The 115343-nt window shown below is 55.4% G+C and carries 115 protein-coding genes and 3 pseudogenes (1 of these 118 running past the window's edge); 90 read left to right on the forward strand and 28 right to left on the reverse strand.

Going from position 1 to position 115343, the window contains the following annotated elements; all coding sequences use genetic code 11:
* The 5 genes and pseudogenes from ACSEXW_RS09355 to ACSEXW_RS09375 form a co-directional block, all read left to right on the forward strand.
* On the forward strand, positions 1-193 hold a 193-nt coding region (locus tag ACSEXW_RS09355), incomplete at its 5' end, for a hypothetical protein (RefSeq protein WP_438445873.1).
* A gap of 35 nt (positions 194-228) precedes the next feature.
* Positions 229-426 (forward strand): hypothetical protein, encoded by a 198-nt coding sequence (locus ACSEXW_RS09360; RefSeq protein ID WP_438445874.1) that lies wholly within the window; start codon positions 229-231, stop codon positions 424-426.
* Between the two features lie 147 nt (positions 427-573).
* A complete protein-coding gene (locus ACSEXW_RS09365; RefSeq protein WP_438445875.1) occupies positions 574-1200 on the forward strand; it encodes a helix-turn-helix transcriptional regulator in 627 nt (208 codons plus the stop codon).
* A 261-nt stretch (positions 1201-1461) separates the two neighbouring features.
* Positions 1462-3111: a recombinase family protein gene (locus ACSEXW_RS09370; protein WP_438445876.1), complete on the forward strand. Its 1650-nt coding sequence runs from the start codon at positions 1462-1464 to the stop codon at positions 3109-3111.
* A gap of 5 nt (positions 3112-3116) precedes the next feature.
* A pseudogene (locus tag ACSEXW_RS09375) lies at positions 3117-3785 on the forward strand (protein prkA); the annotation flags it as partial.
* A gap of 386 nt (positions 3786-4171) precedes the next feature.
* Here ACSEXW_RS09375 and ACSEXW_RS09380 read toward each other — a convergent pair.
* From ACSEXW_RS09380 to ACSEXW_RS09405, 6 genes are all read right to left on the reverse strand, one after another.
* Positions 4172-4822 carry a hypothetical protein gene (locus ACSEXW_RS09380; RefSeq protein WP_438445877.1) on the reverse strand — a complete coding sequence of 217 codons (651 nt, stop codon included), beginning with the start codon at positions 4820-4822 and terminating at the stop codon, positions 4172-4174.
* Positions 4823-5057: 235 nt separating this feature from the next.
* A complete protein-coding gene (locus ACSEXW_RS09385; protein WP_438445878.1) occupies positions 5058-5996 on the reverse strand; it encodes a restriction endonuclease in 939 nt (312 codons plus the stop codon).
* 46 nt (positions 5997-6042) lie between these two features.
* A complete protein-coding gene (locus tag ACSEXW_RS09390; RefSeq protein WP_438445879.1) occupies positions 6043-6609 on the reverse strand; it encodes a hypothetical protein in 567 nt (188 codons plus the stop codon).
* 239 nt (positions 6610-6848) lie between these two features.
* A complete protein-coding gene (locus ACSEXW_RS09395; RefSeq protein ID WP_438445880.1) occupies positions 6849-7331 on the reverse strand; it encodes a hypothetical protein in 483 nt (160 codons plus the stop codon).
* 140 nt (positions 7332-7471) lie between these two features.
* On the reverse strand, positions 7472-9028 hold the full coding sequence (locus ACSEXW_RS09400) for a recombinase family protein (RefSeq protein WP_438445881.1): 1557 nt from the start codon (positions 9026-9028) through the stop codon (positions 7472-7474).
* Between the two features lie 304 nt (positions 9029-9332).
* Positions 9333-9731 carry a helix-turn-helix domain-containing protein gene (locus ACSEXW_RS09405; protein WP_438445882.1) on the reverse strand — a complete coding sequence of 133 codons (399 nt, stop codon included), beginning with the start codon at positions 9729-9731 and terminating at the stop codon, positions 9333-9335.
* A gap of 171 nt (positions 9732-9902) precedes the next feature.
* Between ACSEXW_RS09405 and ACSEXW_RS09410 the strand changes: the two genes are divergently transcribed.
* The 42 genes and pseudogenes from ACSEXW_RS09410 to ACSEXW_RS09620 all read left to right on the forward strand — a co-directional run bounded on the left by ACSEXW_RS09410 (position 9903) and on the right by ACSEXW_RS09620 (position 40294).
* Positions 9903-10109 carry a helix-turn-helix transcriptional regulator gene (locus ACSEXW_RS09410; protein WP_438446119.1) on the forward strand — a complete coding sequence of 69 codons (207 nt, stop codon included), beginning with the start codon at positions 9903-9905 and terminating at the stop codon, positions 10107-10109.
* Between the two features lie 142 nt (positions 10110-10251).
* Positions 10252-10479: a hypothetical protein gene (locus tag ACSEXW_RS09415; protein ID WP_438445883.1), complete on the forward strand. Its 228-nt coding sequence runs from the start codon at positions 10252-10254 to the stop codon at positions 10477-10479.
* Between the two features lie 333 nt (positions 10480-10812).
* Entirely contained in the window at positions 10813-11331 is a 519-nt protein-coding gene (locus tag ACSEXW_RS09420; RefSeq protein WP_438445884.1) for a helix-turn-helix domain-containing protein, read from the forward strand.
* A gap of 90 nt (positions 11332-11421) precedes the next feature.
* Positions 11422-11727, forward strand: a complete 306-nt coding sequence (locus ACSEXW_RS09425) for a hypothetical protein (RefSeq protein ID WP_438445885.1) — start codon at positions 11422-11424, stop codon at positions 11725-11727.
* Positions 11724-12005, forward strand: coding sequence for a hypothetical protein (locus ACSEXW_RS09430; RefSeq protein ID WP_438445886.1), 282 nt, complete (start codon positions 11724-11726; stop codon positions 12003-12005). The genes ACSEXW_RS09425 and ACSEXW_RS09430 overlap by 4 nt, the downstream gene beginning before the upstream one ends.
* Before the next feature lie 131 nt (positions 12006-12136).
* Positions 12137-12451: a hypothetical protein gene (locus tag ACSEXW_RS09435; RefSeq protein ID WP_438445887.1), complete on the forward strand. Its 315-nt coding sequence runs from the start codon at positions 12137-12139 to the stop codon at positions 12449-12451.
* Between the two features lie 20 nt (positions 12452-12471).
* Positions 12472-13263: pseudogene (locus ACSEXW_RS28570) on the forward strand (DUF4373 domain-containing protein); the annotation flags it as partial.
* 40 nt (positions 13264-13303) lie between these two features.
* Positions 13304-14212 carry a DnaA ATPase domain-containing protein gene (locus tag ACSEXW_RS09450; protein ID WP_500797270.1) on the forward strand — a complete coding sequence of 303 codons (909 nt, stop codon included), beginning with the start codon at positions 13304-13306 and terminating at the stop codon, positions 14210-14212.
* Positions 14209-14355: a hypothetical protein gene (locus ACSEXW_RS09455; protein WP_438445888.1), complete on the forward strand. Its 147-nt coding sequence runs from the start codon at positions 14209-14211 to the stop codon at positions 14353-14355. The genes ACSEXW_RS09450 and ACSEXW_RS09455 overlap by 4 nt, the downstream gene beginning before the upstream one ends.
* Before the next feature lie 172 nt (positions 14356-14527).
* Positions 14528-14731, forward strand: a complete 204-nt coding sequence (locus ACSEXW_RS09460; protein ID WP_438445889.1) for a hypothetical protein — start codon at positions 14528-14530, stop codon at positions 14729-14731.
* 55 nt (positions 14732-14786) lie between these two features.
* Positions 14787-14897: a zinc-ribbon domain-containing protein gene (locus ACSEXW_RS09465; protein ID WP_438445890.1), complete on the forward strand. Its 111-nt coding sequence runs from the start codon at positions 14787-14789 to the stop codon at positions 14895-14897.
* A gap of 510 nt (positions 14898-15407) precedes the next feature.
* Positions 15408-16592, forward strand: a complete 1185-nt coding sequence (locus tag ACSEXW_RS09470; RefSeq protein WP_438445891.1) for a phosphoadenosine phosphosulfate reductase domain-containing protein — start codon at positions 15408-15410, stop codon at positions 16590-16592.
* Between the two features lie 310 nt (positions 16593-16902).
* Positions 16903-17286, forward strand: a complete 384-nt coding sequence (locus ACSEXW_RS09475; protein ID WP_438445892.1) for a hypothetical protein — start codon at positions 16903-16905, stop codon at positions 17284-17286.
* A gap of 474 nt (positions 17287-17760) precedes the next feature.
* Positions 17761-18063, forward strand: coding sequence for a hypothetical protein (locus ACSEXW_RS09480; protein WP_438445893.1), 303 nt, complete (start codon positions 17761-17763; stop codon positions 18061-18063).
* Between the two features lie 431 nt (positions 18064-18494).
* Positions 18495-19049, forward strand: coding sequence for a tyrosine-type recombinase/integrase (locus ACSEXW_RS09485; RefSeq protein WP_438445894.1), 555 nt, complete (start codon positions 18495-18497; stop codon positions 19047-19049).
* A gap of 288 nt (positions 19050-19337) precedes the next feature.
* Positions 19338-19709 carry an HNH endonuclease gene (locus ACSEXW_RS09490; RefSeq protein WP_438445895.1) on the forward strand — a complete coding sequence of 124 codons (372 nt, stop codon included), beginning with the start codon at positions 19338-19340 and terminating at the stop codon, positions 19707-19709.
* Positions 19710-19796: 87 nt separating this feature from the next.
* On the forward strand, positions 19797-20918 hold the full coding sequence (locus ACSEXW_RS09495) for a DUF4238 domain-containing protein (RefSeq protein ID WP_438445896.1): 1122 nt from the start codon (positions 19797-19799) through the stop codon (positions 20916-20918).
* Between the two features lie 183 nt (positions 20919-21101).
* Positions 21102-21605: a phage terminase small subunit P27 family gene (locus tag ACSEXW_RS09500; RefSeq protein ID WP_438445897.1), complete on the forward strand. Its 504-nt coding sequence runs from the start codon at positions 21102-21104 to the stop codon at positions 21603-21605.
* A gap of 26 nt (positions 21606-21631) precedes the next feature.
* Complete coding sequence (locus tag ACSEXW_RS09505) at positions 21632-23344, forward strand: terminase large subunit (RefSeq protein WP_438446121.1); 1713 nt, start codon at positions 21632-21634, stop codon at positions 23342-23344.
* A gap of 15 nt (positions 23345-23359) precedes the next feature.
* A complete protein-coding gene (locus tag ACSEXW_RS09510) occupies positions 23360-24739 on the forward strand; it encodes a phage portal protein (protein WP_438445898.1) in 1380 nt (459 codons plus the stop codon).
* Positions 24630-25277, forward strand: a complete 648-nt coding sequence (locus tag ACSEXW_RS09515; protein ID WP_438445899.1) for an HK97 family phage prohead protease — start codon at positions 24630-24632, stop codon at positions 25275-25277. The genes ACSEXW_RS09510 and ACSEXW_RS09515 overlap by 110 nt, the downstream gene beginning before the upstream one ends.
* Positions 25278-25322: 45 nt before the next feature.
* Positions 25323-26528, forward strand: coding sequence for a phage major capsid protein (locus ACSEXW_RS09520; RefSeq protein ID WP_438445900.1), 1206 nt, complete (start codon positions 25323-25325; stop codon positions 26526-26528).
* A 52-nt stretch (positions 26529-26580) separates the two neighbouring features.
* Positions 26581-26820: a hypothetical protein gene (locus ACSEXW_RS09525; protein ID WP_438445901.1), complete on the forward strand. Its 240-nt coding sequence runs from the start codon at positions 26581-26583 to the stop codon at positions 26818-26820.
* On the forward strand, positions 26795-27367 hold the full coding sequence (locus ACSEXW_RS09530) for a head-tail connector protein (protein ID WP_438445902.1): 573 nt from the start codon (positions 26795-26797) through the stop codon (positions 27365-27367). The genes ACSEXW_RS09525 and ACSEXW_RS09530 overlap by 26 nt, the downstream gene beginning before the upstream one ends.
* Positions 27367-27687 carry a phage head completion protein gene (locus tag ACSEXW_RS09535; protein WP_438445903.1) on the forward strand — a complete coding sequence of 107 codons (321 nt, stop codon included), beginning with the start codon at positions 27367-27369 and terminating at the stop codon, positions 27685-27687. The genes ACSEXW_RS09530 and ACSEXW_RS09535 overlap by 1 nt, the downstream gene beginning before the upstream one ends.
* Positions 27684-28157 (forward strand): hypothetical protein, encoded by a 474-nt coding sequence (locus tag ACSEXW_RS09540; protein ID WP_438445904.1) that lies wholly within the window; start codon positions 27684-27686, stop codon positions 28155-28157. The genes ACSEXW_RS09535 and ACSEXW_RS09540 overlap by 4 nt, the downstream gene beginning before the upstream one ends.
* Positions 28144-28584 (forward strand): phage tail terminator family protein, encoded by a 441-nt coding sequence (locus tag ACSEXW_RS09545; protein WP_438445905.1) that lies wholly within the window; start codon positions 28144-28146, stop codon positions 28582-28584. Before ACSEXW_RS09540 ends, ACSEXW_RS09545 begins: the two co-directional genes overlap by 14 nt.
* 2 nt (positions 28585-28586) lie before the next feature.
* Positions 28587-29651, forward strand: a complete 1065-nt coding sequence (locus tag ACSEXW_RS09550; protein ID WP_438445906.1) for a phage tail sheath subtilisin-like domain-containing protein — start codon at positions 28587-28589, stop codon at positions 29649-29651.
* Positions 29652-29665: 14 nt separating this feature from the next.
* Positions 29666-30100: a phage tail tube protein gene (locus ACSEXW_RS09555; RefSeq protein ID WP_438445907.1), complete on the forward strand. Its 435-nt coding sequence runs from the start codon at positions 29666-29668 to the stop codon at positions 30098-30100.
* A gap of 134 nt (positions 30101-30234) precedes the next feature.
* Complete coding sequence (locus ACSEXW_RS09560) at positions 30235-30627, forward strand: hypothetical protein (protein ID WP_438445908.1); 393 nt, start codon at positions 30235-30237, stop codon at positions 30625-30627.
* Between the two features lie 149 nt (positions 30628-30776).
* A complete protein-coding gene (locus ACSEXW_RS09565; RefSeq protein WP_438445909.1) occupies positions 30777-31160 on the forward strand; it encodes a phage tail assembly chaperone in 384 nt (127 codons plus the stop codon).
* 194 nt (positions 31161-31354) lie between these two features.
* Complete coding sequence (locus tag ACSEXW_RS09570) at positions 31355-33271, forward strand: hypothetical protein (protein ID WP_438445910.1); 1917 nt, start codon at positions 31355-31357, stop codon at positions 33269-33271.
* Entirely contained in the window at positions 33268-33915 is a 648-nt protein-coding gene (locus tag ACSEXW_RS09575) for a LysM peptidoglycan-binding domain-containing protein (RefSeq protein WP_438445911.1), read from the forward strand. Before ACSEXW_RS09570 ends, ACSEXW_RS09575 begins: the two co-directional genes overlap by 4 nt.
* Entirely contained in the window at positions 33912-34943 is a 1032-nt protein-coding gene (locus tag ACSEXW_RS09580; protein ID WP_438445912.1) for an XkdQ/YqbQ family protein, read from the forward strand. The genes ACSEXW_RS09575 and ACSEXW_RS09580 overlap by 4 nt, the downstream gene beginning before the upstream one ends.
* A 12-nt stretch (positions 34944-34955) precedes the next feature.
* Positions 34956-35288, forward strand: a complete 333-nt coding sequence (locus tag ACSEXW_RS09585; RefSeq protein WP_438445913.1) for a DUF2577 family protein — start codon at positions 34956-34958, stop codon at positions 35286-35288.
* Positions 35288-35707 carry a DUF2634 domain-containing protein gene (locus ACSEXW_RS09590; RefSeq protein ID WP_438445914.1) on the forward strand — a complete coding sequence of 140 codons (420 nt, stop codon included), beginning with the start codon at positions 35288-35290 and terminating at the stop codon, positions 35705-35707. The genes ACSEXW_RS09585 and ACSEXW_RS09590 overlap by 1 nt, the downstream gene beginning before the upstream one ends.
* The gene (locus ACSEXW_RS09595; RefSeq protein ID WP_438445915.1) at positions 35700-36743 is read left to right on the forward strand and encodes a baseplate J/gp47 family protein; all 1044 of its coding nucleotides are present in this window, start codon (positions 35700-35702) and stop codon (positions 36741-36743) included. The genes ACSEXW_RS09590 and ACSEXW_RS09595 overlap by 8 nt, the downstream gene beginning before the upstream one ends.
* A complete protein-coding gene (locus tag ACSEXW_RS09600) occupies positions 36740-37291 on the forward strand; it encodes a putative phage tail protein (RefSeq protein WP_438445916.1) in 552 nt (183 codons plus the stop codon). Before ACSEXW_RS09595 ends, ACSEXW_RS09600 begins: the two co-directional genes overlap by 4 nt.
* Positions 37291-38493, forward strand: a complete 1203-nt coding sequence (locus ACSEXW_RS09605) for a hypothetical protein (protein ID WP_438445917.1) — start codon at positions 37291-37293, stop codon at positions 38491-38493. The genes ACSEXW_RS09600 and ACSEXW_RS09605 overlap by 1 nt, the downstream gene beginning before the upstream one ends.
* Before the next feature lie 12 nt (positions 38494-38505).
* On the forward strand, positions 38506-38850 hold the full coding sequence (locus ACSEXW_RS09610; RefSeq protein WP_438445918.1) for a bZIP transcription factor: 345 nt from the start codon (positions 38506-38508) through the stop codon (positions 38848-38850).
* A gap of 207 nt (positions 38851-39057) precedes the next feature.
* The gene (locus tag ACSEXW_RS09615) at positions 39058-39531 is read left to right on the forward strand and encodes a phage holin family protein (protein WP_438445919.1); all 474 of its coding nucleotides are present in this window, start codon (positions 39058-39060) and stop codon (positions 39529-39531) included.
* Complete coding sequence (locus ACSEXW_RS09620) at positions 39515-40294, forward strand: DUF1906 domain-containing protein (protein ID WP_438445920.1); 780 nt, start codon at positions 39515-39517, stop codon at positions 40292-40294. The genes ACSEXW_RS09615 and ACSEXW_RS09620 overlap by 17 nt, the downstream gene beginning before the upstream one ends.
* A 184-nt stretch (positions 40295-40478) precedes the next feature.
* Here ACSEXW_RS09620 and ACSEXW_RS09625 read toward each other — a convergent pair whose 3' ends face one another.
* Positions 40479-41519, reverse strand: coding sequence for a YheC/YheD family endospore coat-associated protein (locus tag ACSEXW_RS09625; protein ID WP_438445921.1), 1041 nt, complete (start codon positions 41517-41519; stop codon positions 40479-40481).
* 1278 nt (positions 41520-42797) lie between these two features.
* Between ACSEXW_RS09625 and ACSEXW_RS09630 the strand changes: the two genes are divergently transcribed.
* Together ACSEXW_RS09630 and ACSEXW_RS09635 are read left to right on the forward strand one after the other, a co-directional pair.
* The gene (locus tag ACSEXW_RS09630) at positions 42798-43199 is read left to right on the forward strand and encodes a YhjD family protein (protein ID WP_438445922.1); all 402 of its coding nucleotides are present in this window, start codon (positions 42798-42800) and stop codon (positions 43197-43199) included.
* Between the two features lie 17 nt (positions 43200-43216).
* Positions 43217-43603 (forward strand): annotated as a pseudogene (locus ACSEXW_RS09635) (protein prkA); the annotation flags it as partial.
* 92 nt (positions 43604-43695) lie between these two features.
* Here ACSEXW_RS09635 and ACSEXW_RS09640 read toward each other — a convergent pair.
* Together ACSEXW_RS09640 and ACSEXW_RS09645 are read right to left on the reverse strand one after the other, a co-directional pair.
* Positions 43696-45747, reverse strand: coding sequence for a methyl-accepting chemotaxis protein (locus ACSEXW_RS09640; RefSeq protein ID WP_438445923.1), 2052 nt, complete (start codon positions 45745-45747; stop codon positions 43696-43698).
* A 224-nt stretch (positions 45748-45971) separates the two neighbouring features.
* Positions 45972-46304 (reverse strand): helix-turn-helix domain-containing protein, encoded by a 333-nt coding sequence (locus ACSEXW_RS09645; protein WP_438445924.1) that lies wholly within the window; start codon positions 46302-46304, stop codon positions 45972-45974.
* 136 nt (positions 46305-46440) lie between these two features.
* Here ACSEXW_RS09645 and ACSEXW_RS09650 point away from each other — a divergent pair, with 136 nt between their 5' ends.
* Complete coding sequence (locus ACSEXW_RS09650) at positions 46441-46686, forward strand: hypothetical protein (protein WP_438445925.1); 246 nt, start codon at positions 46441-46443, stop codon at positions 46684-46686.
* 121 nt (positions 46687-46807) lie between these two features.
* On the opposite strand, the gene ACSEXW_RS09655 is transcribed toward ACSEXW_RS09650, so the two are convergent.
* Positions 46808-46966 carry a hypothetical protein gene (locus ACSEXW_RS09655; protein WP_438445926.1) on the reverse strand — a complete coding sequence of 53 codons (159 nt, stop codon included), beginning with the start codon at positions 46964-46966 and terminating at the stop codon, positions 46808-46810.
* 173 nt (positions 46967-47139) lie between these two features.
* On the opposite strand from ACSEXW_RS09655, the gene ACSEXW_RS09660 reads away from it, so the two are divergent.
* Both ACSEXW_RS09660 and ACSEXW_RS09665 read left to right on the forward strand, forming a co-directional pair.
* On the forward strand, positions 47140-49110 hold the full coding sequence (locus ACSEXW_RS09660; RefSeq protein ID WP_438445927.1) for a methyl-accepting chemotaxis protein: 1971 nt from the start codon (positions 47140-47142) through the stop codon (positions 49108-49110).
* A 279-nt stretch (positions 49111-49389) separates the two neighbouring features.
* Positions 49390-49593 carry a YezD family protein gene (locus ACSEXW_RS09665; protein ID WP_438445928.1) on the forward strand — a complete coding sequence of 68 codons (204 nt, stop codon included), beginning with the start codon at positions 49390-49392 and terminating at the stop codon, positions 49591-49593.
* 23 nt (positions 49594-49616) lie between these two features.
* Here ACSEXW_RS09665 and ACSEXW_RS09670 read toward each other — a convergent pair whose 3' ends face one another.
* The 4 genes from ACSEXW_RS09670 to ACSEXW_RS09685 form a co-directional block, all read right to left on the reverse strand.
* Positions 49617-50915, reverse strand: coding sequence for an arsenic transporter (locus ACSEXW_RS09670; RefSeq protein ID WP_438445929.1), 1299 nt, complete (start codon positions 50913-50915; stop codon positions 49617-49619).
* A 150-nt stretch (positions 50916-51065) separates the two neighbouring features.
* Positions 51066-52208 (reverse strand): ABC transporter permease, encoded by a 1143-nt coding sequence (locus ACSEXW_RS09675; protein ID WP_438445930.1) that lies wholly within the window; start codon positions 52206-52208, stop codon positions 51066-51068.
* Positions 52209-52250: 42 nt separating this feature from the next.
* Entirely contained in the window at positions 52251-53165 is a 915-nt protein-coding gene (locus tag ACSEXW_RS09680; protein WP_438446122.1) for an ABC transporter ATP-binding protein, read from the reverse strand.
* A 215-nt stretch (positions 53166-53380) separates the two neighbouring features.
* Entirely contained in the window at positions 53381-54475 is a 1095-nt protein-coding gene (locus ACSEXW_RS09685; RefSeq protein WP_438445931.1) for a M15 family metallopeptidase, read from the reverse strand.
* A 193-nt stretch (positions 54476-54668) separates the two neighbouring features.
* Between ACSEXW_RS09685 and ACSEXW_RS09690 the strand changes: the two genes are divergently transcribed.
* From ACSEXW_RS09690 to ACSEXW_RS09705, 4 genes are all read left to right on the forward strand, one after another.
* Positions 54669-56567, forward strand: coding sequence for a DUF2334 domain-containing protein (locus ACSEXW_RS09690; protein WP_438445932.1), 1899 nt, complete (start codon positions 54669-54671; stop codon positions 56565-56567).
* A 462-nt stretch (positions 56568-57029) separates the two neighbouring features.
* Positions 57030-60842 carry a glycosyltransferase family 39 protein gene (locus ACSEXW_RS09695; RefSeq protein ID WP_438445933.1) on the forward strand — a complete coding sequence of 1271 codons (3813 nt, stop codon included), beginning with the start codon at positions 57030-57032 and terminating at the stop codon, positions 60840-60842.
* Between the two features lie 53 nt (positions 60843-60895).
* Positions 60896-61864 carry a glycosyltransferase family 2 protein gene (locus tag ACSEXW_RS09700; protein ID WP_438445934.1) on the forward strand — a complete coding sequence of 323 codons (969 nt, stop codon included), beginning with the start codon at positions 60896-60898 and terminating at the stop codon, positions 61862-61864.
* The gene (locus ACSEXW_RS09705; protein ID WP_438445935.1) at positions 61818-62252 is read left to right on the forward strand and encodes a GtrA family protein; all 435 of its coding nucleotides are present in this window, start codon (positions 61818-61820) and stop codon (positions 62250-62252) included. Before ACSEXW_RS09700 ends, ACSEXW_RS09705 begins: the two co-directional genes overlap by 47 nt.
* Positions 62253-62475: 223 nt before the next feature.
* Here the strand turns inward: ACSEXW_RS09705 and ACSEXW_RS09710 are convergent, their stop codons facing one another.
* Positions 62476-62766: a hypothetical protein gene (locus tag ACSEXW_RS09710; RefSeq protein ID WP_438445936.1), complete on the reverse strand. Its 291-nt coding sequence runs from the start codon at positions 62764-62766 to the stop codon at positions 62476-62478.
* A gap of 354 nt (positions 62767-63120) precedes the next feature.
* Between ACSEXW_RS09710 and ACSEXW_RS09715 the strand changes: the two genes are divergently transcribed.
* Complete coding sequence (locus ACSEXW_RS09715) at positions 63121-63528, forward strand: bacteriohemerythrin (RefSeq protein WP_438445937.1); 408 nt, start codon at positions 63121-63123, stop codon at positions 63526-63528.
* An 80-nt stretch (positions 63529-63608) separates the two neighbouring features.
* Here ACSEXW_RS09715 and ACSEXW_RS09720 read toward each other — a convergent pair whose 3' ends face one another.
* Positions 63609-64127: a MogA/MoaB family molybdenum cofactor biosynthesis protein gene (locus tag ACSEXW_RS09720; RefSeq protein WP_438445938.1), complete on the reverse strand. Its 519-nt coding sequence runs from the start codon at positions 64125-64127 to the stop codon at positions 63609-63611.
* A gap of 173 nt (positions 64128-64300) precedes the next feature.
* Here ACSEXW_RS09720 and ACSEXW_RS09725 point away from each other — a divergent pair, with 173 nt between their 5' ends.
* The 9 genes from ACSEXW_RS09725 to ACSEXW_RS09765 all read left to right on the forward strand — a co-directional run bounded on the left by ACSEXW_RS09725 (position 64301) and on the right by ACSEXW_RS09765 (position 73141).
* On the forward strand, positions 64301-65359 hold the full coding sequence (locus ACSEXW_RS09725) for a CobW family GTP-binding protein (protein ID WP_438445939.1): 1059 nt from the start codon (positions 64301-64303) through the stop codon (positions 65357-65359).
* Positions 65359-66171 carry a DUF817 domain-containing protein gene (locus tag ACSEXW_RS09730; RefSeq protein WP_438445940.1) on the forward strand — a complete coding sequence of 271 codons (813 nt, stop codon included), beginning with the start codon at positions 65359-65361 and terminating at the stop codon, positions 66169-66171. Before ACSEXW_RS09725 ends, ACSEXW_RS09730 begins: the two co-directional genes overlap by 1 nt.
* A gap of 94 nt (positions 66172-66265) precedes the next feature.
* Entirely contained in the window at positions 66266-67390 is a 1125-nt protein-coding gene (locus ACSEXW_RS09735) for an N-acetylmuramoyl-L-alanine amidase (RefSeq protein WP_438445941.1), read from the forward strand.
* A 30-nt stretch (positions 67391-67420) separates the two neighbouring features.
* Positions 67421-68008, forward strand: coding sequence for an RNA polymerase sigma factor (locus ACSEXW_RS09740; protein WP_438445942.1), 588 nt, complete (start codon positions 67421-67423; stop codon positions 68006-68008).
* Positions 68001-68903: a DUF4367 domain-containing protein gene (locus tag ACSEXW_RS09745; RefSeq protein WP_438445943.1), complete on the forward strand. Its 903-nt coding sequence runs from the start codon at positions 68001-68003 to the stop codon at positions 68901-68903. The genes ACSEXW_RS09740 and ACSEXW_RS09745 overlap by 8 nt, the downstream gene beginning before the upstream one ends.
* 76 nt (positions 68904-68979) lie before the next feature.
* A complete protein-coding gene (locus ACSEXW_RS09750; RefSeq protein WP_438445944.1) occupies positions 68980-69234 on the forward strand; it encodes a hypothetical protein in 255 nt (84 codons plus the stop codon).
* Between the two features lie 157 nt (positions 69235-69391).
* On the forward strand, positions 69392-70678 hold the full coding sequence (locus ACSEXW_RS09755) for a glycosyl hydrolase family 18 protein (RefSeq protein ID WP_438445945.1): 1287 nt from the start codon (positions 69392-69394) through the stop codon (positions 70676-70678).
* A 105-nt stretch (positions 70679-70783) separates the two neighbouring features.
* A complete protein-coding gene (locus tag ACSEXW_RS09760) occupies positions 70784-71281 on the forward strand; it encodes a GNAT family N-acetyltransferase (RefSeq protein ID WP_438445946.1) in 498 nt (165 codons plus the stop codon).
* Positions 71282-71446: 165 nt separating this feature from the next.
* Positions 71447-73141 (forward strand): methyl-accepting chemotaxis protein, encoded by a 1695-nt coding sequence (locus ACSEXW_RS09765; RefSeq protein WP_438446123.1) that lies wholly within the window; start codon positions 71447-71449, stop codon positions 73139-73141.
* Positions 73142-73194: 53 nt separating this feature from the next.
* Here ACSEXW_RS09765 and ACSEXW_RS09770 read toward each other — a convergent pair whose 3' ends face one another.
* Positions 73195-74631 (reverse strand): SpoVR family protein, encoded by a 1437-nt coding sequence (locus tag ACSEXW_RS09770; protein WP_438445947.1) that lies wholly within the window; start codon positions 74629-74631, stop codon positions 73195-73197.
* 193 nt (positions 74632-74824) lie between these two features.
* Positions 74825-76135 (reverse strand): hemolysin family protein, encoded by a 1311-nt coding sequence (locus ACSEXW_RS09775; RefSeq protein ID WP_438445948.1) that lies wholly within the window; start codon positions 76133-76135, stop codon positions 74825-74827.
* A gap of 229 nt (positions 76136-76364) precedes the next feature.
* Between ACSEXW_RS09775 and ACSEXW_RS09780 the strand changes: the two genes are divergently transcribed.
* The gene (locus ACSEXW_RS09780) at positions 76365-77144 is read left to right on the forward strand and encodes a DUF1836 domain-containing protein (RefSeq protein ID WP_438445949.1); all 780 of its coding nucleotides are present in this window, start codon (positions 76365-76367) and stop codon (positions 77142-77144) included.
* Positions 77145-77245: 101 nt separating this feature from the next.
* On the opposite strand, the gene ACSEXW_RS09785 is transcribed toward ACSEXW_RS09780, so the two are convergent.
* Positions 77246-77794 carry a TetR/AcrR family transcriptional regulator gene (locus ACSEXW_RS09785; protein WP_438445950.1) on the reverse strand — a complete coding sequence of 183 codons (549 nt, stop codon included), beginning with the start codon at positions 77792-77794 and terminating at the stop codon, positions 77246-77248.
* Between the two features lie 172 nt (positions 77795-77966).
* Between ACSEXW_RS09785 and ACSEXW_RS09790 the strand changes: the two genes are divergently transcribed.
* Entirely contained in the window at positions 77967-78065 is a 99-nt protein-coding gene (locus tag ACSEXW_RS09790; RefSeq protein ID WP_438445951.1) for a YjcZ family sporulation protein, read from the forward strand.
* Between the two features lie 99 nt (positions 78066-78164).
* Here the strand turns inward: ACSEXW_RS09790 and ACSEXW_RS09795 are convergent, their stop codons facing one another.
* Positions 78165-79181 carry a LacI family DNA-binding transcriptional regulator gene (locus tag ACSEXW_RS09795; RefSeq protein WP_438446124.1) on the reverse strand — a complete coding sequence of 339 codons (1017 nt, stop codon included), beginning with the start codon at positions 79179-79181 and terminating at the stop codon, positions 78165-78167.
* A 142-nt stretch (positions 79182-79323) separates the two neighbouring features.
* On the opposite strand from ACSEXW_RS09795, the gene ACSEXW_RS09800 reads away from it, so the two are divergent.
* Together ACSEXW_RS09800 and ACSEXW_RS09805 are read left to right on the forward strand one after the other, a co-directional pair.
* On the forward strand, positions 79324-81573 hold the full coding sequence (locus ACSEXW_RS09800; RefSeq protein WP_438445952.1) for a glycoside hydrolase family 95 protein: 2250 nt from the start codon (positions 79324-79326) through the stop codon (positions 81571-81573).
* 134 nt (positions 81574-81707) lie between these two features.
* Positions 81708-81809, forward strand: a complete 102-nt coding sequence (locus tag ACSEXW_RS09805) for a YjcZ family sporulation protein (RefSeq protein ID WP_438445953.1) — start codon at positions 81708-81710, stop codon at positions 81807-81809.
* A 169-nt stretch (positions 81810-81978) separates the two neighbouring features.
* Here the strand turns inward: ACSEXW_RS09805 and ACSEXW_RS09810 are convergent, their stop codons facing one another.
* Together ACSEXW_RS09810 and ACSEXW_RS09815 are read right to left on the reverse strand one after the other, a co-directional pair.
* Positions 81979-82335: a hypothetical protein gene (locus tag ACSEXW_RS09810; protein ID WP_438445954.1), complete on the reverse strand. Its 357-nt coding sequence runs from the start codon at positions 82333-82335 to the stop codon at positions 81979-81981.
* A 65-nt stretch (positions 82336-82400) separates the two neighbouring features.
* Positions 82401-83120 (reverse strand): class I SAM-dependent methyltransferase, encoded by a 720-nt coding sequence (locus ACSEXW_RS09815; protein ID WP_438445955.1) that lies wholly within the window; start codon positions 83118-83120, stop codon positions 82401-82403.
* Positions 83121-83252: 132 nt separating this feature from the next.
* On the opposite strand from ACSEXW_RS09815, the gene ACSEXW_RS09820 reads away from it, so the two are divergent.
* From ACSEXW_RS09820 to ACSEXW_RS09835, 4 genes are read left to right on the forward strand one after another with little or no spacing between them, the layout of a single operon-like run.
* Positions 83253-84884, forward strand: coding sequence for a PAS domain-containing sensor histidine kinase (locus tag ACSEXW_RS09820; protein ID WP_438445956.1), 1632 nt, complete (start codon positions 83253-83255; stop codon positions 84882-84884).
* Positions 84868-86964 carry a sensor histidine kinase gene (locus tag ACSEXW_RS09825; RefSeq protein WP_438445957.1) on the forward strand — a complete coding sequence of 699 codons (2097 nt, stop codon included), beginning with the start codon at positions 84868-84870 and terminating at the stop codon, positions 86962-86964. The genes ACSEXW_RS09820 and ACSEXW_RS09825 overlap by 17 nt, the downstream gene beginning before the upstream one ends.
* Before the next feature lie 25 nt (positions 86965-86989).
* Positions 86990-87304 (forward strand): Hpt domain-containing protein, encoded by a 315-nt coding sequence (locus ACSEXW_RS09830; protein ID WP_438445958.1) that lies wholly within the window; start codon positions 86990-86992, stop codon positions 87302-87304.
* 15 nt (positions 87305-87319) lie between these two features.
* A complete protein-coding gene (locus ACSEXW_RS09835) occupies positions 87320-87712 on the forward strand; it encodes a response regulator (RefSeq protein WP_438445959.1) in 393 nt (130 codons plus the stop codon).
* On the opposite strand, the gene ACSEXW_RS09840 is transcribed toward ACSEXW_RS09835, so the two are convergent.
* A complete protein-coding gene (locus tag ACSEXW_RS09840) occupies positions 87682-88755 on the reverse strand; it encodes an HD-GYP domain-containing protein (RefSeq protein WP_438445960.1) in 1074 nt (357 codons plus the stop codon). The genes ACSEXW_RS09835 and ACSEXW_RS09840 overlap by 31 nt on opposite strands.
* Before the next feature lie 320 nt (positions 88756-89075).
* The gene (locus tag ACSEXW_RS09845; protein ID WP_438445961.1) at positions 89076-90911 is read right to left on the reverse strand and encodes a Calx-beta domain-containing protein; all 1836 of its coding nucleotides are present in this window, start codon (positions 90909-90911) and stop codon (positions 89076-89078) included.
* A gap of 625 nt (positions 90912-91536) precedes the next feature.
* Between ACSEXW_RS09845 and ACSEXW_RS09850 the strand changes: the two genes are divergently transcribed.
* Complete coding sequence (locus tag ACSEXW_RS09850) at positions 91537-92103, forward strand: 50S ribosomal protein L25 (protein ID WP_438445962.1); 567 nt, start codon at positions 91537-91539, stop codon at positions 92101-92103.
* Between the two features lie 196 nt (positions 92104-92299).
* On the opposite strand, the gene ACSEXW_RS09855 is transcribed toward ACSEXW_RS09850, so the two are convergent.
* Positions 92300-94375: a beta-galactosidase gene (locus ACSEXW_RS09855; protein ID WP_438445963.1), complete on the reverse strand. Its 2076-nt coding sequence runs from the start codon at positions 94373-94375 to the stop codon at positions 92300-92302.
* A gap of 159 nt (positions 94376-94534) precedes the next feature.
* Here ACSEXW_RS09855 and ACSEXW_RS09860 point away from each other — a divergent pair, with 159 nt between their 5' ends.
* Positions 94535-95374, forward strand: a complete 840-nt coding sequence (locus tag ACSEXW_RS09860) for a helix-turn-helix transcriptional regulator (protein ID WP_438445964.1) — start codon at positions 94535-94537, stop codon at positions 95372-95374.
* 79 nt (positions 95375-95453) lie between these two features.
* Positions 95454-96038, forward strand: coding sequence for an NAD(P)H-dependent oxidoreductase (locus ACSEXW_RS09865; RefSeq protein ID WP_438445965.1), 585 nt, complete (start codon positions 95454-95456; stop codon positions 96036-96038).
* A 483-nt stretch (positions 96039-96521) separates the two neighbouring features.
* On the opposite strand, the gene ACSEXW_RS09870 is transcribed toward ACSEXW_RS09865, so the two are convergent.
* A complete protein-coding gene (locus ACSEXW_RS09870) occupies positions 96522-98636 on the reverse strand; it encodes a glycoside hydrolase family 52 protein (RefSeq protein WP_438445966.1) in 2115 nt (704 codons plus the stop codon).
* A 153-nt stretch (positions 98637-98789) separates the two neighbouring features.
* Between ACSEXW_RS09870 and ACSEXW_RS09875 the strand changes: the two genes are divergently transcribed.
* The 8 genes from ACSEXW_RS09875 (at position 98790) to ACSEXW_RS09910 (ending at position 108903) form a co-directional block, all read left to right on the forward strand.
* Positions 98790-99743 (forward strand): AraC family transcriptional regulator, encoded by a 954-nt coding sequence (locus ACSEXW_RS09875; protein ID WP_438445967.1) that lies wholly within the window; start codon positions 98790-98792, stop codon positions 99741-99743.
* Between the two features lie 427 nt (positions 99744-100170).
* Positions 100171-100644 carry a DinB family protein gene (locus ACSEXW_RS09880; RefSeq protein ID WP_438445968.1) on the forward strand — a complete coding sequence of 158 codons (474 nt, stop codon included), beginning with the start codon at positions 100171-100173 and terminating at the stop codon, positions 100642-100644.
* Between the two features lie 221 nt (positions 100645-100865).
* Positions 100866-101822: a carbohydrate ABC transporter permease gene (locus tag ACSEXW_RS09885; protein WP_438446125.1), complete on the forward strand. Its 957-nt coding sequence runs from the start codon at positions 100866-100868 to the stop codon at positions 101820-101822.
* Positions 101823-101880: 58 nt separating this feature from the next.
* Complete coding sequence (locus ACSEXW_RS09890; protein WP_438446126.1) at positions 101881-102669, forward strand: carbohydrate ABC transporter permease; 789 nt, start codon at positions 101881-101883, stop codon at positions 102667-102669.
* A 132-nt stretch (positions 102670-102801) separates the two neighbouring features.
* Positions 102802-104202 carry an ABC transporter substrate-binding protein gene (locus ACSEXW_RS09895; protein WP_438445969.1) on the forward strand — a complete coding sequence of 467 codons (1401 nt, stop codon included), beginning with the start codon at positions 102802-102804 and terminating at the stop codon, positions 104200-104202.
* An 84-nt stretch (positions 104203-104286) separates the two neighbouring features.
* Complete coding sequence (locus tag ACSEXW_RS09900) at positions 104287-106107, forward strand: sensor histidine kinase (protein WP_438445970.1); 1821 nt, start codon at positions 104287-104289, stop codon at positions 106105-106107.
* Positions 106100-107707, forward strand: a complete 1608-nt coding sequence (locus tag ACSEXW_RS09905) for a response regulator transcription factor (protein ID WP_438445971.1) — start codon at positions 106100-106102, stop codon at positions 107705-107707. Before ACSEXW_RS09900 ends, ACSEXW_RS09905 begins: the two co-directional genes overlap by 8 nt.
* A 41-nt stretch (positions 107708-107748) precedes the next feature.
* Complete coding sequence (locus ACSEXW_RS09910) at positions 107749-108903, forward strand: glycoside hydrolase family 88 protein (protein ID WP_438445972.1); 1155 nt, start codon at positions 107749-107751, stop codon at positions 108901-108903.
* A 63-nt stretch (positions 108904-108966) separates the two neighbouring features.
* Here ACSEXW_RS09910 and map read toward each other — a convergent pair whose 3' ends face one another.
* Both map and ACSEXW_RS09920 read right to left on the reverse strand, forming a co-directional pair.
* On the reverse strand, positions 108967-109713 hold the full coding sequence (map, locus tag ACSEXW_RS09915; RefSeq protein ID WP_438445973.1) for a type I methionyl aminopeptidase: 747 nt from the start codon (positions 109711-109713) through the stop codon (positions 108967-108969).
* A gap of 6 nt (positions 109714-109719) precedes the next feature.
* The gene (locus ACSEXW_RS09920) at positions 109720-110304 is read right to left on the reverse strand and encodes a TetR/AcrR family transcriptional regulator (RefSeq protein ID WP_438445974.1); all 585 of its coding nucleotides are present in this window, start codon (positions 110302-110304) and stop codon (positions 109720-109722) included.
* 175 nt (positions 110305-110479) lie between these two features.
* Between ACSEXW_RS09920 and ACSEXW_RS09925 the strand changes: the two genes are divergently transcribed.
* From ACSEXW_RS09925 to ACSEXW_RS09945, 5 genes are all read left to right on the forward strand, one after another.
* On the forward strand, positions 110480-111166 hold the full coding sequence (locus ACSEXW_RS09925; protein ID WP_438445975.1) for a formylglycine-generating enzyme family protein: 687 nt from the start codon (positions 110480-110482) through the stop codon (positions 111164-111166).
* Positions 111167-111195: 29 nt separating this feature from the next.
* Positions 111196-111642 carry an SgcJ/EcaC family oxidoreductase gene (locus tag ACSEXW_RS09930; RefSeq protein ID WP_438445976.1) on the forward strand — a complete coding sequence of 149 codons (447 nt, stop codon included), beginning with the start codon at positions 111196-111198 and terminating at the stop codon, positions 111640-111642.
* A 466-nt stretch (positions 111643-112108) separates the two neighbouring features.
* Entirely contained in the window at positions 112109-113794 is a 1686-nt protein-coding gene (locus tag ACSEXW_RS09935) for a type 2 periplasmic-binding domain-containing protein (RefSeq protein ID WP_438445977.1), read from the forward strand.
* 215 nt (positions 113795-114009) lie between these two features.
* The gene (locus tag ACSEXW_RS09940; protein WP_438446127.1) at positions 114010-114873 is read left to right on the forward strand and encodes an ABC transporter permease; all 864 of its coding nucleotides are present in this window, start codon (positions 114010-114012) and stop codon (positions 114871-114873) included.
* Positions 114874-114886: 13 nt separating this feature from the next.
* Positions 114887-115343, forward strand: the 5' portion of a protein-coding gene (locus tag ACSEXW_RS09945) for a carbohydrate ABC transporter permease (protein ID WP_438445978.1). 455 nt of this gene lie beyond the right edge of the window; only the first 457 of its 912 coding nucleotides appear in the window; it begins with the start codon at positions 114887-114889; its stop codon lies off the right edge, out of view.

Consider the following 115343-nt stretch of genomic DNA (forward strand, 5'->3'; position numbering starts at 1 on the left):
CATCGACATCAACCGGGCAGCGTCGGAGCTGTACGATGCCGGCCAGGCCTTCGTCGGGCTGATCCGCAAGCAGCTGCAGGAGCTATTGGTCGACAATACGGACGATGCGGTCCGGCGGTATTTTGAAAAGCAGAACCGGATGCACCTGGAGAAGATGGTCGGGCGCCTGGCTGGAAGAAGGGATCCGGCGTGAGGTGCAGGATACCGGGATGCCAAGAACACGGCCTGATGGAATTCAGTATGTTGCCGGTCTGTGTGCAACATTCGGGGCAGCTGATCAAGGAGACCGATGAGTATTACGGGAGGAAGCGGAAGGACCGGCCGCTATACGCCCAGATAGCGCCGATGATCCGGCACAGCCGCCGGTACAGCAAGCAAGGTGAGCTGATGCGGATCCAGAAGCTCGCGGGACGCCGGCGGTGCTGATTAAACACAATGAATATCGAGGATCGAGGTAGACCATGGATAGATCTGGTGTTGCACTCATCATTTTTTGGATGTTCCTTGGAATTGCGATTTTGCTAAAAATCGGGCGTAAGTAGTTTCACGAATAAAACCGGAGGTGATGCCTCTATGGGGGATTTGTCGGCCCTTAGGGAGAACATATGTGCGGGTTGCCCCGGGACCATGTGGGGGGAGAGTGCCCGGTGCCGGGTCCACGGCTGCCACATCGGCCACGTTACGGCCTGTTACGAGTGGGATCATCATGAAGAGCTGGAGCAGAAACGAAGCATCGACCTCGCCTCCTTCCTCCTCCAGCAGATGGAGGCCGACATCAAGTCCTACATGTGGAATCAGCAGAAGATTCAAGACCTGGAGGAGCAGCTGGCCCGGATGGATGGAGAGATCGACGGGGGGCCGGCCTCCTCCCTGGTGGCCAAGTACGGCATCGAGGCGACACTGCCCCCGTGTACGGCCCCAGACGAGGAAGACGATGACCGGTACAGCTTGATGGTGACTCGGCTGCGGGAACTGCGGGAACGGGTGGATCGGGTTGATCGCGCCGCGGCTATGATCACGGATCCGAGGGAGCAGGTCGTACTGCAGGGACTGCTGCAGGGTCTGAAGATGACGGACATTGCGCTGAGGGCGGGGGTAAGTAAACGAACAGCAGAAAGAGACAGGCAAATCATTATCCGTAAGATGGTGCTTGGAGGGGATGGTTCAAGCATAGAATTTAACATCACGAGCCCGAGGTGATTATCATGAGTGATACAGATAAAGACGACATCAGGAATCGTGTATCGGTGGTGGTCCCTGGGAAGCACGGGATGATTGGATTCATCGTCCCTGAACGAAGGCCAACGCGTGAAGAACTCATCGAACTGTACCGGGGACTCATTCTTATCGAATTGGCCAGCAAACGAAAGGTAGCCACCGAGGCATGACGGTGGCTTTTCTTTTTGACTTTATGATATATTAGTATCAAACCAAAAAGATAACCCAAAAAGGATGGAGTATATGGCCGTTAGTGCAAGTTACTTGAAAAGTCTGGGTATTGAGTCCATTTTGAACTATCTGCGTAAGTCTCGGCAGGATGAAGAACGCGAACGGAGAACCGGAGATGATGTGCTGACTGAGCAGAAGCAGATCATGGACCGTGTCCTTGATCCTCTTGGCATTCCATACGATCAACGCACGGAAGTTGGATCTGGTGACAAAATCAGCACGCGGCCAGTGTTTCAGACTGTCATTGAAGACCTACGATCCAAGAAATACGACGCAATTGCTGTCAAGGAAATCTCCCGGATGGGCCGCGGCAGCTATACTGATATGGGAATTATCTATGATCTGCTTCGGGAAAATCGAATTTACATCATCACTCCATACAAAGTGTATGATCCGAACAATCCTTCTGACGCCCGGCAAATTCGGTTTGAGCTATTCCTTTCCCGCGAAGAGTTTGAAACGACGAGGGAGCGGTTGACGGGTGGCCGATACAACAGCGCCATGGCTGGGAAATGGGTTGCCGGACGAGCACCCTTTGGGTACACGTATAACAAAAATACTGGAAAATTGGTAATTGACGAAGAAGAGGCTGCCGTGGTCCGGACCATTTTTGATTTATACGTAAATGGCGTACCGCGGGAGGATGGGACTCGTCGCGATGTGAGTTTCAGGGCGCTGGCGACATATATTAAGCGGCACACCCCACTTCGTACAGCCAGAGGTTACGAAGAATGGCGGCCGATTCAACTGCGGAGCCTGTTAACGAACGATCGGTACATCGGTACCATTCGTTTTCGGACACACGAGACGGTTGGTGGAAAGCGAGTCGAACGCCCTGCAGAGGAGCACATCGTGGTTGAGAATTCACATGAGCCGATCATTGATATTGAGACCTGGGAAAAGGCTCAGGAGAAGGACCGAGAGTCGAGAGGCAAGCCCAGAACCAAATTGGAATTTGACCCATGCGAGTTGGCCGGCCTTTGTTATTGCATAGCATGCGGCCGTAAGATGGTACGCCAATTTAGCATCCAGAAATACACGACCAAAGCCGGTGAAATAAGTACCTACGAGAAGGAATTTCTGTGGTGCACGACCGCCGGTTGCACCTTTGTCAAATACCGTTCGATCGAGGAAGACCTCCTTGCGGCCTTAACTTATTTTGTCGAGCTAGATGATGATGACCTGTTTCAAGATCAGTTTTCTAAGATCTTAGCGGAACAGGAGCGGAACACAAAACGAATGACGGCTGCCGATCTTGCCCAACACGTGGATCAACGTCGGCGTGAGCTGAAAAACCGCATGAAGTTCATCTTTGAAAAATACGAGTCGGAGATCTATACAGACGAGATGTTCCTTGAGCGAAAAAGAGAAATCGATCAGGAACTGGCACAACTTGAGGCCATGAAAATCGATGAACCTGAAATGGCTAATCCCGTGATAGACCCGGCTGAGATTCGCAAGAACTTGTCTGCTGTGCTCTCAACGTATAAGTCGGCGACACATAAGTCAGACCGCAACAAAATCCTCCGGATGGTATTTCATCGCGTTGGGGTTGAAGTGTTGGAGAAAGGACGAGGCCGAAACCCTGCCAAACACATGATTTATCCAGAGTTGAAATACAACCTGCTGACCCCTTCAATATTTGGTACTATGAATGATTAACCTATGAACTGATCGTGGCGCACACCAACGAATCCGAGTACAAGTCGTTTATCGCCAACAAGAAGAACGAGGCGCTCCAGTCCCGGATGATCGTTATGCAGATTCCTTACAATCTGCGGGTGTCCGATGAGGAGAAGATCTACGGCAAGCTGATCAAGCAATCGGATATGAGCAACGTCCATATTGCCCCTCATGCGTTGAAGTCGGCTGCCATCTTCTCCATCCTGACCCGGCTGAAGGAGACCAAGAAGCAGGGCATGGATCTGGTCAAAAAGATGCGCATGTACGACGGCGAGGCCATCGAGGGCTACAAGGAAGCCGATCTGAAGGAGATGCAGAACGAGCATACCGAGGAGGGCATGACGGGCATCGACCCCCGCTACGTCATCAACCGGATCTCCAGTGCTCTGATCCGCAAGGATGTGCAGTGCATCAACGCGCTCGACGTGCTGCGGGCCCTGAAGGACGGCCTGGACCAGCATGCGTCCATTACCAAGGAGGAGCGGGAGCGCTACCTGAACTTCATCTCCACCGCACGCAAGGAGTACGACGAGCTGGCCAAGAAGGAGATCCAGAAGGCCTTCGTCTATTCCTTCGAGGAGTCCGCCAAGACCCTGTTCAACAACTATCTGGACAATATCGAGGCGTTTTGCAATTGGACGAAATGCAAAGATAGGGGATATATACAAGTTGGAAGGCTGACTGCAACTCCAGCCTTCCATTATTTATTTGACGGAGTGTTCGAGAAAAGTTGTGGGAGACTTACGGTCGGATAATAATGATAGTGCTTGTCTTTATATGAGTGGTTACTCCTGAAAATCTGGTTTCTATTTGTAGTGAACCTTCATCCCCACATAACAATGTAATGCATATCTTTCCGATAACGTTTTTGTATTCACGAACACTCACTGGCTTAAGGGGCACTAGCCCCGGATCCGACTGACACTTAACCATTGCAGATGCTTCTTCCCCGACATGCCTCATGCAGCCCAAGGGCCATCGAGCCCGCCGCGTGAATACGGTGTTGGTGTTACCGCCTTCTTTGAGTTGCTATCTTTATTTACTCTTTTCCAGAAAGTATCTTTAACAATATATTCTTATAGTCTTCTGCTACTTCATACAATGAATTAATATTATCAAGGAAAAGAGAATAAACCTCTCTAAGTCTTCGATCAACATTATTGTTATTTATTAAGATTGCATTTTTTATCTCATTCCCTATACTTTCGTAGGGGGTATGCAGCCCATCATTTCTAACTTTTCTTATATGTTTTTCAATTAAATTAATAGTGATGTGATCGCTCTCAATAAACTTATAAATATTTCCGTCAATGAATTCAATCATTTTAAAGAATTCTGATTTCTTGGATAATTTCGGAATTGTCTTATATCTCTTGTATTCAAGTTCTTTATTCATTTCTTTAATAATTAAATGCGTGCTAGATTCAATATAAGAGTACACGTTCGAGTATTCTTCTAGCAATGTTCTATTTAATAGTTCTCCAAATGAAAAGAAATATCCCTCAAACTCTTTTAATTCTGACTCAGTCTCAGGTTTGAAATAAGTATTTAACACTGTTCTGCTGTAAATATCAATTTCAACTTCATCTGGCATAACATCTATTATTGAGTCAAATTCAGTGCTAATATTATTCCATTTGTGTTTAATGATATTAACGAGGACATTAAAATTCTCTTCGATTTTATTCATTTTTGCTCCCCTAATGTTTTTGGAATTTATTAATTGCGGTAATTTCACTAATGTTGTATCCACGAACTCTCACTGGCTTAAGCCGCGTAAGCGGCGGGTCGAAGAATTAGCCAGTGCAGGGTTGTACGTCTGAATCCGCTTCTCCGAAATGCCTCGGATGGACCTAGGGGGCGCCAGCGACCGCCGTGTGGATACGTTGTTATCTGAAGTACCTGTCTTCATTGAATAATCCACTTTAACTCTTGAACTTATTTCTTTGGAATTTAATGATCTTATCGAGTCTTTCATCCCAGTCACTACCCAAATGAGAGTTCAAAAGTACATTAATACCTTCATAATTAATAATTGTAATTCTCTGATCAATATTTTTAAGTGCGTTATTTGCATAGCCAGTGCAAAATATTACACCTCGATTGATCTTATCATCATTGACGGTATAAGCAAATGTTTTAACATGTTGATTACTTAGTTCTGTAGTATTGTATAACTTACATTCGATATAAACACGTTCTTCCCCATCAGCTCGCGTTATTGAGGCTATGATATCTTTTCCTCCGTCCCTTGTCATAGAAGTCCATTGTGTTTTGTACCCCATCCTCGAATACAAGTACTCTATTAACCACTCAAATTCTACAGGTTGTAGATTCAATAGATTCCTCTTGGGTTTATCTAGATGTATAAATCTGGCATAAATGATCTTTACACATTGACTAATTCCAATTATCCTATCATCCGGAAGATTAGGCTGAGAGTACGCATAACCTTCCAAAGATATTACTGCTTGATAAGGCGAATACGGTAGTAGCTCTAAAATCCAAGTAACACCCTCCCAGGCATCGTTACCATTTCCTATTCTTTTATACATTTCATTAGAGTCCATACCTGATAATAATTCTTGAAGTTTTGGATTCAACATCTGGTCGGAGCTCTTTAAGTTTTGGTACAGCTTAAAATATTCAACATCAGTATTTCTGTGTACTGGAACCAGCAGACATCGTAATAATTCTTTTACCTCACTTATTGTTTTGGTATTAATTAATTCAATATATTCTTCAAGCCACTCCTCATAAGGAATCCTTAACTGTGGGTATACAAAATCCCCTTTACGTATTAATTCAAACCATTCATTGAAATTTTCGAAATTTTCTGTATAAAAATCTTGTAGATGTTCCATCTTTAGTTTCCTTTCTCTATATCACTTCGAATGATCTATCAATTTGTTAATTTCTGATAAAGTTATATATAATCATTAAATTTCCATATCTTCTAAATAAAAAATCCCCTTCATGATAAATACCTAGACTATATTGTAATTCGAAATCCTTCCATAAAAATTCATTAGTTTTCAAATTCCCCCAACTACAATGCACAGCTTCAGAATAATTAATAAATGCTCCATCAGTATTCAGTACAAAATATATCTTGCTGTTATTAGACAATGTGTATTTGTTATTAGGATTAATATATATATCAAATAATGCCACTGATTCATCAAATGGAAAACTAACTCCTATTGGGAATATATTAACTAAAAATATTTTGTGGTTATCCTCAATAAATAAAAATTGATAATACTCTCTGGTAACAGTTAATAAGAACGCAGTAGTATTATTTGGCTCACAATCATCAATGAGTGCCACAATAGTCGTCTTGTTATTAACATTAAAATAAAACATAGACGGATTATTAATAAATTCAGATAATTCCTCTCGTGTTGGGTATTTTTCACGCTCTGCTTCTATTTTTTTATAAGCAGGGTACGTTTCGTGAAATATTTTATCACTCATTTTTACACCTCCGAGTTTACCAAGTAATTACTTTCAAGTACTGTAAGGGTTTTCGATAACGTTCTTTTATTCACGAACCCTCACTGGCTTAAGGATCGTTAGCCCCGGGTCCGACGGACTTAACCAGTGCAGGGTTGTCTGCTGAATACGCTCCTTCGAAAAGCCTCTTGCAGACCAAGGGCCTCCAGGCTCGCAGAGTGAATACGTTTAGGCGATGGATTAGCCCTCTCGAGATACTTTCACATTGATTTTATTTTAAGTAGTCTTACAATTTCATTCTTTCTTTCCTTGTTGTATCTTAAATTACTATCTTCATCATTACTCCCAAATTTCCATATTGAGTTTGATAGTCCTATAAGATTTGAAGATGCATTTTTAATATTATTTCTACTTGGTATTATTCGTAGGATCGTAAAAAGATTATAATATGGAATTGTGTTTGAAATACCGATTAATTCACTTGCTAGTTTCCTAAATGTAATAGATACTTCATCAAGTCGATTGACTAGCTTTTCATCTCTTGCATTCTCTTCGTTATAAGTAAATTGATTTGAATAGATATTTGCATAATAAACGAGTTGGACTGAAATCTGAGATCGTAGCTTTCTAAAGTCTGAAAGTGGTTCAATGATATATTTAAGTATTATTTGACTAAAAAAGAAAACAATTAAGCCGCTTATTACAGTTAGCGTAGAAGTTATTATCGCAGTTTGAAGTTGCATTTGTCTTTTTCCTTTCTTTGCTAAATCGTTAGCCTAACTGCTTTTTCACGAACTTCAATGATTGATCTTTTCAGGTAGTTATTCGGGACCTTAAGCAGGTTGTCTAACGCTTTACCCGGTTAGTATAATTCTGTCTCCCATCAAGATAACTCAATCTCCAGCTCAAATTCATAAGGGCCTTTCCATTCTTTCTCGCGGTTGTACCGGATTTCCTTAATCACTGATTTTAAAGCTATGTTCTTTTCCTTAGCGCTCTTGGAGGTGCGTAGTACTTCAAGAATGTGTTCGATAGCGGGGATAGTTTTAGACTCGATGCCCATCTGTTGGCGTATTGCAATAACTTTTTCTTCTGCCTGGGTCAGATCGGCTTCGACCTGTTTTACTTGCTCTTGAACGGCTTTCATCCGTTCTAGGAACTCGTCTTTGGTATAGGTATCGTCTTCTAGAAGATCATGAAGTCGATTTTTCCTCTTGTGCGCCTTCGTAAGTTCCTCTTTCAGCTTCTCCACACGTTTCTCCGCGAGATTAGCCACTAATTCATCATCTTGCTTTTTCTTTTCCCGGTACCTGGTGTTCCTCTTAAGCTGCTCAAGAATCTGCTCTAGTTGGCTTAGGACCACTTCTTCCACTTTATTTAAAGCGACCATCTTCTGCCCACATCGGTTATGGGAATCGCAATAGATGTAGATGTTCGGTCGATTTGACGGATTATTGGCCAGCATGGCCTTGCCGCACTTCTTGCAGCGCAGCAGGGTGGCAAAGGCATTCACTTGCTCATGGTCCTGACGAACGGGAACTTTCACCCTAGACTTAATTAAGTCTGCGACCTTGTCGAAGGTCGGCTTATCAATGATGGCCTCATGAGCGCCTTCTACCACCGTTAGAAGCGACGGGTCATTGATCTTCTTAGTCGTATATCGTCCATCGTCTTGCTTGGTCCATTTGACCCGACCATAAACCTGGTCACCCGTATATTTGGGGTTGTCCAAGATTTTTCGAACGGTGACATGGCTCCATTCCCTTCTGCCGGAAGGATTAGGGATACCCATTTCCGTCAGTCGATCAGCGATTGCAACCCTCCCCAGTCCGTCTAGGCACCATTGGAACATAAGCCGAACGATCTTGGCTTCCTCCTCGTTAATGATGAGTTTCAGGTCCTTCCCAACCATATAGCCGTATGGGGGCTTGGTAGACATGTTCTTGCCTTCCCTTGCCGAACGCTTCTTACCGTTAAGAAGACGTTTCTTAATCTGCTTGTATTCCATCCTGGCAAGGAATGTTTTGACCTCTACGCTGAACTCGCCGGATTCCTCATTCATGTCGTATGTGTCGGTGGGGGTTATGATTAATGTACCGGAACGTCTGAAGGCCCTTTCGATTAATCCTTGGTCCATCTTATCGCCGCGGCCAAGCCGGTCAATGTCCACAACAAGAACAGCGTCGTATTTTAGACGGTTGATGTTTTCAAGTAGCTTCTGCATCTCCGGGCGGGCTGCGATCATGTCACCGGAGACCACTTCCTCGTATAAGTCCAATACGTTATGCTCATCCCTTTTGCAGATAGAGAGTAGCTCTGTACGGTGCTTTCCAAGGGTGTCGTACGCCTCTCCTCGGGCTGTAGCCTCCCTTTCTTGCTGGATGTCAGCTTGGCTTTTGCGGAGATATAAGGCTACATCAAGATTCTTTAATCGATTCATAGAGCAGTATACCTCCTGTCAAAAATAGTGGTCCACGCAGTGTGAACCGTTGTGTTGTCGATATTTGTCGTATAAATATTTATAAATTAAGAAATTATTTACATCTGTTACTATAAAAAAAGAACGGCTCTTCTTTCTGAACCATCCAACGAGATGCCAAGTATTCGCGGCAGTTGAGTATCTGTAGGTATTGAAGCTAAGTTGCATTTCCCAAATTTCAGCCCAGATTGGTGTGAGTACCTGCTGTTACCGGAGTTGTTTAAGCAGGTACTTTGTCTGAGATAAGTACATAGGCAGATTTACTTTATTTTTGTTGGTTATCTTTCGCTGACTTCACGTGCTTTAACATTTTGAGCACGTCTTCCAACGTTTCCTTGGACATTCCTGAAGCTGTCCGAAGTATGGCTGTTGCCTCTAGCTCCACACCCAATTCATGTATTTCATTATATAGTTGAACCCACTCCGCCGGCATGTTTGAGGGTTTTCCAATAGAAGAGGGATCATCAGTCCTCCCCAAAAGGTAGTCCACATTCGTCTCAAAGAAATCAGCGATTTTTTCAGTGATCTCAAAGCTGGGCTCTCGTTTCCCTATTTCATACATTGCAAGTGTACTCTTGGCAATATTTAGACGAGCAGCAAGTTCACTTTGGGAATAATTTTTTCTTAATCTTAATTGCGTTAACCGATCACTGAAAACGCTCAACTTGATCACCTCTTATTCAAAGATACATCACGAAATGTGATTAATAAATGATGGTCACGAAAAGTGATTTTTATTATTGACAAGATCACGAAACGTGACTATCATATAGACACGGAGTTCACTAAATGTGATCGATTGGTGGGTGATAAGGTGAAATATAAAAATTCAAAGATGATACATCTAAGAGGTACTAAATCTCAAAAGGCAGTGGCTGAAGATCTGCAAATACCAGTTAGTACATACGCAATGATTGAGTCGGGGCATCGTTTTCCTAGACGACAACTCCAAATGAAACTTGCCGCTTATTTCTGTGTAACAGTTGATGAACTTTTTTTTAGTTCAAACGATCACGAAATGTGGTCGAACAAAATATCTTAATTTCCTAGTATCCGATCTTATCGATCAGACTGTTTCAGCAGTAGTCATGTCATCTCCGTGCCGGAATAGAGAGGAGGCTTTTCCAATGTCAAGTCATTCACAGCTTGTCCCCAAACATACCTTAGTACCAGGGGGGATGGGGATGGATAAGCAACCGGACAAAGTGGTTTACCTTCACAACGGACAATGCAAGGTTTCATTATTCAACGGTGAACGCCTGAAGTGGTGGACCATGACTCCGGATGAAATCCAAGCTGACTTTGACAAGGGCTTGGAACAGGGAGATCCCGTGATGATCCGGATGAACAATGCTTTCTGTGACCTTATCGATTCCTACACGAGGCAACTGACCGCAGCAGCAAAGGAATGATGTAGGACAGGGCTGCCTAAGCCCTGCATGAGTGGACAAGCCCCCGCATGAAGCTTGATGGCCACGTCCGTGCTGTACCGCGAAAATTGCTGTAGAACCCAAACGAACTATTGCTGAATTTGTTTCATGAACTCATCTAGTGATATTCCGAGCTGCTTGGCAATCACCCGAATATCCAGAGTTGTCTTCACCACATCAGACCCTTTCCAAAAAAAATGCCCGCCAAGATAAAGGGTCATCCGGCGGGAAAAATGGGATTGTCATTGGCAATTTCATCATACCTCGCTGGTATGTCCAGCAAAAGGCGGAGTAATGGACAAAGAGGTGCCTATAATGGGAGTTTTCGGACAAAACCTCCAGCAGGCGATGGAGGAACGGAACATCACCGCAAAAGCGTTCTCTTCGAACATCCTGCACGTCGATCCTTCAACACTGGGAAAGTACATCAAGGGAACAAGGAAGATGCCACGACAAGCCATGCGGCAAGCTATTGAGCAGTTAGACGATCCTTTCATTGCCTTGGCCGCGCAGGATGAAGTTACCGGCGGTGCCAGTGTGCCGTACCTGAACGGCTCGCATGCAGACCTGAACAAGGGCATCACCCACCTGAAGACCATCGAAGAGGTGGACGAGGCCCGTGAAGCCCTGAGCCGGATCCCGATTACGAAGCGCCGGGAGCAGCTGACAGAGCAAGACAAGGCAGCCATTCGGGCGGCCATCATGGAGTGCATCGAGGCCATCACCGCTCTGACCATGCATGTGGCGATTCTTTGTAAGGAGTACTGCTTTTCTTGGCTGGGCCTGTGGCGGGAGCACCGCAAGGAATTGAAGAGCAAGAAGTATATCGCGTGAGGGACTCGAAGTGAAGGACAAGCTCTTCGTGATCTGTTGTCTAGCCGCAATATTAAGTTATCTCATTCCAACTATGGTGGTGTTGATCGAATGACCAGACGTAAAGCCGAAGCGTACCAACGGCTGAGCTTCCTCTGTTATTGCCTCGCGGAGCTGCAGACAAACCCGGGGATCAGTGACCCGGAAGTCCGGCCCGCCGCCGAAGATTTCCTGAACGGACGGATCGCGGAATTGGAACAAGCGCTTTTTGGACAAAAAGAAAAAGCCGCCGGCCAGGGCGACTCATTCTTCAGAACCTTAGAAAAAATGCCTGATCTCAGTATACCCGCTTGGAGTCGGAGTGACAAGGTCCCCTATTCCGTTGGATCCCATCTTGAAAGGGTGGTAGAAGCATGAATTCTGAGATGCGATTAAATGATGTAGCAGTCAAGGAGGAACCATACCTACCTACTCTGATGGAGCTGGAAGCGATGGAGCGCAGTGTGTTTGAAGAGTGGATCCATCAAGCATCCCATGAATTGCAAAAACGGCAGGAACGCAGGGACCCGCTGTTTCTATTGAAGAAGAGGATCGCCGAGATTATCAGTAATCCTGTATTAACAGAAGTGCAAAAGGAAGCCTGTGTTCTCCATGAGATCGAGTGCTATATGTGGGCTCTTAGTCAGTCTCGATGATAGAGACCAGCCGTACCTTGCATGGAACAGTAGAGGTACATCAGAAATATGCTTATTCGATCACCAGCTCCTCAACAAATTCCAATATTCGCCAGAAAATAACCAATCCCTCTATATGGAGATGATGATTTTTGGAAAACCAATACTTTCCCCAGCACCTGCTCCATAACCGCTATTGGAAAGGACTCATTCATATCTTCAGTCACCACGACAAGCTTCGGAGGTATCTTACTACAGATTACATCGATACGAACTCCTGCACGATCTATGCTCAGAAATTGAAGAAGCTCTCCGCGCCCTGGAGCCAGTCGGAGAAGTTCATGCTGCATCTTGCTCTGCATCTATTCAACGAGCGTCACAAGGTCAATCTGTCGGATATGGATTATCTGGACGCAACCAATAAAGAGATCGCATATAGAGCCATTCAGAAGCGTTATGGGTTGTGAATTTTGGAGGCAGGAAGGGGGTGATCCCACTGAAGGAAGCCTATTATTTCTCACATGACAGCAATGCGCGTAACGACCCCAAGATAGGGGCCATGCGGGCCGTCTACGGCTCGGAGGGGTACGGCTGGTATTGGGTCCTGATCGAGATGATGCGAGAGGCGGATCAGTACCGCTTGCCCTTGCAAGGGAAATACATCTGGGATGCATACAAGAAGCAAATGGAATGCAAATGCATCGAAGATGCACAGCAATTTATCCAAGATTGCATCACGGAGTTCGAATTATTCGCCTCGGATGAGTCTTGGTTCTGGAGCAAGTCCCTGCTCCGAAGGATGGAGAAGAGGGAGAAAACCTCCGAGAGGAGGAGTGCAGCCGCGAATGCCCGATGGGACAAAAGCCGCGAACAACAAGGCCCTCCGGATTCAGACATGCAAAGTGAGAGCAAACCGGATGCAAATGCATTGCAAGAGACATGCACCCCGGATGCATTAAAGGAAAGGAAAGAAAAAGAAAGGAAAGGAAATAAAAAGACATCTTCTCGGCACTCCTATGCCGAGGACAGTCCCTATTACCGAATGGCCTCTACCTTTCATCAGCGAATCATGGCATACGCCGAGGGGATCAATGTTGGGCACTTGGTACGGAACGCGAATATGCAGGTGTGGGCGGATGATTTTCGGAAGATGGTGGAGATTGACGAGCGGGACAAGGAAGAGATCCATCAGGTGATGGACTGGATCTCCCGGAACACCTTCTGGCAGCGGAATATCTTGAGCCCGGACAAGCTCCGGCGCCAGTATTCCAGAGTCTGCATCGAGATGGCCGATTCCACACACAAGGGAGGGCAAGGACATGCGCAGGGCAGTCGATCCGGCGGGTACCGCCGCCATGCTTCGGGAGATTCGAGAGAGGGCCAACCGTTATCAATCTCAGATCAGGAGCTCACCCAACTCTTCGCCGTCGGGAGCCAGTAAGTGCCCTTACGGCCTGTGTGACGGGGAGGGAACCATCAACTCCTTCCGGTGGGTGGAGGACGAGCAATACCGTTACAAGGGGAACGTCATCCGGCATCAGGTGGCCGTCGTGGAGCCGTGCCGTTGCCACATGGACCAGATCTTTGAGAAATACAACGCCTCCGCAGGCATGAAGCCGGATGAACGGCTGCGGACCTTCGAGATCGCCGTGATCGATGAGGAGAACCGGACGGTTTTTACCCAGTGCCGCAGGTTCGTGGAGCATATCGAGGAGCACCTGGCGGCCGGCAGCTGGATCTACATCTGCGGGGACGATGATCGGGCCCGCAAGGCCGGGAAGTCCGCCTATGGCACCGGGAAGAGCTTCATCACCCATTGCATGGGGAACTACCTGACCCAGCATCGCCACCGGGCCATCTACACCACGGAGGACAAGCTATTCGAGGAGATCAAGGCCACCTACAACCGGGACAGCGACGAGACGGAATCCCAGGTCCTGTGGCGGTACGAGAACGTGCCGATCCTGCTGATCGATGACCTGTTCAAGACCAAGACCACGGACTGGACTGAGGACAAGCTCTTCCACCTGCTGGACAAGCGGGTGTGCCCGGGGAAGGTGACCATCATCAACAGCAACTATGCCCCGAATCGGATCGAGCTGACCCTCCCCAAGAACGGGTCCGCCATCGCCAGCCGCATCATCGGCCAATCCATCCTGATCGAGATGATCGGCCGCGACCGCCGCCGCGACCAGGCAATGAAACGGCGGAGGGAGGAAGGGGCATGAGACGGACTGAGACCGATGACTTCTCTCCTGAGCAGTTAAGCCGGCTGATAGCCGAAGAGTTGGAATGGCAGAAGGAGCAGTGGAAAAAGGAACTGCTTGAAACCTTGTACGGTGGTGATGATTTGTGGACTACAAGAGATTGAATTGGTTTTATGTCCAGAGCGACAAAAGTATGGAGGAAGTCGCCCAGATCTTCGGATGCAGCCGTAGACACTTGAACCTGATCATAAAACGTCAACGGGAAGCCAGTCCAGCAGCATGGCCGAAACGTAATGGTGCGCCTCCTGGGAGGAAGTTGGGAAAGGGGAAGGGAACATGCCTCCAGTAACCGGAGTAATCAGCGACAAACGCAAGGGCGGCATTTCACGTCTTTTCATGCAAACAGCGATTATCGGCCTGTTGGATCAAGGGTTGAGCTCTAACGAAATTGCAAGGGCATTTCAGATGGATCTGGCAGACATCAGTTTAAGAAGGGATGCTATTGGATTGAAAGATACCCGAAGGGGATGCGGGCTTTGAAGAGGCGTCTTCTGATGACGCTCGATGATTAATTTACGAAGAGGAGTTGTTACAAGTGGTAAAAAGAGAAGCCGTCGTAGATACAACGGCTAAGAACTGTACAAAATGCGGAAAAGAAAACAAACAAGACTATAAATTCTGCACAAAATGCGGCAATCGCTTTTAGAGTTTAAAATCACCGAGATCAATCACATCATGTTGAAGATTATGATTGCATTTCGTGCAAAATTTAAGATCAAGTCTATAGTGAACCGACTTGCATTTATCACACTTAATTACAAGTTTGGATCCACAGTAACCACAAAATTTATCCTCTGCATCATAGGATGAAAAATTGCAATCATTGTTGGAACAGCATCTTGTAACAACATCATTATAGACACCCGACAATGTTTCCACCTCCAATCAACTATGAATAATATTAACAGATCGGAAGCGAAAATTGGAAAAATATAAGAGTCGGATGACACACAATGAATATTGAAATCCATGGGAGGGGTGAAGGCATGCTAGAGACCCAGCCTATCAGCTTCTCTGAAGCTTGCGAATTCGTGAAGTAGTACCCGACGCGGCCCAGAATGGATGAGCATCCAACCGGCCAAAAGACTCTGTGGGAAGTTCTGGCGGAGTGAGCACCATTTGAATGTTTGGATACATCAGGAATGAGGTGAATGGAATGGATTACAAGGACAAGTCCCGCGCAGCAACAATCGAAATATTGAAGGCATATGCGGACGGTTCTGACCTTGGCCCATGGCAAGTTGCCTATAGCGGCGGAAAAGATTCGACAGTAACGGCCGCGTTAGTATTACGTGCGTTGCTTATGATTGGACCGGAAAAACGCAATCGCAAAGTCTACATTACTTCTGCTCAAACGAAACTTGATTTAACTACTGACCCGACAAAGCAGCATGAATTCGAGAAAATGCGAAAACTTATCTTAGATAACAATCTACCAGTGGAAATTGCCGAGGTCTCTGCAAGCGAACGAAGTGAATTTTTATTCTGTGTGCTAGGCCTCGGATACCCTTTGCCCCATAACGGGAGCAAGGAGAGATGGTGTACACATAAGCTGAAGATCGAGCCGCAGCATAAGTTTATGAAGGCTCTTAAGCCATCACTAACAATCGTTGGGGTTCGGATCGCTGAGTCGATAAGCCGAGAGGCTAAAATAAATGAATTAACCGGCGAAAACAAATATTTCGGAAACAATAGGACCTTCATGCCAATCGTACACTTCACGGTTGAAGACGTATGGAGCTATCTGGCCGAAGAGAAGACACCATGGGGAGATGCTGAAGAAATCAGCAAGCTTTATAAGGATGCAACTGGTGAATGTGGTTTGAGACGTCGAAAGGCCGGGTCAGACGAGGATAGCGGAGATGCGTGTGGTGCCCGATTCGGATGTATTATTTGCCCGGTTGTGAAGATCGATAGAAGTACGAGGGAACTATCTAAATTGCGTCCATGGTTCGAACCATACGCCAACATCCGCGATGAGATGATTCAAATGTTCAAAGATCCGAAAAACCGAGCCGGATACCGAAGAAACGGAAAAAAAGAGGGGTACGGAAAAGGCACATTCTCCGTTATGGCCCGCATGAAACTTTTCGAAAAGTTTCTTCAAGCACAGGAAGATAATCGAATATTGGCAACGATGTTCAAAACAGAGCCGCAACCTTTAATAACTGATGGCTTGATAGACCGCATTAAGGAGCAGTGGAAAGCAGATTTAGAGGAACGGCCTTGGTTAGAAAGCGAGGAAGAACTTGGGCAATTTTTCGATGAACGATTATCTGGAAGGAAAGACGGGTTTCAGATCACTTGGAACCCATATTACAACACATCGGATGCCATGTAGATATGAGCGTTCGTGAATATCGAGGATCTGGAGGAGGATAGCTGAAGAAAAGATGATCAAGCCGAGGTTAGGTGCATTGCGGATTGAGCCCGGGGAACACGTACCAAGGGGCGTATCCTACATCATCGAGGATCCCGGCTACCCCGGTAGAGGGTGTGCCTGGGTATCTGGCCGGGAAGGGAGGTGAGCCCATGGAGCTGAAGACTGCATAAAGAAAAGAACCTCCGGGAACTGTGTGGACAGGGGCCGGTGGTTCTATAAGAACAAACATTCCTCTATAAAAATATACCACAAAGGTGGACTGAGGAGAATGTTGGCATTGGCAAACTGGTATCAAGAGGAGTTGTTTCCTAGAGCGACAGCAGCGGAGATCGAGGCGGCCAAGAGCATTCTAAGAAAATATAAGCGGATGCGCGGCGTCATCGATTCGTATAGTGAAAGAGAGGCAGAATTGTCTTCCAAGGAGCTGGACGCCTATCAGAAGTTCAAGCATCTTGTGGAAAGAATTGAACAGGCCGTAGCCTTGATTCAGGACCAGGATAGCAAGCGAATGATTGAACGTCGTTTTATCAATGGTGTTCGATGGAAAGATACGGTCCTTTATTTCAGAAGCTGCTACAGTGAATCCACCGTTGACAGACGAATCAACAAGGGCATAGAATCAGTAGCTGAAACTTTGAAGTTGTGGGCCTGATCGAGAGTGAAAAAAGTGGGTGTAACCTGAGGGGAAGTCGCGGGGTAGGTGAGGGTTATTACAGGGTACAGTTGGTTCATAGGGCAGAAACGCCCGGGTGAACGCCAACTGTACCCTTATCATATGTGGCACTCGGTCATGCTGTGGGCTCTAGGAGCCTTAGACGCTAGTCGTCAATGGTGTGAAGATGAGGCGGGGTTGGAAACCCCAGCTTTTTTCATTACTTGTCCAGAGGATCGGGAACAACCCGGCCCTCTGTGGAAGGAATGAAGTTGTATACGTGCGGTGTAGGCTGATTATAGTGGAACCACAGGAAAAAGTGCCCATATCATAGGTATTTTGATTTAATTGCTTAAGGTGTTGTTACATTCGAGCGTAATAATGCGTCTTTTACAATAATGGGACAATTTTCAATGGATAACGAAAGAGCTATCAATTTACAGAAAGATAGTTCACTGGGAGGGTAACTCGATCATGAACAAAATGAAAAAGATTGCGTTAATCGGTGTTGTATGCTTGGCAAGTATAAGCGGTGGTGTACTCATATTTGCCAAAGGCGAATCCCCTTGGGTCACTCCCCAACGAAAAATAAGTTCAGAAGAATTCCAGCAACTTAAGCTTTCGACTGAATTAATTATTAATGAATTTGGTGAGTTTAAGCGGACGTTGAATGCTCCCGAGGTGCAGCCAAGCGAAGTAGCCCATGATGAAAAGGCAATTAACCAGCATACTAAACTGTTGGTTACCGATTATGGTGTATTTGTGAAGCAAGAGTAGGTACGGTTCCCATTGGAGGGCATCTGGAATAGTGGAGATTTAAGGTACAGATGAAAAAGACGAATCCACCCATTTTTTAGCATGAAACATGCGGAAGAGTCCAGCCATTGGCTTGGGCTCTTTTTGTGCTGGGTAATGATCACACAATTGGGGGAAGGGGCAGGGTGAGCCGTGTGAAGAATATGCAGAGATTAACCGGTCCGCCGGATCGGGAAAAGCCGGAACTATGTCGAGGCTGCATATGGGGTCTTTGGGACGGAGTGAAAATGTTTTGTCCCAAGCTAAAGTGTATTAGGGACGGAGGGAGTGAATAGAACATGGTCAAGCGTAGACAAAAATGGTGGAAAAGACTGATGAAGAAACTGGCCATCCTCTCTCCGGGTATACCCGTGAACCGTGAAGAGCGCAGGCATGGCCGGGGGTGGTAGGGTTTGAACACCGTCGAACCGATCCGTGACCGCGAGATTATTGCCAAGATCAAAGAAGACTTGAAGAAAAGCTCCATCCGGAATTACGGGTTGTTCGTTCTGGGTATCAACACAGCCTTGCGGATTTCCGACATCTTGAAGCTTAAGGTGGGAGATCTGAAAAAGCCGAACTTGTACATCCGGATGACCAAGACCGGCAAGGAAATCACCTTGCCTATTGACGAGTACATGAGACGCGAGCTCCGGCCACTCATGGAAGGGAGAGAGGATAGCGACTATCTATTCCCCTCCAGGCAAAAGAAGACTGAAGGAGTAAGAAAAAGCATCGACCGCAGCCAGGCTTACCGAATCTTGAAAAGAGCGACTAAGAAATACGGCCTCCATCGAGTTGGAACCCATACGCTGCGGAAGACCTTTGCGTATCACCATTACAAGGATAAGAAAAACGTCGCCGTGCTCATGGATCTGCTGGGTCATCAAGACGAATATGTAACCCTTCGGTACATTGGCATTGCCCAAGATGACATCAATTCCAGCATGCGGGGCTGGCGTCTATAACCGGACCAAAATCCCAAGCGTTTGGGAATATGTCGGGCGGTGCATCATATTGGGAACTTGTTGCACTCGTTTTTTGTGGATCGCGCAAAGCCTTGTGAATTCTAGGAAAGAGCCGATTCCGCGAGTGCATCACTCTTATACATATGGTGTACTCCGTTTTTATTCAATTCATGCAGAAATCGGGGGCAAATTGGTGGAGACTAGTATAAAAACAGGCCGTAAAAACAAGCCTTTATTCGGTGAGTAGGCGTTATGCATGGCTGAATATTTATGCAGGAGGTGCTTTGGATGGCAGATCGGGCATGGCGGCCGTGCAATAAGCATGGTTGCAACACTTTGACCCGTTCCAGATACTGCGATTCGCACCAGAAGGAACATCACTTGCAGTATGACCGTAACCGTGGGAGTTCCAGTGAACGAGGTTATGGCAGCCGATGGAGGAAGTATAGAGAAGACTTTCTTAAGAAACACCCGCTCTGCAAGACCTGTAAAGATTCAGGGGTCCTTTCGACAGCTGATGTGGTGGACCATATAATCCCGCATCGTGGGGATCAAGATCTTTTTTGGAACCCCGAGAATCATCAAGGGTTGTGCTTCATCTGCCATAGCAGAAAGACTGCCAAAGAGGATGGAGGCTTTGGTAATAAGTCACAGAGATAAGTCCTATATTTTGTAAGAAATAGTTGTTACATGCCCATTTGTGTTGGATAATAATCCTAATATAAACTCATAAGTGGGTGGTACTAATTGAGTGAATTAGTAAAAAATCAGCACTATATACCCCGCAGTGTCCTAAAACACTTCTCTTCTGGTGAAATGCTCTACGAATATCTTGTGAATGGCAATAAGGAGCCGTATAAAACAAACTATCGTAATTCGATGACCGAGAGGTTTACTTATGAACACCCGGAATTGGAGCAAAATCGATTAGAAAAGCACTTTCAAAGCCTAGAAGACGAATTTGCACCTGCATTAGTTGAAACAATTCGATTAATCGAATTGTATGAAACGGGACAAGAATCAATTGATGTCGTAAAACAACATATTGAACGTTACATAAATACAATTATTATTTACTACTATAGAAGTGGAGCCCTTCTTCACGAATTTTCATTTGGACTAAATAGAAAAGAAGTACGAGTAGAATTATTATTGGACAAAATTAGTCGAGCAAAATATATACAGGATCTTGGAGAGACAATTTGCAAATATTACCAGTTTGCAATAATAAAGAGTGAACAAGGGCAATTTTTAATAAGTGACCAGTATCTGTCAACTGTAGCGTTGCGTATAAAGAGTAGATTTACAAACAGTAGTAACAGACATATGGGAATGAAAGATGTGATGATCTTAGTACCTATATCTAGTTATTATTATTTTGTTTACTACAATGGTAAAAAGCCTGATTTTATTCAACCAAACAGACTGAATTTGCTTACTTCAAAGGAAGTGCAGGATATTAACGGTGTAATTATTAACAATTCCTATAACAAATGCGTTGGTAAGGACCTTAACGCATTGCTGGAAGCTGTACCGTTCTTTTGTTGGGCTTCGCCTTCATCATTTTTCTCGGGCAATGGTCGTGGGCAATATACAGGATCGACTTTGAAGAAAGAAATATTTTACTACGATAAGGATAAGAAGGCATGGGACTTATTCCTTAACCCACTCCATGAGAAAATCTATCATCATCTAAGTCGCAATGATAATTGCGGTTGCGGAAGCGGTCAAAAGTTTAAGAACTGCTGCTATGAATATTATGAAGAGGTTAAACGTATTTGGAGATCAATCGGCCCAGGTATGCGACTTAATCAAGATGTGAGGGTACATCCCGAAGCTGTGGTTGAAAAAAGTATATTCTCATTTTAACAGGAAGTATCAAAGAGACAGTTTTGAACACTTTAGTGTTCAATGACTGTTTTTTTGTTTATAAGAACAATAATTCACCCAGGGGGGCACCCCAAAATGTGCGGATACATCGCTTATAGACCGCGTGTCCCCTTCGTTTGAAAAAAATTCCCCACTGAGAATTCGCTAAAAGGAGGGTTTGAGATGCCAGGACGGCGGCAGCCTATTAACCTGCTCTTGCTGAAGGGCAAAAAGCATTTAACCAAGGCAGAGATCGAGGAGCGGAAGAAGTCAGAAGTGAAGGCACCGGCGGATAAGGTGAAGCCGCCTTCCTATCTTCCAACCACCTTGCGCAAAGAATTCAAGAAGATCGCGGATGAGCTCCTGAAGATCGATGTCATTTCTAATCTGGACGTGGATACGCTGGCCCGTTTCGTGTTGGCCCGTGAGCAATACCTCCGGATCACGGAACTACTCCGCGATACCAACCCGTTACAGACTGCTCAGGATGAGCAAGGGAATTGGGTAAGTGTTGGAGCAAACCCCATGTATGCGGAGCTCCTGCTATCCCAGGACAAACTTTTCAAGCAATGCAGACAGACCGCCTCCGATCTGGGCCTGACCATCAGCTCCCGTTGTAGGCTGGTGGTACCGAAGCCGGAAGCAAAGGGCGAAACCGAGTTTGACAAGCGGTTTAGGGAGGTATGATAGCGGTGCTTGGTTTGAAACAATGGATGATCCACTACTGCCATGATGTGCTTAATGGCGAAGTGATGGCCTGCACGAAGCACAAATGGGCCTGTGAACGTTTCTTACGGGATGTGGAGCATGAAGGAACCGCTGCTTTCCCCTATGCATTCGATGAAGACAAGGCCATGCGCTTTATGGAATGGATGAGTCTCTTCCGGCATACCAAGGGTGTTCTACAAGGGGAACGGATCGAACCCCATGAGATCCAGGTTTTCATCTTCGGGAACATCTATGGATGGGTCCATATGACAACCGGCCGGAGGCGGTTCCGGAAGGCATATTGGCAGGTGGGTCGGAAAAATGCCAAGTCCCAGAGCTTGGCGGCGGTGGCCACTTACGAGGCCATGGCCTACGGTGAAGGGATGTCGGAGGTCTACATCGGGGCTACGAAGTCGGAGCAGGCGCAAATCGTATGGCGGGAAGCCAAGGCTATGCTGGACGGTTGTCCGGAGCTGGACGGGAAGTACAAAGTGGCTTATGGCCGGATAACCCATCTTAAGACAGATTCAATCATACGGCCTCTATCGAAGGAGGACCGGAAGACCGGCGACGGCCTGAACCCGCAGGCGGCCATCATCGACGAGTACCATGCCCACGAAACCACGGAGATCTACGATGTCATGGACTCCGGCATGGTGGCGCGGCCACAGCCGCTGCTTATGGTCATTACGACGGCCGGTGATGTGAGTGGGCCGTGCTACCGGGTGGAGTACGATTACGTGTCCCGGCTTTTGGACCCGAGCGACCAGACCCAGAACGAACAATACTTTGCCATGGTGAACGAGCTGGAGAAGGACGAAGAAGGTAACCTGATCGATGATATCCAAGACGAGAGAACGTGGCTAAAGGCAAATCCTATCGCCGCTTCCTATGAGGAAGGGCTAGTCAACATACGGGCCAGAATGGTGGAGGCGTTGGAAAAGCCCCATGCCATGGATGACTTTCTGACCAAAAACATGAACGTATGGATGACCACCGGCGAGAAAAAGTACCTTCGGATGGACAAATGGGCCGCCTGCGGCGTCGATTCTAAGTCGTTTCCGGACCTAAGAGGGAGAATGGGCTTCCTGGGAGTAGACCTGTCCTCCAAGATCGACTTAACCAGCGTGGGCTTCGTGTTCCCGCTTGGGAATGACATGTACGCGGTGAAAGGTCATTCCTTCATGCCGCTGGAGACGCTGAAAATGAAGGAACGGACGGATAAAGTCCCCTATCGGCAATGGCAGGAACAAGGATGGCTGACACTGACGCCGGGGGCCGTGGTAGACTATCGCTTCATCACCGCCTATGTGCTTCGTGTCATCGAGGAGCAGGGGTGGAAGATCCAAGAAAACTGCTTCGACCCCTACAATGCAACACAGTTTGCCCAAGAGATGGAGACCGAGGGTTTTATTCCTGTGGAGATCCGGCAAGGCATCAAGACCTTGGGGGAACCGACCAAGACATTTCGGGATTCGGTGCTGGAGAAAAAGATCATCCACGAGCGAGACCCGGTAATAGGCTGGGCTGTCGGTAATGCGATTGCTAAGGCGGATCATAACGACAATATCATGCTGGACAAAGAAAAGTCGAGGCAGCGGATTGACCCTATTGCTTCGATCATGAATGCATTTGTGCGGGCTATGTTCTCTAACGGCGATAATGTCAACGTGTCTGACTTCTCGAAAGAAGACTTCCTGAAGAAACTATGGGGTTAAGGAGGGGGTGAACATGTGAAACCAAACCTATTTACGAGGCTATTCCGGCGGGAGCCGGAGCAACGAAGCGCGGCCGTCGATCTGCAGGACCGAAAGCTATTGGAGTTGCTTGGAATCGAAGTGGGGGACGTGAATGTTCAGGGCTGGAATTCTTTGAAGGTGGACACCGTATACGCCTGCATCAAGATCCTGTCGGATTCGGTGTCCAAGCTGCCACTTAAGGTGTACCAGGAGGACGATAGTGGCATTCAGAAAGCGGCAAGACACTACCTGTATCCGCTCTTGAAGCTGCGGCCCAACCCGTATATGTCCGCCGCTGACTTCTGGAAAGCCATGGAGGCCCACCGGGCCATCGGCAATGCCTACGCCAGTATCGAAGTGGACCGTCGCACCGGCAAGATTGTAGGGCTATGGCCCATGGATTCCCGGAAGGTGAAGGTATGGGTGGACGATGCCGGTCTGCTTCCAGAGCCCACGAGCAAGTATTTGTCCAGCCGGACCCGGCTCTGGTACGAGGTGGACGTAGGAAACGGTGAGAAGCGGAAGCTCATGCCGGATGAAGTGCTCCATTTCAAGGGAAGCATCACCTTGGACGGGTTGATCGGCGTCCACGTCTTGGATTATTTGCGGTGCACGGTGGAGAATGCGGCGGCAGCCGGGAAGTTCATCAACAACTTCTACAAACAAGGGCTCCAGACGAAGGGACTGGTCCAGTATACCGGATCGCTGGACAATACGGCCAAGCAAATCTTTCGGGAGCAATTCGAGAGCATGTCATCCGGACTGAAGAACAGTCACCGAATCGCGTTAATGCCTCTTGGGTACCAATACACGCCCTTGTCGCTCACTATGGCGGATGCTCAATTCCTGGAGAACACCCAGCTCACCATCCGGCAGCTGGCCAATGCTTTCGGAGTGAAGATGCACCAGCTGAATGACTTGTCCCGGGCGACATACAGCAACGTGGAGCAGTCCCAATTGGGCTTTTACAGCGACCAGCTCCAGCCAACGCTGACCACCTATGAGCAGGAGCTCACCTATAAGCTATTTCTGGAGGATGAGCTGGCCAGCGGGTACTTCGTCAAGTTCAACGTGGACAGCATACTCCGGGCCGACCTGAAGACCCGGTATGAAGCGTATGGCAAAGGCGTGGAAAAAGGGTTCATTACCCCGAACGAGGTTCGGGCCTTGGAGGACAAGCCTCCGATGCCCGGTGGGGATCAGCTAGTGTTCAACGGCAATGTCATTCCGTTAACGATGGCAGGGAAGCAGTACATGAAGGGAGGTGAACCAATTGAGCCAGGAGAAGAAGACACCACCGGCGACGGGGCCGGAGAAAAGGACGATCCAAGCCAAACTTCAGATCCGGGAGCTGACGGAGGGGGAGGCCAATAAGCGGACCATTTCCGGCACCATCCGGTACGATTCCGAGTCCCATGTCATGACGGATTGGTATGGCGACGAATTTGTAGAAGTCATTGCTCCGGGTGCTTTCTCGGAATATCTCCGGGATAACCCGACCATCTCCCTATGGTGCCACCGGACGGACCAGATCCTAGGCAACACCCAGAGCGGTACGCTGCGGATCACGGACGGAGAGACGGAGCTGCGTTTCGAATGTGACCTGCCCAATACGACGGTAGGCAATGACGCCTGGGAAAGCATCGGCCGGGGGGACGTGAACGGGGTTTCCTTCGGATTCAACACCCGAACAAACGGAGACCGCTGGTCCAAGATCGAGCGGGACGGGAAAACCCTCTACAAGCGGACCATCCTGAATGCAACGCTTCCCGAAATCTCCCCCACGCCGTTCGCTGCTTACCCGGAAAACGACGTCCAGACCCGTTCCCTGCAAGACTTCAAGGCCCAAGAAGAACGGGCCGCAACCGAATATCGCATGCGTGTGTTAGCCCTGGAGCTGGATCTTCTATGATCGGCTCCTTTTGTTTTGCCCATCTCAATTATTCGGAGGTATCTCATGAGTAAAGAATTGCGTGCATTGCTGCAGAAGCTGGAGCAGCGGAAGACAGAAGTCCGGTCCTTTATGGCCGGGGACAAATTGAAGGAAGCAGAGGACATGATGGCCGAGGTCCGGTCCTTGCAGACACAGGTTAAGATGCTTCAGGAGTTGGAAAACGAAGAGCGTGACTTCGTGGGCGGCGGTGGCGGTGCGCCGCTGATTGGTGGCTCCAATGGATTGGAAACCCGGGAAGACGGGGAGCTAGAGCGGGAGTATACCGGGATCTTCCTTCGCGGCCTGCGGCGTCAGGGCGTGACGGCAGACATGCGGAGCATCATCACGGAGTATGAGCGCCGGGCGGTCATGAACGAGGGCGGGACCAATCCGGCCATCCCTGCCGGTGACTCGTCCATCCTGGTGCCGAAGGACATTCAGACCCAGATTCATGCGGTCATTCGAAGCCTGGATGACCTGACCCAATACGTGAATGTGGTTCCGGTTACGGCGTTGTCCGGTACCCGGGTCATGGAGAAAGACCAGGCCATGGTCCCCTTCGGTCTAATCGACGAATACAGCCCCATCCCCGAGATGGACAACCCGCAATTTATTCCGGTGGAGTACAAGGTCAAGAAGCGCGGCGGCATTCTCCCTCTGACCAACGAGCTCCTGGCCGATTCGGATCAGAACGTTCTCGCGTATATCACGGATTGGATCGGGCGGAAATCCGTAGTCACGCGGAATTCCCTTGTTGTGAACCTGTTGAACGGCATGACCAAGGTGGATCTGGCCAACTTCGGAGCCGTGAAGAAGGTGCTGAACGTTTCCTTGGACCCGGCCATCAGCCTGAACGCAAGCATTCTGACCAACCAAGACGGGTACGATTGGATGGACCAGCTGGTGGATACCCAGGGCCGGCCGCTCCTGACCGACGACATTACCCAACCGGGCCGGAAACTGTTCAAGGGCCGTCCCATCGTGGTTGTCGCCAACCGTTATCTGCCGACCAATACAGGGGCCGGAAAAGCTCCAATGGTCATTGGCAACCTGAAGCAGCTCATTACCCTGTTCTCCCGGAAGTTCTATGAAATTGCCTCCACCAAGGAAGGCGGGGATGCTTTTAGACGGGATACGACGGACCTGCGGACCATTATCCGGGACGATATTAAGACATGGGACTCCGGTGCGGCCGTGTACGGCATGGTGGACATTTCGGACGTGGTGTAAGGAACAATCCATAGGGGCGGTTGAAGCCGCCCCTTCTTGAAGGAGGGCCAACATGGCAAAGGCGGAAAAGAAGAAGTATGAGGTCATCAAGGTGTTTCGGGACCGGATCACCGGGAAACGGTATGTGGTGGGAGACGAATACGAATCTGACCAACCGAACCGGGTAGAGGAGCTGCAGGCTGGCGGATACCTGGCGGATGATACCCCGAAGCAGCAAGAACAAGGAGACGGGGAACAAAATCAGACGGTTCCGGGAGTAAGCGGCCATGCTGACAACACTGGAGCAGGTTAAGCGGCAGCTGCAGATCCCTTTGGAGGACACGGGGGAGGATGGGGCCTTATCCCTCCTCCTGGCTTCGGCCTCCCGCGCCATTGAAAGCTACTGCGGGCGGAGCTTTAAACGGCAGGACTACACCCAAACAGCAAGTGGTGGCGGGCGATACCTGGCCCTACGGAATTATCCGGTGCATGAGATTCGGGAGGTGCTAGGTCCGTCCGGGCCGATTACGGACTACAAGATGCTGGATAAAGGCACGAACGGCATTTTGTTCCGGAATTCGGGCTGGCCAGGTGGAGCGCATGAAGTCACCATCGAGTATTCGGCCGGATACATTCTCCCGGGAGACGGAACACCGGAAGATCCTACAGATTTACCGCCGGACTTGGAATATGCCTGCCTACTATTCACCAAACTCCTTTACCATGGTCAATTCGGTCTGCACTCCGAACGGTTAGGTGATCATACGGTTACGTTCAGTCTTCCGAATACGGGCGAAGAGTTGGAGCTGCCCCATGCGGTGCGTGCCTTGGCCGCTCCTTATGTGGGGAGGTTCGGGTAATGAGCGGGATGCTTAGGCAGCGGTGCGCGGTCAAGCGGTACACGATGCAAAAAGACGAGTACAACACCCCGATGGAGCAGGAATGGGTTATGGTGGCGTCCATTCCCTGCCAACTATCCCGGAAGACCATTCGTGTGGTCCAGGAGGCACCGGAAAACCGCTCAGAAGTGGTGTATATGCTCTATTTTCCGACGAGGGCGGACATTCAGTCCGGAGATCTGGTGGAGATTGCCGGTATGGGGACGTACAAAGCCGCCATTCCTTATCGGCACGGCGGCCCGTATGGCGAGGTTCAAGTGGAATGGGAGGGGCCGATATGAGCGACTTCCGCATCAACGGGTTGGACACGTTGATCCAGGACATGAACCGGGAGAGCCGCAACCGTAGCCGGTATGATGACCTTCGGTACGACGTGGGCCGCCGCCATCTTCACAACTGCGCGGAACATTGCGGGGAGGATTCTGGCCAGTTGGTCGCTTCGTTCCGGCGCCAGCCCTTCAACGGGAAGAAAGAATGGGTCCTGAACGGCCGATACGCCGATTCCATTGAGGCCGGTACGTCAGTGTTTTATGCCCGAATGCTTAACGACGGCCATCGTTTGGTTCTTCGTCGGCGTAACTCCAAGGGCGTACCCATTAAGGGGAAGAGAGGCTTGAAAGAAGTCGGTTTCGTTTCGGGTACCCACTTCATGGAGAGGGCACTGGATCAAACCCAGGAGGATCTTCCGGAACTAGTCCGGGATTTCTTAAGGGAAACAGGAAAGGCGGCGGGATTCGATGTATCTGGATAGCCTGAACGCCATACGGGCCAAGCTGGCCGCCGAGATCCCGGAGGTGAAGACGGTATACGTGGATGCCGTGCCTGTTGGCTTCGATCAACCGTCCTTTTATGTGGAGATGCTGCCCGGACGGATGGATGACCTGAACCGGAACATGGTGCAAGCCGAGCTTTCGTGGCAGGTGGTGTATTTCCCCAAGCTGAAGAAAGCCGGATACCCGGACCGGATGGACCAGTTAGCCGTCATGGATCGCCTGCGGCAAGCATTCACCGCCCAGCCGTACCTGGTTGGACCGGCCGGTACCGTCTTTCACATTATGGAGTTTGACGGCGGGCCTCGGGATGATGAGGTGTATGTCAACATCAAGCTGCAGGCGCAATACAACCGGATTCAACCGACCTATGAAACCATACAGAACATTGAAGTGAAGGAGGGGTAAGCGTGGGGCTTCCCAATATCAACATTGCATTTAAGAACACGGCCGCTGCAGCGGTGAGCCAAGGAGCGGTCGGCATCGTCGCCTTGATCCTGAAGGACGGGCTGGTGGCCAGCGGGGTATCTGAATACCTGGTCTACACGGTGAACGATATCCCGGCCGGCCTGTCCGCCACCAATAAGGATTATGTGCAATTGGCCTTGAACGGCTCTCCTAGCGTCGTGAAGCTGGTGGTGCTGCCATCCGCTGCGGCCAACTACACGGCGGCCCAGGACTACCTGGAAACCATCAAGTGGAACGTCCTAGCCATCCCGGGGATTGCAACAGCCGATGTGGCCGGTATGGCCACATGGGTGAAGGGCCTCTTCGACACCAAGCTGAAGAAGATCATGGCCGTGCTGCCTGGCAGCGCTTCGGATCACCCGGCCATTATCAACTTCACCACGGACACCATTAAGGTAGGGGCGACGACTTACAACACCGGCCCATTCACGGCCCGGATCGCGGGCCTGATCGCAGGCTTGCCGCTCACGGCCTCCCCGACATATCAGGTGCTGCCGGATGTCACCGACGTGCCGAAGCTGACCAAGGCCCAGGCGGATACGGCCATCGATGCGGGCCAGCTCATTCTCTACCACGACGGGGAGAAGGTGAAGATCGCCCGGGGCGTCACCTCCCGGACAACGGCGGATACCGTGTTCGGGGCCGACTGGAAGAAAATCAAGGTGGTTCGGGTGCTGAACAAGGTATACGAAGACATCAAGCGGACCTGTGAGGACAACTACGTGGGCAAGTACCCGAACAGCTACGTCAACAAGCTGCTGCTTGTGTCTGCTATCACCGCTTACTTCGATCAGCTGGAGCTGGACGGCGTTTTGGACCCGGGCAAGAGCACGGCGGACATTGACGTAGCGGTACAACGGACCTACCTGAACAGCATCGGTACCAACACCGCCGGATGGTCCGAACAGGAGATTCGGGAGGCCAACACCCGGGACCAGGTTTTCCTGGCCGCCTATGCCAAGCCGCTGGATGCCATCGAAGACATTAAGCTGGATATTTACCTGTAAGGGAGGGATAACGGATGGCTATTTCAGGCGAGAAAATCATGAACGGCACGTTTGGTGAGGTATGGTTGGACGGCGAATACGTGGGGGAGTGCAAGGGGCTCCAGGCCAAGGTCAACATCCAGAAGGAGAAGATCCCGATTGCCGGTAAGTATGCCGATGATACCAAATTCATGGGCTACGACTGTACGGGCTCCCTTCGGCTCTACAAGACCAACAGCCGGATGATCAAGCTGATCAGCGCGGAGATCAAGGCCGGCCGGAACCCCCGGTTCCAGGTTCTCTCCCAGCTGAAAGACCCTGCGGCCTATGGGGCCGAACGGATTCTGATCAAAGACGCTTCGTTCGATGACCTGACCTTGATCGATTGGGAGCTCCGGAAGAATGGGGAGATTGAATGCCCCTTTACGTTCACGGAGTGGGAAGATAAAGACCTGGTCACGCCCCAATAACCATAATTTAGCTTAAGAATAAAGTTGTTATAAAACAGCATTACCCGCTAAACTAACGGGCAGTATCGTTTAATAATGGCCCAGAAATTGGGTATGTTAATGGGAAATAATGTAGAGATGAGGATGTGCATCTGGTGCTTAAAGAGTATTTGTTTTTAGGAACATTATTTTTTGCTCTAGCCCCTCTACAAATCGCTAAAGCAGAACCCATTTCAGAAGCGGTATATGTTACAACTGAGGATATTATAGCAGATATTATTTTCCCATCTATTGATAGGAAAATTGAAGAGGAATATGCAGGTAATGTTTTCGGCTGGAAACGAGGGAGGATGGAGAAAATCAATTACAACAATGACCATTCTTATGATGTTTCTATGAGGATTGAAATTCCATCCAAAAGTAATCTGTCTGATTTTGCAGAGGACAAAGTTACAGTAAGAATATATCCATCCTGCGACAGCCCTAAAATTGGATGTAGCCATGATTTTAAGATTGAAATAATAGATTACAAGCATTTGACCCAATAACAAGTTGAACAAGAATTAATCAACTTTATATCCGACCCGGCCCATATCATAGGCCGGGGTATCTGCATTTTTTGCGCACATTTAAAATGCTTTACTATAAGCAAACACATAATCCCAAACGCTTGAGAATTTGAAGGAGGAACATATCCATGAGCGATACACTGAAGATGCTGCTGGGGTTGAACCCCGAAACATTGACCCGCCCGACCAAGAGGGTGGAGATCCCTCGTTTGTCGAGACTGGCCAACGAAAAGGTAGAGCTGACGATCCAAGCCCTGACCTTCGACGAGGAATCGGAGATCCTGGAGATTTCCGGGGAGGATGCACCTGCTAGACGAATGCACACCGTATTGAAAGGCGTTGCGGCCCCCAACCTGAAGGATAAGGCGCTGCTGGAGAAATACGGCGCAGCCACCCCGAAGCAGCTCCTGGAACGGCTCTTCCTCCCGGGAGAGCTGCTGCAGCTCTATAACCAAATTGCAGACCTGGGCGGATACGGTGAAGATGCGGTGATCGAAGTAAAAAACGAATAGCGACGGACGAGGAGCTGGGCTTCCTGTATTACTGTTGGAGCCGCAAGCACCTCCTCCCGTCGGAAGTGTCGCAGCTGCGGCCCGGGGAGAAAGTGCTGCTCCGGGCTTTTTGGCTGCAAGAAAACGAGGAGCGGGAACGGTGGCTGAAGAATCGGGCATGGCCAACGGTCACAGCGTTTTAAGGGGGTGGACGTGTGAAGCTATCGGCCGTCATCAGCCTGAAGGACAACTATTCCACGATCATGAAGCAGGCTGCCAAACATACCTCTTCCTTTAGCCAGGACGTGGACAAAGCCAAGCGGCAGCTGAAGGCCCTGGAAGACAACATGAAGAAGGAAAAGCAGCTCCGCTTCGATACCCGGAAGGCCGCCGGTGAGCTGACCAAATTCGAGCGCCTGAAGGAACACATGAAAGACAAGGCGGTTAAAATAACGGCCCGGACGGAGCACTTCTTCGAGCAGCATGCCAAACTGGCGGCCTCCATTAACAAGCTGACCCGTGCCCCGGCGGTCATTACGATCAAGGCCCGGGATCTGGTCACCGGTGCTGTCCCGGGGATTATGAGGGCCGCGACGGGGACCATGGCTGTAGGGGCCACAGCTGCAGCTGGAGTGGGTTTGGCATCGCTTAAGGGTGCTTCCTCCTTGGAGCGAAACCAGATCAGCATGGAGCATTTTATCGGCATCAATAACAAGGTGCTGAGTGCAGCCAAAGTCAAGGAACTATCGGACCAATACCTTAAGGATCTGCGGAAAAACGCAGACCTGACGCCCTTCGAGACAGGGGATGTGATTGCATCCGGTACCCGGGCTATTGGGATCGCTGCAGGAAGCACCAAGCAAGCAATGAGCCTCTTACGGCTTGCTGAAGACATGGCGGCCCTGTCGCCAGGGAAAACATTGGGTGATGCCATGGAAGCCTTAGCGGACCTAAAGACCGGCGAGACAGAGCGCATGAAGGAATTTGGGTTCAAGATCTCCCAGGATCAGATCAAAGCAGCGGGCGGGAAAATGGAGAACATCCGGAACGCGGAGGGCATTGCACTCGGTCAAATGTTCCAAGGCGGCGCGGAGAAGCTGGGCCAGTCCTCGGACGGCTTATGGAGTACCATTACCGGTACCATCAAGAGCGGAATCACGGACATGGGCAAGGACACGCTGGAGTTCTTGAAGCCACAGCTGAAGCTATGGGCGGACTTCTTAAGCGGCGGCGGGGCGCGGAAGATGTTTGAAGCCGGGTCCAGGATGATGGTCGGGGTGACCAAGGCCGTCATCGACAAGGCCAAGGAAGTCCAGCGGTGGATCAACGAGAAGTTCCTGGACAATGTGGAATTCAATAATCTGCCTACCTTCAATGCCAAATTCCATGCGGTATGGAGCGAAATCAATAAGAGCTTCGATGCCTGGTGGGACACCAAGGGGGCAGGCATGTTCTCCGGGTTCGTGTCCAAATCGATCAAGGTATTGGCAGACTCTGCGTCGAGATTTGCCGATCCGGCCATGAAAATCGGGTTGTCCATTGGGGAAGGTCTGCTGAAGGGCCTGAACCAATTTGCGGAGCAGAACAAAGAAATGGCCGCCATATTGACCTTCATCTCCACGCCGGGAACGGTTCAGACCAAAGCCATTGCAGCGGCAGGGGTAGGGACAGGAATCCTACCTGAAGTCGTGAAGTCCGCCGGGGCCATGAAGGATGGAATCAACCAGGACTTCCAGACCTTCAATGAGAAGGGCTTTTGGGGTGGCCTGAAGGATATGGCGTCTGACGTCAAGGAGAAGTGGACCGTACGGAAGGTGTATGACGAAAACGGGGACCGCCTCCTGGGGAAGAAGCTACAGGAATACAAAAAGAGCTTACACGGACCGCCGGAGAAGAAAGCCATCGGCATGGAACGAATCCCCCGGGACAATTATCCGATTTTGGCCCATCAAGGGGAACGGCTGCTGACGGCGCAGGAAGCCCGCCAGCAGGATCAAGCGGGAAAAGCACCGGTGCATGTCTATCTGAACGTCTCGAAGCAGCAGCAAGATGAAGCGTCCGAGATCCTACGGCTGATTCGTTCCGTCCTGGAACCAGCCGGATACAATTTCGCAGGAGGTGTGGGGTCGTGATTGAGTTCTGGCTGACGTTTAACAACGGTGCGGAGAAGCTGCGGCTTCCTGTCCCTCCTGCAGAGTATAAGATCTTCACGGGGAACAACCATTCAACCGTCAACATCCACGAGCTGGGGGAGTTCCTTCTGATGGGCAAGCGAAAGCTGAAAACCATGTCCATTAGCTCTTACTTTCCCCTCCCTGGGGACCCCATCGCTCAATATACCGGGTATCCTTCTCCGGAGGCGTGTGTGGACCAGATTGCCAAGTGGCGGGACTCCGGCAAGCCGATCCGGGTGCTCATCGTCGGGGACAGCCTGAAGATCAACGAGGCCATGGCCATTGAATGCTTCGAGCCAAGGGTGCAGAGAGGGCCGCAGGATGTATATTTTACCCTGGAGCTGCGGGAATTCCGCTTCTCCGGGCGGATGGAAGACGGCAATGGTGCAACACCCGCCATGGCCCTATTGGCCGCGTACACCGGCGGAACCCGGCCATCCGGTCGGGAACCTCCTGCCACCTATGTGGTCCGGGAGGGAGAGGACCTGTGGACCATTGCCCGGACAGTCTATGGCGACGGCTCCCGGCTTACGGAGCTGAAGAACCGAAACGACGTGCAGGATGAATTCGCCCTGGCAGCCGGGACGGTGCTGTATCTATGAGGCTGGTCCATTACAACAAGGAGGGGACGGAAGCGGATCTTACCTCCATGGTCCTGAAGTGTTCTTGGAGCGGCGACTATCGGGAGGCGGCCCGGAAGTTGGACGTCACCCTGTTAGCGTCGGCTACGGACAAGAACCTGCCTCCGGCCCAGATCCAACCGGCGGACATGCTCTTTTGGTATGGGGACGACGGGTCCGAGCTGTGGCGGGGATACGTCTTTCGGAAGTCCAAGTCGCTGACCGGCAACGCCTTGGAAGTCACCGCCTATGATGGCCTGATCTACCTGATTAAGTCTGAATTCTCAAAGGTATTCATGAGCGTGACCGCCGAACAGGTGGCGGCCGCCGTATGTTCTGAACTGGGGGTTCCGGGCGGGACCTTTGCGGCTACGGACATTCCCCAGAGCTTCCCCCATCTCTCCAAGACGGGATATCAGGCCATCATGACGGCCTACACCACGGCAAGCCGCCAGAACGGGAAGGAATACCTCCCCCGGATGGCCGAAGGTGCCTTGGATGTGATCGAGAAAGGCGTACAGGTGGGCAAGCGCGTCATCCTCTCCGATCAGCACGTGACGGACTCCACATACAGCGAGGACATCGAGGATATGGTCAACGCGGTGCAGATCACCGACGAGAAGGGGAATGTCATCGGGACGGTAAGCAGGCCGGATTGGGTCCAGACCTATGGCCTCCTGCAGAGGAGCTACCAGCAGGAGAAGGGGAAGGACGCCCAGACGGCGGCCCGGAAGCTGCTAAAGGATCTGAACCAGGAAGCCAGCTTGGAGCTGGTGGGTGGGGTGGATACCTATGATCTCATAACCGGCCATGCGGTTCAGGTCCGAGAAGCCTATACGGGGCTCACGGGCCTTTTCTATATTGACGGGGATACCCACACCTGGGAAAGTGGCCAGCATACCATCCGGTTGACCTTAAGCTTCAAGAACGTGATGGACGAACAAGAAGCAGACGAATTCGACAAAGACGATGACTCCAAAGTGAGCTATACCATGGAACTGGACTATTAGGAGGTGAAGCCGGTGAATGACGCCGCATGGCTGGTGCAGTTTATCCGGGAACAGGTCGTGGCCATGCAGCAGCCCATGATCCACCTGGCCAAGGTAAGCGCTACAGCTCCGCTGCGGATCAAGCTGGGGAACGTGGAGCTGGGCAGCCCATTCCTGATGGCCCCGCCGGACCTGTTGGCGGCGACGAAGAGTTACCAGGCGACCATGACCACGGAAACGGGCAACATCTCCGGAACCCTTACCGCGACGCAGACGGAGCCGGAGCCGCTGGCCAATGGAGATACGGTCCTGGTCTTTTCTGTGGGGGAAAGGTTCATAGTCATGGGCAAGGTGGTGGATATGTGATGGCGGGAATTTTCCCGTTTTTGAACCCGGTCCCGAAGCAGCAGAGCCGGGAGCTGGAGGTCTTCCGGGAATACGATTGGGATTTTGAGAACAACCAGATGAAGCTCCTAAACGGTGCGCCGGTGGTGGTGGAGCGGAAGGAGGCTTTGAAGGTTTGGATCTTCAAGGCGCTGACCACGCCCCGGTACCGGTACTTGGGCTATACCTGGAACTATGGGCACGAGCTGGAGGAGCTGATCGGCAGCAATTACAGCCCTCGGGTGACCCAGGCGGAAGCCGAACGGTTCATTCGGGAGGCGCTGCTGGTAAGTCCGTACATCACAGCCGTGCCCGGCGTAGAGGTTCAGTTTATAGGGGATGTGTTGAGCATTGGTGTGAAAGTAGAGACGGTGTACGGGGAGGTGGAAGTCCATGTTTGAGTCGATGACCCAAGAGGCCATATTGGCCAAGTTGCTGGCCCGCATCCCGGACGGGATCTCCAAGCAGGAGGGCACGGTAACCTATGATGTGGCCGCAGCGCTGTCTGTGGAGCTGGCACTGGCCTACGTTCAATTAGAGCGAGGACTCCGGTTGGGGTTCGCCCATACTTCTTCAGGGGCCTATCTGGAGATGCGGGCGGACGAGCACGGCGTAAGCCGTAAACCGGCAGTGAAGGCAACCGGAAGGGTAACAATAAGCGGAACGGATGGAGCTCCTATTGGGAAGGGAGCCGTTTTTGCTACGACGAGCGGAACCCGATTTGTTACAAAGACGGCCGCCGTCATTGTGGGGACAACGGCCACGGTGGACGTGGAGGCGGAAGTGGCGGGAGCTGCCGGGAATGTGGCGGCCGGGACCATTTCGGTTATTCCCGTTTCTATTCCGGGGGTGTCCGTAGTCACGAACACATTGCCGACAACAGGCGGATTCGATGCGGAGACGGACGAAAGCCTGCTTCAGCGTCTTTTACTTCGGGTCCGGAACCAGGCCACCAGCGGGAACGCTGCCCATTACAAGCTGTGGGCCACGGAGGTGAACGGGATTGGTGACGCGAAGGTCTTCCCCCAATGGAACGGCCCGCTGACGGTGAAGGTGGTCCTGCTGGACCAGAACCGCCGGGCTCCGGGGACGGTTCTCGTGGAGGAGACGGCCGCCTATATTGAGTCCCAGCGTCCCATAGGCGCTCAGGTCATGGTGGTACCGGCCCCCGAGGTGCCGGTCCACCTATCCGTGGACCTTACACTCTCCAGCGGGACGCTGGCTGCGGCCAAGGCGGATATTGAGAATGGAGTCCAGGAGTATCTGAAGGGGTTGGCCTTTACCGATCCCATTGTGCGGTTCGTCCGAATTGCCAATATCGTCCTGGAGGCCAGCGGGGTGCAGGATTACACGGCGTTGACAGTGAACGGTGGAAACGGGAACGTGACGATTCCAGATGGCTCTGTGGCGGTGCTGGGGACGGTGAATGTAACGTGATTCGGGATAAGGTGAAGAGCTACATCTCACCGGTATACGCCATGGATATGACCACAAGCGGTATTCTGGACAGCGGGGCCGACGAGTTAGAGGAGTTGGAAACCGGGATCACTTCGGTGCTGCAGCAGTTTTTCGTGGATACGGCCACATGGGCCTTAACCGATTGGGAGCAGGAGCTGCAGATCAAGACGGACGAATCGAAGCCGATAAGTGAGCGCCGGTCGGTCATTAAGTCGAGGTTGCGGGGCTCCGGCACCGTAACCGTGGCGCTCTTGGAGTCCGTAGCGGAATCGTATGACCGTGGGCGGATTAAGGTAACGGAACAGCCGGCGCTGTACCAAATCACCATCCGTTTTTTGGATACCGCAGGCATCCCGCCCCAGATCGATGACCTGATGGCCGCCGTGGAATCCGTGAAACCTGCTCACTTGTCGGTGGTCTATGAGTACAATTACTTCCTCTTCTCCGAGCTGGATGCGAAGGGATGGACATTTGCTCAATTGGATGCCTTGGGGCTCACGTTCAGTCAATGGGAGGTGCAAGGGTAGTGCAGAATCAGACAAACGGAATCAAGCAGTTCGAAGGAACGGATTCAGTCTCAACCGGCAATTTTAATACGGCATTAAAATCCGTTGATGATAAGTTTGGGAGCTCTGGTCATTCTCATGATGGGACAGCAGGGAATGGACCACAGATCGGCACCACCGGATTGGCAGCTAAGGCGGTCACTGGGGTAAAGATTGCTGATAAGGCGGTTGGTACGAGTCAACTGGCAGATAAGGCGGTGGGGGCTGGACAGCTAGCGGATGAGGCGGTTACAGACACGGTGATCGGGAACCGAACGGCAGATACGGCCACTACTACCGCATATGGATTGACGGGTACCTTAACCCAGTTTTTCTCCTGGATCTTAAAGTATTTCAAGGCCATCACGGGTAATGCTGGCCCGTGGGATACACCGCCCACGACACTAACCGTGGCCAATACGCACATGAACGCGACAACCGGTATCCATGGAGCGACATCGGCGGCTATGGCAAACGCACTTGCCCAGCGGGACGGAGCAGGACGTATGAAGGTCGCCGCGCCGGCTGCTAGTGATGACGTTGCTCGGAAGGATACGGTAGATGGGGCAATGACGGCACATACGAGCGCTACCGACCCGCATCCGCAGTATTGGAGCACGAGCAAGATCCGGATCAACAACGGGGTGCCTGAATTTCTTATAGGAGGGGTGTGGAAACCTGTGGGTATGGGTGTTTATGCCGTATCAGATACAGTTCAAGAACAGAGTGCAACGGAATGGACTATTAGTCAGACAGCATCTTCTCGATTGGTGTATATCTTCCACCCAAAAACAACTGGTGAAATACTAATAGAGTATGATATACGGGGAGATAATAGTGGTAATGGATCCGTTACTTACTTTACTGCATTTACCCCTGGATATAATGCTGCGGTCAGCTCTAGTGCAGGCAGCATTAATTTCCCATATATCGACTCGATTAATTTCAGCCCTATGGATTCTAGGACCTCTATTGGTACAACATTGGCTATTCCGGGTGGCTTTATTGGTATAACCCTTGGTAACAGAGGGTCAAACCAAGCCTACGTGACTCAAACATGCAAACTTAAGATTAACTCTGTTACTCCCATCTATTTTGTTGTAACAAATGAAGCAGCAGCAAGCGTCGGCGTGTATAACGTTGCAGGCGTGAAGAATTTTAAAATCAAATACGACATCAAGTAAAGGAGTGAGTCTATGATTGCAATTTTGTACGACAAAATTACGAAGCAACATACGGGATTCTTCCCGGACTACACGCCGGATATCGACCTTCACTGCCCATTTATTCTGGTAGAGGATATCACGGACATTCCGCAAGAGCTAATGCAGCCAGAGGCAAATACCTATCATCTTTTGGAGATCGATGAGAATAAACTGGTCGGCTTTACGGAATTTTCGCTCCCGCCACAGCCTGGACAAACCGAGCCAACAACGGGCGAGAGAATCAATCAACTGGAAGCAGAAAATGCAACCTTGAAGAGTCAGGTCAACGAGCTCACCATCCTGGTGGGCGACCTGATCTTGTCAGGAGGGGTTTAGGATGGGTTTCTGGGCTTCCTACATCTTGCTAAAAGAAGGACAAGGTGTATCGCGGGACATAACACTTAAACTGATAGGGTCCAAGCTCGGTACTGAGAAGCGCGTGGAGATCGAAAAGGAACTTCATGCAAACAAAGAGTTATAAAGCAAGGCCCCGGGGCTGTTCCGGGGCTATATTATTGCCCGTTGGGCGAAGGGGTTGGGTAGATGGATAAGTATAAGGCAATATGGACGGTAAGCGGCGCTGTACTCATGCCGATGTTTGAATACTTCTACGGTTCCGGCGAAGCTGTCCGGGCATTGATGATCGCTCTGATTTTCTTCATCGTCTTGGACTGGCTCTCCGGGATCAGCGCGGCCAAGAAGGACAATTCCTATATGAGCAAGTACGGTCTTGAAGCAGTAGGCCGGACGTTTTTCATTCTACTTCTGCCTGCAGGCGGCCATTTGCTTGATGCCGCGTTCAATATCCCGGGGATCTTATTCGGAGCCATTACGGTAGGCATCCTCTACCATGTCCTGCAAAGCATGACGGCCAATGCCGTGCGGGTTGGCTGGGGGAGCTGGGTTCCGTTGACGATCATGGACTGGGTAATCAAGCGGGTCGGAAGTGAGCTGGAAAAGAAGATTCAACGAGCAGAAGTCAGAAGGGATGGGGCTGTAAATGGCAAAGGGGTTTGATTGTGCAACACCGTTAACGGCAGCACTGGCAGGCAAGTTTGCAGCGGATGGGATGGAGTTTGTGTGCCGGTACCTGGTGCCGTCCGGGTGGAAGAAGCTGACCCGGGAAGAAGCGGAAGCGATTAGTGCGGCCGGCCTGGAGATCGGGTCCGTTTGGGAAACGACGGCGGACCGGGCACTGGGCGGGTATGCAGCCGGGGTGGAAGATGGTCAGAAGGCGGTAGAAGTGGCGGAGGCCGTAGGCCAGCCGAAGGGCAGCTGCATTTACTTTGCGGTGGACTTCGACGCCACAACGGCCCAAATGCCCACCGTACTGGAATATATTCGAGGTGCCAGTGAAGCGACGCCGGATCATTTCACAGGGGTGTACGGTTCTTATACGGTGATTGAAGCGGCAAGAGCGGCCGGGGTGTGTTCTCGTTATTGGCAGACCTATGCATGGAGCGGAGGGAGGCTGTCGAGTCCCATTCACATTCATCAGTATAACAACGGCCCAACCGGGGTGGGGCTCCCAATGAATGGAATTGGGGTGGATCTCAACGCGTCATTTGGAAACGAGGGCTTTTGGAGGTTTGGGCAAGCAAAACCAGGAGTTGAGGAGGAACCCGAAATGGAACAACCGGCTTTTGACCAACATGCGGCCCAGAAAGTGATCGATGACCTTGGAGCGCTTTACAGAGCATGTGCAGATCCTGCCGTGCAGGCAGCAGCACACTACGCGGCGGATGAGCTGCGGAAAGCGACAGGAATAACAATTGAGTAATTCACAGATTATCCACATACTGGAATTATCCCATGTGGTATGATTAGTTTATCCAGAAGCATCAGCACAAAGAGGACTCCTGCGGGGAAGCACCCTGCGGGAGTCCTTTTTGCGTTTGTGAAATTTCCAAGCGCTTGGGAATTCATCGAAAGGTGGGAATTAGGGAGGTAACGTATTGTCTGATTTATTTTTTGGATAAGTAGAAGCCGTACTCCAATGGTTTTCGGTATACCGGCCTTGTAGATAAGCCTGCTTCTTTATAAAGAGCTTTTTGTGGTTGTCCATTTACTTCGATAATCCATAAATGGCCATTTGCATCAATGGACATATCGACACTCGCTTCGCATAAGTGAATTCCCATATCCAACTCAACAATTTCTGCGGATCTTAAGCTGAGATTATAAATCTGGTTCATTATTTCATTTACACGATTTGGTGGGTGAATCTTGTGCAATATCTTATGGGTTGGTTGGACGTATTGGCTAATACTGGTGTTGAAGCACCCTTCATAAGCAACTCTGCTGATCACATTTGTGGCTGTCCACAAGCCAGCACTGTTTTTTTGTGTAAGAGACCTAATATCAAAAACGCAATTATTCACATGGATAAATGGGGCACCCTGTTGGACAAGATATGGGGTTGTACCAATTAATTGTGTAACAACACCTTGAAGCTGGGCGATATTCCCAATAATCGCACAAGGAGAGAAATGATGGGAAGAAAGATGGATCTCACCAGATTCTCTTAGCTCCAGACGGTATACTCCTTTTCCCATATGACCGTGGCAAGGTTTAAGAAAAATGATCCGATGTTGTAGGAGTAGGTGCACAATGGTATCTGGAGTATAGGCATGAGTCTCAGGGAGATGGGGGGATAACCAGCGGTTCAAGGTGGAATACATCTGAAGTTTGTCAAACTGGTTTATTTGGTTAAAGCACCTCTGGGTACCGATTTCTTTTTCAAGCCGAGTTACTAAAGCAGTATCGGCATTGTAACATCGATTGTATATTACTTTTGGGAAAGGAAAGGTGTCCTCTAGCCAGGTGTGATTATTTAGGTGAACGGCTCGTATTTTTTTGCGAGTCCAATTGATATCCGAAGGCGTGAAGCATATAAGTTTCATCTTATTAAATCTATGACCTGACAGGTGCCTTAATACGGTTACGCGCTGTGCACGGCTTCCTACCATGATTCCAAGAGTTCCAGTGACTTTCGTTATCTTCACCCCCTCCAAAGTGTTGTTTTGGAATAATATATGTATCAATAGGTTTTATGTATGGACAGCTACATAGAGAGGGCTGCAAAAAAACAAAATGTGCATTCACACACTCAAGAAGATTAGTGAATATAATGGTTCAGGTTTAAATCCAGATATGGTTTTGGACCAACCATGTTCTTATTATAAGGGAGTGTGGATAACGTATGGGAAGATTACCAGGGCCTCCAGGGCCTCCAGGGCCACAAGGACCAGCGGGACCCCAAGGACCGGCAGGACCTCAAGGACCAGTAGGGCCAGCTGGCCCAGTTGGAGCAGCAGGACCCGTTGGTCCAACAGGACCACAAGGCCCCGCAGGAACACCGGGAATATTTGTTGAGTTCGCTTGTGCTGAATTAACTGCTGGCACAGTCCTGACAGCTGCTGCCCCAGTAGCGGATCTTACCAGTTTGGTCATTACTGTCGATGAACCGGGAAACATTGTATGGCTCACTGCATACGTCACTTGGACACCTTCAGCTGCCAGTCCAATCATTGCATTTAGTATTATCCGTGATGGAGCCACTGTATTGTGTACCGCGAGTGATACGCCCGTTTCTGCTAATAGCCCAATCACTACCGCATTAACATGCTGTGATATGGGAGCAACCGTAGGGCCACATACTTACACCCTAAGAGCTACGGGAACTATTCCTGGAGTAGGCGATATTACGATTACAATCAATGAAGGTACTCTGACTGCTGCTGAGATCAACACATAAACTGGCAGCAAATATTGTGGGAGACTCCCACTATGGATATCGATTTGATAGATCAACAGAAAATGGACCCCTGCGTATGAGATGTGCAGGAGCCCATTTTTTTTGTGCAAGCAAGTCTAGTTACCGTTCAGACCGTTAAATAGTTGGTTGAGCCATATCGTAAATAGGCATCGAGAAAGATTCTATCTATTGTATCCAGTAGCAATGCTAGATCTTCGTTTGGTAACATGAATTGAGTACGCTCAATAACGTAACTCTTTATGTTCCCCAGTTCGGTTCGAGCGTGAGTATCCAATCTATGCATAGACTTCACTCTCCCCGATACATGAATCATTGAATCGAAAATAATTATACACCCTACAATAAAAATACAACAAACATTAATAAAAACGAATACTGTACCTAATTATGGCATGTATGGCTATCAAGAGGAGGAGGGGTAGTTCACCCTTCTGCTTTTTTTGTATTGAATAGAAACATGTGTTCGGTATATGATACTAATACTGTATTCAGGAGGTGATACTCTTTGGGCAATGTTAAGCAGATAAAGGGGGCAAGTGGTCCAACGATTGTAGAGTTCACAATGATCCGGGATTACATCGTACTACTGCACATGCAAACTATTGTGGAGCGCTGCATCGAAGGAATCCGATTCGAATACGCAAATAACATTCTTTGTCCGATGCTTTCCGAAGTTGTTCACTATCTTATGTCTGATATTACAAACGATCTCTACACACTTAAGGGGGAGCTGAAGGCCCGAAAGATCAAGTTCCTAAACGACGAACAAGGGGAAAGCGTGTTATACTATTCTTACCTTTGTCGCGGCTACCAGGAACGGTTTGGCTTCTGGCGTGAAGCGGCTAGATCACAGATCAGTATCAGGCTTGGCCAGTATATTTCATCGCTCACGAACCGATTCAAATAATCTGTATATATCCTGTGTCTTGGCATAAAATTAAAGATCCGCTCACCGGTGAGAATGTGGACCCCGATGAGCGCCTCATGCGCTCCATCGAGGAGCAGATCGGCATTAGCGAGAATGCCAAGAAGGCGTTCCGCGAGGAGATTCTGATCCGCATGTCTTCGTATCAGCGGAAGGGCAAGAAGTTCGAGTACAATACTCATGAGCGCCTCCGCGAGGCCATCGAGAAGAAGCTGTTCGCCGATCTGAAGGACATCGTGAAGATCACCACGTCCTCTAAGACGCCGGACGAACAGCAGCTGAAGCGCATCAACGAGGTGACGGCGCGGCTGATCGAGGACAACGGCTATTGCCCGGTGTGCGCCAACGAGCTGCTGCGGTACGTGGGAAGCCTCCTGAACCGTTGACCGAAACAAACATGGAGCACGCACCTGCTGGAGGTGCCCGAACAAAAAAATAGCCCCGAAAGGGGCTATTTTCATGCGGCTGGAGCTAACTCCTACACCTTGAACCGGGAAACGGCGGTCAGAAGACGGGTGACCGTGCTTTCCGTCTCGTGCATCAGCTCTTTCACCCGGACGGACTGTTTCATCACGCCCGAGGATTTTTCCGCGATATCTTGGGTGGATTCGGCTCCTTCCTGGTTGGACAAGGTGACCTCCTGGATAGCCTGCAGCAGGTTCTGCGTGGAGGCCAGCAGCTCTTCGGCCGTGGAGCTGAAATCCGTCACCAGCTCTTGAATGGTCTCGGAGTCCCGATAGTACTGTTGGCCGGTTTCCACTAAGGTGTTGTAATCCCGAATGACGGTGGTCTCCAGGAATCGAAGAGCCTTCTCGGAGCTCTCGGTCAAGTCCTCCACGGAAGATACCACTTGCTTGGTCACGTCTTGAATCTTACTGGCGGTCACTCTGGAATTCTCCGCCAGCTTGCGGATCTCACCTGCCACCACGGCGAAGCCCCGTCCCGACTCGCCGGCCCGGGCCGCCTCGATGGCTGCGTTCAAGGCCAGCAGGTTGGTCTGATTGGTTATCTCTAGAATGGAATTGGTCAGGGTATCGATTTCCTTGACCGCGGCTGCCTGCTCGATGGCTTGACGGGATTCGGACTCGATAACCGCGCGGATCTCCTCGGCCGAATTCCGGGATTGAACGGCGCCCTCTTTCATCTGAAGCGCCCGGCGGGAGATCTCCTCCGCCCGGTCGGAGCCTTCCTGGGCCTTGGAGGAGATGGAGGTGATGGCCATCTCAATCTCCTTGGAGGTGGCGTTCATCTCCTGGGTCATAGCGGCGGTTTCCTCCATGCCGGCGGACATCTGCTCGGTGGTGGCGGAGACCTCCTCCACTTGGGCTCCCAGAGCGGATAGGTTGTCCGATGAAACGGCCATATTGGCACGAACGTTATTCGACTCTTCGACCACCTGGTGGACCAGTTGGCTCATAGAAGCGGACATCGTCTTCACGGAGCGGGCCAGATTACCGATCTCATCCTTGCGCTTCAGCAGGAGGGGGTGAAGCTCCGCGGTGAAATCCGCCTGGGCCAGGATATTGACATGCTGGGCTACACGGGTAACCGGTCTGGCGATATAGGCTGCAAGCATGGCGGACAGGAGGATCAGCATCAGGGATACGACGACAATCAAGATGACCGAGGTGTGGATCGCCTTGTCGACGGCCCCGAACACTTCATCGCCGGGAACGGTGACGACGACCTTCCAGCCGGTAAGCGGAACGGTGGAGAAGGAAGCCATCTTGCGGATTCCATGATCGTCGGTGTAGCGGATAAAGCCTTCATCCTTGACGAGAATTTCCTCGGAAATAACCGTTTTGACACTGGTCCCTTCCAGGACCTTATCATAATTTTGGCCCACCATGCTGGCGTCCGGGTGGTAGATGAACGTACCGCTGCCGGACAGCATGAAGCCGTATCCGGTCTCCCCCACCTTGATTTCTCCCAGGGTTGACTTTAAGGCATCGAGGATCAGCAGATTGCCGATGATGCCCGTAAATTCCTTCTTCGTGTTAAAAAGCGGAACCGCAATGGTAATATTCTGCGACTTGGTCGCTTCGATCCAGAGAACATCGCTGATGGCAGGGTTTTTGGACTCCTTGGCCTTGATGAAATAATCCCGCTTGGTGATGTCCAGATTACCGTTCGTGGAGGGGATCAGGCCGGCCGCCGTTGAAGCGTAGGTCGTTTGAATTTCGGGATCGGTCTGCTTAATGGACTGGATCGCAGTCGAAGAGGCAGCAGCAATCGGCTGATCCGCTACCTCCGGATGGTTCTTGATGAACTCCTGTGTTCCCGCAATCTTATCCTTCAACCAGTTGTTCATGACGGTGGCATTGCTCCGTGCAATGTCCAATTGATGCTCGTGGATGCTGCGATCCGTCTCATCCATGAATTGCTTGACCTGGTACGCGGACAGCGAGATGAGGGGGACCCATGCCATGATCATGATCAGAACGGCTAGCCGGAAGCGAAGCGTCCGGGAGCTTTTTCGCACATAATCGGTGATACGTTTGACGGTGGAAGTGAAGCGGGCTTGATTCATGCGGTTACCTCCATGATGTTGAAATATGTATGCTGTCAATTAGGACACCGCCTGTTAAATTCGACAATTAACGACAAATTCCTGCAAGCATAAAATATTCTGCATCTCCCTCTAAAGGATGATGAGAGTACCCAATAAAAACGGCAGCCACCGAATCCTGCTGGATCCGGCGGCTGCCTGTTCGAATGAATAGATTAGATCATGATCTTCTGCCTGCCGCAGCTCTAGGCCTTGGGACCCAAAGGGCCCTTCCCCTTGCGCGAACGGAGTGCTTGGATCAGGGCGTCGGCCAGCTCCCGTTCCTCCTCCGTCCAGCGGTCGGCCGGGGAGTAGCGGGCTTTGCCCTCATGGACGTACGTGTCTCGGCCCAAAATGTAATCGATGGAAACCTCGAAGAAATCCGCCATGCGGCGAACCAGCTCCAAAGAGGGCTCTCTCTGGTCCCGCTCGTACATACCGATTGCGCTTTCGCTCAGTTTAAAATGTTTGCCAAATTCCCTCTGCGTTAGCCCCCGTTGATTGCGCAGGTTGCGAAGGCGTTCTCCGAATGTAGTCATGGCATCATCACCTGACAGAATCATAGCATACATGTGATGTTTGGATGAAAGATTGACCACAAAATGTGTTGACCCGACACGTTCCGTCACGTTAAGATATTCATTATAGAAGGAATAAGTTCGGGAGTTGGAACCTATGAGTCGGATCTTGACGACCAACCGTGACCAATGGCTATCTTCTCACCGGGACAAGCTGTTGGAGTCCGGACATCTCTATTTGTCGGATGGCGGTGATTGCCGGTTGACGGTGCAAGGGGAAGAGTGGGTGCTGGAGCTCCTGATGAAGCACACGGAGGAGCCGGTTCTTCTTCTGCTGCTGGAACAATTCTATGCCGAACGGTTCGAGAGCATGGGACCATTCCCGCGGAGGATGCGGGAATAATAGGCCTGGTTGTGCCAATTCCGGGCATAACGGGTCACCGGACTTCGGGCGAAGTCCGGTTATTTCGCCGTCAGCAGCGCCTCGGCGTTACACCGGGGCGCTGCTCGGAATTGCTGGATGATCAGGCTGGATGCGGAACGGAGCGGGCGGCAGCCTTGTTCTTGACAGGCGTATTCTGACCGCTGTCAGGGTGGCTTGTATTCTTGTAGCCCCAATATACCGCAGCGGCGAGAAGCAGGGCGAACGTAATCAGAATCATGCGGGGAATCCAAATTTTCATGAAGCTTCCTCCAAATTTATATCGCTGTCTATTTGACGCTTCATCCCCCCTTTCGGTTGCTGTTCTTGAAAAAAATTTATCGAATAGAGAGGAAACTGTCGAAAGGTGTCGAAATTACAAGAATAGCAAAATTAGGGGTGAAATTTCCTACTTATTTTTAGGAGGCTGCTAACATGTTCAAATTCATCCGAAACAGGAGCTTAAAGGCCAAACTGCTTGCTTCGTTCGCAGTTGTCCTGCTCATTCCGGGATTTCTCATCGGCTATCTCTCCTACGAGACTGCCCGCAACAAAGTAGGCGACCAGCTGCTCAACAGCGCCGAGGAGAATGTGGCACTTCTGGACCAGATTATTACGGAGACCATCAGCTCTCGGATGAAGGATATGAATTATCTGGCCTTCCAGCTCCGGCAGTCGGATCTACAGGGGAAGGATCTGCCGGTTCAGCGGTATTTGGACGGCTATAAGGAGCTTCATCCAGAGATTAATACCATCTTTGTCGGGACGCCGTCCGGAGGTTTCGTGAACGCGCCGCATGTGAAGATGGCGGATGACTTCGATGCGAGGAAGAGACCGTGGTACCTGGATGCCATGAAGGATTCCTCCAAGCTGGCGGTCACGGCTCCTTATGTCTCGAAGACCACGGGGGATTTCGTCATCGCCTTGTCCAAGGTGCTGAACGACGGGTCCGGCGTTGTCGGGGCAGAGATCAAGCTGAAGGATCTGGAGGTTTTGACCAAGGGTGTCAAGATCGGCGAGCGGGGCTACGCCATGCTGCTGGACCAGAACAAGAAGGTCATTGTGAATCAGGAGATGGAGTCGGGCTCCGACGTTCAGGCGGATTGGGTCGCAGCGGCTTACGGCAGCCAGAAGGGCGATATCCGGACCGATGTGGGGGCCTCCGTCAAGCGGATCCTGTTCGATACCAACGCCTTGACAGGCTGGAAGATCGGCGGCGTCATCGAGGAGAAGGAGCTGGCAGAGCAGGCGGCGCCTATCCTGAATCGAATGCTTATGGTGCTTCTGGTAGCGATGGTTCTGTTCGGGACGCTGGCTGTGGTCATCGTTTGGTTCATCACGAAGCCTCTTCAGGAGCTGGCAGGGGTAGCCGGACGCATCAGCGAAGGCGATCTGACCATCCGCGCCCGGGTCCGCAGCGCCGACGAGATCGGACGGTTGGGGAGCAGCTTCAATGCCATGGCGGACTCTCTGCGCACGCTCTTGGGGCAGATCGGCGAGCTCTCCATGCAGGTGGCGGCTTCGTCCCAGGAGCTGACGGCCAGCGCGGAGCAGACCTCCAAAGCAACGGAGCAGATTGCAGGCTCCGTCCAGGAGGTGGCCACCGGAGCGGAGGGTCAGGTGAAGAGCGTGAGCCAGGGATTCAGCTCCATCCGGGGCATGGCGGACGGCATCAGCCGGATCCTGCAGGGCTCCCAGGAGGTCCGCAAGTCCTCGGAAGAGGCGTCGGCCTATTCCGGAGAAGGCTCGGAGACCATGTCCGAGGCCATCGGACGGATGGGCTCCGTCCGGGGGCAAGTAGGCGAGTTGGAGCAGGTGATGAAGCTGCTGGATGAGCGCTCCGCGGCTATCGGACAGATCGCGGAGGTCATGACCGGGATCGCCCAGCAGACCAACATCCTCTCCATCAATGCTTCCATCGAGGCCTCCCGTGCAGGTGAGCAGGGACGCGGCTTCGCCGTCGTCGCCCTGGAGGTGAAGAAGCTGGCTGAGCAATCCCGCGTGTCCGCCGAGCAGATCCGTGACATGATCGGGATGGTGCAGGCGGAGACCTTGTCGGCGGTCCGGGTCACCGAAGCGGTGGTCAGCGGAGTCACTGAAGGCTCAGATTCCATCCGCCGCGCCGGCGACCTGTTCGGCAACATCAAGTCCGGCTTGGAGCAGGTGGTGCATCAAGCCAAGAGCATGAACGAGGCGGTCAACCGGATCTCCGATGAATCCGGCATTGCCGTAGAAGCCATGGAGCAGGTCTCGGCCGCAACGGATGTGACGGCAGATCACGCGCAAAACGTCTCGGCCGCCGCCGAGGAGCAGCTTGCCGCCATGGAAGAAATCGCCGCCTCCTCCGCCGCCTTGGCGAGGATGGCCGAGGATATGCAGCTGTTGATCGGCCGATTCAAGGTCTGACGCCCGAAAGCACAAGACGCTTCTCCTGCCGGCAGGTTCCGGCGGGGAAAGCGTCTTGTGTTGTATCGGGCGGCTTGGAGCGGACTTTTTGCTGAAATGAAAATAACGGACGGCTCATTGACACCCCAAAATCAGCGATGGTAAGATAATCCCATAAAACATAGTATTCCAATCGGATATAATACAAATCATAATATCCGATTCACCAGGTGACGCGGATACGGCGGATGAACTCCATGCGCGAAGCCCCTGGAGCCCAACTTAAGGAGGAGATCATGAATGGCTAAGCCCCTGCATGTGGATGAATTGTGGCTGGAGCGTATCGCTCAATCTCTGGAAGGAATCTCATTCGGCACCGTTCAGATCGTCGTTCATGAAGGCAAGATCGTGCAGCTGGAGAAGACGGAGCGCTACCGCTTCGAGAATGAAGCGAAGCAGCAAGGGGCCGCGGCGCCCAAACGGCAGCTGAACCGTGCCCTATAATCGGGCACTTTGCCGGCCGCGTCCTATCCGAAGAGAAGCAGCGACACCCACAGCCCCAGGAGAGTGAAGAACAAGGTGGGCAGCGTCAGCACGACTCCGGTCCGGAAGTAGTAGCCCCAGCCGATGCGGATGTCCTTCTTGGCCAGCACATGGAGCCAGAGGAGCGTAGCCAGGGAGCCGATGGGCGTCATCTTCGGACCCAGGTCGCAGCCGATGACGTTGGCGTAAGCCAGGGTCTCGCGCAGCAGTCCGGTGGCCGAAGTCTCGTCGATGGCCAAGGCCCCGATCATAACCGAAGGCAGGTTGTTCATGACGGACGAGAGTCCGGCGGAGAGGAAGCCCATCCCCGCCGCCGCCGCCCAAAGCCCCTGCTTGGCGGCGGCTTCTACCAGGCCGCCAAGCAGCTCGGTCAGCCCGGCGTTCCGGAGGCCGTACACGACTACGTACATCCCGATGGAGAAGATGACGACAGACCAGGGCGCCTCCTTCAAGGTCTCCTTGGGCGATACGCTCTTCGTCCAGGCTGCCGCTGCCACGAAGAGCAGCGCGGCTGTGCCGGCGATGAAGCTGACGGGAATCCCCGTCGGCTCGCTCAGGAAGAAGCCGGCCAGCAGCACGGCCAGCAGGTACCAGGACAAGCGGAACATCCCCATGTGCCGGACAGCCTCCTCCGGTTTCTTCAAGGCGGACAGGTCATATGCTGCGGGAATATCCTTCCGATAGAACAGGTATAGGACAGCCAGACTGGCGGCCAGAGAGAACAGGTTGGGCAGCAGCATAACCGAGGCGTACCGGGCGAACCCGATGCCGAAGTAATCGGCGGAGATGATGTTGACCAGATTGCTGATGACGAGCGGGATGGACGTGGTGTCCGAGATGAAGCCTCCCGCCATGACGAAGGGCAGGATCATGGCATCCGGAAGACGCAGCGCCCGCATCTGAGCCAGGATGATCGGAGTCAGGATCAGCACGGCCCCGTCATTGGCGAAGAAGAAGGACACGCCCGCCCCGAGCAGGCTCGTATAGAGGAAGAGCCGGACGCCGTTTCCTCCGGCCAGGCGGATGACGTGAAGGGCGCACCATTCGAAGAAGCCTACCCGATCCAGGATCATGGAATAGATGACGATGGCGATCAGGGTGAAGGTGGCGTTCCAGACGATGGACGTCACCTCACGGACATCCTCCAGGGTGACGGCGCCGGCTGCCAAGGCGAGAAGGGCGCCGCCTGCGGCGGTCCAGCCGATGCCCAGGCCCTTGGGCTGCCAGATGACAAGCGTGATGGTAACGGCGAACAGTGCTAGTGCAGTGATGACGGTCAGCATAAGGACTTGAACCTCTCTTACATAAGAATCACGAGGATCCCGAATTCTCACGGGCATCCCCAACAAAAAGAACCTCCGCATCAGGCGAAGCCGATCTGTCCTTCATTATGGGGACAGGAGCCGGACCTGTAAAGGAGGTTCTTCGTATTCTTATTGGGTAACGTTCTTCAGGTACTTCTTGTAGCGGAGCGAGGCGATCAGAAGGCCGGCGGCCCCGTATGCCGCCAATACGGCGATGGTCTTCCAGATGTCGGCGGTGTTCATGCCGCGGATCATAATATTTTGGAAGCCGTGCTGAGCCCAGTACTGAGGAGTGAACTTGCCGATGGCCTGTGCGAAGTCGGGCATGATCTCGTAAGGGAACCAGAGGCCCGCCACCACCGCGCCGCCCATGGTGATGATCTGGGTGTAGGCCGTGCCTTGGTTCTCGCTCTTGACGAACATGCAGATTGCAAGCCCGATCCCGGTGGTGCAGACGGCCAAGCCCAGCACGATGAACGCCAGCGCTAGGGGATCGCCCAGATTCACGTCGTACACGATCTTGCCGAAGGCCAGCAGCACCACACACTGGATGATGACCGCCAGGATGTTGGGGACCCACATGCCGATCAGGTAGTGATAGGGCTTCATCGGCGTGCTGCGGAGCCGGGCCAGCATGCCCGAATGCTGGTCCTTGAAGAAATTGCGGACCATGGTGATGATGATGAAGAAGACGAACATGACCACGAAGCCGGGCACGTATTGGGTAACGGCATCCCCCTGAAGGGAATTCTCCTTGATCTCGGAGAGGGTAACGGGCTCCTTCAGCATATCCTGGATCTCCCCGTCGGCGCGGCCGGAGGCCTTCAGCACCTGCTGGAGCTTCACGTCGCGGAAGCCGGCGGTCACATTGCGCATGACGGCGAGCACGGGGGCCACGGCCGTATCGGATGAAGCGTCGCGGTACAGCTCCAGCTTGGCGGGCTGGCCGGAAGTCACACTGGATTCGAAGCCCTGGGGGATGACCAAGAGCGAGGTGGCCTTACCGTCCTTGATGCGGGCGATCTCCTCCTCCAGCGTTCCCTCCCGGGGCTCAGCTGCGATACCCTTAATCCCTCCGAGGGTGGATACGAGAGATTGGGACATGGCCGAACGGTCGGCGTCATAATAATGGATGGTGAAGGTGTCCTTGGCATTGCTGAAGATCGAGGCGAACATAAGGATGAAGAGCATAGGCATCAGGAAGAGCCAGAAGAAGGTGCCCTTTTCCTTGAGCAGCACTTGAATTTCTTTGCGAATGATCGTTTTGATCATGGTTCGGATTCTCCTTTGCGAGGGGTTCGGATGGCGTCGGCGTCAATCCCGCAGGCTCGTGCCTGTCAGCCGCAGGAACACGCTCTCCAACGAGGGTCTCATCAGCTCCAGCGCCTTTATGGGCTGCTGGCGCTCCTTCAGGTCAGCGCTGAGCTCCGCCAGCAGGGACAGCGGGTCGGCGGCTTCCAGCATCCAGCCTTTGCCGAATGGTGTTGTCTTCGTTACGCCGGGCACGGTTTTCAGAGCCTCCGGGTCTCCCTCTGTCTCGGCATAGACGGCCTTGATGGCATATTCGTCCAGCAGCCGGTCCAGACTGCCCTGGGCTATGACGCTGCCGTGGTCGATGATGGCGATATCGTCGCACAGGGCCTCGACCTCTTCCATATAGTGCGTGGAGTAGATCAGGGTCACGCCGTCTTTTTTCAATTCGCGGATCATCTCGAAGATATGGTTGCGCGACTGGGGATCGATTCCCACCGTCGGTTCGTCCAGAATGACCAGCCTCGGCTTGTGGAGCAGCGCGGCCGCAATGTTGATCCTCCGCTTCATCCCGCCGGAATAGCTCTTCACGGGATCCTTGGCCCGGTCCGACAGGCCCACCTTCTCCAGCACCTCCCGGATCCGCTTCCGGAGCTCCGCCCCGCGGACGCCGTACATCTCGCCGAAGAAGATCAGATTGTCCTGCGCGCTCAACGTATCGTACAGGGTCAGATCCTGGGGGACGTATCCGACCTGGCGGCGGATGGGATCCGCGTCCTTCTTGATATCGAGTCCGAACACCTTGACGGTGCCTTGGTCCATGCCAGTGACTCCGGTAATGATCTTCATCGCGGTAGACTTGCCGGCTCCGTTCGGTCCCAAGAGACCGAAACAGCTTCCCGCCTTCACCTCAAAGCTGACCTGGCGAAGCGCCTGCTTCTCACCATACTTCTTCACCAGCTCGCGTACCTCCAGCACATGTTCCATGGGGTTGCCCTCCTTGCGGCATTGCCGTTTCCTTTGATGGTTCTATCATACTCCCCTGTGATGCGGCTGTAAGGTAGAGAAAGTCACTTAAGCAGGATGACGAAAGTCATGCCGCCGCGATGCCGGAAGTAACCCTCCCACCTCGTGAATCTGCAAAAGAAAAACCGCCGGGACGGGACAGCCCGTCGGCGGCGGCATCACAGCGGCTACCGGTTGACCGGCACCGCATCCTGGAAGTATTCCTCCAGCGTCCATTTCTTCTCGAAGATCTCCTTGGCGATGTCGAGGCCCACATAACGGATGTGCCAAGGCTCGTAGCTGTAGCCCGTCACCGACTCCTTGCCCTTCGGATAGCGGATGATGAATCCGGCCTCGTGGGCGTGGGCGGCCAGCCATTTGCCTTCGGCAGTGCCGCCGAAGGATTCCTCCAGCGCGAACTTGGCGCTGGCGCTGGATACGTCGATGGCCAGTCCCGTCTGGTGCTCGCTGAAGCCCGGTTGGGCGCTGACCTTGTCGGCAGCTTCCTTGCCCTGGCTCTGTACGTTGCCATTGTAGACGCTCTTCTGGGTAGCGTACGACCGGTAGCCGGAGACGCCGTAGAGCTTGATCCCGTCCTTCGAGGCCAGCGAGAACAGCTTCTCGAGGGCCTGTGCGGCTTCCTTGCGGAGCTTCCGCTTCTCAAGCTTCTCGTTGAAGGAGAAGGGCACCTGGGGCTCGGTCAGATCGTCCGGCGCGTAATTGTCGGGAAGCGCCCGCTTCTTGTTCACCACCACGGCGATATCGTTCTGGTTGGTGACGACCGACTTGCCGCCCGAGACCGTGACGGTCTCCTCCAGCGTGGCCATGACCTTCACCGTGACGGAGGCCGTCTTGCCTTTGTATTCGGCGGTGATGACCGCGTTGGTGCCGATGCCGGCCTTTGGCCCGGGCTTGACGGTGCCGTTGGCGTCGACAGCCAGGAGATCCGGCTTGTCGCTGGTATAGTGGAGCGCGCTCTTATCCGGGAAAGAGACGGCTTCCTTCTTGGCATTGAAGGCCTTGGGGGCCAAGGTCAAGCTCTTCCCCGGAGCGACGGAAGCCGCTGCCGCCGGGAAGGCCAACGACGCCACGGCGTCTCCTTTGACGGTAGAAGCGGGAGTAGCTGAAGCTGCGGCAGTAGTATCGGCGGGCTCGGCGGAGCTGCTGGGTGCGGCTGTACCGGACGGCCCCGGTGTTCCTGCGGCTTCCTTGCCCGAGCAGCCTGCTGCGGCCAAGGCTCCTGCCGCCAGCAGGATCAGGGCGAGCTTGGATGTGGATTGCATGCGTATACCTCCTGGTTGCGTCCATGATATGATTCTATTATTATAGCACCCGGCAGGAGAGAGGAACCACCGGGAGAAGCTTGAAGGGAACGGTGTGGAAAGATCAGGAGCACCGAAACTTTTCGACAGGTTTCGAGTTATATATAGTGGTTTAGGAAAGCGTAATCATGATCAAGCTTAAGCGGGGGATTCCATGCGTGTACGGGTATCGTTAATGAAGATCGTGCTTTCCTTCGTCTTCTTGTCCTCCTCCTGGTCCTTGTACCATCTGATGGTGGTCTCGGGCGAGTCCACTGGCCCTCGGGCGGTGCTCCTGCGTCTGGAGGACGTAGGCCCCGGCGGAGAATATGGCAATGCCGAACAGCTGGGCAAGCTGCGGGCCGTATTCGACTATCTGCACAAGGAAGGAGTCCCGTTCCAGGTCGGTGTCATCCCCAAGTGGGTGAATTATTCGGATACGGGACTCCAATACGATAAATCGATTGATCAGACCTCCGATCCCTATATCGCCTCGTTCGTCCAGCTGCTTCGGGATGCGGAGACGAATGGAGCCGTACTGGGGATGCACGGCTATACGCATCAGGCCGGTACGGTCAAGCGGGCCGACGGGCATCAGGAGAGCGGCATCGGCAACGAGATGGATGAACCGGGGCTGCCCGAGACGTCCACCCGCGAATTCGCCGAAGCCCGGCTGCAGGCGGGCTTCAAGCTGTTCTGGGAGGCGGGGCTGGAGCCGGCATTCTGGGAGACGCCCCATTACCATTCGGCTGCCGCCCAGCATGACGTGTTCCGGTCGTACTTCGGCATCATCTACGAAACGATGCCGGGCCAGCCCCGGCAGACCGCTATGATGCTGCACCCGGGCCGGAACAGCGGCTACGGCGCGGCGACCTGGGGGGCAGCTTATGTGCCGACGCCCTATTCCTACATCCCGTACAACAAGGACGAGAGGCTGATTCTCGACCAATTGGGCAAATCGGACCGCCTGCCCTCGTTCTTCTATCATGCCTTCCTGGAGTTCAAGCACTTGATCCCCGTATTGGACGAAGAAGGCCGCCAAGCGGTTCAAGACGGCCTGCCGCTGTTCAAGTACCCGGACCAGAACAAGACCAACCTGCAGAAGCTCGTCGCAGGCTTCCGGGACCGCAACTACAACTTCGTGTCTCTGCATGACTATGTGCCGTTCGTTCCAGGCCCCTCCGCGCCGGCGGGACTGCCCGGCGTTCCGGCCAAATGGGCCGACGCCGACGGCGACGGACAGCTGGACGGCGTCCAATGGCAGACCGGCAGCGGAGTAGTTCGGGTCACCCCCGGTCAATACCGGGGCCTGCGCAACGCGGCGGAGCCCAAGTCCGCCGATTGGGCCGTCATTCCCCGGAGCAAGGGGGATCTGTTCACGCTGAAGGACGAGAACGGGGACGGCCGGGCGGATCTGTGGATCTTCCGGCCGGCGGGACAGCTGGAGCTGTACCGGTCCACAGGCGCATCCTTCATCCGCGCCCGAACCTGGAAGGTGCCTGCGGCGGAGCTGGAGGAGCTCTACATGCTGAAGCGCAAGGACGGTTCCTTGGCATTGGCCGGTTCCGCGGCCAACGGCTCCCAGCTGATCCCCTATTGGAAGCAGGACGACGCTTGGAAGATAGGGGAGCCCGCCAAGTCAAGAGCCGGTTCCTTCAAGGGCGCGCAGATTCTGGAGGATCCGGCCGGCGGTGAGCAGCTGGTCCGCTGCCGCAAGGACACCGGCATCTGCTATCGGCTGGAGCTTCCCGCGGGGAAGAACAAATGGAATGTGACCCGTCAGGACCCTGGGCTGCCGAGAACGGGAGAAGAGCTGAAACTGGGTGACTTCAACGGGGACGGCCGGGAGGATGTCCTGCTCTGGAACGGCAGCGGCAATCTGGCCGTGGTCTACCGGCAGGCGGAGGATGGAAGCTACCATCTGCTGTTCTCCTTCGGACCCTGGGGGGATGCGGGAGCCAAGCCGGTCGTCGCCGACTTTGACGGCGACGGCAGGGACGACCTCGGCGCCGTGGAGCCGGACGGCCGTATGGATGCGGCCTTATCCCGTCAGACGATGGACGACGTGCAGTAATGGCCCTGTGGAATAGGACTTCGGTCCGATATTTCCTTAAGCCTATAAAAGTTCTGTCGAATCCGTGCTATAATACAGTATCCTAACAAAGAAAGCCGGTACCCTTCATGGAGAATCAAGGGATTTCACCCGAGGAACTTCAGATGCTGCTAGCTGCTCCGCACGAGAGCGCATCCTCCGGAATCTTGGCCCGCTGCGCGGCAATATGGACGGATTTCATCAGCTTCTTGAGGAGAATATGGGGGTAATGCGCCTGCAGGAACCGGAATCGAATACCGATGAAGTAGCCAAGGAGCTAAACGGCCTGTTCCCGTTTAGCTCCTTGGTTTTTGACGTCCGGGAGGCTATTTTTGAGGTCCTACTGTTCGAGCGGCCCCGATTTTGGCATAATGATAGAAGATGTTTCCATAAGATAAGCTGCACTAATCATGAATATATTCCAGACAGGTGGAGATTGCTCGGATGAAGGCATGGCGGTTGGGTTTCGTTCTGATGGCCCTGATGGGGCTTTTATTATGTGCGGCGCCGGCGGGAGCTGCGGAGAATCTGCTGAAGAACGGAAGCTTCGAGGAGGGAAAGGAACCGTCCTCCTGGGAGCAGGACGTCTGGAATCACGGGGATACCTACAGCAAATTCCAGACGGTGACCGAGGGTGCCCGGTCGGGTGGCCGCGCCGTTCTGATTGAGAGCTTGAGGGAGAACGACGCCAAGCTGGTGCAGACCGTCAAGGTGAAGGAGAACACGCTGTACAGGCTGTCCGGGTGGATTCGGGCCGAGTCAGCGGGAACGGGAGCCAAGGGAGCCAACCTGTCGGTCATGGGTTCGCTGGAGACGTCAGCCGACTACGCGGACACCCATGGACAATGGCAGTTCGTGGAGCTCTACGGCCGGACCGGCGCCAAGCAGAAGGAGCTGAAGGCCGCCGTTCGGCTCGGCGGCTACGGCAGCCTGAACAAGGGCAAAGCCTACTTCGACGATATCGTGCTGGAGGAGGTGGGCTCGGCGCCCGCCGGAGCCAAGGTGATCTCCTTCATGGAGGAGCAGGCGCCCGCATCCTCAGGAGGCACCCCGGCGGAGGTGACGACGGGCACGCCCTTTAAGCTGATCGCGTATGCCTTGGCATTCTTCGCGCTCTATGCGGCGGCTTATATCCTGCTGTTCCGCCAGGAGCGGCTATCGCGCTATGGCAGCCGCGGACTCCGCAGCCTGGTGCTGGCCCTCTTGGCGGCCGGTCTCGTGAGCCGCTATCTGCTTGCTCCGGTGATCACCGGCCACACGGGGGATATGAACACCTTCGAGGCCTGGGCGCGGCACGCGGCGACGGCTGGCATCGCTCATTTTTATGATACGGATATGTTCGTCGATTACCCGCCCGGCTATATCTATGTCCTCTATCTGGTGGGCAAGCTGCTGGGGGCCTTCCATCTGCTGCCGGGCTCCAAGGCCGCAGTGGTGCTGCTGAAGACGCCGGCCATGCTGGCGGATCTGGCCACGGCCTTCCTGTTGTTCCGCATGGCGGCAAGCCGGCTTCGTCCGGGTGCGGCCTTCGGCATCGCGCTCCTCTACGTGTTCAACCCCGCGGTTCTGGTGAATTCGGCCGTATGGGGACAAGTGGACTCCTTCTTCACCTTCTTCCTTCTATTGGCCTTCCTGGCTGTGGCGGGAGGGAAGCTGGAGCGGGGTGGAGCCCTGTTCGCCCTGGCCGTGCTGATCAAGCCCCAGGCGTTGATCTTCACGCCGGTGCTGCTGTTCGCTTACTACCGGGAGGGAAGCTGGCGGCGGTTCCTCCATTCGGCCCTGTGGGGGGCGGGCGTATTCCTGGCGGGAATCCTGCCCTACTCCTTCACCGTGGAGCCCTTCTGGTTCATCCACCTGTACCGGGAGACGCTGCAGTCCTATCCGTACGCCACCCTGAACGCCTTCAATCTCTACGCCCTGGCCGTAGGAAACTGGAAGCCACAGGAGGATACGTTCCTCCTGTTCTCCTATCAGACTTGGGGGACCGTCTTCATCGTAGTGGCCGTGGGCTTGGCCTTCTATTATTTCCGCCGGGCGCGGCATCATCTGGACGGACTCCCTTACTACCTCGCGCTGGTGCTTATCTCCACCGTCTTCCTCTTCGGCGCCAAAATGCATGAGCGGTACTGGTTCCCCGCCCTGGCCCTGGTGCTGATCGTCTTCATGCATCTGAAGGACCGCCGGATCCTGAATGTATTCCTGGGGCTGACCGTCTGCCAGTTCCTGAACGTGGCCCTGACTCTCGACTTCTTCCTGAAGGGCACCGTGCAGGTACCTCCGAAGGACGGCGTGCTGCTCTTGGTCTCCTTTGCCAGCCTGGTGTTATTTGGGTTTCTATTGAAGATCGGGTATGATGGGTTTATTGCCGGACGTACGCTTCCGGTGCGGGATCCGGAGGCTGAGGCGGATATTGCCGCCTCCGCGCTGAAGGATGCCTTATCCCAAGGGGAGGCGGAGGAACAAGAACGCAAGCCGCTGTTCACGGCGCTGGACTGGAAGCTGCTGGCCGGCCTGACCTTGGTCTACACCGTCATCGCCATGTACCATCTGGGCTCCACCAAGGCACCGGAGACCGTATGGGAACCTGCGGTAACAGGCGAAAGCTTCACCATCGACTTCGGCTCCGCCAAGCATCTCGAGCGGATCAACAGCTACGCCGAGATCGGGGAAGGGAAGCTGAAGCTGGAATTCGCTGCAGATGCGCCGCAGAATTGGACCCAGCCCCAGACCCTCGACGTGGTCTACACCAAGTTCTTCACCTGGAACGTTCAGAAGACCGATCTAACGGCCCGCTATGTGAAGCTGACCGTGGAGACGGGCGGCTTCTCCCTGAACGAGCTGGCCTTCTTCGAGAAGGACGGCCAAGCGCCCATACCGGTGAAGGCCATTGAGGCGGGCAGCATGACCAAGCCGGTCCGCGGCTCGGTGGAGCAGCTCTTCGACGAGCCGGGGGACTCCCCCTATCATCCGACTTATATGGACGGAAGCTACTTCGACGAGATCTACCACCCTCGTACGGCCTATGAGCACCTGCACAACATCAAGCCGTATGAGAATACGCATCCGCCGCTGGGCAAGCTGATCATCGCCGTGGGCATCAAGCTGTTCGGCATGAACCCCTTCGGCTGGAGAATCATGGGCACCCTGTTCGGGATCGCCATGATTCCCCTGATGTATGCGTTCGGCAAGCGGATCTTCGGAGGAACCCTCTACGCCTTCATGGCGGCGTTCCTCTTTACCTTCGACTTCATGCACTTCGCGCAGACCCGCATCGGGACCATCGATACCTACGGGGTATTCTTCATCATCCTGATGTATTATTACATGTACTGTTATGTGAACATGAGCTTCTACCGGGAGCCCTTGTCCCGGACGATCCGCCCCCTGTTCCTGTCGGGCTTGTTCTTCGGCATCGGAGCGGCCAGCAAGTGGATCGTCATCTACGGGGGAGCGGGCTTGGCCATCCTGCTGTTCCTCTCCTTGTACCGGCGGTTCCGGGAATATGAGGCGGCGAAGCAGGAGCTGGCGGCGGGAAGCTTACGTGCGCCGGAGAAGCGGGAGGCGCTGGAGCGCATCACCCGGCTGTTCATCCCGGGCTTCTGGAAGACGGTTCTGTGGTGTATTCCCTTCTTCGTCATTATCCCGGGGATCCTCTACAGCGCCTCCTTCATCCCGTATATGACGGTGCCGGGAGAAGGCTTCTCCCTCCACCATCTGATCCAGTACCAGAAGGATATGTGGAATTACCACAGCAAGCTGGTGGCCACCCACGGCTTCGCATCCCCCTGGTGGGAGTGGCCGTTCATTATCAAGCCGATCTGGTTCTATTCGGGACAGGCGCTCCTTCCCGAGGGACAGGTATCCAGCATCGTCTCCATGGGCAATCCGCTGGTATGGTGGCTGGGTTCGCTGGCGGTCCTGATCGTCATCGTCATGAACGCGAAGCGCCGCAACCTGGGCATGACCGTGGTGCTCACAGCGTTCTTCTCCCAGTATCTGCCCTGGATGCTGGTCACTCGTCTGACCTTCATCTATCATTACTTCGCGATGGTGCCCTTCCTGGTGCTGTGCTTGGTCTATGTGATGAAACGGCTCAACGACGATTACAAGGTGAGCAGGAAAGTTAACGTTATTTTTATGGCCGCGGTTTTCGTGCTGTTCGTTCTCTTCTATCCCGTCCTGTCGGGCATGGTGGTGGATAAGGACTACGTCCGGTACACACTGCGCTGGTTCGGAAGCTGGTTCTTCTACAGCTGACCGGAAGCAGCCGTCCCCGCGGTTCGCAGATTTGAGGAGGGTATTCCACAGCTATGGTCAAATACTCCATCGTCGTACCGATGTACAATGAGGAAGCAGTAATCGAGGAAACCTACAAGAGGCTCCGGGAGGTTATGGACCGTTCGGAGGAGCCGTATGAGCTCGTATTCGTCAACGACGGCAGCCGGGACCGGACCGTGGAGATCGTGGAACGGCTGTGTGCGGAGGACGGGCATGTCCGCCTGCTTAACTTTTCCCGGAATTTCGGCCATCAGATCGCCATAACGGCGGGGATGGACTACGCTCAGGGCCAGGCCATCGTCGTCATAGATGCAGATCTGCAGGACCCGCCGGAGGTCATCCTGCTGATGATCGACAAGTGGAAGGCGGGGTATGACGTCGTCTACGGCAAACGCTCCAAGCGTAAGGGAGAGACCGTGTTCAAGAAGCTGACGGCCCTGATGTTCTACAGGCTGCTACGCAGCATGACCAATGTGGACATTCCCGTGGATACGGGAGACTTCCGCCTCATCGACCGCAAGGTGGCGGATGTGCTGCGGGGGCTGAAGGAGAAGAACCGGTTCGTCCGGGGACTCGTCAGCTGGGTGGGCTTCCGCCAGACCTCCGTGGAATACGTGAGGGAGGAACGCTGGGCGGGGGAGACCAAGTATCCGTTGAAGAAGATGCTGCGGTTCGCCATGGATGGCATCACCTCCTTCTCGCACAAGCCGCTCCGGATCGCTACCTACCTGGGCTTCGGCCTGTCGGGCTTGAGCTTCGTTTATTTGCTCGTGGTGCTGCTGCAGGCCCTGTTTACGAATACGACCCAGCCGGGATGGGCATCTATCGTGGCAATCAATCTCTTTTTTAACGGCATCATGCTGATCCTGCTCGGGATCATCGGAGAATATGTGGGGCGGATCTACGACGAGTCCAAGGATCGTCCCCTCTATATTATGCGGGAGGTTAGGGGCTTTGAGCGGGAGAGAGACGGAGGCGTTCAGCAGGAAGAAAAGCGGTAGGGACTGGGTTCAGTTCGTCCGTTTCGGTCTGGTGGGGGTGATGAACACAGGAGTCGACTTCCTGGTGTTCACCCTGCTGATCTGGCTGGGAGCGGGCTACATGGTCGCGCAGACCTTGTCTTATGCGGCCGGTACGTTGAACAGCTACATCGTTAACCGTTCCTGGACCTTCCGCCGTGCGGAGGGCTCGGAGGCGGAGAGCCGGCGGATGGGCGAAGAATTTGTGCGTTTCCTGATCCTGAATGTGGGAACGCTGCTCCTGTCACTGGCTGTCCTCTACCTCCTGAAGGACGGGCTGGACATCCCCACGCCGGTGGCCAAGGTGCTGTTGACCGGCTTCACGGTAGCCGCCAACTATGTCGGCAGCAAGCTGTGGGTGTTCCGGTAGAGGAGTGGAACCCCAAAAAAGGAGACCGAAGCCTTATGGCTTGGTCTCCTTTTTTGGGGTTTCGGCCCAGCGTGGGGTGAGCAATTCGGTTGGACCTTCTGCAGGAACAGCACCGGCCGGTCGGGGTTCGACAGGGGCTCCAGAATATGTACGATTCGGCGGTACTCGTCCCATTCCACCCGGACCGCCAGGTCGGCCGAACCGGGATTTTTCAGATTTACGTTCACCGGTATCCTCCTATATGGGCTTCAATAATGGGAATCCGCTTGTCCACGCTCCGCTGCTGCATGCTCCTGTACTCCAAGTATGGGTCCAGAATGGCATGAGGGTCCTGCAGGTCTCTCGGGTCCTGCCAGCGGCAGTTCACCTTCTTCTTGTACAAACCCTTGAACATGGTGCAGGAGGAGCAATAGAGAAGCGTCTGCGCGGGGTTCAGGGGAACCACCTTGTTCCGAAGGCAGCAGTATACATTTCCTTCCTCATTGGTGTAGTTCATGTGGGTGATCCAAGCCACAGATTTTGTACCTCCTACGGATAGGTCTGGTTAGGCCGGTGTAGACCATTATAAGCGGGAGCGGCTGAAAAACAGCTCGAACCCTGTAGGCGGATATTTGGTTTTTGTAAAGCTCGTCATGTCAAGTAATGTGACGCGGGTCCAGCCTCAAATTCCTGGGATATGTCGAAAAAATGCGATTTTACAGGAGTTTAACTGGATTTTAGTGAAATTTGATGTTGCAATTCCTCTCATTGTGACGGAAATAATAGTTTTTTTCGATGGGGAAAGGTAATGTAACTTTACAGATGCGCAAACACATCAAGGCTAGAGCAAGGAATTCGGCAGAATCAAGGATCAGAGGGAGATGGGGACATGATTGCTTGGCGCGAGACCTACAACATCGGGGTTCAGGAAGTGGACCGGCAGCATCAGGAGTTGGTGGAGAAGCTGAATGAGTTTTTGGATGCCTGCATCAATCAGAAGGGCAAGGAGAAGATCATGGAAACTCTGTCTTTCCTGAAGGCTTACACCGTAGAGCATTTCAAGGATGAGGAAGCCATTATGCAGAAGATCCAATATCCTGCCTACGCGGAGCACAAAAAAGAACACGATGATTTCATCGCCACCGTGGTGGAGCTGGAGAACGGCATCATGACGCAAGGCCCGACCATTCTGACTACGCTGAAGCTGAACCGTACGCTGACCGATTGGCTTCTGACCCACATCAGCAAGAACGATCAGAAGATCGCCGAATATATCCGGACGAATCCTGTGAACTGAATCGTTGAGACAGACAACAGCCCCTACATGGACCTTGGAGTCCGGCAGGGGCTGTTTCTGTTCGTGTATGAAGACCGCGTCTATCTGCGGTCCTTGTAGATCTCCCGCATGACGTGGCCCAGCTCGGGGACAATGATCCGGGTCATGGCCAGCTTGACGGCGCCGGTGGAGCCCGGGGTAGAGAACACGGCGGTGCTGCCGACGACGCCGGCCGTGGCGCGGCTCAGAATTGCCGCCGGTCCGATGTCCTCAGCGAAGCTCAGATAGCGGAAGATCTCGCCGAAGCCCGGCATCTCCTTATCGAGCACGCCTCTTACGGCTTCATAGGTGGTGTCCCGGAGAGCGATGCCCGTTCCGCCGTTCAGCATTACGGCCTCAATGTCCGGATTGGCCGCCGCGCCCCGGATCAGCTCTTGAATGGGACCGAATTCGTCCTTGACGATCCGGTAATCGGCGATGACATGTCCGGCTGCCTCCAGCAGCTCCTTCATGAGAGCCCCGCTCTTGTCGGTATCGGGCGTACGGGTATCGGATACGGTGATGACCATGCAGCGGACGCTTGTGGGGGCTTCCCTGCGGTGTTCTTGGACAGATTGCATGAGAGGGGTGGACTCCTTTCGAATGGGCCTCCAGGCGATGCCCGGCATGCGGTCTCCGCCGTTCCGGCGCGCACCGGCTTGTTGACACTCCGGAGGCGGAACGGCTATAGTAAGGGCAGCATGGCGGCCGCCCGGTGCGGCGCCGAACAACGCATACCTTGGGGGGAACCGATGTGACGCAGCAACGTACGGTGCCTGTCTTTATTTTATCCGGATTCTTGGGAAGTGGAAAGACGACCCTGCTGGGAGTAGCCCTGCAGGCGATGAAGGATCAAGGCTTGAAGCCGGCTGTGGTGATGAACGAGCTGGGCGAGGTGAATCTGGACGGTGTGGCCGTGGGCCAGGAGGTGCCGATGGCGGAGATGCTGGACGGCTGCATCTGCTGCAGCGTTAAGGGGGATCTCGGGCTGACGATCCAGCAGCTGATGGACCAGGAGAAGCCGGATGTTCTCTTCATCGAAGCGACCGGAGTGGCCCACCCGATGGAGATTCTGGACGGCGTCACGGAGGCCTCCTTATATATGAAAGTGGAGATCAAGGGCGTCATCACCGTCGTGGATGCGGTGCTCATGAAGGACCAGCTGGCCAAGGCCACCGGCAAAACCTACCGGCTCTTGGAGGAGCAGATCCGGACGGGCGATGTGCTGGTCCTGAACAAGACGGACCTGGTCACGGAGGAAGCGGATCTTCGGAGGATCGAAGAGGCGCTTCGAAGCTGGAACCCACACGCCACGCTGGTCCGCGCGGTCCGCTCTCAGGTGGAGCCGGGGCTGTTCGCCGGGATGACCGGCGCATCCGGAGCCGTCAGCCGGGAGGACCAACACGGGGAGGACTGCGGCTGCGGCCACGGGAGCTGCCGGTCCGGACATGAAGAGCCCGGGGGCTCTGCAGGCGGAACGCATCACGGGAAGCACGAGCACCACCATTCGCACAGCCATGTGATGGTGTATACCCGCTATCTGGAGGCACCGGTCGACAGCACCGCCTTCGAGGAGCTGATCGCTCGCCTGCCGGAGCAGGTATACCGGGCCAAGGGGGTGCTGACCTTCCGGGATACGGCCAGCCGCTATCTGTTCCAGTATGCCTACAAGCAGTCCGATTACATGAAGATCATGCCCCAGGCCAACATTCCGGACGTAGTGGTCTTCATCGGGGAGAGCATTCCGAAGGAGGAGCTGGAGCGGGAGCTGAAGCGACTTGAGGCCGGTGCCATCCGGCAGGCGAACGGCTGATGGGCGGGACTATGAACGTGCTCCGCCGCATGCCGATTCCCAAACCGCTAACCGCGCTCTTCGCCTTCGGCTGGCAGCAGGCCCTGTCCTGTGTGTTCCCCGTCTGCATCTTCGCCGTCATCCTGCTGACCAAGGTCGTGGACATTCCGGTGATTCCGGAATATGACTTCGTGCTCTTGGTCTGCATTCTGGTCCAGTGGGGCATGGTCCGCTGGGGGCTGGAAACCATGGACGAGCTGAAGGTCATCTGCGTCTTCCACCTGATCGGGCTTGCGCTGGAGATCTACAAGATTCATATGGGCTCTTGGGCCTATCCTCAGGAGAGCTGGACCAAGGTGTTCGGCGTACCGCTGTACAGCGGCTTCATGTATGCCAGCGTAGCCAGCTACCTCTGCCAGGCTTGGCGGCGCATGAACGTCCGGCTGCAGCATTGGCCGAGGACGGCTTACATCGTTCCGATGGGAGCAGCCATATACCTGAACTTTATGACCCACCACTACATTCCGGATCTCCGTTGGATGCTGACGGTGCTCCTCGTTCCGCTCTTCCGCCGGACGTATGTGGACTTCGATGTTCTCGGGGTCACCCGGCGGATGCATGTCCTGCTGTCCTTCCTTCTGATCGGCTGGTTCATCTGGCTGGCCGAGAACATGGCCACGTTCCTGGGAGCCTGGCAGTATCCAGACCAGCGGAACGGGTGGAGTATGGTGCATCTGGGCAAGCTGAGCAGCTGGTTCCTGCTTGTCATTGTCAGCTTCATGATTGTGGCCCAACTCAAGCATGTCAAAAAAGAACAGCGCCGCGGGGCTTGAAGAGCCTGCGGCGTTTTTTGTCGTTTTCAACTTTAGAAAAATCAGTTAGAATAGGATAGTATTTCCCAAATGGTCGTTGAAAGGAAGTTAATAGATGAGGACAAGCGCAATAGGAAGGCGCCTTCTGGGCATAGCTGCGGTTCTGGCGTTGGGCGCCTCGCTGCTTGTGGGAGCGGGATCCACCCACGCGGCGGCGGATAACGGAGTGACGGTGGTCATCGATCCGGGTCACCAAGAGCAGGGAGACAACGGCTTAGAGCCGGTGGCGCCGGGCTCGAAGGAGCGGAAGGCCAAGGTGACGTCGGGGACGGCGGGAGTCTCCACCGGCATTCCCGAATATGAGCTGAACCTGGCGGTGGGGCTGCTGCTTCGGGACCTTTTGGAGGAACGGGGCTACCGGGTTGTGATGACGAGAGAGACCCATCATGTGCGGATCAGCAACATTGAGCGGGCGGAGCTAGGAAACCGGGAGCGGGCCGACCTGGTGGTCCGAATCCATGCGGACGGCTCCGAATCGGAGCAGGTTCAGGGAATCAGTCTGCTGCATCCGGCTGAGTCGGCTGTTCCCGAAGGGGTGTATGAGCCATCCCGCCGGGCGGCGGAGCTCCTGTTGGACGCGCTCTTGAGCAGCACGGGGGCCTCCAGCCGTGGGGTTCTTCCCCGAAGCGATCTGACCGGCTTCAATTGGTCGGAGGTGCCGGTGGTGCTGGTGGAGATGGGCTTCATGTCCAACGCCCGGGAGGACCGGCTCATGGCGACCGAGGAGTACCGGATGAAGCTGGCGGAGGGCATGGCGGACGGAATCGATGCCGTATTCGCCGGACGAGCGGGATCAGTCGAGCCCGAAGCCTGGGATGGCAGCCTGATGCTGCTGCAAGAAGCCCGGCTCTACGAACGGGCCGGCGGCCGATTCGTCCCCGTAGGCACTTCCCTTACCCCCCAGCGGATCACGGCTACGGCCCGCCTGCGCGGATGGTACCAGGTGGAGACCTGGCTCGGCCCCTTATGGGTGGAGGGGGGAACCCGGGTGCTGGAGCATGCGGTGGCACCGGAACACGCTTCCCTTGAGCTTCAGGCATCCGCCGACCTGTACGACCGTCCGGAGGGTACGGTTCTTGCCCGGCTGGCCCCGCAGACGGTGAACGTCCTATCGAGTTGGAACAGGTGGCTCTGCATCGACACCTGGCTGGGTCCGGCTTGGATCCGGGCGGATGAATAAGGTTACGAATCGAATGGGGGTGACACCGGCATGAGCCGGACCTTGGATCCATGCATACTGCTGCGGGACGGCTTCCACACCTTGGAGGGCGATATCCAGAAGGAGGTGTTCCTCTCCTTCCGGCAGTTGGTCTACCGGGATATCTATTTTCTGCTCCACGATCATGCCCTGACGGAGGATGTGATTCAGGAGGCGTTTCTGAAAGCGGTCGCCAAGGCGCCGAAGACCCGGGAGAACTCCAATATGAGGGCCTGGCTCCGGCAGGTCACCCGCAACACCGCCTATGATATGCTGCGCAAGAACAAGCGGTTCCGGCAGGTGGAAGCTCTATCCGCCTACACGGCTCAAGAGGAGACCGACGGGGCTTACGTTTCCCCGGAGGATGTGGAGGAGATCGTGGAGCGGATGCTCCGCGACCAGACCCTTCATCAGGCCATCGGGGAGCTGAAGCTGGAGTACCGCGTCGTGCTGCTGCTGTATTATATTGCAGGTCTCTCCTACGCAGAGATCGTGGAGGAAACCGGCTTATCCGAGCAGGTGCTGACCCAGCGGCTGGCCCGGGCGCGGAAGAAGCTCGCATTGCTATTCTCCGAGAAGTGGGGGGATCGCCATGCGTGACAACAGACGGCCCTCGGCCTCCGAATCGGAGACCCGCTTGGCGGAAGCCTTGCGCGCCTACTACGGAGAGCTTCCCGTTCCGGACGGATCGGAAGCCTGGGAGAGCATGAACGACAGATGGAACGGCGGTATGGGCCGCAAACATGGAGAGGCCAAGCATCCGATCCGCTATTGGTTGAAGCTTGGCGTCGTGGCGGCCGCCCTAACCCTGATCATCCACCTGCTGTTCTGGGCGGTGAACCCGGTGCAAGCGATCATGCGCTATTATTTCGAAGTGTACAAATCCGGAGATGTTACGGACATCACCTTCGGCAATTACGACATGAGCGAGCCGCCGAAGGGCATGCTGACGGGCCCGCCTCCGGAGGAGGACAAACACGGCAAGTTCGTCCGGGGGGAGACCCGGATTCTGGGACCGGGTGAAACGCCGCCGATGATGGCGAACCCGTCACCACCCCCGGATCCCTATGAACGGGTATACGGAAGCGTCGAGGAGGCCCAGCCCCATCTGGCTTTCCCGGTCCGTCTGCCCTCCCCGATGCCCACAGGGTACTTGACGGAGCAGGTCCGCTTCTACCTCTCGCCGGGCGAGGACAAAGGAACGATGGCGTGGATGATCTTCCGGAACCCGGAGACCCGGGATACCCTCTATGTGTCGGAATCGTTCCATAACGGGGCCAAAATGGGCTTCGCCACCACCATCGGAGGAACCGAAGATGTGGAGGTTCGGGAGCTGGACGTAGCCGGCACCCGTGGCATCCTGATTAAGACCAAGATGTACGCAGAGATCCGCTGGTACACCGATACGATGTATTACGAGCTGCGCGGCCGGTTCCCCGAGAAGGAGATACTGGCAATGGCCGATTCCATCGGGAAGCAGGAGCGTTCAAAATAACGGATGCCGGCCGTCAGAAGCCGGCGTCCCCCTTCGTTTAATCTTTAGAGAGATCATCGGGAATGGAGAGATCGGTGTGAAGGGTTTGACGAAGGAGGGACCCCCATGCCTGGAGGTCCTGCGGCACTATGAATGTTACTGCTACCAAGCGGCCTACTATTTGCTGGGCAACGAACGGGATGCGCTGGCCGCGGCCCAAGCGGCGTTGACGGAGCTGGCTGGCGGCATCCCGCTGGGGGTGCTGCCCGAGCCGGAGCGGCTCCTCCACATCCGCCGGTGCGTGACGCACCATTCCCTTCATATCCGCAAGCTGGCGGTTCCCGCCGTGTAAGGACATGCTCCTTGCCGGCGGGACCGCTTTTTTTTGTGCCCTTGCGGACCGGAAGGTGCGGGTACGGCACATTTTATAGAGGATCGGGCATGTTTTGGAACGGGCGGCATAAGTGTGTTAAGAGAAGTCCCGACAAGAGTCCACAGGAGGTGGAACGATGCAAATCCATGTCGTACGGAGGGGACAATCCATATACGGCATTGCCCAGGCGTACAGCACCACCGTCGACGCCATCACGACGGCCAACCAACTCGACGAGCCTGCCCAGCTGGTAGTGGGCCAGGCGCTGGTCATTCCCATTACCGGCTCCTACTATTGGGTCCGGCAGGGGGATACGCTATCCGGCATCGCCCGGAAGCTGGGAGTCAACTACCGGGTTCTGGCCCAGGTGAACCGGATTCCGGTTAACGCGCCACTGCAGGTGGGGCTGCGGCTGTATGTGCCTCCCCGTCCCAGGCGGCGCGCCGAGATTAATGCGTACGTTGAGCCCCGCGGCGGAACGGTCACCCCGACGCTGACCCGGGCCTCCAGGGAGGCGGTGCCTTATCTGACTTATCTGGCTCCCTTCAGCTTCCAGATCCAACGGGACGGCAGCCTGAAGGCTCCTCCCTTGGGAACACTGCCTGCAGTGGCGAAGTCCGGCAATGCAACCCTGATGATGGTGGTGACCAATCAGGAGAATGACCAGTTCAGCGCAGAGCTGGGAAGAATCGTGCTGAATAACCCGCAGGTACAGAACCGGCTCCTGAACAACATTCTGGCCACGGCGGACCGGTTGGGCTTCCGGGATATCCATTTTGACATGGAATTCCTGCGGCCGGAAGACCGGGAAGCCTACAACGCCTTCCTGCGGAAGGCCCGCGACCGGATTCACGCCAAGGGGTACCTAATCTCCACCGCTTTGGCTCCAAAGACACGGGCGGACCAGCCGGGGGCCTGGTATGAAGCTCACGATTATCGGGCGCATGGCCAGATCGTGGATTTTGTCGTCATCATGACATACGAGTGGGGTTACAGCGGGGGACCGGCCCAACCGGTCTCGCCGATCGGCCCGGTTCGCCAGGTGCTGGAATACGCGTTAACGGAGATGCCGGGGAGCAAGATCATGATGGGGCAGAATCTGTACGGCTATGATTGGACGCTGCCTTACGTGCCGGGAGGGGCGTACGCCAAAGCGTTGAGCCCCCAAGCCGCGATCGCCCTGGCCCGGAGGGAGAACGAAGCCATCCTCTATGACGTCCGGGCCCAGGCCCCCCACTTCGACTATACCGATTCGGCGGGCAAACGGCACACGGTCTGGTTCGAGGATGCCCGGTCCATCCAGGCCAAGTTCAATCTGGTCAAGGAGCTGGGGCTCCGGGGCGTCAGCTACTGGAAGCTGGGGCTGCCCTTCCCGCAGAATTGGCTCCTGATTCAGGATAACTTCAACGTGGTGAAGAAGTGAATGTCCGCGTCCCTGTCCGAGGCTTCTTCGGGCAGGGATGTTTGCCTTGCATTCGGGAGGGGGTATGGTAGAATGGACGGAACATCAGATGAGAGAGGTGCTAGGATGACAGACGGATCGCTCCGTGAGCTTCGGATTACCCCCTTCTCCATAACCGATCCGGCCTGCGCCGCCTTGGTCTATGAGCTGCAGCAGATGGCCTATCCGGTGGAGGCACAATTGCTCGGACTCCCATCCCTGCCGCCGATGGAGGATACGCCGATGAAGCTGGAGGCCTGCGGAGAGACGTTCATCGGATGCTTCGAGGGAGAGCGTCTGGTCGGTATGGTGAGCTACAAGCTGACGGATGGCGGCGAAACGCTGGATATTCACCGGATGGCCGTACATCCCGAATACTTCCGCAGAGGAATCGCCAGAGGCTTGCTGCGTGCGGTCCTGGACGTACCGGGTCCGAAGCGGGCCATCGTGTCGACGGGGACGAAGAATGCTCCGGCTTATCAATTGTATGTACGGTTCGGCTTCCAGCCCTGCGGCGTTGTCGAGATCGCTCCGAGCGTCACGCTTACGGATTTCATGAAGCAATTGGATCCGAGGTCATCTTGATCGAGAGATGACCTGCCTTCCAGGCCCATAGCGGCCTGGTTTTTTTTGGTCCATAGGGAAAGATACGAAAAATAATGATGTCGAATTGTATCGAATCGTGTAAAATGTGATTATAATTATAGCAATATAATATTTATTCTAATAGGAGAGATGACAGTGCGGCACATGAAGGTAAGCGTCAAGATCTACATGCTTCTCGGATTGGCTTTGGCAATGATGGCTGGCGTCGGCATCACGGGCTTGTCGCTTATCAGTCAGCTGAAGAATGAGCTCACCGGCATGTACGAGGAGCAGTTCCAGTCCGTAGACCGGCTGAACCAGCTGCGGATTAACAACCGCGCCATCGAGTCCTTTCTGTTGGAGATGCTCTTGACCAAGGATCCCCAGGTTAATGAGAAGCTGAAGACGAGCATCGCTGACCGGGTTGCTCGCAACGATACGGCCCTGGCTGAGTTCGAAGCCATCGTCCACGGTACGGCGACTTCGGAGGATCTGGCAAGCTACAAGAAGCTGCTGCCTGTCTACCGGGAGAGCCGAAGCAAGGTGGAAACGCTAGCGCTCGCCAATAAGAACGAGGAAGCATATGCTTTGTTTGCCAGCTCGGTTAGCGCCGTCCGGGATCAAATGAACGATCTCTTGATCCGGATGGCCGCTGCGGATGAGCAGGTGGCGTCAGACGGCTACCTGAACGGCAAGGCAAAAGCAGAGGCAGCGTCCCGGCTGATCCTTCTCATCATGATTTCCGCACTCGTGCTGTGCGGCGCCTTCGGTTGGTGGATCATCCGGCTGGTGGTGCGGCCTGTCCGCGGCCTCCAACATCTGATGGAAAGGGCGGAATCCGGCGACTTGACGGTACATGGGGACTATGATTCCAGAGATGAGCTGGGCCGACTGACACGATCGTTCAACAGCATGATCCGCGGTCTTCGCACTCTGGTCGGCAAAATCAACGACACGGCGTTAACCGTCTCGGCCAGCTCGGAGGAGCTGACGGCCAGCGCAGAGCAGACCGCCAAGGCTTCGGAGCATATCGCCTCGGCTACCGGCGAGATGTCCGTAGGATTCGAGGAACAGGTGAAGATCATCGGAGAGATCGCCGACTCCATGGATGCGATGGACGCGAACCTGAACCGGATGACGGCCAATGGGGAGGAGGTTCATCAGGTGTCCCGCCAAGCGGGGGAGCTGGTGAATTCCGGCGTACAAGCGGTCGGTTCCATCTTGCGGCAGATGAATGAGATCGACGCCAGCGTGCGGGAAACCCAGTCCGTCATTGATGAGCTGAGCACCCAATCCGAGCAGATCGGCGCTATCGTGACGGTCATTCAGGAGATCGCCAACCAGACCAACCTGCTGGCGCTGAACGCCTCCATCGAGGCGGCCCGGGCGGGAGAAGCCGGCAGAGGCTTCAGCGTAGTCGCATCGGAGATCCGGAAGCTTGCAGATGCCAGCGGGCAGTCCTCGGCCAAGATCTCCCAGATCATCGGGCGGGTGCAGCTGGAGGTGAAGCAGGCGGTGGGTTCCATGGAGCGGGGAGCGGGACGCGTGCAGCGCGGGATGGAGCGCAGCCGGCAAGCTACGGAGGTCTTCACCGCCATCGAGCAGGCGGTGGGCTCCGTCTTGGCCAAGGTGGCCGAGGTGGGAGTAGCTATCCTGGAGACCTCGGAGGAGTCCAAGCGGATCGTCTCCTCCATCCACCATATCGGCAGCATCTCCCAAGAGGGAGCGGCCAGCATCGAGGAAACCAGCGCCTCTAGCCAGGAGCAGCTGGCCACCATGGAAGAGGTGGCCGCGGCCGCCCGCAGCCTGGCGGCCCTCGCGGAGGATCTGCAGATGTCTCTGCAGCAGTTCCGCTTATAGACGAAGAACGGTCCTGACTCCGGAAAATGCCGGATGGTCAGGACCGTTTGCCGTTACAGGAACTTCCGGTTGTTCTTCTTGCCGTCGTAGGTGAACAGCACCGTTTTGTCCTCCACCACGGTTTCCAGATGAATGGTCTTGCCCCAGAGCCGATAGACGTACGGAAGCGTCCGCTCCACGTACTTCAGATCCAGCTCCACCCCCTCGTACATGTGCTTCAGGTACATCTCTCCATTGCCCGTATGGTTGCCGTCCGTAATGACCAGATAGGGGAAGCCCCCGTTGACCCGGGAATACACCAGCTGGTCCCGGATGTTGGCCCAGGTCTTATCGGTGATCTTCCACTCGGCGCCCTTCTTCTCGAAGACATACAGGTCCAGGTCCTCCACCAGCTTCTTGGTCAGGTAATTGCGGAGGAAAGACGTGTCGCTGTCGAATTCGCGGACCTCGAAGATCTTGGCTCGGCCTTGGCCCGGCTTTCGGCCGAACCGCTGGATCTCCTCCTCCGTCGGCTCATCCCACCGCTTCTCGATATCCTCGAAGATCTTCAGCCCCAGGTAGTAGGGGTTCAGGCTGTTGCGGGAGGGCTGGACGACGCCGGAGTTCAGCTTGGCGTATTCAATGGTTTCCTCGCTGGACAGGTCCAGCTCCCGCATGATCCGCTGGTGCCAGTAAGAGGCCCAGCCCTCATTCATGATCTTGGTCTCCATCTGCGGCCAGAAGTAGAGCATCTCGTCGCGGAGCATGGTCAGAATATCCCGCTGCCAAGGCTCGAGGATGGCGGAATACTCCTGGATGAACCAGAGGATATCCTTCTCCGGCTTCGGCGGGAACTTGATCGGCTTCTGCGTCTCCGCTTCCGCTGGGCCGCTCTTGCGCTCCAGCTCCCAGAGGTCCTCGTAGCCGGTCTGGGGGCGTTCTTCCGCCGCCATCCCCACATCCATGGTGCCGTCCCCATCAAGGTCGTACCGGTTGGGGCGGTAGGGCCGGACCAGGTCCGGGTCCACATGCTCCTGGATGGCCAGCACGGCATCGATGAAGGTCTCTACCCGGTCGGCGCCATACTTCATCTCGTAGGATCGGATTCGCTCCGCCGTAGCAGACATGCTCTCCACCATATCCCTGTTAGTCTTGCTGAACCGGGCGTTGTTCTTGAAGAAATCGCAGTGGGCCAGCACGTGGGCCACGATCAGCTTGTTCTGGATGAGAGAGTTGCCGTCCAGGAGGAAGGCATAGCACGGGTTGGAGTTGATGACCAGCTCATAGATTTTGGATAAGCCGAAGTCGTACTGGGTCTTCATGCGGTGGAAGGTCTTGCCGAAGGACCAGTGTGAGAATCGGGTCGGCATCCCGTAGGCGCCGAAGGTGTAGATGATGTCGGCCGGGCATATCTCGTACCGCATCGGGTAGAAGTCCAGCCCGAAGCCGGTGGCGATGTCAGTGATCTCGGCGATGGAGCGTTCGAGCGCAGCGATTTCGTCCTGGTGCAAGGTAGTTCGCCTCCCGTGAAATACTCAGATTGATCATTTCATCTGATAAAAATAGGATCGTAATCATGTATATGGGAGGACAAGGGGGCTTAGTACTGGATCAAGCAGGGGAAACTCCGGAATGCCGAACAGCCCCCGGATATTCTCCGAGGGCTTGATGAGGAACAGCTTATAGCTTATAGGATTCCGCCGCTCAATCTCCATCGCTCTGCTCTTCAGTCGGCTGCTTCATAATTTCCACCTTCCGGATTCGATGGCGGTCTTTATCGCGTACGATAAAGCGGAGGGGGCCGTAGGTCCATTCACTGCCCTTCTTCAGGGCGGGGTTCCGGGTATAGAGCCAGCCGCCGATGGTATCCAGCTCCTCATCCTCCAGCTTGACCTGGAACAGGTTCGATACGGCGTCCAGGGTTACTTTGCCATCCAGAACATAGTGATGTTCCGATAGCTGCTCAATCTCCGCTTTTTCTTCTTGATCGAACTCATCCCGGATCTCACCGACGATCTCCTCCAGAATATCCTCGATGGTAATCAGACCGGAGGTGCCGCCGAACTCATCCACCAGAATCGCCATGTGGACGGACTCCTGCTGCATGCGAAGCAGAAGATTCTTGACCGGTATAGCTTCCGATACGGACAGAACCGGCTGGATCAATCGGGATAGCTCCATATTCGGATGGTCACTTAATTGCATGAACAGCTGTTTGGTATGGATATACCCGATAATCTGGTCCTTACTTCCGCGGATCACCGGAAAACGGGTGTACTGCTCCGACTTCATGATCTTAAGAGCCAGCTTCCGCTCGATGCCCACATCGATACATGCCATATCCGTTCGGGGAACCATAATCTCGCGGGCCAGCAGCTCGTCGAATGCGAAGATCCGATTCACGTAACCATATTCCGCTTGGTTGATCTTGCCGCTTTCGTAGCTTTCCGTGAGAATGATCCGGAGCTCCTCCTCCGAATGGGCTTCCTCATGCTCCTTGGCGGGCTTCATTCCGAATAGAGCGACAAGACGGTTCGCCGATCCGTTCAAGATCCAGATGAAGGGGTACATGATTTTATGAAAGAAGAGGAGCGGCCGCGCGGTCCATTGGGAGACCGCTTCCGCCTTCTGTATGGCAACGGTCTTCGGCGCCAGCTCTCCCAGTACGACGTGAAGGAAGGTAATGGAGGCGAAGGCAATGCCAAAGGAAAGAATGGTGCTCAGCTCATCCGGCAAACCGTAGTAATGAAACACCGGATGCAGCATCTTCTCGACGGTGGGCTCACCCAACCATCCCAAACCCAATGCTGTAATGGTGATCCCTAACTGGCACGCGGACAAATACCCATCGAGATTGCGGGTCACCTGCTGCACGGCAAGGGCATTTTTGCGGCCTTCCAGCACCATGTGGTCAACCCGGCTGGAGCGAAGCCTCACGATGGCGAACTCGGCAGCAACGAAGAACGCTGTCGCTACGATAAGCAGAGCAACCAAGAACAAGTTAAGGGCGAACATGAATGCACTCCAATCATAAGGTGAGTTATAAGTTCTTATGAACTTATAATAACAGAGTTCACGTAAGCTTATCAAAGTCGGTAAATGGTTAAATTGGAGCAAATCAAGCCGGATTCTGGGGTTATTGGCCCGGTATGGGGCCGGAAGATACCCTACATTCTCTTTTTGACATCCTAACAAGGGTGCCGTATGATACGTTCATATGAACTTATAATATGGGGGAACCGGCATGGAAACCTTTCATCTCACGCGGTACGAAATGTCCCAGCTGCTGAACAGCTTAAACGGGCAGCTCCACAAAAATCCCAAAACCATCCTTCAAGAAGCATGGGCCAAATCCCATAAGGAAGTTATTGAGGGCGGAAAATCTCTCGGCGCCTTCATCTCGACTTCCATTCCCCCCATATTCGAGAAGGTCATGAATATGAACTCCAGCGATCCCGGGCTGTCCCTGAATGATATTGTTGCCTTGGGCTCCCAGATTGAATACAACCACTTCGCCATCACCGCGGTGCAGAACTGGGTGAAGCGGGATCTGAAGGAGATCATCGGTTCTCCGAGGCTGGGCAAGAAGTACTCCATCGAGCAGGCTGCGATCCTGTTCATCATCGAGGATCTTCGCGCGGCGCTGGATTTGGAATCGATTCGGAAGCTGCTGCTGTTGATTTTTCATGATTTTGACGATCAGGCCAAGGATCTGATCAACCCCTTGGACCTCTATGCCGGCTATTCCGGGATCTTCGAGGAGCTGGATCAGAATAACGACCAAGTGCTGGACCTTCAGGCCGGGCAGATCGGCAGGGACAAGAAGCATGACCACCTGATGGAAGCCTTGATCAAGAGAAAGGCTGATGAGTTTGTGGAACGTCTCCAAGGCTTAAACCCTGAGCAGCAGGAGGCGGTCAGCAATACCGTCGTCATCGCCATGCTTTCTGTCCAAACCACGTATTTTCAAACCCTGGCGAAACGTTTCTTGAACGCGACTCTATTCCTGCACAACTTGAAGTAGGGATGGACAGGTTAGGTTTCGGGCTGCCTAGAACCATACGGGCGGCCTTTTTCCGTTTCCCTATGCGGACTTTCGTCCGGATCGCCGACCGGCTGCGGCTGTTAGAATAGATTACTCCCCAGCAGGTCTCCCACTTGCTTAGCCATAACTTGTGGAGGATGCGGCATGCCGTTCTTGATCCACCACTCAATAACCCCTACGTACGCGGTACCGGTATATTGGAGAATAACATCTTCGATGACATCGTCATGCTTGCTGCCGGCCGTGTCCATTTCGGCTTGGAAGCCTTGAATGATGAATTCGAGGAGCCGCGTTCGAAAAGAGGGAGCCCCCTTACTCGCTAGCATGGCAGAAAAGAATAAATAGTTCTTCTCGAAGTATTCAAAAAAAGGCAATAACGCCTGGCCCCAATCCAGCTTGCAGGCCCATTTCCCCATCTCCCCCAATTCGTTCATATGCGCTTCGATCAGTTTATCCAACAAATCAAATTTGTCCTGATAATGCAGATAGATGGTTCCGCGGTTCATGTTGGCCCGATCGGATATCTCCTGAATGGTTATGTCGTCAAAGCTCTTCTCGGACATCAGCTCGATGAGTGCCTTTTTGATGGCTTCTTGGCTTTTGAGTACTCGCCGGTCTACTTTCGGCATGGGTGGTCACCAGACTTTCGCAAAGATAATGAACGGTTTCTCTACATATTTCATTGGGCCAATCAGCAGGGCGACGACGCATAAAGTGTAAAAGCCCATTAGGCACCCATCCATACCAAATGGCCCGGAGGGGCATACACATAGACCATGAAGGTTGAAAGGAGGGGTCATAATGAGCTGTGGTCATCCTGTTCCCGGATATTCCACCGGATTGGTTCTGGTCCTCTACATTCTGCTGGTTATCATTCTGTCTGCTGGTTTCTTCATCTAATTGGCAGCGGCGGATGACACCGCCGGAACCGACCCGAAACGCAACAAGAGCCTTGAAACTCAAGGCTCTTGTTCGTTTATTCGGCCGATTGTTGGCGCGTCACCCGTTCGGTCGGGCGGTGGAGCTGCGGATGATCAGCTCGGCGGGAAGCACGATCCGGCGAGTGGCGGAGGGGGCCTCACCCTGGATCCGCTCGATAAGGAGCTGCATCCCGAGGTACCCCATATCGTAGGCGGGCTGCTTCGCCACGGTTAGGAAAGGGTTGTAATCCGGTATAATATCCGGATCGTCGAAGCACGTGACCGCCATATCCTCCGGCACCCGGAGGCCCAGGGTCCGCAGGGCCCTCAAGGTATTGACGCCGATGAAATTGTTGGCCGCCAGGATGGCGGTTGGCCTATCGCCCTTTTGCAAGGAGAGCAGCTTGGCGATAATCTCTTGAAGATTATCCTGCTTGAAGTGGGTTTCGATCAGGTAATGCGGATTCGGCTCGATCCCGGCTAACTGCAGGGCCTCCCGGAAGCCCTGCTCGCGTTCCCGCGCGTTGGACAAGGTCCCCGGGCCGTTGATGAAGGCGATCCGACTGTGTCCCAGCCCGATGAGATGGTTGGCAAGACACCGGGTCGTGCTCACATTATCGCCCGTAATCGAATCCGCCGGAACGGAGTCGACCGTACGGTCTACATAGACGAAGGGGATTCTGCGCTTGATCAGCTTCCTGAGATGAACGGAGGATTGACCGCCTGCCGGTACGAGGAGCACGCCGTCCACACCGGTGGACATCAGCATGTTCATGTACTGGGCTTCCTTGTCCGCATTCTCGTCTGTGTTGGCCAGAATCAGCTGGTAGCCCAACTGCAGGGCCTTGTCCTCCGCACCACGGGCAATGTTGGTGAAGAACGGGTTGGAGATGTCCGGGATCACCAGGGAGACAAGCCGGGTCTCCTTGGACGTCAGGCTCCGAGCCTGCTTGTTGGGGACGTAATCCAGCTCCCGGATCACCGCCTCCACCTTCAGCCGAGTGGATTCCTTGATCAGCGGGGAGTTGTTGATGACCCTCGATACGGTCATCGGAGAAACATTCGCTTTTTTGGCGACATCGTAAATGGTGACCATCACCGTACATCCTCTCGGGGTGCTGTTACTCTTCATAATGGGGCAACTGGGGGCGGTTTTCAAGTGCCGGACGGGTTGACGGTTTTAAGGCATGGGTGATACGATGATGTTATCGATAACAATTAGGGAGCGTGCGGAAAAGATGACCCGATTGAAGCAGCCTTCGAACCGGCTTTGGTATACAAGTCCCGCAGCGGTATGGAATGAGGCGCTACCTGTCGGCAACGGCAGGCTGGGAGCCATGGTGTTCGGCGGTACCGCCAAGGAGAGGCTTCAGCTGAACGAGGATTCCGTATGGTACGGAGGCCCGAGGAACCGCAACAATCCCGATGCCCTGCCCAATCTTCCGAGAATACGCGAACTGATTCTGGGCGGACGCCTGCGCGAAGCCCAAGAGCTGGCTTCCATGGCGCTGCCCGGTCTGCCCGAGTCTCAGCGCCATTACGTCCCCTTGGGGGATCTGGAGCTCACCTTCCCCGGTGGTCCGTCGGAGACGGAGGACTATATCCGGGAGCTGGACCTTGCGGAGGGCACGGTCAAGATCCGTTACAGGCAGGGTGGAGTCGCATACTCCCGCGACCTGTTCTCCAGCTATCCGGACCAAGTGCTGGCCGTCCGTCTGACGGCGGACCGGAGTGGGAGCATCTCCTTCAAGGCCCGTTTCAACCGGGGCCAGTGGAGGTATATGGAGCGGACGGAGAAGTGGGGCGAAGACGGTCTTGTGATGCGGGGAGTGACCGGAGGGGAAGGTGGCGGGCAGTTCCGGGCCGTGCTGAAGGCGGTGGCGGAGGGTGGCACCTGCCGCACCATCGGAGAGGTTCTGGTCGTCGAGGGAGCCGACAGTGTGACGCTTCTGTTGGCCGGCGGGACCAGCTTCCGGTTTGAAGACCCGGAGGCGGATTGCAAGGGCAAGCTGGAGATGGCTGCGAGCCGGACCTATACGGAGCTGCTGGACAGGCATACCTCGGATTACCGTTCCTTGTTCGGGAGAGTCGACTTGGCTCTGGGGAAGGGGCAGCCCGAGACAGAGGAGCTTCCCACGGACCGGCGGCTCGAACGGGTTCGGCAGGGAGCGGATGATCCGGAGCTTGCCGCGCTCTACTTCCAGTACGGAAGATATCTCCTAATCTCTTCCAGCAGGCCTGGTTCTCTTCCGGCCAACCTGCAGGGCATCTGGAACGACAGCTTCCGGCCGCCTTGGGACAGCAAGTTCACGATCAATATCAACCTCCAGATGAATTATTGGCTGGCGGAGAACGCCAATCTGGCGGAATGCCATCTGCCCTTGTTCGAGCATATCGAGAGAATGCGCGCGCCGGGCCGCGTTACGGCGGAGACCATGTACGGATGCCGCGGCTTTACGGCGCATCACAATACGGACATCTGGGCGGATACGGCACCGCAGGATACCTATCTGCCCGCCTCCTTCTGGCCGATGGGCGCCGCATGGCTGTGCCTGCACCTGTGGGAGCACTTCGAATACGGGAGGGATGCCGCCTTCCTCGCCCGGGCCTATCCGACCATGAAGGAGGCCGCCTTGTTCCTCCTGGATTATCTGATGGAGAGTCCGGATGGGCGTCTGATCACCTGCCCCTCCGTGTCCCCTGAGAATACCTATATGCTGCCGAATGGAGAATCGGGAGTCATGTGCGCCGGAGCCTCCATGGACTTCCAGATCATCCAGGCTCTCTTCACTGCCTGCATCGAGGGGGCCGGAATCCTGGGACAGGACGCCGGCTTCAGCCAGGAGCTGTCCCAGGCTCTGGAGCGGCTCCCGCAGCCGGCCATCGGCAAGTACGGACAGATCCAGGAGTGGATGGAGGATTATGAGGAGAAGGAGCCGGGCCACCGGCATATCTCCCATCTGTTCGGCCTCTATCCCGGCCGCCAATTCTCCGTGGAGGAGACGTCCGAGCTGGCATCGGCGGCCCGGGTAACCCTGGAGCGCCGGCTTGCCAACGGAGGCGGGCACACCGGCTGGAGCCGGGCCTGGATCATCAACTTCTGGGCGCGGCTCCGGGATGCCGGCAAGGTGGGGGAGAATGTTCAGGCGCTGCTCTCCCATTCCACCTTGCCGAACCTGTTCGATAACCATCCGCCGTTCCAGATCGACGGCAATTTCGGCGGCGCGGCGGGTATCGCGGAGGCACTGCTCCAGAGCCATGACGGCTTCCTGCAGCTGCTTCCCGCCCTCCCGCCGGAATGGAACTGCGGGTATGTCCGGGGACTGCGCGCCCGGGGCGGCTTCACGGTGGATATGGCCTGGGAGAACGGGAGGCTGACGGAGGCGAAGGTTACGGCCGTGCAGAACGGCTTGTGCCGGATCAAGGCGGAGGGATGGGAGATTCCCCCCTTTACGGCGGAGGCCGGGAGAACATATACGATCGTCTGACCGGCGATAGGTCCTTATAGCCCGGATCCCACTCGGATCCGGGCATTTGGGCTTTATGCTCTGGGTATTCGTCCATACCAGATGGCCCTCCGGCACATATTGTTATATCAGGAATGCAGAAAGGAGGGGTCATCGTGGCTGTTGTCGGTACTCCCGGATATGGAAGCTCCACTGCGTTTGTTCTGGTGTTGTTCATTCTGCTGGTCATCGTGCTGTCCGCCGGTTTCTTCATCTAATGCCAGATGAAGGCGGCAGAGAGAAGAGCCTCGAATCCGAGGCTCTTTTTTTCATTTATTAAGCCCGGTTCGAGCTGCGGCCCCTATACGAATCGTAACGCCAACAGCCCGGAGGGATATCCCTCCGGGCTGTTTCCATGCGATCCTGTCCGTTGGATCTACGGCCGGCTTAGATCAGCATCAGGGTGATGACAAGCAGCTCGTACAGAACCAAGGGCAGAATGACGTTGTTGTAATAGTACGCCGAGGACGGATTGAGCGGGCGGTGTCCCCCATGCTGCCCTCCTCCGTGAGTCCCGGGATGTCCCGGCTGTGTCGTACTCAGGTAGAGGAGTCCCTTGTCGCAATGGACGATATAGCCCTCATAGACGTGTCCGTCCATGGTTTCGATCCGAACCCGATGGTTCATGTACATCTTACAGAGATGGTGCAGGTGGTCGCGCATGGACTTCAGATGGTGCATCATGCTGGGTTCGGCTTTGTACACCACATGGGTTTGCGGGGCACCGGTCATTTGGAAGCTCATCGGATGAACATCTCCTTTGGAAGATTCCCTTTACCATATGCACTCGCCCATAAAATGGTGAAGTCCTATTTTGTACCAACTAGTAGGACGTAGCCGATATACTCGTTGTACCGCTCCATGATCTCGTGGTACTTTCTCGTAACCTCCCACAGGACGGGGTCCAGGAAGGAACCGGCATCAATCTGCTGCTCCGGGTCGGGGTGTTCGGTCAGGTCGTCGCTGGCCTCCGGGAACGGGAAGGGTCCGTCGATCTGGAAGGCTGCGAAACCGGCCGATTGCAGGCCGCGAGTCCAAGCCTCCTTGTCCCACAGATTCCGCATCCGGTAGAACCCGATGATCTCCTCCCGGATATCCGGAGGGATCGGGCCTCTCTGCACCATCTCCCGGTCAAAAAGCCGCCCCCCCGGCCGCAGTACCCGGAGGTATTCGGACAAGGCGGCCGCCGTATCGGCGAAAACGGTGACCGATTCTACCAGGACGGTGTCGAAGGAGCCATCGGGGAAGGGGAGGGCGGCCGCATCGCCGGTCATGAAGCGGACCGGTAGCTTGCCCTCCTCGGCCCGCAGCTTGGCCTTGGCGATCATATCCGGGCGGATATCTAGGCCGGTGACCTCATGCCCCAGCGCCGCCGCATGGCAGGCGGTTCTGCCGGTGCCGCATCCGACCTCCAGAATCCGCGATGAGGGAGAGAGGGGGTACATCTCGAACTGCTTCAGGGTAGCGGCGAATCCGCCCGGGTGGGCATTTCCGATCCCTAGCTTGGCAAGCATATCCAGATACTCCATGGCAGGGCTCCTTTGCAATGATGTTACCCCATCATATGACGCGGAGACGGCAAGTGCGAGGATACAGCGATAGAGGATTTTGTAGAATTGTGTCGAATTATAGAACAAACCTATTCCGAAGGAGGCTAAAAAATGGTCCACCACAAGTTGAAGGAGCAGTTCAAGCGGCACGGGATTGATTCCGCCGGACTTCCCTCCGCCTGGCTGGAGGAGCTGAGCTATGCCTTCGAGGAGCACGAAGCCCGTCAAGCCGTCTATGAGCAGCAGCGGCACGCCATGATGACGCTGATCGAGAATGCGAGCGAACTGATCTGTTCGCTCAATAGCGATTACCGGCTGACCATGTTTAATTCTGCGTTCAAACGGATCGTGGAAGCACGGTTGGGGGGCAAGGTCCGCTTCGGGGCGTCCTTGCGGGAGATGCTGGATCCTGTCCGCGACGATTGCTGGCTGGCGGATCTGGAGAGAGCCTTCCGGGGGGAGACCTTTACCGCCGTTCGTTGCGTTTCTTTTGACGGCGGCAGCTATTGGCTAACCGCGTCCTACCATCCGGTCAAGAGAGAGAACCGAGTAGAGGGCGTAACCTGGTATGCGCAAAATATAACCGAACAGAAGCTGGCGGAGCTGTCCCTGACGGATAGCGAGAATCGTTACCGGACTCTCGTGAATCAGATTAAGGAAGTGATCTTCCAGACCGATGCGCAGGGGTTGTGGACCTTTCTCAATCGGTCCTGGACGGAGGTCACGGGCTTTACGGTTCAGGAAAGTCTGGGCCAACCGTTCCTGGACTATGTGCATCCCGAGGACCGGGAGAGGAATACGCTTCTGTTCCTGCCCTTAATCCGGAGGGAAAAGGAGTACTGCCGCCATGTGGTCCGGTATGTGACCAAGGATGGCGGTTACCGTCACGTGGAGGTCCACGCCCGGCTGACGCTGGATGAGGAGGACCGGATTGTGGGGACCTCCGGCACCTTGACGGACATCACGGAGCGCACGGAGCTGGAGGAATCCATGCTCCGGGCGAAGGAGGAAGCGGAGAAGGCCAACCGGGCCAAGTCGGTCTTCATCACCCGGATGAGCCATGAGCTTCGGACTCCGCTCAACGCCATTCTGGGGTTTTCCCAACTCCTGCAGCTGTCGGAGCCCAGGCTGCATCCGGAGCAGCTTGACAAGACCGAGGAGATCATCCATGCCGGGGAGCATCTGCTGGCTCTAATCCATGACATTCTGGATCTGTCCCGAATCGAGATCGGCAAGCTTCCGCTGGAGCTTACTTCCGTCGACCTGGAGCAGGAGCTTCGTGATTGCATGGGTTTCGTGAAGCCCTTGGCCGAGGAGAAGCGGGTGAAGCTGCAGCTGACGGTACAGGAGGCCGAAATCTGCGTCCGGGCGGATCGGGTAAGGCTGAAGCAGGTTCTCCTGAACCTGCTGTCCAATGCATTGAAGTATAACCGGCCTGGGGGAGCCGTATCCCTGCATCTTGCACGCGATGCCGCAGAAGGGTGTACCGTCCGGATCGAGGATACGGGGTTAGGGATCCGTGAGGAGGATCTCCCCTCCTTGTTCGAGCCCTATACCCGGTTCCACAGCATGACGGGAGTGGAGGGCATCGGCGTCGGCTTAAGCATCAGCAAGCATCTGGTCGAGCTGATGGGAGGTACCATAAGCGTAGAGAGCCGATTGGGGGAGGGAACTGCGTTCCTAATCCGTTGGCAGGGTAACCCACACCCTCGAAAGGATGAGTGCCGTGAAGAAGCCGAATAAGAGCGGGACGCTGTCCCGCTGGTTTTTCCTGTCGACCGTCCGAACGGCATTGATTCCGCTCATTCTGGTAGAGTTCGTATTCATTGCCGTATACTTCTTCGCTAATGATTGGGTGAAGGATCAGAACGTCCGGGCGCTTGCACAGACCGCATCCGATGAGCTGGTACGGATCGCCGACCGGGAGGGTGCGGTCATTCAGAACCGGCTGAAGTCCATCTCGAATATGACGCTCCTGTATCAGCGACAAGTCACTTCGGCCTTCGAGCTTCCCGCCGTTCTGGAGGACCAGGACCGGGACCGGCTGCAGCATCATCCGGAGGGGGCCTATTATACGGCCGGCGACCGGAGGGACGGAGGCGCCGCTGTCTTTTATAGCGGGCTGGCGAAGGTCGGTCCCGGGGAAGAGAACAAGGTATCCCGGCTGCTGCGCACCCAGAGTCTCATGAAGGACTTGATAGCCAGCGAGCCGTTGGCAGCCGCCATCTATGTGAATACCTCCGATTCCTTGAACATCATCTATCCGTATATCGACGCCTTGTCTCAATATCCGATGAAGATGGATATCCCAACCTATAATTTCTACTACGAGGCGGACCTGGAGCACAATCCGGGCAAGGAGGTGAAGTGGACCAGCCCCTATCTGGATCCTGCAGGCAACGGCTGGATGGCCTCCAGCATCGCGCCGGTATACCGGGACGGCGTTCTCGAAGCGGTGGTGGGCCTGGATGTGACCGTGGATACCTTCGCCAAGCAGGTCACGGAGCTGGCCATTCCCTGGGAAGGATACGGGGTGCTGGTGTCACAGGACGGAACGATCCTGGCCCTGCCCAACCGGGGAGAGGAGGATTGGGGACTGAGCGAGCTGACGACCCATCACTACGATGAAGCGATCCGCCAGGACACCTTCAAGCCGGAGAAGTTCAACCTCTACAGCCGTCCGGAGCTGGCCCCATGGAGGGAGCAGATCCGGGAACAGGCCGAAGGTCTTGTCCGCGTCGAGCTTAACGGAAAGAAACGGCTGGCCTCCTGGTCCACCATTCCGGGGATCGACTGGAAGCTGATGGTGCTGGTGCCGGAAGCGAAAATCTATGCGGTGCCCAACTCCCTGAAGATCAAGCTGTTTACCGTCGGGACTTGGATGCTGGCCGGACTTATTCTCTTCTATATCACCTTCTTCCTCTACCTGCTCTGGATGGCAAGACGCTCCAGCCACAAGGTGACGGAGCCCTTGGTCAGCATGAACCGGGTTGTGCGGGAGATCAGTCAAGGGCACTATCGCCAGGAGCTGCTTGCCTCCCCCATCGTGGAATTGAACGAGACGGGGGCCAATATCGTACGGATGGGCGAGGAGCTGGGCCGCTACCGGGACCGGCTCGTATCGGCCAAGGAGGCAGCGGAGCAGGCCAGCAGAGCCAAGAGCGACTTCCTCTCCCGCATGAGCCATGAGCTTCGGACCCCCATGAACGCCATCCTGGGGTTCGCACAGCTGCTGGAGTTGAACTTGGACGGGGGACTGTCGCCGAACGAGCTGGACCAGGTCCGGGAGATTATCCGCGCCGGCGAGCATCTGCTGTCGCTGATCAATGAGGTGCTGGATCTGTCCCGAATCGAATCGGGGGCCTCGGAGCTTGCCCTGGAACTCTTCTCCCTCGGGGAGGTAGCGGAGGAATGTATGGCCCTGGTGGCAGGACTGGCGATTCGCAACGGCATTGACGTTCATCTGGATAACCGGCTGGAGGGGGACATCCGGTCCGACCGGACCCGGTTGAAGCAGGTGCTGCTGAATCTGCTCTCCAATGCCATCAAGTACAACAAGAGAAACGGTCATGTACGGGTGGTCTTGGATCAGTCCGGGGATAGGCTCCGAATCGAGGTGGCTGATACGGGAATCGGAATTCCGGAGGAGGAGCTGGAGCGGATCTTCGCTCCGTTCCATCGGGTGGAGGCACCGGCCGGTACCGTCATCGAAGGAACCGGCATCGGACTTACGGTTGCCAAGCAGATTGTAGAGGGCATGGGTGGACGGATCGGTGTAGAGAGCCGTCCGCATGAGGGCAGCCGATTCTGGATCGAACTCTAAACGCAAGAGAGAGGGAGAAGGGACGATGATGGAGATCGGGTCCAAGGAATGGGAAGATCGCCTGGAGGTGATCATTCGAGATGCGCAGGTTCTGTTCCGGGCCGATTCCGAAGAACGGATCCGGGAGATGGAGGCATGTCTAAGCCAGTGGAATTGGGGAGACTCGGAGAAGGAGCTGGTTCGCCGACATGCACACGCTATGAAGGGGGTTGCCTTAACCTTGGGCTTTCGGACGGTGCATCTTCTATGCGAGGAGCTGCTGGGAGAGATGGGGGCACCGGACCCTTGCCGGGAGCTGCTGGCGGAAACGATGGAGAAGCTGAGAATGTCCATAGCCTAAGGGGGAGATAAACACATGGGGAACCATACGGTCATGGTTGTAGAGGATAACCCGACCAATATGAAGCTGCTGCAGGAGATTCTCAAGATGCTGCAATGCAGCGTGATCCAGGCCCAGGATGGGCTGGAGGCCATCGAGCTCTTGGACGGCATGGAGACCATGCCGAAGGTGCTCCTGACCGATGTGATGATGCCGGTGCTGGACGGAATCGCCTTGACCCGGCGGCTTCGGGGCATGGAGCGATACCGGGAGCTGCCGATCATCGTCATCTCGGCTTTTGCGGCTCAGCGGGACATACAAGCGGCTATGGATGCGGGCTGTACGGCCTACATCACGAAGCCGCTCCATATCAAGGCCCTCATCGACCAGTTGTCACCTTATCTGGATACGGACCGGTCATCCTTGTAAGATAAGCGGATCTCCTCAATATCGGAAAGTACGGATATGAACAGCTCCAACAGCTCCGGGTCGAAGTGGGACCCGGAGCTTTCCTGCATGCGGGTCAGGGCCTCTTCGGTGGTCCAGGCTTTTTTGTAGGGGCGTTCGGACGTCAGCGCATCGAATACGTCGCAGATGGCACAGATACGGGCCTCCTTCGGGATCTCCTTGCCCTTCAGCCCCTTGGGGTATCCGGTGCCGTCCCATCTCTCGTGATGAGCGCGGGCGATGGTCTCCGCCAATTGAATCATCCGCTGCCCACTGTCAGCCAGCAGACTGGAGCCGATCAAGGTGTGGCTTTCCATGAGCGCCCGCTCCGGAGGGGACAGGGGACCCGGCTTCAGCAGGATGGAGTCGGGAATGCCGATCTTCCCGATGTCATGCAGGGTGCTGGCCGTTTCCAGATCCAGGGCCACCTCCTCCGGATAGCCTGCGGCTCGGGCCAATACGCCGGTATAGCGGCTCATGCGGTAGATGTGGTTGCCGGTATCCGTATCCCGGTAATCGGCGGCCTTCCCCAGACGGTAGATGATCTCCTGCTGGGCTTCCATCAGCTGCCGGGTACGGTCGCGGACCCGGTCCTCCAGCAGTTGGTTGTGCTCCCGAAGAGAGTTCTGGAGCAGACGGATGTTGAGGAAGTTGCGGATGCGCAGCAGCACCTCCAGACTGTCAATGGGCTTGTGGATGAAGTCCTGGGCGCCGGCCTTCAGCGCGCGGATCTTATGCTCCTGCTCTGCATGGGCAGTCAAGACGATGACGGGCAGATAGTCGGAATCGGGGGTCTCTCTACGAAAGAGCTCCATCAGCTGATAACCGTCCAGATGGGGCATCTCCAAATCGAGGAGGACCAGATCGGGCGTATGTATGCGGAAGAGCTCGGGCGCTTCCCGGGCATCGTTGCACAGGTGCAGCAGGTCATAGCCGGCGGTTCGGAGCAGCTCGGACAGAAACTGGGTGTTGACGGAATGATCGTCGACGATCAGAATCGTGGCGTTGGGTAGGGTGGCAATCATACGGCTTCTCTCCTGCTCAGGTGGATGTTTGTCTAATATTCGACAAATTTCGTCAAAATCCTTCTGAGGTGGTCGCGTGAGTCCGGACTCCAATCCACAGGAAAACGGTTCCTGTTACAACTACAAAACGGGACCTTAGATCTCGGACCGAAGGCGGCTTCCGAGATCAAGGGTCCCCATTGTCGTTGAAGGATGGAGCCACAATCCGGATGCAGATGAAGGCGTTCCCGACGCCGAGCACGCATGCGTGGAGGAAGTAGCCGGGACCGGCTGACCAGGTGCGGCAGTGGCTGCGGGTCAGCAGATAGGGGTGTGCACTCCTATCTATCGTTGTCCATGATCGTGACCGTCATGACGGTTCCGGCTCCTTTGCCCCGCTCCTGGGAGGCAGTGGCGAACAGCCGGACGGAGAATTCCTCGTTCCCCTCCCGCTTGCGGTCATCCAGCAGCGGGATGAAGATGGTCTTCACCATCTCACCGTCTCCGAATACGAGGGTCCCTTGAACAGCGGTATAGTCCGTTCCCGCTTGAGCCGTGCCATCCACGGTCTCATAGTCTACGGACAGCGGTCCGGAGGTGCCGCCGGTGCGTGATACCTTCAGAGTGACGGAATCCTTCATTTCTTTGACCTTCAGCGCTTTCCGCTCGAATTGAACGGTACCCGTGGGAAGGGGAGCGGCTTCATTGTCCGCAATGGTGACCTCCGTTGCGGTCAAGGCGCCGAGTACTGCGCCTCCCCCGGGATTGGACAGCATGACGGTAAAGGTTTCAGCGCCTTCATAGTCGTAGTCGTCCAGCAGAGGTACCCCGATGCTCTTGACGGTTTCGCCTTCCTGGAACACCAGGGTACCGCCGGCAGTTTCGTAATCCTGCCCTTCCTGGGCGGTGCCGCCGCCGATGCTGTAATCGACGGTTACTTCCCCGCCGGCCCCGTCGGTGCGGGTGACCTGGAAGACGGCGTAGCTTTCGCCTTCATGGACCGTGGCTTGGGCCGCTTCGAGCTGCAGCACGCCGGCCGGATCCGGCAGCCACTCGTCGTCGTCGTCACTGACGTGGATCCTGGCGGTGAAGTTCGGGCCCAGTACGGCGCCTCCCATAGGATTGCTCAGGGTGAGGCGAAATTCCTCCGGATCCTCCCGGACCGTATCGTTAACCAGCGGAAGGGTTAGGGTTCCGAACGTTTCCCCGTCCGGGAACACGAGGGTGCCGGCGGCCTTCTCGAAGTCTTCGCCTTCCACGGCCGTTCCGCTTCCGGCGGCATAATCCACCGAGACCGTGCCGTCATAGCCGTCCGAGCGGACCACGGTCAATTGCACGGTGCCGTCCTGCTCGTTCACGTAAGCATCGGTGCTCTCCAGCTGGAGCGTTCCGTACTGCGGCGGAAGCTCTACGTCGTTATCCAGAATCGTCACTCCGGCTGAACCCAGAGGTCCGACAACCGCTCCGCCTGTAGGGTTGTGGAGCGTGACGCCGAAGGATTCGTCGCCTTCCACCTCCTGGTCGTCGAGGATGTCGATCCCGAAGGATTTCCACGTCTCTCCTTCGTTGAAGGTCAGCGTCTGGTAGAACACGCTGTAATCCTGCCCTTCCATGGCGGAGCCGCTGCTGACGCCGATGTCGACGCTGACTTGGCCGCCGGCCCCGTCCGTGCGGTACACGTTGAAGCTCAGGAAGCTTTCGCCTTCATGGACCGTGTAGGCGCTCTTCTCCAGCTGCAGGACGCCTGCCGGGTCGGGAATCCAATAGTCGTCGTCCTCGATGGTGACTCCTGCGGCGCTGCCTGGACCGAGGACGGCTCCGCCCGTCGGCGTGCCGAGGGCCACGGTAAAATCCTCGCTGCCTTCCATATCGGTATCGTCATAGATGGGAATGGCGATGGTCTTCCGGTCTTCTCCGTCGGCGAACGTGACCGTATCGGAGACAGCACCGAAGTCGCTCCAGGCGGAGGCGGAGCCATCCAAGGCCGTATACGGCACGGTGATCTCGCCGGAGGTGCTTCCGGTGCGCACAAGATCGAGGTAGACGACGCCTTCGGATTCCACGACGCTGGCGTAGGTGGAGGCGAAGTCAATGACGCCGGAGGTGCCGGAGGCCTTCACAACCCCCTGCACCGGCGGGAGCAGGAGAGCGGCCGACAGCAGGGCGGCGGACAGCATGTTGAAACGGGTCTTTCCTGGGGAACTTGAATGGACTTGAAACAATGAAATAACCTCCCATACGTGTGAAGTGATGCATACCGGTTCTGCGAGGTTAACTTTATAGCACCGGCGGGGTCTCCTCAAGGTTCCTTCGGCTCCCTCCGGTCTGGCTTGTTCGGCGGCATCCGAGGTCCGGGACAGGTCCTATTCGTCAAACTGGCGTGGTGAATGTGGCTTCGGCTATTCGTTTAGTCCCGGTTGGAAGCGTTCTCCACTCTGACACCATCCGTCATTCCTCCGGTGCCGGAGACTTATTATGTGAGCTGCGCTACAGTTTGAGGGCACCGGAGCAGTCCATCGAGGGCGTGGCGATGACCGGGCTGAAGTAAAGCGTGAAAAGGATGGGAATGTCCCCGCGTAATCGGGGTATTCCGTCTTTCTTGGGTGGAGACGGGGGAATATCCGGGCTCCCTCTCCGGATGGGGAGGGCTGGAAGTGGTACAATGGACGGGTAAGCGGTATCCATCCGGGCGAACACCCGCCAGGGCGTTCCGAATCCAGGATAAAGGAAGTGAAACCGGAAGACAGCGTTACGTATGGCAAGGTGTTCGGGCCCGATTACCTTGAAGGAGGAGCAACCCCCATGACGATGACCCTGAAAGCCGAAATCCGCAGCAGCTTCACCCGTTCCGCAACCCGCCAGCTCCGGCTAAGCCGCAAGGTTCCGGCCGTGATCTACGGCAAAACGATGGATCCCCTGCCCATTGCACTGGATCAGAAGGAAGTGCAGCTGGCCCTGCAGCATCCCAATGCGCTCTTGGCGCTGGACATGCCGGGCTACGCGTTCCGCAGCGTGGTGGTGCACGATGTGCAGCGGGACCCTCTGGACCATACCATCCGCGCCGTGGACCTGCATTTGGTCGACCTGACCGAGCGGGTCCGGGCCCACGTTCCCCTTACGCCCCTGCCCGATCCGGAGGGGAAGATCATCCCTTATCAAATGTTTCTCCACGAGCTGCTCGTGGAGGGGCTGCCGGACCGGATCCCGGAAGCCGTTCCGCTTGACCTGGCTCCGGTCCGTCAGAGCAGGGCCGTGCTGGTGCGGGACCTGCCGGTGCCCGCAGACCTGCACGTGCTGACCCACCCCGACGAGGTGGTCGCCGCCCCGTTCGTCCCGAGAGGCGAAGCGGCGGAGGAGAAGGCGGAGTAACCGCAAGGTGGAAGAGAAGGAGCTTGCCCCGGGGGCAAGCTCCTTTTGGCGTTGGGGGGAGCAGGAGTAGGCGGGAGGTGGCCGTTTGGAGGCGGGATTGTTGGATAAAGTGCAGGATTTGGAGGGGGAGGTGACGGTAGTATGGAGCTCGAAAATAACTGCAGCCGGGAGCGGCTAGCTCCCGGCTGCGATGAACTTACTTCAGCTCCAGCACCTTGACGCCGTAGGGCGGGAGGGCCAGCCTGCCGCCGGCCAGGCGCACGCCCTCCAGCAAATCGTCGGCTTCCTGGAGCAGCCGGGCCTCTACCTCGCGGTTCGCATAATTCAGCAGGAATGCGAACCGCCGGCCGTCCTTCACCCGGACCGCGATCTCGACTTCGGGCGGCAGCTCGCACCAGCCTGCGGCAGCCGGCTCCAGACCCAAGCGCCCGATCAGGGCTTGGGCCACCTCGCGGCTGTAAGCTGCGCCGTAGTAGTAAGCCTCCCCGCTGCCGTACCGGTTGCAGGTCAAGGCCGGCATCCCGGCGTAGTAGTCAGCGGCGTACTCGGCCAGCACCTCCGCCGTATCCGCCTCCGGCCGGAGAATGTCGTTGAAGCGGTGGGCGCGGGCCGGGGTCTCCGTTCCGCTCAGGCCGTTCACCCAGCTCAGGGGCGTCGCTGCCGAATCGGCGCCGTTCAGCAGGGTGAAGTCCTCTACCGTCACCCCGCACAGGTCCGCAACGGGACCGGGGAACGGCGCCATTCGGCAGTGGCCACGCTCATCCTTGTAGCCAGTGCGTGCGCCGAAGAGCAGCTTGCCGCCGCCGGCCACATACTGCTTCAGGAGGTCGGCCGTCCTCTCCGTCATAATCGCCGGGTGGGGATAGACCAGAACCTTGTACCGGGTCAGCTCTTCAAGCGCCGTTTCCTCCCGCATATACACGAAGTCGAAGGGGATGTGCGCGAGCTGCAGAGCCTTCGTCCAGCCGTACTCGCTCTCCTCCCGCAGCGGCCCGTGCCATACGTCCAGCTCGCCGTCCCACTCGTTGGCGTAGTCCCGCACCATCGCTGCCTCCGCCGCATAGCGGGAGCCGGCGATGTCGGCCCCGAGCCGCCCCAACTCCCGGCCGACGGCCGCCGCTTCCGCAACACGGCGGTTGGGCCGGTTGTGGTAGTCGTTGATGCCGTGCCAATAGATTTCCGTGCCGAAGGTGGCCGTCCGCCAGCGGAAGTAGAGCAGCATATCCGCCCCATGGGCGACGGACTGGTAGGTCCACAGCCGCATCTGGCCCGGCTTGGGAGAGGGCTGCGCCATCCGGTTCACCCAGCCCCCGGGACCGGATTGCTGCTCCATAATGCAGAAGTTCGGCGAGATGGAGCGGACCCTGGACAGGGTGGAGGAGACGGTCCGGTCAAGCATCGGCGTATCCCGGTCCGCATCGTTCCAGATCGTGGAGAAGTTCGGATAGGAATCATAGGAGAAGAAGTCCAGCAGCTCGCCGGTCAAGGCGTGGCTGTCCAGATGACCGAACAGGCCGTTGGTCGTGATCCACTGCTTCGGAGCAAGCTCCCGGATGATCTGAGCCTGCAGCCGGGCGAAGGAAATCGTATTGTCGGAGATAAAACGCTTCTCATCCAGCGCCAGGTGGGGATTAACCGAGTCCGCCGGGGTGGGCCGGGTCAGATGGATCTGCTCCCAATCCGAATAGCCTTGGTTCCAAAAGACGGTGCCCCAAGCCTCGTTCAAGGCCGCAAGCGTGCCGTATTTGTTCTGCAGCCACATCCGGAAAGCGGCGTGGTCCGCCTCGGAGTAGAACACCTGGATCTCGCAGTTTAACTCATTGTCAATCTGCCAGCCTACTACGACCGGGTGGTCCGCGTAATGCTCGGCCATGGATCGGGTGATCCTTGCGCAATATTCCCGGTAGACGGGGCTGCTGTAATTGTAGTGCCGGCGCATGCCGTGCCGGTACAGCACCCCTTCCTTGGAGGCGTTCAGCACCTCCGGGTGGCGGTGGGTGAGCCAGGCCGGAGGAGTGGCGGTCGGGGTGCCGAGAATAACCTTTAACCCGTGCCGGTGCGCCAGAGCAATAGCGCGGTCGAACAAGCCGAAGTCATACACTCCCTCCTCCGGCTCGAACACATTCCAAGCGAACTCTCCCATTCTCACGATCGTAAACCCTAGCTCCCGCATCCGGCGGTAATCGTCCTCCCACATAGCCTCGGGCCATTGCTCGGGGTAATAGCACACCCCCAATTCAAACTGCTGTACCGCACATGCTTTACCGGTCATGTCCTTTCGCCTCCACTGCAACAGGTATAAGAATATTGCTGGATTTTTTCCTTTATGCTCTCATTCTAAACCTTTACAATAGAGTGTAAATAACATCATTTTGCGATGGGATATCAGTTTCTTGCGATAAGGGGCACGCTTGCGGAAGGGGGCGGGAAGTTGAGAATTCATCATGTGCTGCCCGAGCCGCTGTACAAGCGCTATACGGGGTTTCCCGATATGACCGGGCGGTACGCCGGCTTTCCGGAGCATAGGGAGCACCGTCCGAGAGGACAGCTGCAGCAGGGCAATCTGCATCTGGTGCTTGGAGGCCAAGGCTGGGTATTGGAAAAAGGCTCCCCCCGCAGGCTGACGGCGGGTACGGGCTTCTACTATGGCCCCGGGCTGGAGCAGGACTACGGGACCGATCCGGAGAACCCCTGGGACGTCTTCTGGGTTCATACAGCCGGGGAAGGGATGGACCGCCTGCTGAACGGGCGGGGGACCTCCTCCGTCTGGCTGTTCGAGTTCGGAGACGTCCCCAAGCTGGAGCGGCTGGCCGGCGCCATCCTGGAGCTGGCCGCGTCTTATGACAGCCGTAGCGAGGTGCAGCTGGCTTCGCGCCTGTACGAGCTGCTGGCGGAGCTGGCGCACCGTGCGGAGCCGCTGGGCCTGCCTGCGGGATTGGACAAGCGGGCCCGCATGCGGGAGGCGGCGGAGTACATCCGCACCCGGTGTCCGGAGCCGCTGACGCTGTCCGACATGGCGGGGCTCACCGGCTTGAGCCCCTACTATTTCAGCCGCATGTTCCATGAAGCTATGGGGCGCACGCCGATGCAGTGGCTTCTGGAGAGCCGGCTGGTGCTGGCCAAGCAGCTCTTGGTTACGACCGGCCGGACGGTAAAGGAGATTGCCGAGGCCGCCGGGTTTTCCCAGAGCAGCTATTTCATTGCGCGATTCCGGGAGCAGACGGGGATGACCCCGCAGGAGTACCGCCGGATTTTCAGCCAGAATCCATAGGGGAGACGAAGAATAACCGCTTCGAAATAGGCAAAAATGGTCATGACCACACTTTGCCATCTATGGAGGGATTTCCGGAATGAACCATCTGATTGTGTATGCACATCCGCATGCGGGCAGCTTCAACAATGCCATCCTGGACACGGCCGTCGGCGCGTTGAAGGCGAAGGGACATGAGGTCCATGTGCGCGATCTGTACAAGCTGGGCTTTGACCCTGTGCTGTCCGAGGCGGACACGGCGGCGCTGCGGGAGGGACAGGCTCCGTCCGACATCAAGACCGAGCAGGAGTATCTGGCCCAAGCGGATGTCATTACGTTCATCTACCCGATCTGGTGGACGGGCATGCCGGCTATTCTGAAGGGGTATGTGGACCGGACCTTCTCCTATGGCTTCGCGTACCAGTACAACAGCCAGGGAGGCATCGACAAGCTCTTCACCGGCAAGAAGGGGGTCATCATCAACACCTACGGCACCCCCGGAGACATCTACGAGTCCATCGGGATGAACGCATCCCTGCGCCAGACCGCAAGCGGAGGCATCTTCGACTTCTGCGGCGTTCAGGTGGTGGAGCATTATCTGTTCGGCGGCGTCACCACCGTGGCGACGGACGACACCCGCAAGGGCATGCTAGCCCAAGTGGAAAAAACCTTCAGCTCCTTCTAGCCGAGCTGCCTAATGGAACGAAAAGCCGCAGATCTCTTATGAGAGGTCTGCGGTTTTTTCGTTCGTGAGCATGCCCCCGTGCGGAATGGATCCGTCAGTCGGCCATGGTTAAGGCGTCTGGAAGCCTTAACTCAGAGCGCCGGGGGGAAGCGGGAGATTTAAGGCGATGGGAAGCCTTAAATGTGGAGTGTGCAGGGAAGAGGGGGCTCAAAGAGCAGATAAGGCGTCTGGTAGCCTTAACTCAGAGCGCCGGGAGGAAGCGGTCGATTTAAGGCGGCAGGTAGCCTTAAGTGAGGAGCGGTCGGAGAAAGAGGGGGCCGACGCATATGCACACACATTGAAGCACAACGAAGCCGTCGGACCCCCCGACGGCTTCGTTGCGACCCACATGCACCAGCCCAGACTGCGCCAGACCTCCAAAGCTTCTGCTCTTCTCCCGCACCCACAGCTGCTCCGGAGCCGGCTGTTACGCCTCGAGCCTGCCTACTCCTCCAGCCACAGCACGGCGGTGACGCCGCGGGGGTAGTACTTGCTGCCGACGGCCGTGCCCGCCAGAATCTGGTCGCTCCAGCTCCAGAAGGCGTTTTTCGGGTCGGTCAGCCAGGCGGCATGGGCGGCATCCGACCGCCGTCCCTGCTGCTCCCAGGGGAGGCCCAGAATCCGCCGCGCGATGAACTGGCACAGGTAAATCTTGCTGAGCCAGGAGTTGTCGCTGGTGGAGGAGAGCTTCCAGCCTCCGTCCGCGAAGAGGCAGGTGCCGGGGACCAGCACCGTGGCCAGGTGGCGCTTCAAGGCCCGGATCAGCTCCCCGTAAGGGCCGTCGGCCTCCAGCACCTCCGGCATGCCGAGCTCGTAGGGGAAGATGAGCCCCTCGATGGCCGGGATGATCCGGGAGTCGTTGCCCTCGCCCACCACGGCGGGGATGTACCCGTCTGCGGTCGCATGCGATACGATGGTGTCCGCGCAACGCCGGGCCTGCTTGGCAGCCGCTTCCGCGCCGGCCGCGTCCCCGTGCTCCCGCAGGATCCGCTCCAGCGCCAGGTAGGCGGCCCAGCATTTGCCGGCGATGTAGATGTTGTTCCGGGCCTGGCCCAAGGAGACGTCCAGGCTGTCATAGGTGGTGATCTCCGCTCCGCCCTTGCAGCGGGAGCTGTCCAGCCCCATGATGCCGTTGCGCTGCTCCGGATCGGGATGATCCCGGTTCATCATGCTGTCGAGGCAGTCCCGGAGAAGCGGAATCCGGCTCCGGAGCCATGCTCCGTCTCCGCTCTTGTGGGCATAGACGGCTGCGCACAGCACCCAGTTGACCAGCTGCTCATGGGTCATATAGGAGAAGCAGTCGTCCAGTCCCGCCTGCTCGTAGGAGGAGTAGGCCGGCCGGGACACCGCATTGCCGACACCCATGTCATGGGTGAAGCTGATTCCGCCCGGATACAGCCGGTCGTCTCCCGGGAAGCGGATCTGATCCCGGTAGCTGTAGCGTTCCGCATAGAGGTCCAGCTCGTTCTTGACCGTCCAGGGGTTCATTCGCATCTCGAAGAAGAGCTGGTCCACGGTCAGGTCGAAGGTGTTGAGCATCCGGTATTCGCCTTCGTTGACGATCCAGAAGGGACGGCCCTCCCAGTCCAGCAGCTGGGTGCTGCCGAAGTAGCTCCGGATGGCGTGGGCCAGCATGAAGGCCTGATCTTCATTCAGACCGGCCCCTGACTCCGCCAGCCGGCGGTCTGCCGCAAGCGCCGAAGCCTTCAGGACGTCGAAGCGCTCCATCGCATACTGCCCCGCTGTCTCCAGCCGGTCGAAATACCGGGTATACCAATAGGCAGCATCGATGCCCGTCGTCACGAAGCCTTCCCGGTGGAAGACGAGCGCGAACCGGTAAGTCCGGACTTCACCCGCCGGAACCTCCATCAGCAGCGCGGCCGTACCGCCCAGGCCGAACTTGTAGTTCTCCTCATGGACGGTCTTCAGAATCCGCTCCATGCTGAAATGCTGCACGGCCCGGACCCCATCATCGGTGGTGACGATGGCCGTATGGCGGCCTTGGCCGACTCCGGTCAGGCTCCCGCCTTCCTCCGGATCCAAGCGCCGCATGACGCTGTACGGGTCGCTGCCCTTGTAGCCGAAGAGGGCTCTGCGCACCCGGGTGCCCTTGGAGTTGTCCACCGTGAGCTCCGCCAGAACCGCCGGCACCAATACGTCCTTCAGCTCCTCGGCAGCTGCCGTCTCCGGGTCCGGAACGTTACGCGCCTGGGAATAGAGGCGGAAGACCAGATCTCCGGCCGTCCAGGTGTCCGTGCCGAGCCGGAAATCCCGGGCGATCTCTTCCCGGGGGAAGGTTCTCAGGATGGGGGGAGCCAGGTCGGGCTGGCCGGCTTTTTCCATATCGTAGCGCTTGCTCTCGTCCTCGCCGTTCTCATAGAAGGGCAAGGCCCGGTAGCTGCCGCCGGAGAGGTCCTCCAGCACGAGGAAGACACTCTCCTTGGGGGGCTGGGCTCTCTCCAGGTCGAAGCCGCCGCCATTCCCGGGGAATCCCAGGGTGAAGCTGGCGAAGGCGCCGATGGGGGAATGGTGGGCATTGAAGAACAGGTTCTGGGGCATGGATGGATCCGCCTTTCGAAATAGAGTATGCCCCTATCATACGGAAGAAAGAGCGGGCAGCCTATGGGCAGATCCCGCTCAAATTTGGGCAAAGCTACCCTTGCCGCATCCAACCCCGGTATAATGGGAGCATGAGAGAAGGAGGGATGCCCCATGGGCAACCATTCGCAGCCGCTGCCGGGGGACGATCACGAATACAGCCTGGCCGTCGACCACCTGCCGGATCTTCGCATGACGCTGCACGTGTTCGCACTTCACCGGAGGCAGGTACACCGGGACTGGGCCTACCCGGAGCATGAGCATCCCATGTTCGAGCTGAATATGGCGGTGGAGGGACTCCAGCGCTTCGTCGTTAACGGAGAAGCCGTGGTGATGGAGCCGGGTGACGTGGTGCTCTTGAAGCCGGAGGAAAAACACAGCTGCCGCGTGGAAGACGGCCGGGAGATGACTTACATCTGCGTCCACTTCGACGTGGACGAGCCGCTGCTCCGGCAGGCGCTCTGCAGCATTCGCGAGAGCTTCCACCAAGCGGGCAGCCCGCTGGCGGAAGCGGTCCGGCCCATCCTGGAGCGCATCGGCTCAGAGCGCATCGGCTCGGAGCGCATCGGCTCGGAGCGCATCGGCGCCCCGGCCCCGCCAGCCCCGAAGCTCCAGGCCTTGAGCCTGACCTTCGGGCTGTTCGGCGCCTTGACCGCCCTCATGGCCCATCCGCCGGAGGGGCTCCTGGGCGGGGCAGCCGGCCACGGCGGGGGAGCGGCGCGCCTGGCGGAGCAGTTGGCCGAGCGGCTGGACAAGTCGGTCCGGGACATGCGGAGCCTGCCGGACGACGACGGAAGCCTGGCTGCGGTCAGCGTCGAACGGACCGCCAAGGAGCTGGGCTACAGCCCCGCCTACTGCAACCGCGTCTTCAAGATGGTGTTCGGCATGTCTCCCCGCCGGTATCTGTCCATGCAGAAGCTGCGGGAGGCCAAGCTGCTCCTGGTGAACCGGAGGCTTACCGTCGAACAGGTAGCGGAGCGTCTGGGCTACAAGGATGTGTCCCAATTCAGCAAGCAGTTCAAGCGCTGGATGAGCATCTCCCCGTCCCAGTACAGGCAGATGCTGTAGCGGCACCCAAATGGAAAGACCATCCTGTCCGGGCTCGCGATGCCCCGGGTGGGATGGTCTTGGGTTCTACTCGTAATCGTCTGTATTCCGTTCTCTTGCTCTAATCATAACTTGTTCCTTCTTGCATGTGGAAGCTGCTTATAAATCCTTGAAACACCTAAAACAACGAAAGCCCTGCCTCTCTTCCATCCTTGCGGCTCCAATGACCGCGCCAGTGTGAATCGGGTACCTTGTTCAAAAATTCCAAAGCTCTATGATAGGCTGAAACGCATTCAGCATGTGCGATTCAAGTAGATTAAATCACTATACCACATTCAATAGTAAATGTAAAGATGCATTAACATTCATTTACAAGTAAAGTTGACGATTGCCTGCGGGCCGGCCCATTGGTATAATATCCCATAACTTGATGGAAGGGGTGTTGGGGTTGGGACTTTATCTATTCGATCAATTGGACTTCGTTCGGAGACAGACGCTGAAGGCGCTTGAGGGAATTGGCGAGGAGCAGGCCCGCCAGGTGCCGGAGGGGTTCCGCAACTCGATCCACTGGCACGCAGGTCACATCTATACGGCAGCCGAGCGGCTGGCCCTCTTCTTCGTAGGGCTGCCTCTGCAGTTCCCGGAGGATTTCCCCGCGCAGTTCGGGAACGGAACCTCGCCGCTTACGCCGCCCGAAGGGGCCGTCTCCCCCACCTTGGAGGAGCTAAAGGTTATGCTGGCCGGCCAGCCCGCCCGGGTCCGCGCCGCTCTCGAGCACCGGCTCCAGGAATCGATCGCACAGCCGTACACCACCTCTACCGGGATGACGCTTCACAAGCCGGAGGAGTTCCTGTCCTTCAGCCTGTATCATGAAGGCATGCACTTCAGCGTCATCAACCAATATAAGAGACTGCTAGTTTAGCGGAACGCCCGCAACAGCCGGACAAGGACATTTCCTTGCTCCGGTTTTTTTGTTTCTGTTTCCCGTTCGGCCTGTACGATCTTCGCCCATCCGGCCGGCAGCACGATTCCATGAAGTCAAGATTGTATCCGATCTGATCAAAATAGCGGTAAAAATAACGGTATCGGGACTTTTATAATAAGAGCATGACAAGATCCTAAGAAGAGGTGAACCCCATGAAAATGGCCGAAACCGGAGCCGGACAACCAGAAACACTGGCCGCTCGTGCAACCAAGAACCCATCGGCCCCGCGTCCGGGCAACCTGCAGCGCAAGGAAAACTGGGCCGGCATCCTGTTCGTCAGCCCCATGCTGATCGGAGTCACCATCCTGACCCTGCTCCCGATCATCGGCATGCTGATTCTGACCTTCTCCGACTGGAACTTCATCATGGGTTTCAAGGGCTTCAAGTGGTCCGGAATGGACAACCTGAGCACGCTGATCCATGACGACAGCTTCTGGAAGGCATTCAAGAACAACGGTATCTATCTCCTGACCGTACCGGTCTACCTGACGCTCTCTATGGCCCTGGCCATCATTATCAACAAGCACGTCTTCATGAAGAGCGCCATGAAGGTCGTCTTCTTCCTGCCTTACATCTCCAGCGTCGTGGCTGTGGCCACTGTCTGGCAGGTACTGTTCCATCCGTCGAGAGGCCCGGTGAACCAGTTCCTTCGCGCCATCGGCATCGACCACCCGCCTCAATGGATCGCGGATCCGTCCTGGTCCATGCCGTCGCTGATGATGGTATCGGTGTGGATCTCCATCGGCTTCAATATGATCGTATATCTGGCCGGCTTGCAATCCATTCCGGTTGATCTGTACGAAGCCGCGGATATCGATGGGGCCAACGGGTGGACCAAGTTCCGCCGGATCACATTGCCGTTATTGTCCCCGACAACATTTTTCCTCCTGATTACGGGGATTATGTATTCCTTCAAGGCCTTCGACCTGATCAAGGTTCTGACGAACGGAGGCCCGGCCGAATCGACCAGCGTGCTGGTGGTGTACATCTACGAATCGGCCTTTACGAATCTGAAGCTGGGCTACGCTTCCGCGATGTCCTCGGTGCTGTTCTTGTGCGTACTCGCCATCACCGTGATCCAATGGATCGGACAGAAGAAGTGGGTCAACTACTAAGGGGGGAGACACCGTGGAATTACGGAACAGATGGATAAAAGGACTGACCACCGTGGTTATGGTCGCTTTCGGGATTCTCTTCCTGCTGCCGTTCCTGTGGATGCTGTCCGCATCCTTCAAGGTAGAGGGCGAGGTGTTCGCCTACCCGATCCAATGGATCCCGAAGCACTGGAACGCCGTGGAGAACTACAAGGAAGTGTGGTTTGGCAAGCATCCGTTCTACCTGTATTATTGGAATAATATCAAGGTCACCGTGATAACTACCGTTATCTCCTGCGTGGTTTCGGCCCTCGCGGCCTACGGCTTCAGCAAGATCCGGTTCGGGGCATCGAGTTACCTGTTCATTATCGTGCTGGCGACCTACATGGTGCCTCAGCAGGCGATTCTCGTCTCCCAGTTCATCCTGTACCGGCAGATCGGGCTGTTCGACAGTCATACGGGCATTATCCTTCTGAATAGCTTCAGCGTATTGGGCACCTTCATGATCCGCCAGTTCTTCATGAGCGTCAGCAACGAGTTCATCGAGTCGGGCAAAATCGACGGAGCCGGCCACCTGCGGATCTTCTGGTCCATCGCCTTCCCGCTGGTCCGTCCCGCCGTCGCCACCTATGCGATCCTCCGTTTCATCTGGACGTGGAACGACTATATGAACCCGCTGATCTTCCTGCGTACCGACAAGCTGTTCACCCTGCAGGTGGCCATGCAGAAGTTCACCTCCATCAACGGGGAATTCTACTCGCTCATCATGGCTGCTTCGGTCTCGGCCATCCTGCCGCTTCTGATCATCTTCATCATCGGGCAGAAGAGCGTCATCGAGGGGATTGCCATGGGCGGGGTCAAAGGGTAACACCTCCGCTCCGGCTTCGCCGCGAGATGTCAAAAAAATTGCAAAAGCAGTCAATATCCGCGTATGGCGCTTTCATCGAACTTGTTACAATGACTCTTGTAAGATAACCATAGAACATACGGAGGGGTTAGGATGAATAAAAAAGGCTGGTCCGTTTTGTTAAGCGCTACCATGGGTCTCGGTCTCTTGGCCGGCTGCGGCGGCGGGGATAAGGATGCAACAAGCACAACGGGCGCTTCTTCCAGTCCGGGTGCGGCGACCTCGAGCGTCAAGCCGAAGGATCCGGTGACCATCAAGTTCCATACCCACGGCACCGAAGCTCAATATAACTGGAAGCAGACGCTGGAAGAATTCAATAAGGCCAACCCCGACATCAAGGTGGAGCTGGTCACCCTGAGCGAGAAGGGCGATACCGCGGAAGCCACCAAGAAGCTGGACCTGGCCGCCGCCTCCGGCGAACAGATGGACGTTCTGATGTTCAGCGACCCTGCCAGCTACGCTCAGCGCGTGGGCCTCGGCATGGTGGAACCCATCGACTCCTTCATCACCAAGGATGGCTACAAGGTTCCCGAAGAATATAAAGTCGACACCGTCCTGAACGGCAAATATTACGCGCTGCCCGGCAAGTTCAACCCGTGGTACGTGCTTCTGAACAAGGACCATCTGAAGGAAGCCGGCCTGACCGTGCCGACGGATTGGACCTGGGATGAGTTCGCCGACTATGCCAAGAAGCTGACCAAGGGCGATGGCGCCACCAAGCGCTACGGCACCTACTTCCATGGCCCGCAGGGCGGCGGCTGGATGGAATTCCTGAAGCTGAACCTGGCAAGCCAGGAGGACAACGTCGACTTCATCAAGGCTGACGGCACTTCCAACCTGGATAACCCGATGTTCAAGAAGACCCTGGAGCTGCGCGCCAAGATGGAGAAGGAAGACAAGTCCTCCGTGCCGTACTCCGAGATGCTGTCCCAGAAGCTGCACTACCGCACCCAATTCTTCAACCAGTCCGCCAGCATGATCCTGATCGGCAGCTGGATGAACAGCGAGCTGGGCGGCACCGACCAGAACGACCTGACCTTCAACGTAGCCGTCGCTCCGTATCCGAAGAACACCAAGTCCGACAAGGGCGGGTTCACGCCGGTAACAACCGACTTCATGGCAGTGGCCGCCACTTCCAAGCATAAGCAGGAAGCCTACCGCTTCATCCGCTGGTACACCACCGAGGGTCTGGCCAAGTTCGGCCGCAACATTCCGTCCTGGAACAAGGTGAAGGCAGACGATCTGGGCAAGATCACCACCGCCATCCTGTCCGGCACCAAGCATCCGGAGAAGGTTGACAAGGCTTCCCTGGACGCCGTACTGACCGCTTCCAAGTCTTCCAAGATCATTCCTCCGGTTGTATACCAAGCTGAGGTGTTCAAGGTGATCAACTCCGAATACGAGCTGTTCATCCTCGACAAGCAGAACCTGGATACGACGCTGAAGAACATGCAGGAGAAGGTCAACAAGATTATCGCATCCAACAAGAAGTAAATTGGTATAATGGTATTAAAAAAAGAGGGCTGGGGAGCTTCGCGCTCCCCCCCTCTTTTCGTCGCAAGGGGGCAGGACTCGCTTATGAAGACTACGCTGCTGCAACGGTTCCGGTCCTATTCCTTCCGCTACAAGCTGATGGTGGCCTCCATCGTCTGCGTGCTGATCCCGACCGTCGTGACCATGTCCTTGTCCAGCTACATGTCCCGGGATGCGGTCAAGGAGCAGGCCGTGGAGAACGGGCGGCAGTCTCTGCAGCTGGTGGACGGTTATGTGACCGGCCTCTTCCGGAGCATGCTGTATGTGGCCAATTACATTCACTTGGACACGGACATCAAGGTTATCCTGAAGGACCGGTCCAACGGCAGCCTGTACAAGGGAGCGGAGCAGGGCTACCGGGACTTCTACGACCGCAAGAGCATCGCGACGAAGATCGACAACCTGTCCATTGCCGGCGAGAAATTCAATGTGACGATTTTGCTCCCCAACGGGGAATTCTATGCCAATTATGCCGCTTCGGAGTTCAACCCCTCCGAGCTCTTCCATGCCTCGTGGTTCGGCCCGCTGCAGCAGATCCGCAGCCTGGAGACCTTATGGGTGGGGACGGAGCCGACCGTGTTCCGTTCGGACCGCAGCACCCATCCCTTCCAGATCAGCATCGCCCGGACCATCCGCTCCGATGACAACCAGATCATCGGCTACACGGTGGTGACAGCTTACGAGAGCACGGTGAAGGAGCTCTTGGAGAAGCTGACCGCGGGGCAGGAGATCATGCTCGTCGACCGGGACGGGACGATCCTCTCCCATAAGGATTCGAACCGTATCGGGACCCGGTTCCCCCTGGCCGTCGCCGAGGGCGGGAACGGCATCGTGGAGCTGAACGGAGAGAAGGTTCTGGTCTCCGTGGAGGCGCTCGACATCGCCGCTTCCGGCTGGAAGCTGGTCATGGTGACGCCCTACAAGGAAGCGGTGGCCAAGATCAACCGGATCTTCGACCGGGTGTTCATCATCCAGATGCTGGCCTTCGCTGTGTTCCTGCTCCTGCTCGTCTATCTGATCCGGACCTTCACCAATCCGCTGATGCGGCTGGCCCGGCTCTCGAAGACGGTCCAGCGGGGCAATCTGGAGGTCCGCTCCCGGATCCGGGGGCAGGACGAGATTGGACAGCTGGGCCAATCCTTCGATCAGATGCTGGATTACATCGGCAAGATGATCGAGGACATCACCTTGGAGCAGGCGGGCAAGCGCAAGGCGGAGCTGGCCATGCTCCAGGCCCAGATCAATCCGCACTTTCTGTTCAACGTGCTGAATTCCATCCGGATGAAGGTGCTCCGCAAGGGGGACCCGGAGAGCGCGGAGATGATCAGCTCGCTGTCCAAGCTCCTCCGGATGACCATCGACCGGGACAAGGCAGAGATTACGCTCCATGACGAGATCGAGGTGGTCATGGATTACATGAAGCTCATGAACATGCGCCAGAAGGACAAGGTGGCCCTGGAGCTGGATGTGGCGTCGGAGACGCTTCTGGAGAAGGTCCCCCGGTTCTTCCTGCAGCCGGTCATCGAGAACGCCATGATCCATGGCCTGCAGCAGATTCCGGGCACCATCTTCCTGAAGGCCCGGGCCACAGAGCAGTACCTGACCATCACGGTGACGGATGACGGGGAGGGCATGATCCGGGATGTGCTGGAGCGTCTGCGTCTGTCCATCCGGTCCGGGGTAACGGGCGGAGCGGAGGGAGAGCCCCGCAAGGGTTTCTCCGGCATCGGCCTGCCGAATGTGTTCGAACGATTGAAGATGACCTTCGGGGAAGCCTGCCAGATGAACGTGGACAGCTCCCCCGGGGAAGGCACCACCGTCACCATGATTATTCCGCGCAAAAGGAGGACCGAGCCCCATGTATAAGGTGATGCTGGTCGACGACGATTACCCGGTCCTGGAATATTTGTCCGAGTCTATTCCGTGGGAGGAACTGGGGCTTCAGCTTCAGGGAATCTACGAGAACGGGGCGGTGGCCCATGAGGCGGCCCTCCGGGAAGTCCCGGACATTCTGGTGACGGACATCGGCATGCCGAAGATGAACGGGCTGGAGCTGATCCGGCTCGTGAAGCAGCTGAATCCGATTCTGCGGACCGTCATCCTCTCCTGTCACAGCGATTTTCAATATGCCCAGCAGGCCGTCCGGCTGAACGTCCAGGAGTATATTCTGAAGGAGACGCTGGATCCCGGCGATCTGGAACGGCTCCTGGAGAAGTTCAAGACGGCGCTGGATCAGGAGCGAAGCCTGAATGTGGAGGCGCGGCGGCTGGAGCATCTTGTTCTGCAGAACAAGGGAGCCATGAAGGAGCGCTTCATCCGGGGGACCGTCCACCAGCCGATGCTCGACCCGGAGGCATGGAAGACGGAGGCCCGCACGTTCGGGCTGGACACGGGGGAGATGCTGTATCTGCCGGTGATCGGCTATCTGGATCAATACCGGTCCGCCAAGCGGCGGTTCGTCTCGGACGACATGCTCCACTTCGCTCTGGGGAATGTGGTGGAGGAAGTTCTCCGGGATGAAGAGCCGGAGACCATCCATTTTCCGTATGGCGTGAAGCTCTCCTTCTTCATCCGGACCTTCCCGGATACCTTGAAGGTGAACCGTTATGATGAGACGGCGGCTCTCATGTACCGGATCCGGGATGCCGTAGGGGCGTCGATCCGTGTGTCCATGTCGTTCCTGATCGGCCATATCTGCCGGTCTCCGGAGGAGCTGAAGCAGGAGCTGTCCTCGCTCTTGGCCGGCTCGAGCCAGCGCTTCTACCTGAAGCCGGGCTCCGTCGTCAAGAAGGAGCCGGGGATGGCGGTCAACCGGGAGGATCCCTTCGCGGTCTACAACCAGGCGGGTGAAGAGTTCCGCGATATGATCGTCGACAACCGGGCCGGCAGTCTGGTATCGACGGTGAACCGCTGGATGACCCATATGGAGGAGAAGCGGTACCCGCCGGAGCAGGTGAAGGACTGGACCTTGAAGCTCCTGCTCGATCTGAAGCTGAAGCTGCAGTCCATGCAGTACTTCCGGGCTTCGTATACGGTGGACATTCTGCACAAGGAGATCGTGGAGATCGATACGCTTCATGAGCTGAAGAGCTGGCTGATCGAGCATTTCGAATCTGCGGTTACGGCGGTGGGCGAGCTGTCCGGCCAGACGAGCCGGGTAGAGGTGTTGGACGCCAAGCAGTATATCGCGGGGCACCTCGACAAGAGGATCAGTCTGGAGGAGGTGGCCGAGTTCCTGCACTTGAACCCGAGCTATTTCAGCCGGCTGTTCAAGAAGGAGACGGGCGAGACCTTCATCGAGTACGTGACCAAGATGAAGATGGAGAAGGCCAAGGAGTATCTGGACCAGACGGGCCACTCCGTCGGCAGAATCTGCGAGCTCCTGGGGTACGACAACCAGAGCTACTTCATCAAGACGTTCAAGTCCATAACCGGTGTGACGCCGGTGGAATACCGAGGCAAATAAGGCGTGGGGGCGGAAGCGCCCCACGGAAGGAGCGGATACGGATGAGTGAGATTACGAAGAACGCCGTCACGCCGGCGGCACCGGCTTGGTGCGAGCAGGCATGGAAGGATATTGCGGGGAAGGTGGATCGGACCAGCCGGAGGATCGGAGCCCGGTTCCCTCACGCTTCCCAGGCTGGCCAATACGTGCTGGAGGAGCCCCATTGGTGGACGGCCGGGTTCTGGCCGGGGCTGCTGTGGCTCCTGTACCGGGAATCCAAGGACGAGCGGCTCCGGAGCATCGCCGAGGAATGCGAGGCCCAGCTGGATGGGGTCATCTCCGCTTACTATAGGCTGGACCACGACATCGGGTTCATGTGGACCCTGACCAGCGTGGCCCGGTTCAAGCTGACGGGCGAAGAGGAATCGAAGCGCCGGGCGCTCTTGGCGGCCAACCTCCTGATGGGACGGTTCAATCCCCAGGGCAACTTCATCCGGGCATGGAATCCGTGGAATGAGCACCAGGACAACCGGGGCTGGGCCATCATCGACTGCATGATGAACCTGCCGCTTCTGTACTGGGCGTCCGAGACGACGGCGGATCCCCGCTACAAGCATGTAGCCATCCGCCATGCGGATATGGTGCTGGCGAATTTCCTTCGTCCGGACGGCTCCGTCTACCACATCGTCACCTTCGATCCGGAGACGGGGGAGCGGACGGGCGCCTTGGGCGGCCAAGGCTATGCGGAGCATTCGGCCTGGTCCCGCGGCACCTCCTGGGCCATCTACGGCATGGCGCTCAGCTACCGCTATACCGGCAAGCAGGAGTATCTGGACGCGGCCAAGCGGACCGCTCATTTCTTCCTGAGCCAGCTGCCGGAGGACCATGTGCCGGTATGGGATTTCCGGCTGCCGGAGGGCGTGCCGCAGTATCGGGACTCCTCGGCAGGGGCCTGCGCCGCATGCGGCCTGCTCCTGATCGCGGAGCAGGTGGATCCGGTGGAGGGCAAGTTCTACCGCGCCGCCGCGGAGCGGATCCTGCACGCGTTGTACTCGCAGTACGGTGCTTGGGACGACGAGGCGGAGGAGGGCCTGGTGCTCCACGGCACCAGCCATTATCCGGAGCGCAGAAACATGGATGTGCCGCTGATCTACGGCGACTATTATTTTGTGGAAGGCATCTCGAGACTTCGGGGCAGCCGGGAGCTGTTCTGGTAATACGGGTTAACAGTGTACGTAATAAAGAAGTCGACCAATCCGATTGGTCGACTTCTTTATTATTTATTGAGCGGTCAAGATCTGCGGGCCATCGGCGGTGATGGCGATCGTATGCTCATATTGTGCGGCGAGCTTGCGATCCAGGGTCCGTGCGGTCCAGCCGTCCGCATCGATGGTCATGTAGTAGGTGCCTTCGGTGATCATGGGCTCGATTGTGAACACCATGCCTTCTTTGATGCGGGGGCCTTTGCCGGGCTTGCCGACATGCATATAGCTCGGATCCTCGTGCAGGTCCCGGCCGATACCATGCGCGAGAAGGTCGCGCACGACGCCGAAGCCGTTCGATTCGGCATGCCGCTGGATGGCGCTAGTCACGTCACCGAGCCGATGGCCGGGCTGCGCCTGCTCAATGCCGAGCTCAAGGCATTCCTTCGTGATGCGCATCAGCTTCTCGGCCGTCGGCGAGATCCTCCCGACCGCATAGGTCCAGGCCGAATCGCCGAGCCAGCCGTCTAGCTCTGCGACCGTGTCGATCGTTACAATATCGCCTTCCTCAAGCGGCTTATCGCTGGGGAAGCCGTGCGCGATCACGTCATTGACGGAGGCGCAGGTCGCATATTGATAGCCCTTGTAGCCCTTCGTAAAGGGCTTGGCGCCGTGTTTCAAGATGGTCTCTTCGAAGATGCGCTCAATTTCATTGGTCGTGATGCCCGGCTGGATGAGTGGTGCGATCACGCGATGGCATTCGGCCACCACTTGGCATGCCTTGCGGATGGCTTCGATTTCATGTTTGTTTTTTAAGATGATCATGTCGTATCAGGGCTCCTTTGTAATGGCTTGCATCGCAAGCCGGGCGATTCGGTCGACGTTCAGCTCGGAAGTGCCCGCATAGTAGTTCAATCCACAGCAGCCGACCAGTACGGCGAGCAGATGGTCAACGCTGTCATCATTGCGCTGGGTGATCGATTGGAGGGGAACGTACAGTCGTTCCAGGAATCGTTTCTTAGCGGGGAGCCGATCCTTCTCAGGCAAGGTGGTATAATGTTCCGATGCCATCTTGTAAACGAGATACGCGCGGGCGTCGGATTGCCATAGCCGTAGCAGGGCCATGCAATACATAGCAACCTTGCTGTCATCCAAGCTTCCGCCGCGGATGGTTGCCCATTCTTCCAGAGCCAGCTCGCATCGTTCGAAGCCGCTATCCAACACATCTTGTATCAATAGAAGCCGGTTGGGGTAATAATGGTACACGGTACCGTACCCGAGCCCGGCCTCCCGGGCTACATCGCGAATATCAAAGCTCCCGCCCGTACGGAAGTAAGCACGCGCGGTGGCGTCTAGGATTTGTTCCCTGCGCTGCGTGCGGATGAGTTCGTTTTGTTCTTTGGTACGGGGGCACATCGATGAGTGACCTCCTTATTTAGACCTGCAAATTTGTCAATATAAACTGATATTATCGCATGTGGCAGGGTTATGCAAGTTTATGTTTTTCTTGAAAATGAGAGTTTCGCCTTATAATGGGGGAGCTTGCACGGTATAATCAAGAGTCATAAGCATATTCGCCAGGAGGGGAAGAATGAATAACAGCGTCATAAGGGAGATGGAGATGGTTCCGATTCCCGAAGGAGAAGAGGATTTAAGAGATGACCGGAAGAAAAGCAGCTGGAAAGAGCAGATTGCTCCCTTCCTGCTGGCCCGGTATCCCGTTACTCAAGGACGGTATGGAGAGTTGATGAACCAAGTGACGGAGCCGGGAGGAGAACGAAAGCCGGCCGTACAGGTATCCTGGCTGGATGCAGTGGCCTTCTGCAACCTTCTGTCGCGGCGGGCAGGCCTGAAGGAATGTTATGCAGTGGTCGGAGAAGGATCGGAGACGGAGGTCCGGTGGGACCGCGATGCGGACGGCTTCCGGCTGCCTACCGAGGCGGAGTGGCAGTATGCCTGCAAAGCGGGGAAGACCGGCTATTATTACGGGGAGCTGGACCGAATCGCCTGGTATGAAGGGAATTCCGGAGGTGAGGCTCATGTTGTAGGAGAGAAGGAGCCGAACGCTTGGGGACTTTATGATATGTTGGGCAACGTCTGGGAATGGTGCTGGGATATCTATGATGCGGAGGTGTACGGCACCTATCGGGTCTTCCGGGGCGGCAGCTGGGCGGAGGAGGCTCGCGGTTGCGGATCGACCTGCCGCCGGCGCAGTCATCCGACGTTTCGCATCGACGATCTGGGATTCCGTGTGGCCCGGTCTGTCATAGAGAGGTAAAAGGATCCATATGAGGGAGGAATGTGTGGATGGAAGCGGTCAAGGAGGAAGTACAAGCTCTGTATCGCAGGCTCTTGGACGCCTGGAACCGGCGCGATGCTCGGGGGATGTCCGATTGCTTCTCGGAGGATGGGGAGAGTATCGGCTATGACGGAAGCCAGTCGCTGGGACGGCAAGAGATCTATATGCATCTGAAGCCGATCTTCGAGCATCATCCCACCGCACGGTTCGTCTGCAAAGTGAAGGAGGTGGTCCATTTGGGGGATTACGCAGCCATTCTCAGGGCCATCGCGGGAATGATTCCGCCCGGAGGGAAGGACCTGAATCCGAAGGTGAACACCCACCACACCCTAGTGACCGTAAGGGGCCAAGACGGATGGGAAATTCGGCTGTTCCAGAATACACCGGCCCAATTCCATGGCCGTCCGGAACGGGTCGAACAGATGACGGACGAGCTCCGGGAAGAGTTGATCTGAACAAATGACGAGGCGGGGCTGCCTGAATCCGCGGCGGCCCGTTTCCTAGAATATAAGCTGCAGCCAACCCAACAGGGACATCCATAACAGGATGCTTAACAGCGCTCCGTTCAACAATCCAACCGCCATATTTCCTCCATTCGTCATAGAAGAGGCACCTCCATCGACTGCAATTTCCTTATCCTTATATTACCTCCTCGATGTTATATCGGAATTTGGCAAGCATTTGCTTTTTGTTAGGTTTGCTAATGATGGCTTATCCATTCGATGGTTGGAAAAAAAGGTACAACGATATCGGCTCAGCCGGTGGTTTTTGAGGATCTGGATTTCTCTGCCAACTCCTATAGTTTATGGGGGATGAAGCTTTAGTTTTTGAATTGGAAGCGCATTCTTTACCGGTATAATAAAAATTACAACAAGAAGGCGGTTCACGAAATGAGAAACCCAAAAGGGAGGATACGATAGAATGACTTCTTCAACCAAACGGACAGCGATCCGGATGTTGGTTCCCGCTCTTGCATGGGGTGTCGTGATGACAGGCTGCAGCAGCTCCAAGGATTCTTCCGGCGACGCCACTCCGGCAGCGGGCAGCTCCGCACCGGCAGCCACCGCGGCCGCAACGGCCGATACCCAGAAGCCGGTCACACTGTCCGTCTTCATCGACAGCCCGTACCAGCAGCCCACGCCGGACAATAAGATCTACAAGATGATCAAGGAGAAGACCGGAGTCAGCCTGAAGATGGAATTCCTGGTGGGCGATCTGCAGCAGAAGCTCGGTGTCATGATCGCCGGCGGCGACTATCCGGACCTCATGTCCGGCAACGACAAGCTGATCACGGCGAACGCCTTTATTCCTCTGGAGGACCTGATTGAGAAGCATGCTCCGAACTTGAAGAAGCACTATGCGCAGGTCTGGGAGAAGATTAAGGATCCCGCCAGCGGTCACCTCTACGTCCTCCCGAACTACAACGTCTTCCAAGGGGAATTCTACGAAACCACCTATGAAGGTCCCGGCTTCTTCCTGCAGAAGGACGTTCTGAAGGAGATGGGTTGGCCGACGCCCAAGACGCTGGACGAATATTTCGATATCATCGCGAAGTACAAGGAGAAGCATCCGGATAAGATCGGCTTCACCACCCTGAACTTCGACTGGAGGGTGTTCCCTCTCCAGAACCCGCCGGAGCACTTGGCCGGACATCCGAACGACGGCGGCGTCATCGTCGATAACGCCAAGGCGCAGATCTTCGCCGACAAGGATGTCGCGAAGAACTACTATAAGAAGCTGAACGAGATCAATGAGAAGGGTCTCTTCGATAAGGAATCCCTGGTTCAGAACTATGACCAATACCTGGCCAAGATTGCCAGCGGCCGCGTCATCGGCATGTTCGACCAACACTGGAACTTCGGTGAAGGCGAGCGCTCCCTGATCTCCCAAGGCAAGATCGGCAGCACCTATGTGGGCTTCCCGCTTATGTACCCCGGCGCCCAGGAGCACTACCGCGACCGTCCGGTCGTGAACATCAACCGCGGATACGGCATCTCCGTCAAAGCCAAGGATCCGGTACGGATCATTAAATTCCTGGACGCTCTCATGACGGAGGATTGGCAGAAGACGCTGCAGTGGGGTATTCAGGGCGAAGACTATATGGTGAAGGACGGCAAGTACTACCGGACTCCGGAGCAGCGCGCCAAGGGCGACGACAACACCTGGAAGCTGGCCAACAAAGCGGAAGCGTTCTTCGGCGGCCTGCCGAAGATGCAGGGTACGTATGCAGACGGCAACGCGACGGATCCCAACACGCAGCCGCAGGAATTCTTCGACAGCCTGAAGCCGCTGGATCAAGAGGTCTTGAAGGCTTATAACAAGAAGACTTGGGCCGAATTCTTCAAGACGCCCCCGGAGAACCCGGTCTATTATCCGGCATGGTCCATCGACCTGATCGACGGTTCCCCTGCGAAGGTGGCCCAGACCAAGCTGAACGACCTGATGGTGAAATATTTGCCGAAGACCATTCTGGCCAAACCGGCTGACTTCGACAAGGTATGGAAAGAGTACACGGATGAGATCGGGAAGGTGAACGTGAAGGCCTACGAAGACCGCATCAACGATCAGCTCAAGTGGCGGATCGACAACTGGAGCCCGAAGAAGTAAATAGTCCGTAAAAAACGTGGAGCGGAGGAGACTCAGGTCTTCTCCGCTTCTCCACTTCAGACGAAGGCATTCCGGTTCGGGAGGGAAAATCGATGGCGGAAACCATACTGAATCAAGAAACCGGAACGAAGACAAGAACCAAGCGGAGAATCGATCCGGAGATCGGGGTCGAGCTCAGCTGGAAAACCATCAAAAGCCAAAAGCAATTGATCTTCATGTCGGTTCCGATCCTGCTGTACATCATTCTGTTCTTTTATGTCCCGATATGGGGATGGCTCATGGCCTTCCAGAATTACAAGCCGGCCTTGGATTTCTGGAAGCAAAAATGGGTGGGGCTCCAGCAGTTCCGGTTCCTGTTCGAGGATGACACCTTCATCCAAACCATCCGCAATACAATCGGGATGAGCCTGATCAACCTGGTCCTTGGTTTTTCGACGGCCATCATCCTGGCGCTGCTGTTAAATGAGATCAGGGTCAGCTTCCTGAAGCGCACCATCCAGACGGTATCCTATCTGCCTCACTTTCTCTCCTGGGTCATTGCGGCGGGAATCGTAGCCACCTCCTTGTCCGTTGACGACGGGATCGTGAATATTCTCTTGATGAAGCTGGGCTTGATTCACGAGCCCATCATGTGGCTTAGCGAAGGCAAGTACTTCTGGGGAATCGTGGGTGCGTCCAACGTATGGAAGGAGGTCGGCTGGAACACCATCATCTATCTGGCGGCCATTACGTCCATCGATCCGTCCTTGTACGAGGCAGCCTCCATGGACGGGGCCAACCGGTACCAGAAGATGCGGTATGTGACCCTTCCGGGGATCAAAGCGACCTTCATCATTCTCTTGATCATCAATATCGGCCATATTCTGGATGCAGGCTTCGAGGTGCAGTACCTGCTCGGCAACGGCCTGGTGGTGGACTGGTCCCAGACCATCGACATCTTCGTCCTGAAGTACGGGATCGCGTTAGGCAACTATTCGCTGGCCACCGCAGCCGGCATGTTCAAGACAGTAGTCAGCGTGATACTCGTTGTGATCGCCAACTCTATCGCGAAGCGCCTCGGCGAAGAGCGGTTACTATAAGGGGGGAATGAAGATGGCATCCACAGCTGTGCGCAAGAGCCAAGTAGAGCCGGCCGTATTCCATACCCTGAACGGGCTCTTCATGCTTGCGCTGTTCATCGTGACCTTGTACCCGTTCCTTCATACGCTGACCATTTCCTTGAACGAAGGCAACGACGCGCTCCGTGGAGGGGTTTACCTGTGGCCCCGGGCATGGACGCTGCAGAACTACAAGGCGGTCTTCATCTCAGGCACCATCTACCATGCGGCCTGGATCTCGGTGGCCCGAACGGTCACGACCACGGTCCTGGGCGTATTCCTGACCACCATGCTGGCATATACGCTGGCGCAGCCCCAATACATTTTCCGCAAAAAAATCGGTCTGATCTTCGTGCTGACCATGTATTTCAACGCCGGTCTGATTCCGAACTACTTCCTGATCAAGAGTCTGGGTCTTATCAACAGCTTCTGGGTGTATGTGCTGCCGGGTA

This window comes from Oryzibacillus soli (assembly GCF_051594765.1).
Taxonomy (GTDB): Bacteria; Bacillota; Bacilli; order Paenibacillales; family NBRC-103111; genus Paenibacillus_AR.

Excerpts from the sequence above, each read along its gene's own strand:
- ACSEXW_RS09360 (WP_438445874.1), top strand. The coding sequence starts at position 229 with ATGGAATTCAGTATGTTGCCGGTCTGTGTGCAACATTCGGGGCAGCTG.
- ACSEXW_RS09365 (WP_438445875.1), top strand. The coding sequence starts at position 574 with ATGGGGGATTTGTCGGCCCTTAGGGAGAACATATGTGCGGGTTGCCCC.
- ACSEXW_RS09370 (WP_438445876.1), top strand. The coding sequence starts at position 1,462 with ATGGCCGTTAGTGCAAGTTACTTGAAAAGTCTGGGTATTGAGTCCATT.
- ACSEXW_RS09380 (WP_438445877.1), bottom strand. The coding sequence starts at position 4,822 with ATGAATAAAATCGAAGAGAATTTTAATGTCCTCGTTAATATCATTAAA.
- ACSEXW_RS09385 (WP_438445878.1), bottom strand. The coding sequence starts at position 5,996 with ATGGAACATCTACAAGATTTTTATACAGAAAATTTCGAAAATTTCAAT.
- ACSEXW_RS09390 (WP_438445879.1), bottom strand. The coding sequence starts at position 6,609 with ATGAGTGATAAAATATTTCACGAAACGTACCCTGCTTATAAAAAAATA.
- ACSEXW_RS09395 (WP_438445880.1), bottom strand. The coding sequence starts at position 7,331 with ATGCAACTTCAAACTGCGATAATAACTTCTACGCTAACTGTAATAAGC.
- ACSEXW_RS09400 (WP_438445881.1), bottom strand. The coding sequence starts at position 9,028 with ATGAATCGATTAAAGAATCTTGATGTAGCCTTATATCTCCGCAAAAGC.
- ACSEXW_RS09410 (WP_438446119.1), top strand. The coding sequence starts at position 9,903 with ATGATACATCTAAGAGGTACTAAATCTCAAAAGGCAGTGGCTGAAGAT.
- ACSEXW_RS09415 (WP_438445883.1), top strand. The coding sequence starts at position 10,252 with ATGGATAAGCAACCGGACAAAGTGGTTTACCTTCACAACGGACAATGC.
- ACSEXW_RS09420 (WP_438445884.1), top strand. The coding sequence starts at position 10,813 with ATGGGAGTTTTCGGACAAAACCTCCAGCAGGCGATGGAGGAACGGAAC.
- ACSEXW_RS09425 (WP_438445885.1), top strand. The coding sequence starts at position 11,422 with ATGACCAGACGTAAAGCCGAAGCGTACCAACGGCTGAGCTTCCTCTGT.
- ACSEXW_RS09430 (WP_438445886.1), top strand. The coding sequence starts at position 11,724 with ATGAATTCTGAGATGCGATTAAATGATGTAGCAGTCAAGGAGGAACCA.
- ACSEXW_RS09450 (WP_500797270.1), top strand. The coding sequence starts at position 13,304 with ATGCGCAGGGCAGTCGATCCGGCGGGTACCGCCGCCATGCTTCGGGAG.
- ACSEXW_RS09455 (WP_438445888.1), top strand. The coding sequence starts at position 14,209 with ATGAGACGGACTGAGACCGATGACTTCTCTCCTGAGCAGTTAAGCCGG.
- ACSEXW_RS09460 (WP_438445889.1), top strand. The coding sequence starts at position 14,528 with ATGCCTCCAGTAACCGGAGTAATCAGCGACAAACGCAAGGGCGGCATT.
- ACSEXW_RS09470 (WP_438445891.1), top strand. The coding sequence starts at position 15,408 with ATGGATTACAAGGACAAGTCCCGCGCAGCAACAATCGAAATATTGAAG.
- ACSEXW_RS09475 (WP_438445892.1), top strand. The coding sequence starts at position 16,903 with ATGTTGGCATTGGCAAACTGGTATCAAGAGGAGTTGTTTCCTAGAGCG.
- ACSEXW_RS09480 (WP_438445893.1), top strand. The coding sequence starts at position 17,761 with ATGAACAAAATGAAAAAGATTGCGTTAATCGGTGTTGTATGCTTGGCA.
- ACSEXW_RS09490 (WP_438445895.1), top strand. The coding sequence starts at position 19,338 with ATGGCAGATCGGGCATGGCGGCCGTGCAATAAGCATGGTTGCAACACT.
- ACSEXW_RS09500 (WP_438445897.1), top strand. The coding sequence starts at position 21,102 with ATGCCAGGACGGCGGCAGCCTATTAACCTGCTCTTGCTGAAGGGCAAA.
- ACSEXW_RS09505 (WP_438446121.1), top strand. The coding sequence starts at position 21,632 with ATGATCCACTACTGCCATGATGTGCTTAATGGCGAAGTGATGGCCTGC.
- ACSEXW_RS09520 (WP_438445900.1), top strand. The coding sequence starts at position 25,323 with ATGAGTAAAGAATTGCGTGCATTGCTGCAGAAGCTGGAGCAGCGGAAG.
- ACSEXW_RS09525 (WP_438445901.1), top strand. The coding sequence starts at position 26,581 with ATGGCAAAGGCGGAAAAGAAGAAGTATGAGGTCATCAAGGTGTTTCGG.
- ACSEXW_RS09530 (WP_438445902.1), top strand. The coding sequence starts at position 26,795 with ATGCTGACAACACTGGAGCAGGTTAAGCGGCAGCTGCAGATCCCTTTG.
- ACSEXW_RS09535 (WP_438445903.1), top strand. The coding sequence starts at position 27,367 with ATGAGCGGGATGCTTAGGCAGCGGTGCGCGGTCAAGCGGTACACGATG.
- ACSEXW_RS09540 (WP_438445904.1), top strand. The coding sequence starts at position 27,684 with ATGAGCGACTTCCGCATCAACGGGTTGGACACGTTGATCCAGGACATG.
- ACSEXW_RS09545 (WP_438445905.1), top strand. The coding sequence starts at position 28,144 with ATGTATCTGGATAGCCTGAACGCCATACGGGCCAAGCTGGCCGCCGAG.
- ACSEXW_RS09555 (WP_438445907.1), top strand. The coding sequence starts at position 29,666 with ATGGCTATTTCAGGCGAGAAAATCATGAACGGCACGTTTGGTGAGGTA.
- ACSEXW_RS09565 (WP_438445909.1), top strand. The coding sequence starts at position 30,777 with ATGAGCGATACACTGAAGATGCTGCTGGGGTTGAACCCCGAAACATTG.
- ACSEXW_RS09580 (WP_438445912.1), top strand. The coding sequence starts at position 33,912 with ATGAGGCTGGTCCATTACAACAAGGAGGGGACGGAAGCGGATCTTACC.
- ACSEXW_RS09590 (WP_438445914.1), top strand. The coding sequence starts at position 35,288 with ATGGCGGGAATTTTCCCGTTTTTGAACCCGGTCCCGAAGCAGCAGAGC.
- ACSEXW_RS09595 (WP_438445915.1), top strand. The coding sequence starts at position 35,700 with ATGTTTGAGTCGATGACCCAAGAGGCCATATTGGCCAAGTTGCTGGCC.
- ACSEXW_RS09610 (WP_438445918.1), top strand. The coding sequence starts at position 38,506 with ATGATTGCAATTTTGTACGACAAAATTACGAAGCAACATACGGGATTC.
- ACSEXW_RS09615 (WP_438445919.1), top strand. The coding sequence starts at position 39,058 with ATGGATAAGTATAAGGCAATATGGACGGTAAGCGGCGCTGTACTCATG.
- ACSEXW_RS09620 (WP_438445920.1), top strand. The coding sequence starts at position 39,515 with ATGGCAAAGGGGTTTGATTGTGCAACACCGTTAACGGCAGCACTGGCA.
- ACSEXW_RS09640 (WP_438445923.1), bottom strand. The coding sequence starts at position 45,747 with ATGAATCAAGCCCGCTTCACTTCCACCGTCAAACGTATCACCGATTAT.
- ACSEXW_RS09645 (WP_438445924.1), bottom strand. The coding sequence starts at position 46,304 with ATGACTACATTCGGAGAACGCCTTCGCAACCTGCGCAATCAACGGGGG.
- ACSEXW_RS09650 (WP_438445925.1), top strand. The coding sequence starts at position 46,441 with ATGAGTCGGATCTTGACGACCAACCGTGACCAATGGCTATCTTCTCAC.
- ACSEXW_RS09655 (WP_438445926.1), bottom strand. The coding sequence starts at position 46,966 with ATGAAAATTTGGATTCCCCGCATGATTCTGATTACGTTCGCCCTGCTT.
- ACSEXW_RS09660 (WP_438445927.1), top strand. The coding sequence starts at position 47,140 with ATGTTCAAATTCATCCGAAACAGGAGCTTAAAGGCCAAACTGCTTGCT.
- ACSEXW_RS09665 (WP_438445928.1), top strand. The coding sequence starts at position 49,390 with ATGGCTAAGCCCCTGCATGTGGATGAATTGTGGCTGGAGCGTATCGCT.
- ACSEXW_RS09670 (WP_438445929.1), bottom strand. The coding sequence starts at position 50,915 with ATGCTGACCGTCATCACTGCACTAGCACTGTTCGCCGTTACCATCACG.
- ACSEXW_RS09675 (WP_438445930.1), bottom strand. The coding sequence starts at position 52,208 with ATGATCAAAACGATCATTCGCAAAGAAATTCAAGTGCTGCTCAAGGAA.
- ACSEXW_RS09685 (WP_438445931.1), bottom strand. The coding sequence starts at position 54,475 with ATGCAATCCACATCCAAGCTCGCCCTGATCCTGCTGGCGGCAGGAGCC.
- ACSEXW_RS09690 (WP_438445932.1), top strand. The coding sequence starts at position 54,669 with ATGCGTGTACGGGTATCGTTAATGAAGATCGTGCTTTCCTTCGTCTTC.
- ACSEXW_RS09695 (WP_438445933.1), top strand. The coding sequence starts at position 57,030 with ATGAAGGCATGGCGGTTGGGTTTCGTTCTGATGGCCCTGATGGGGCTT.
- ACSEXW_RS09700 (WP_438445934.1), top strand. The coding sequence starts at position 60,896 with ATGGTCAAATACTCCATCGTCGTACCGATGTACAATGAGGAAGCAGTA.
- ACSEXW_RS09715 (WP_438445937.1), top strand. The coding sequence starts at position 63,121 with ATGATTGCTTGGCGCGAGACCTACAACATCGGGGTTCAGGAAGTGGAC.
- ACSEXW_RS09720 (WP_438445938.1), bottom strand. The coding sequence starts at position 64,127 with ATGCAATCTGTCCAAGAACACCGCAGGGAAGCCCCCACAAGCGTCCGC.
- ACSEXW_RS09730 (WP_438445940.1), top strand. The coding sequence starts at position 65,359 with ATGGGCGGGACTATGAACGTGCTCCGCCGCATGCCGATTCCCAAACCG.
- ACSEXW_RS09735 (WP_438445941.1), top strand. The coding sequence starts at position 66,266 with ATGAGGACAAGCGCAATAGGAAGGCGCCTTCTGGGCATAGCTGCGGTT.
- ACSEXW_RS09740 (WP_438445942.1), top strand. The coding sequence starts at position 67,421 with ATGAGCCGGACCTTGGATCCATGCATACTGCTGCGGGACGGCTTCCAC.
- ACSEXW_RS09745 (WP_438445943.1), top strand. The coding sequence starts at position 68,001 with ATGCGTGACAACAGACGGCCCTCGGCCTCCGAATCGGAGACCCGCTTG.
- ACSEXW_RS09755 (WP_438445945.1), top strand. The coding sequence starts at position 69,392 with ATGCAAATCCATGTCGTACGGAGGGGACAATCCATATACGGCATTGCC.
- ACSEXW_RS09760 (WP_438445946.1), top strand. The coding sequence starts at position 70,784 with ATGACAGACGGATCGCTCCGTGAGCTTCGGATTACCCCCTTCTCCATA.
- ACSEXW_RS09765 (WP_438446123.1), top strand. The coding sequence starts at position 71,447 with ATGAAGGTAAGCGTCAAGATCTACATGCTTCTCGGATTGGCTTTGGCA.
- ACSEXW_RS09775 (WP_438445948.1), bottom strand. The coding sequence starts at position 76,135 with ATGTTCGCCCTTAACTTGTTCTTGGTTGCTCTGCTTATCGTAGCGACA.
- ACSEXW_RS09780 (WP_438445949.1), top strand. The coding sequence starts at position 76,365 with ATGGAAACCTTTCATCTCACGCGGTACGAAATGTCCCAGCTGCTGAAC.
- ACSEXW_RS09785 (WP_438445950.1), bottom strand. The coding sequence starts at position 77,794 with ATGCCGAAAGTAGACCGGCGAGTACTCAAAAGCCAAGAAGCCATCAAA.
- ACSEXW_RS09790 (WP_438445951.1), top strand. The coding sequence starts at position 77,967 with ATGAGCTGTGGTCATCCTGTTCCCGGATATTCCACCGGATTGGTTCTG.
- ACSEXW_RS09795 (WP_438446124.1), bottom strand. The coding sequence starts at position 79,181 with ATGGTCACCATTTACGATGTCGCCAAAAAAGCGAATGTTTCTCCGATG.
- ACSEXW_RS09800 (WP_438445952.1), top strand. The coding sequence starts at position 79,324 with ATGACCCGATTGAAGCAGCCTTCGAACCGGCTTTGGTATACAAGTCCC.
- ACSEXW_RS09810 (WP_438445954.1), bottom strand. The coding sequence starts at position 82,335 with ATGAGCTTCCAAATGACCGGTGCCCCGCAAACCCATGTGGTGTACAAA.
- ACSEXW_RS09815 (WP_438445955.1), bottom strand. The coding sequence starts at position 83,120 with ATGGAGTATCTGGATATGCTTGCCAAGCTAGGGATCGGAAATGCCCAC.
- ACSEXW_RS09820 (WP_438445956.1), top strand. The coding sequence starts at position 83,253 with ATGGTCCACCACAAGTTGAAGGAGCAGTTCAAGCGGCACGGGATTGAT.
- ACSEXW_RS09830 (WP_438445958.1), top strand. The coding sequence starts at position 86,990 with ATGATGGAGATCGGGTCCAAGGAATGGGAAGATCGCCTGGAGGTGATC.
- ACSEXW_RS09835 (WP_438445959.1), top strand. The coding sequence starts at position 87,320 with ATGGGGAACCATACGGTCATGGTTGTAGAGGATAACCCGACCAATATG.
- ACSEXW_RS09840 (WP_438445960.1), bottom strand. The coding sequence starts at position 88,755 with ATGATTGCCACCCTACCCAACGCCACGATTCTGATCGTCGACGATCAT.
- ACSEXW_RS09845 (WP_438445961.1), bottom strand. The coding sequence starts at position 90,911 with ATGCTGTCCGCCGCCCTGCTGTCGGCCGCTCTCCTGCTCCCGCCGGTG.
- ACSEXW_RS09850 (WP_438445962.1), top strand. The coding sequence starts at position 91,537 with ATGACGATGACCCTGAAAGCCGAAATCCGCAGCAGCTTCACCCGTTCC.
- ACSEXW_RS09855 (WP_438445963.1), bottom strand. The coding sequence starts at position 94,375 with ATGACCGGTAAAGCATGTGCGGTACAGCAGTTTGAATTGGGGGTGTGC.
- ACSEXW_RS09865 (WP_438445965.1), top strand. The coding sequence starts at position 95,454 with ATGAACCATCTGATTGTGTATGCACATCCGCATGCGGGCAGCTTCAAC.
- ACSEXW_RS09870 (WP_438445966.1), bottom strand. The coding sequence starts at position 98,636 with ATGCCCCAGAACCTGTTCTTCAATGCCCACCATTCCCCCATCGGCGCC.
- ACSEXW_RS09875 (WP_438445967.1), top strand. The coding sequence starts at position 98,790 with ATGGGCAACCATTCGCAGCCGCTGCCGGGGGACGATCACGAATACAGC.
- ACSEXW_RS09885 (WP_438446125.1), top strand. The coding sequence starts at position 100,866 with ATGGCCGAAACCGGAGCCGGACAACCAGAAACACTGGCCGCTCGTGCA.
- ACSEXW_RS09890 (WP_438446126.1), top strand. The coding sequence starts at position 101,881 with ATGGTCGCTTTCGGGATTCTCTTCCTGCTGCCGTTCCTGTGGATGCTG.
- ACSEXW_RS09895 (WP_438445969.1), top strand. The coding sequence starts at position 102,802 with ATGAATAAAAAAGGCTGGTCCGTTTTGTTAAGCGCTACCATGGGTCTC.
- ACSEXW_RS09900 (WP_438445970.1), top strand. The coding sequence starts at position 104,287 with ATGAAGACTACGCTGCTGCAACGGTTCCGGTCCTATTCCTTCCGCTAC.
- ACSEXW_RS09905 (WP_438445971.1), top strand. The coding sequence starts at position 106,100 with ATGTATAAGGTGATGCTGGTCGACGACGATTACCCGGTCCTGGAATAT.
- ACSEXW_RS09910 (WP_438445972.1), top strand. The coding sequence starts at position 107,749 with ATGAGTGAGATTACGAAGAACGCCGTCACGCCGGCGGCACCGGCTTGG.
- map (WP_438445973.1), bottom strand. The coding sequence starts at position 109,713 with ATGATCATCTTAAAAAACAAACATGAAATCGAAGCCATCCGCAAGGCA.
- ACSEXW_RS09920 (WP_438445974.1), bottom strand. The coding sequence starts at position 110,304 with ATGTGCCCCCGTACCAAAGAACAAAACGAACTCATCCGCACGCAGCGC.
- ACSEXW_RS09925 (WP_438445975.1), top strand. The coding sequence starts at position 110,480 with ATGAATAACAGCGTCATAAGGGAGATGGAGATGGTTCCGATTCCCGAA.
- ACSEXW_RS09930 (WP_438445976.1), top strand. The coding sequence starts at position 111,196 with ATGGAAGCGGTCAAGGAGGAAGTACAAGCTCTGTATCGCAGGCTCTTG.
- ACSEXW_RS09935 (WP_438445977.1), top strand. The coding sequence starts at position 112,109 with ATGACTTCTTCAACCAAACGGACAGCGATCCGGATGTTGGTTCCCGCT.
- ACSEXW_RS09940 (WP_438446127.1), top strand. The coding sequence starts at position 114,010 with ATGTCGGTTCCGATCCTGCTGTACATCATTCTGTTCTTTTATGTCCCG.